The 113,585-nt window shown below is 65.4% G+C and carries 103 protein-coding genes, 1 tRNA gene and 3 pseudogenes (2 of these 107 cut by a window edge); 70 read left to right on the top strand and 37 right to left on the bottom strand.

Annotated features, from left to right (window positions below; translation table 11 throughout):
* The 16 genes and pseudogenes from CCZ28_RS02535 to CCZ28_RS02605 all read left to right on the top strand — a co-directional run.
* Positions 1–619 carry the 3' portion of a methionine ABC transporter ATP-binding protein gene (locus tag CCZ28_RS02535; RefSeq protein WP_140215632.1) on the top strand. Its footprint begins 476 nt before the window's first position, so the window shows 619 of its 1,095 coding nt (coding positions 477–1,095); its start codon lies beyond the left edge, outside the window; its stop codon occupies positions 617–619.
* The gene (locus tag CCZ28_RS02540) at positions 612–1,265 is read left to right on the top strand and encodes a methionine ABC transporter permease (RefSeq protein ID WP_140215633.1); all 654 of its coding nucleotides are present in this window, start codon (positions 612–614) and stop codon (positions 1,263–1,265) included. Before CCZ28_RS02535 ends, CCZ28_RS02540 begins: the two co-directional genes overlap by 8 nt.
* Positions 1,266–1,562: 297 nt before the next feature.
* A complete protein-coding gene (sfnG, locus tag CCZ28_RS02545; protein WP_140215635.1) occupies positions 1,563–2,654 on the top strand; it encodes a dimethylsulfone monooxygenase SfnG in 1,092 nt (363 codons plus the stop codon).
* Between the two features lie 21 nt (positions 2,655–2,675).
* On the top strand, positions 2,676–3,458 hold the full coding sequence (locus tag CCZ28_RS02550; protein WP_240795219.1) for an ABC transporter ATP-binding protein: 783 nt from the start codon (positions 2,676–2,678) through the stop codon (positions 3,456–3,458).
* A 28-nt stretch (positions 3,459–3,486) separates the two neighbouring features.
* Positions 3,487–4,368, top strand: coding sequence for a branched-chain amino acid ABC transporter permease (locus tag CCZ28_RS02555; protein WP_140215638.1), 882 nt, complete (start codon positions 3,487–3,489; stop codon positions 4,366–4,368).
* Positions 4,369–4,378: 10 nt separating this feature from the next.
* Positions 4,379–5,425 (top strand): branched-chain amino acid ABC transporter permease, encoded by a 1,047-nt coding sequence (locus tag CCZ28_RS02560; protein WP_140215640.1) that lies wholly within the window; start codon positions 4,379–4,381, stop codon positions 5,423–5,425.
* Positions 5,426–5,482: 57 nt separating this feature from the next.
* Positions 5,483–6,805, top strand: coding sequence for an ABC transporter substrate-binding protein (locus CCZ28_RS02565; RefSeq protein WP_140215642.1), 1,323 nt, complete (start codon positions 5,483–5,485; stop codon positions 6,803–6,805).
* A gap of 3 nt (positions 6,806–6,808) precedes the next feature.
* Positions 6,809–7,555: an ABC transporter ATP-binding protein gene (locus tag CCZ28_RS02570; protein ID WP_140215643.1), complete on the top strand. Its 747-nt coding sequence runs from the start codon at positions 6,809–6,811 to the stop codon at positions 7,553–7,555.
* 145 nt (positions 7,556–7,700) lie between these two features.
* Positions 7,701–8,468: pseudogene (locus tag CCZ28_RS25000) on the top strand (MCP four helix bundle domain-containing protein); the annotation flags it as partial.
* Entirely contained in the window at positions 8,460–9,323 is an 864-nt protein-coding gene (locus CCZ28_RS25005) for a methyl-accepting chemotaxis protein (protein WP_437179201.1), read from the top strand. The pseudogene CCZ28_RS25000 and the gene CCZ28_RS25005, both read left to right, overlap by 9 nt.
* A 326-nt stretch (positions 9,324–9,649) precedes the next feature.
* On the top strand, positions 9,650–10,576 hold the full coding sequence (locus CCZ28_RS02580; protein WP_140215646.1) for a long-chain fatty acid--CoA ligase: 927 nt from the start codon (positions 9,650–9,652) through the stop codon (positions 10,574–10,576).
* Positions 10,573–11,370: an ABC transporter ATP-binding protein gene (locus tag CCZ28_RS02585; RefSeq protein ID WP_140215648.1), complete on the top strand. Its 798-nt coding sequence runs from the start codon at positions 10,573–10,575 to the stop codon at positions 11,368–11,370. The genes CCZ28_RS02580 and CCZ28_RS02585 overlap by 4 nt, the downstream gene beginning before the upstream one ends.
* Complete coding sequence (locus tag CCZ28_RS02590) at positions 11,367–12,248, top strand: branched-chain amino acid ABC transporter permease (protein ID WP_140215650.1); 882 nt, start codon at positions 11,367–11,369, stop codon at positions 12,246–12,248. Before CCZ28_RS02585 ends, CCZ28_RS02590 begins: the two co-directional genes overlap by 4 nt.
* A 4-nt stretch (positions 12,249–12,252) precedes the next feature.
* Positions 12,253–13,314 carry a branched-chain amino acid ABC transporter permease gene (locus CCZ28_RS02595; RefSeq protein WP_140215652.1) on the top strand — a complete coding sequence of 354 codons (1,062 nt, stop codon included), beginning with the start codon at positions 12,253–12,255 and terminating at the stop codon, positions 13,312–13,314.
* Positions 13,315–13,510: 196 nt separating this feature from the next.
* Complete coding sequence (locus CCZ28_RS02600; protein WP_140215653.1) at positions 13,511–14,860, top strand: ABC transporter substrate-binding protein; 1,350 nt, start codon at positions 13,511–13,513, stop codon at positions 14,858–14,860.
* Complete coding sequence (locus CCZ28_RS02605) at positions 14,857–15,618, top strand: ABC transporter ATP-binding protein (protein ID WP_140215655.1); 762 nt, start codon at positions 14,857–14,859, stop codon at positions 15,616–15,618. The genes CCZ28_RS02600 and CCZ28_RS02605 overlap by 4 nt, the downstream gene beginning before the upstream one ends.
* A 129-nt stretch (positions 15,619–15,747) precedes the next feature.
* On the opposite strand, the gene CCZ28_RS02610 is transcribed toward CCZ28_RS02605, so the two are convergent.
* Genes CCZ28_RS02610 through CCZ28_RS02620 form a run of 3 tightly spaced genes read right to left on the bottom strand, consistent with a single transcriptional unit; the run spans position 15,748 to position 19,164 of the window.
* On the bottom strand, positions 15,748–16,968 hold the full coding sequence (locus CCZ28_RS02610; protein WP_140215657.1) for a monooxygenase: 1,221 nt from the start codon (positions 16,966–16,968) through the stop codon (positions 15,748–15,750).
* A gap of 25 nt (positions 16,969–16,993) precedes the next feature.
* Positions 16,994–17,779 carry a MetQ/NlpA family ABC transporter substrate-binding protein gene (locus tag CCZ28_RS02615; protein ID WP_140215659.1) on the bottom strand — a complete coding sequence of 262 codons (786 nt, stop codon included), beginning with the start codon at positions 17,777–17,779 and terminating at the stop codon, positions 16,994–16,996.
* 17 nt (positions 17,780–17,796) lie between these two features.
* Positions 17,797–19,164 carry an LLM class flavin-dependent oxidoreductase gene (locus tag CCZ28_RS02620; protein ID WP_140215661.1) on the bottom strand — a complete coding sequence of 456 codons (1,368 nt, stop codon included), beginning with the start codon at positions 19,162–19,164 and terminating at the stop codon, positions 17,797–17,799.
* 256 nt (positions 19,165–19,420) lie between these two features.
* Between CCZ28_RS02620 and CCZ28_RS02625 the strand changes: the two genes are divergently transcribed.
* The 27 genes from CCZ28_RS02625 to CCZ28_RS02755 all read left to right on the top strand — a co-directional run bounded on the left by CCZ28_RS02625 (position 19,421) and on the right by CCZ28_RS02755 (position 48,639).
* Entirely contained in the window at positions 19,421–20,404 is a 984-nt protein-coding gene (locus tag CCZ28_RS02625; protein WP_240795220.1) for an aliphatic sulfonate ABC transporter substrate-binding protein, read from the top strand.
* Between the two features lie 17 nt (positions 20,405–20,421).
* On the top strand, positions 20,422–21,420 hold the full coding sequence (locus CCZ28_RS02630) for an aliphatic sulfonate ABC transporter substrate-binding protein (RefSeq protein WP_140215663.1): 999 nt from the start codon (positions 20,422–20,424) through the stop codon (positions 21,418–21,420).
* Positions 21,421–21,428: 8 nt separating this feature from the next.
* Positions 21,429–22,238, top strand: a complete 810-nt coding sequence (locus CCZ28_RS02635) for an ABC transporter permease (protein WP_240795267.1) — start codon at positions 21,429–21,431, stop codon at positions 22,236–22,238.
* Positions 22,235–22,951, top strand: coding sequence for an ABC transporter ATP-binding protein (locus CCZ28_RS02640; protein WP_140215665.1), 717 nt, complete (start codon positions 22,235–22,237; stop codon positions 22,949–22,951). The genes CCZ28_RS02635 and CCZ28_RS02640 overlap by 4 nt, the downstream gene beginning before the upstream one ends.
* Positions 22,952–23,069: 118 nt before the next feature.
* A complete protein-coding gene (locus CCZ28_RS02645) occupies positions 23,070–23,807 on the top strand; it encodes an ABC transporter substrate-binding protein (protein ID WP_140215667.1) in 738 nt (245 codons plus the stop codon).
* A 162-nt stretch (positions 23,808–23,969) separates the two neighbouring features.
* Entirely contained in the window at positions 23,970–24,653 is a 684-nt protein-coding gene (locus CCZ28_RS02650; RefSeq protein WP_140215669.1) for a TerC family protein, read from the top strand.
* Between the two features lie 167 nt (positions 24,654–24,820).
* A complete protein-coding gene (locus CCZ28_RS02655) occupies positions 24,821–25,834 on the top strand; it encodes an ABC transporter substrate-binding protein (RefSeq protein WP_140215671.1) in 1,014 nt (337 codons plus the stop codon).
* 25 nt (positions 25,835–25,859) lie between these two features.
* Positions 25,860–26,741: a TauD/TfdA dioxygenase family protein gene (locus tag CCZ28_RS02660; protein ID WP_140215673.1), complete on the top strand. Its 882-nt coding sequence runs from the start codon at positions 25,860–25,862 to the stop codon at positions 26,739–26,741.
* A 13-nt stretch (positions 26,742–26,754) separates the two neighbouring features.
* Positions 26,755–27,636 (top strand): ABC transporter ATP-binding protein, encoded by an 882-nt coding sequence (locus CCZ28_RS02665; protein ID WP_140215674.1) that lies wholly within the window; start codon positions 26,755–26,757, stop codon positions 27,634–27,636.
* A gap of 15 nt (positions 27,637–27,651) precedes the next feature.
* Positions 27,652–28,518, top strand: a complete 867-nt coding sequence (locus CCZ28_RS02670) for an ABC transporter permease (RefSeq protein ID WP_140215676.1) — start codon at positions 27,652–27,654, stop codon at positions 28,516–28,518.
* A gap of 593 nt (positions 28,519–29,111) precedes the next feature.
* On the top strand, positions 29,112–29,468 hold the full coding sequence (locus tag CCZ28_RS02675; protein WP_140215678.1) for a hypothetical protein: 357 nt from the start codon (positions 29,112–29,114) through the stop codon (positions 29,466–29,468).
* Between the two features lie 320 nt (positions 29,469–29,788).
* Positions 29,789–30,877 carry an LLM class flavin-dependent oxidoreductase gene (locus CCZ28_RS02680; RefSeq protein ID WP_140215680.1) on the top strand — a complete coding sequence of 363 codons (1,089 nt, stop codon included), beginning with the start codon at positions 29,789–29,791 and terminating at the stop codon, positions 30,875–30,877.
* A gap of 69 nt (positions 30,878–30,946) precedes the next feature.
* Positions 30,947–31,894 (top strand): ABC transporter substrate-binding protein, encoded by a 948-nt coding sequence (locus CCZ28_RS02685; protein ID WP_140215682.1) that lies wholly within the window; start codon positions 30,947–30,949, stop codon positions 31,892–31,894.
* Positions 31,891–33,216, top strand: a complete 1,326-nt coding sequence (locus CCZ28_RS02690; protein ID WP_140215684.1) for an LLM class flavin-dependent oxidoreductase — start codon at positions 31,891–31,893, stop codon at positions 33,214–33,216. The genes CCZ28_RS02685 and CCZ28_RS02690 overlap by 4 nt, the downstream gene beginning before the upstream one ends.
* On the top strand, positions 33,217–34,398 hold the full coding sequence (locus tag CCZ28_RS02695) for an acyl-CoA dehydrogenase family protein (RefSeq protein WP_140215686.1): 1,182 nt from the start codon (positions 33,217–33,219) through the stop codon (positions 34,396–34,398).
* Positions 34,399–34,412: 14 nt separating this feature from the next.
* A complete protein-coding gene (locus CCZ28_RS02700; protein WP_140215687.1) occupies positions 34,413–35,372 on the top strand; it encodes an ABC transporter substrate-binding protein in 960 nt (319 codons plus the stop codon).
* Between the two features lie 74 nt (positions 35,373–35,446).
* Positions 35,447–36,334 carry a LysR family transcriptional regulator gene (locus CCZ28_RS02705; RefSeq protein ID WP_140215689.1) on the top strand — a complete coding sequence of 296 codons (888 nt, stop codon included), beginning with the start codon at positions 35,447–35,449 and terminating at the stop codon, positions 36,332–36,334.
* Positions 36,335–37,572: 1,238 nt separating this feature from the next.
* Positions 37,573–38,340: a helix-turn-helix domain-containing protein gene (locus tag CCZ28_RS02710; RefSeq protein WP_140215691.1), complete on the top strand. Its 768-nt coding sequence runs from the start codon at positions 37,573–37,575 to the stop codon at positions 38,338–38,340.
* Positions 38,341–38,481: 141 nt separating this feature from the next.
* Positions 38,482–39,096 carry a hypothetical protein gene (locus CCZ28_RS02715; RefSeq protein WP_167509195.1) on the top strand — a complete coding sequence of 205 codons (615 nt, stop codon included), beginning with the start codon at positions 38,482–38,484 and terminating at the stop codon, positions 39,094–39,096.
* A 55-nt stretch (positions 39,097–39,151) separates the two neighbouring features.
* Complete coding sequence (locus tag CCZ28_RS02720) at positions 39,152–39,586, top strand: winged helix-turn-helix domain-containing protein (protein WP_140215694.1); 435 nt, start codon at positions 39,152–39,154, stop codon at positions 39,584–39,586.
* 314 nt (positions 39,587–39,900) lie between these two features.
* Complete coding sequence (locus CCZ28_RS02725; protein WP_140215696.1) at positions 39,901–40,389, top strand: hypothetical protein; 489 nt, start codon at positions 39,901–39,903, stop codon at positions 40,387–40,389.
* A gap of 393 nt (positions 40,390–40,782) precedes the next feature.
* A complete protein-coding gene (locus tag CCZ28_RS02730; RefSeq protein WP_140215698.1) occupies positions 40,783–42,957 on the top strand; it encodes a polysaccharide biosynthesis tyrosine autokinase in 2,175 nt (724 codons plus the stop codon).
* The gene (locus CCZ28_RS02735) at positions 42,938–44,158 is read left to right on the top strand and encodes a hypothetical protein (protein ID WP_140215700.1); all 1,221 of its coding nucleotides are present in this window, start codon (positions 42,938–42,940) and stop codon (positions 44,156–44,158) included. Before CCZ28_RS02730 ends, CCZ28_RS02735 begins: the two co-directional genes overlap by 20 nt.
* A gap of 1 nt (position 44,159) precedes the next feature.
* On the top strand, positions 44,160–45,320 hold the full coding sequence (locus tag CCZ28_RS02740; RefSeq protein ID WP_167509196.1) for a polysaccharide pyruvyl transferase family protein: 1,161 nt from the start codon (positions 44,160–44,162) through the stop codon (positions 45,318–45,320).
* Positions 45,321–45,327: 7 nt separating this feature from the next.
* Positions 45,328–46,332: a hypothetical protein gene (locus tag CCZ28_RS02745; RefSeq protein ID WP_140215703.1), complete on the top strand. Its 1,005-nt coding sequence runs from the start codon at positions 45,328–45,330 to the stop codon at positions 46,330–46,332.
* Positions 46,325–47,419 (top strand): glycosyltransferase family 4 protein, encoded by a 1,095-nt coding sequence (locus CCZ28_RS02750; RefSeq protein WP_140215705.1) that lies wholly within the window; start codon positions 46,325–46,327, stop codon positions 47,417–47,419. Before CCZ28_RS02745 ends, CCZ28_RS02750 begins: the two co-directional genes overlap by 8 nt.
* Positions 47,416–48,639 (top strand): hypothetical protein, encoded by a 1,224-nt coding sequence (locus tag CCZ28_RS02755; protein WP_140215707.1) that lies wholly within the window; start codon positions 47,416–47,418, stop codon positions 48,637–48,639. The genes CCZ28_RS02750 and CCZ28_RS02755 overlap by 4 nt, the downstream gene beginning before the upstream one ends.
* Before the next feature lie 40 nt (positions 48,640–48,679).
* Here CCZ28_RS02755 and acnA read toward each other — a convergent pair whose 3' ends face one another.
* The gene (gene acnA, locus CCZ28_RS02760) at positions 48,680–51,370 is read right to left on the bottom strand and encodes an aconitate hydratase AcnA (RefSeq protein ID WP_140215708.1); all 2,691 of its coding nucleotides are present in this window, start codon (positions 51,368–51,370) and stop codon (positions 48,680–48,682) included.
* A gap of 189 nt (positions 51,371–51,559) precedes the next feature.
* Here acnA and rlmM point away from each other — a divergent pair, with 189 nt between their 5' ends.
* Together rlmM and tusA are read left to right on the top strand one after the other, a co-directional pair.
* On the top strand, positions 51,560–52,621 hold the full coding sequence (rlmM, locus tag CCZ28_RS02765) for a 23S rRNA (cytidine(2498)-2'-O)-methyltransferase RlmM (RefSeq protein ID WP_140215710.1): 1,062 nt from the start codon (positions 51,560–51,562) through the stop codon (positions 52,619–52,621).
* Between the two features lie 57 nt (positions 52,622–52,678).
* Complete coding sequence (gene tusA, locus CCZ28_RS02770) at positions 52,679–52,918, top strand: sulfurtransferase TusA (RefSeq protein ID WP_027597771.1); 240 nt, start codon at positions 52,679–52,681, stop codon at positions 52,916–52,918.
* Between the two features lie 207 nt (positions 52,919–53,125).
* Here the strand turns inward: tusA and CCZ28_RS02775 are convergent, their stop codons facing one another.
* The 3 genes from CCZ28_RS02775 to CCZ28_RS02785 form a co-directional block, all read right to left on the bottom strand.
* The gene (locus tag CCZ28_RS02775; RefSeq protein WP_140215712.1) at positions 53,126–53,776 is read right to left on the bottom strand and encodes an SGNH/GDSL hydrolase family protein; all 651 of its coding nucleotides are present in this window, start codon (positions 53,774–53,776) and stop codon (positions 53,126–53,128) included.
* Positions 53,777–53,865: 89 nt separating this feature from the next.
* Complete coding sequence (locus CCZ28_RS02780) at positions 53,866–56,025, bottom strand: mechanosensitive ion channel family protein (protein ID WP_140215714.1); 2,160 nt, start codon at positions 56,023–56,025, stop codon at positions 53,866–53,868.
* 91 nt (positions 56,026–56,116) lie between these two features.
* Entirely contained in the window at positions 56,117–57,478 is a 1,362-nt protein-coding gene (locus tag CCZ28_RS02785; protein ID WP_140215716.1) for an MATE family efflux transporter, read from the bottom strand.
* A 129-nt stretch (positions 57,479–57,607) separates the two neighbouring features.
* Here CCZ28_RS02785 and pdxB point away from each other — a divergent pair, with 129 nt between their 5' ends.
* Positions 57,608–58,753, top strand: coding sequence for a 4-phosphoerythronate dehydrogenase PdxB (gene pdxB, locus CCZ28_RS02790; RefSeq protein WP_140215718.1), 1,146 nt, complete (start codon positions 57,608–57,610; stop codon positions 58,751–58,753).
* Positions 58,754–58,875: 122 nt separating this feature from the next.
* On the opposite strand, the gene CCZ28_RS02795 is transcribed toward pdxB, so the two are convergent.
* Both CCZ28_RS02795 and CCZ28_RS02800 read right to left on the bottom strand, forming a co-directional pair.
* A complete protein-coding gene (locus tag CCZ28_RS02795) occupies positions 58,876–59,157 on the bottom strand; it encodes a pyrimidine/purine nucleoside phosphorylase (protein WP_058762899.1) in 282 nt (93 codons plus the stop codon).
* A 72-nt stretch (positions 59,158–59,229) separates the two neighbouring features.
* The gene (locus CCZ28_RS02800; protein ID WP_058762900.1) at positions 59,230–59,781 is read right to left on the bottom strand and encodes an exonuclease domain-containing protein; all 552 of its coding nucleotides are present in this window, start codon (positions 59,779–59,781) and stop codon (positions 59,230–59,232) included.
* 184 nt (positions 59,782–59,965) lie between these two features.
* Here CCZ28_RS02800 and CCZ28_RS02805 point away from each other — a divergent pair, with 184 nt between their 5' ends.
* Together CCZ28_RS02805 and CCZ28_RS02810 are read left to right on the top strand one after the other, a co-directional pair.
* Positions 59,966–60,220, top strand: a complete 255-nt coding sequence (locus CCZ28_RS02805) for a YkgJ family cysteine cluster protein (RefSeq protein ID WP_140215720.1) — start codon at positions 59,966–59,968, stop codon at positions 60,218–60,220.
* Between the two features lie 47 nt (positions 60,221–60,267).
* The gene (locus CCZ28_RS02810; protein ID WP_140215721.1) at positions 60,268–60,867 is read left to right on the top strand and encodes an START domain-containing protein; all 600 of its coding nucleotides are present in this window, start codon (positions 60,268–60,270) and stop codon (positions 60,865–60,867) included.
* 173 nt (positions 60,868–61,040) lie between these two features.
* On the opposite strand, the gene msrQ is transcribed toward CCZ28_RS02810, so the two are convergent.
* Positions 61,041–61,652, bottom strand: coding sequence for a protein-methionine-sulfoxide reductase heme-binding subunit MsrQ (gene msrQ / locus CCZ28_RS02815; RefSeq protein ID WP_140215723.1), 612 nt, complete (start codon positions 61,650–61,652; stop codon positions 61,041–61,043).
* Positions 61,652–62,662, bottom strand: coding sequence for a protein-methionine-sulfoxide reductase catalytic subunit MsrP (gene msrP / locus CCZ28_RS02820; protein ID WP_140215725.1), 1,011 nt, complete (start codon positions 62,660–62,662; stop codon positions 61,652–61,654). The genes msrQ and msrP overlap by 1 nt, the downstream gene beginning before the upstream one ends.
* Before the next feature lie 216 nt (positions 62,663–62,878).
* Here msrP and CCZ28_RS02825 point away from each other — a divergent pair, with 216 nt between their 5' ends.
* Positions 62,879–64,576: a dihydroxyacetone kinase family protein gene (locus CCZ28_RS02825; protein WP_140215727.1), complete on the top strand. Its 1,698-nt coding sequence runs from the start codon at positions 62,879–62,881 to the stop codon at positions 64,574–64,576.
* Here the strand turns inward: CCZ28_RS02825 and CCZ28_RS02830 are convergent.
* Both CCZ28_RS02830 and CCZ28_RS02835 read right to left on the bottom strand, forming a co-directional pair.
* Positions 64,573–66,948 (bottom strand): glycosyl hydrolase family 65 protein, encoded by a 2,376-nt coding sequence (locus CCZ28_RS02830; RefSeq protein ID WP_140215729.1) that lies wholly within the window; start codon positions 66,946–66,948, stop codon positions 64,573–64,575. The genes CCZ28_RS02825 and CCZ28_RS02830 overlap by 4 nt on opposite strands.
* On the bottom strand, positions 66,945–67,904 hold the full coding sequence (locus tag CCZ28_RS02835) for a carbohydrate kinase family protein (protein WP_140215730.1): 960 nt from the start codon (positions 67,902–67,904) through the stop codon (positions 66,945–66,947). Before CCZ28_RS02835 ends, CCZ28_RS02830 begins: the two co-directional genes overlap by 4 nt.
* Before the next feature lie 273 nt (positions 67,905–68,177).
* On the opposite strand from CCZ28_RS02835, the gene CCZ28_RS02840 reads away from it, so the two are divergent.
* Entirely contained in the window at positions 68,178–69,440 is a 1,263-nt protein-coding gene (locus CCZ28_RS02840; RefSeq protein WP_140215732.1) for a cytochrome P450, read from the top strand.
* Here the strand turns inward: CCZ28_RS02840 and CCZ28_RS02845 are convergent.
* The 3 genes from CCZ28_RS02845 to speB form a co-directional block, all read right to left on the bottom strand.
* Entirely contained in the window at positions 69,433–71,040 is a 1,608-nt protein-coding gene (locus tag CCZ28_RS02845; protein ID WP_140215734.1) for a 5-guanidino-2-oxopentanoate decarboxylase, read from the bottom strand. The genes CCZ28_RS02840 and CCZ28_RS02845 overlap by 8 nt on opposite strands.
* Before the next feature lie 24 nt (positions 71,041–71,064).
* Positions 71,065–72,567 (bottom strand): purine-cytosine permease family protein, encoded by a 1,503-nt coding sequence (locus CCZ28_RS02850; RefSeq protein ID WP_140215736.1) that lies wholly within the window; start codon positions 72,565–72,567, stop codon positions 71,065–71,067.
* Positions 72,568–72,846: 279 nt separating this feature from the next.
* A complete protein-coding gene (speB, locus tag CCZ28_RS02855; protein ID WP_140215738.1) occupies positions 72,847–73,797 on the bottom strand; it encodes an agmatinase in 951 nt (316 codons plus the stop codon).
* A gap of 135 nt (positions 73,798–73,932) precedes the next feature.
* Here speB and CCZ28_RS02860 point away from each other — a divergent pair, with 135 nt between their 5' ends.
* The 5 genes and pseudogenes from CCZ28_RS02860 to CCZ28_RS24360 all read left to right on the top strand — a co-directional run bounded on the left by CCZ28_RS02860 (position 73,933) and on the right by CCZ28_RS24360 (position 77,414).
* Entirely contained in the window at positions 73,933–74,832 is a 900-nt protein-coding gene (locus tag CCZ28_RS02860; protein ID WP_140215739.1) for a LysR family transcriptional regulator, read from the top strand.
* Positions 74,833–74,941: 109 nt separating this feature from the next.
* A pseudogene (locus CCZ28_RS25010) lies at positions 74,942–75,223 on the top strand (PAS domain-containing protein); the annotation flags it as partial.
* A gap of 285 nt (positions 75,224–75,508) precedes the next feature.
* A pseudogene (locus CCZ28_RS25015) lies at positions 75,509–76,507 on the top strand (methyl-accepting chemotaxis protein); the annotation flags it as partial.
* A gap of 62 nt (positions 76,508–76,569) precedes the next feature.
* Positions 76,570–77,181: a tRNA-uridine aminocarboxypropyltransferase gene (locus CCZ28_RS02870; protein WP_140215743.1), complete on the top strand. Its 612-nt coding sequence runs from the start codon at positions 76,570–76,572 to the stop codon at positions 77,179–77,181.
* Positions 77,182–77,237: 56 nt separating this feature from the next.
* Positions 77,238–77,414 (top strand): hypothetical protein, encoded by a 177-nt coding sequence (locus CCZ28_RS24360; protein ID WP_167509182.1) that lies wholly within the window; start codon positions 77,238–77,240, stop codon positions 77,412–77,414.
* A 78-nt stretch (positions 77,415–77,492) separates the two neighbouring features.
* On the opposite strand, the gene CCZ28_RS02875 is transcribed toward CCZ28_RS24360, so the two are convergent.
* Both CCZ28_RS02875 and CCZ28_RS02880 read right to left on the bottom strand, forming a co-directional pair.
* Positions 77,493–77,891 (bottom strand): YbaN family protein, encoded by a 399-nt coding sequence (locus CCZ28_RS02875; protein WP_140215744.1) that lies wholly within the window; start codon positions 77,889–77,891, stop codon positions 77,493–77,495.
* Between the two features lie 3 nt (positions 77,892–77,894).
* Positions 77,895–78,479 carry a YecA family protein gene (locus tag CCZ28_RS02880; protein WP_140215746.1) on the bottom strand — a complete coding sequence of 195 codons (585 nt, stop codon included), beginning with the start codon at positions 78,477–78,479 and terminating at the stop codon, positions 77,895–77,897.
* A gap of 162 nt (positions 78,480–78,641) precedes the next feature.
* Here CCZ28_RS02880 and recQ point away from each other — a divergent pair, with 162 nt between their 5' ends.
* From recQ to CCZ28_RS02895, 3 genes are all read left to right on the top strand, one after another.
* On the top strand, positions 78,642–80,780 hold the full coding sequence (gene recQ / locus CCZ28_RS02885; protein ID WP_140215748.1) for a DNA helicase RecQ: 2,139 nt from the start codon (positions 78,642–78,644) through the stop codon (positions 80,778–80,780).
* Between the two features lie 73 nt (positions 80,781–80,853).
* Positions 80,854–81,288: a MarR family transcriptional regulator gene (locus CCZ28_RS02890; protein ID WP_017641756.1), complete on the top strand. Its 435-nt coding sequence runs from the start codon at positions 80,854–80,856 to the stop codon at positions 81,286–81,288.
* A gap of 240 nt (positions 81,289–81,528) precedes the next feature.
* Entirely contained in the window at positions 81,529–83,700 is a 2,172-nt protein-coding gene (locus CCZ28_RS02895; RefSeq protein WP_140215749.1) for a FimV/HubP family polar landmark protein, read from the top strand.
* On the opposite strand, the gene CCZ28_RS02900 is transcribed toward CCZ28_RS02895, so the two are convergent.
* Positions 83,701–85,899 carry a patatin-like phospholipase family protein gene (locus tag CCZ28_RS02900; RefSeq protein ID WP_140215751.1) on the bottom strand — a complete coding sequence of 733 codons (2,199 nt, stop codon included), beginning with the start codon at positions 85,897–85,899 and terminating at the stop codon, positions 83,701–83,703.
* Positions 85,900–85,969: 70 nt separating this feature from the next.
* On the opposite strand from CCZ28_RS02900, the gene CCZ28_RS02905 reads away from it, so the two are divergent.
* Entirely contained in the window at positions 85,970–86,290 is a 321-nt protein-coding gene (locus CCZ28_RS02905; protein ID WP_140215753.1) for a SelT/SelW/SelH family protein, read from the top strand.
* A 2-nt stretch (positions 86,291–86,292) separates the two neighbouring features.
* On the opposite strand, the gene cspD is transcribed toward CCZ28_RS02905, so the two are convergent.
* A complete protein-coding gene (gene cspD / locus CCZ28_RS02910) occupies positions 86,293–86,568 on the bottom strand; it encodes a cold shock domain-containing protein CspD (RefSeq protein ID WP_058762042.1) in 276 nt (91 codons plus the stop codon).
* A gap of 222 nt (positions 86,569–86,790) precedes the next feature.
* Between cspD and clpS the strand changes: the two genes are divergently transcribed.
* Both clpS and clpA read left to right on the top strand, forming a co-directional pair.
* Complete coding sequence (gene clpS, locus CCZ28_RS02915) at positions 86,791–87,147, top strand: ATP-dependent Clp protease adapter ClpS (RefSeq protein WP_140215755.1); 357 nt, start codon at positions 86,791–86,793, stop codon at positions 87,145–87,147.
* A 47-nt stretch (positions 87,148–87,194) separates the two neighbouring features.
* On the top strand, positions 87,195–89,465 hold the full coding sequence (clpA, locus tag CCZ28_RS02920) for an ATP-dependent Clp protease ATP-binding subunit ClpA (RefSeq protein WP_058767334.1): 2,271 nt from the start codon (positions 87,195–87,197) through the stop codon (positions 89,463–89,465).
* A gap of 81 nt (positions 89,466–89,546) precedes the next feature.
* Here clpA and infA read toward each other — a convergent pair whose 3' ends face one another.
* The 3 genes from infA to aat form a co-directional block, all read right to left on the bottom strand.
* Complete coding sequence (gene infA / locus CCZ28_RS02925) at positions 89,547–89,765, bottom strand: translation initiation factor IF-1 (RefSeq protein ID WP_002553999.1); 219 nt, start codon at positions 89,763–89,765, stop codon at positions 89,547–89,549.
* 94 nt (positions 89,766–89,859) lie between these two features.
* A complete protein-coding gene (locus CCZ28_RS02930) occupies positions 89,860–90,567 on the bottom strand; it encodes an arginyltransferase (RefSeq protein ID WP_140215756.1) in 708 nt (235 codons plus the stop codon).
* 35 nt (positions 90,568–90,602) lie between these two features.
* A complete protein-coding gene (gene aat, locus CCZ28_RS02935) occupies positions 90,603–91,292 on the bottom strand; it encodes a leucyl/phenylalanyl-tRNA--protein transferase (protein ID WP_140215758.1) in 690 nt (229 codons plus the stop codon).
* A gap of 256 nt (positions 91,293–91,548) precedes the next feature.
* Between aat and CCZ28_RS02940 the strand changes: the two genes are divergently transcribed.
* From CCZ28_RS02940 to cysG, 5 genes are read left to right on the top strand one after another with little or no spacing between them, the layout of a single operon-like run.
* Positions 91,549–94,017, top strand: coding sequence for a DNA translocase FtsK (locus CCZ28_RS02940; protein ID WP_140215760.1), 2,469 nt, complete (start codon positions 91,549–91,551; stop codon positions 94,015–94,017).
* A gap of 17 nt (positions 94,018–94,034) precedes the next feature.
* Positions 94,035–94,658 (top strand): outer membrane lipoprotein chaperone LolA, encoded by a 624-nt coding sequence (gene lolA, locus CCZ28_RS02945; protein ID WP_058773143.1) that lies wholly within the window; start codon positions 94,035–94,037, stop codon positions 94,656–94,658.
* A 9-nt stretch (positions 94,659–94,667) separates the two neighbouring features.
* Positions 94,668–95,996 (top strand): replication-associated recombination protein A, encoded by a 1,329-nt coding sequence (locus CCZ28_RS02950; protein ID WP_140215762.1) that lies wholly within the window; start codon positions 94,668–94,670, stop codon positions 95,994–95,996.
* Between the two features lie 47 nt (positions 95,997–96,043).
* The gene (gene serS / locus CCZ28_RS02955) at positions 96,044–97,321 is read left to right on the top strand and encodes a serine--tRNA ligase (RefSeq protein ID WP_140215764.1); all 1,278 of its coding nucleotides are present in this window, start codon (positions 96,044–96,046) and stop codon (positions 97,319–97,321) included.
* Entirely contained in the window at positions 97,321–98,712 is a 1,392-nt protein-coding gene (cysG, locus tag CCZ28_RS02960; RefSeq protein ID WP_140215766.1) for a siroheme synthase CysG, read from the top strand. Before serS ends, cysG begins: the two co-directional genes overlap by 1 nt.
* 3 nt (positions 98,713–98,715) lie before the next feature.
* Here cysG and CCZ28_RS02965 read toward each other — a convergent pair whose 3' ends face one another.
* From CCZ28_RS02965 to CCZ28_RS02995, 7 genes are all read right to left on the bottom strand, one after another.
* Positions 98,716–99,717, bottom strand: coding sequence for a glutathione S-transferase family protein (locus tag CCZ28_RS02965; protein WP_140215768.1), 1,002 nt, complete (start codon positions 99,715–99,717; stop codon positions 98,716–98,718).
* A 64-nt stretch (positions 99,718–99,781) separates the two neighbouring features.
* Complete coding sequence (locus tag CCZ28_RS02970) at positions 99,782–100,765, bottom strand: glycosyl transferase family protein (protein WP_140215770.1); 984 nt, start codon at positions 100,763–100,765, stop codon at positions 99,782–99,784.
* Positions 100,762–101,076, bottom strand: coding sequence for a TusE/DsrC/DsvC family sulfur relay protein (locus tag CCZ28_RS02975; protein WP_140215771.1), 315 nt, complete (start codon positions 101,074–101,076; stop codon positions 100,762–100,764). The genes CCZ28_RS02970 and CCZ28_RS02975 overlap by 4 nt, the downstream gene beginning before the upstream one ends.
* Before the next feature lie 2 nt (positions 101,077–101,078).
* Complete coding sequence (tusB, locus tag CCZ28_RS02980; RefSeq protein ID WP_140215773.1) at positions 101,079–101,378, bottom strand: sulfurtransferase complex subunit TusB; 300 nt, start codon at positions 101,376–101,378, stop codon at positions 101,079–101,081.
* Complete coding sequence (tusC, locus tag CCZ28_RS02985) at positions 101,375–101,731, bottom strand: sulfurtransferase complex subunit TusC (RefSeq protein WP_140215775.1); 357 nt, start codon at positions 101,729–101,731, stop codon at positions 101,375–101,377. Before tusC ends, tusB begins: the two co-directional genes overlap by 4 nt.
* 1 nt (position 101,732) lies before the next feature.
* Positions 101,733–102,128, bottom strand: coding sequence for a sulfurtransferase complex subunit TusD (gene tusD, locus CCZ28_RS02990; protein WP_140215777.1), 396 nt, complete (start codon positions 102,126–102,128; stop codon positions 101,733–101,735).
* A gap of 49 nt (positions 102,129–102,177) precedes the next feature.
* A complete protein-coding gene (locus CCZ28_RS02995) occupies positions 102,178–102,846 on the bottom strand; it encodes a Bax inhibitor-1/YccA family protein (protein ID WP_058762058.1) in 669 nt (222 codons plus the stop codon).
* 128 nt (positions 102,847–102,974) lie between these two features.
* Between CCZ28_RS02995 and CCZ28_RS03000 the strand changes: the two genes are divergently transcribed.
* Positions 102,975–103,062, top strand: a tRNA-Ser gene (locus CCZ28_RS03000).
* 351 nt (positions 103,063–103,413) lie between these two features.
* Here CCZ28_RS03000 and CCZ28_RS03005 read toward each other — a convergent pair.
* Together CCZ28_RS03005 and CCZ28_RS03010 are read right to left on the bottom strand one after the other, a co-directional pair.
* Positions 103,414–103,671, bottom strand: coding sequence for a hypothetical protein (locus tag CCZ28_RS03005; protein ID WP_140215779.1), 258 nt, complete (start codon positions 103,669–103,671; stop codon positions 103,414–103,416).
* Between the two features lie 16 nt (positions 103,672–103,687).
* Positions 103,688–103,879: a hypothetical protein gene (locus tag CCZ28_RS03010; protein ID WP_140215781.1), complete on the bottom strand. Its 192-nt coding sequence runs from the start codon at positions 103,877–103,879 to the stop codon at positions 103,688–103,690.
* 423 nt (positions 103,880–104,302) lie between these two features.
* Here CCZ28_RS03010 and CCZ28_RS03015 point away from each other — a divergent pair, with 423 nt between their 5' ends.
* Entirely contained in the window at positions 104,303–105,703 is a 1,401-nt protein-coding gene (locus CCZ28_RS03015; RefSeq protein WP_140215783.1) for a sensor domain-containing diguanylate cyclase, read from the top strand.
* A gap of 225 nt (positions 105,704–105,928) precedes the next feature.
* On the opposite strand, the gene CCZ28_RS03020 is transcribed toward CCZ28_RS03015, so the two are convergent.
* The 5 genes from CCZ28_RS03020 to CCZ28_RS03040 form a co-directional block, all read right to left on the bottom strand.
* A complete protein-coding gene (locus CCZ28_RS03020) occupies positions 105,929–107,032 on the bottom strand; it encodes a transporter substrate-binding domain-containing protein (protein WP_167509197.1) in 1,104 nt (367 codons plus the stop codon).
* A 324-nt stretch (positions 107,033–107,356) separates the two neighbouring features.
* Positions 107,357–108,262 (bottom strand): GTP cyclohydrolase FolE2, encoded by a 906-nt coding sequence (folE2, locus tag CCZ28_RS03025; RefSeq protein WP_140215787.1) that lies wholly within the window; start codon positions 108,260–108,262, stop codon positions 107,357–107,359.
* 14 nt (positions 108,263–108,276) lie between these two features.
* Complete coding sequence (zigA, locus tag CCZ28_RS03030) at positions 108,277–109,512, bottom strand: zinc metallochaperone GTPase ZigA (protein ID WP_140215789.1); 1,236 nt, start codon at positions 109,510–109,512, stop codon at positions 108,277–108,279.
* A gap of 534 nt (positions 109,513–110,046) precedes the next feature.
* Positions 110,047–111,081 (bottom strand): NAD(P)/FAD-dependent oxidoreductase, encoded by a 1,035-nt coding sequence (locus tag CCZ28_RS03035; protein ID WP_140215791.1) that lies wholly within the window; start codon positions 111,079–111,081, stop codon positions 110,047–110,049.
* A 209-nt stretch (positions 111,082–111,290) separates the two neighbouring features.
* Positions 111,291–112,025: an SDR family NAD(P)-dependent oxidoreductase gene (locus CCZ28_RS03040; RefSeq protein WP_140215793.1), complete on the bottom strand. Its 735-nt coding sequence runs from the start codon at positions 112,023–112,025 to the stop codon at positions 111,291–111,293.
* Positions 112,026–112,324: 299 nt separating this feature from the next.
* Between CCZ28_RS03040 and CCZ28_RS03045 the strand changes: the two genes are divergently transcribed.
* Complete coding sequence (locus tag CCZ28_RS03045; protein ID WP_140215795.1) at positions 112,325–113,572, top strand: dienelactone hydrolase family protein; 1,248 nt, start codon at positions 112,325–112,327, stop codon at positions 113,570–113,572.
* Between the two features lie 4 nt (positions 113,573–113,576).
* On the top strand, positions 113,577–113,585 hold the 5' end (the start) of the coding sequence (locus tag CCZ28_RS03050) for an SDR family oxidoreductase (protein ID WP_140215797.1). The gene runs 786 nt beyond the window's last position; only the first 9 of its 795 coding nucleotides appear in the window; it begins with the start codon at positions 113,577–113,579; its stop codon lies off the right edge, out of view.

The following is a 113,585-nucleotide window of genomic DNA, read 5'->3' on the forward strand; positions in this document are numbered from 1 at the left end:
GGTCTACCCCTCGCGGCTCTCCGGTGGCCAGAAACAGCGGGTGGGCATCGCCCGCGCGCTGATGCTCAAACCCGAGATACTGCTGTGCGACGAGGCCACCTCGGCGCTCGATCCTGAGACCACCCAATCGATCCTGGCGCTCTTGCAAGACATCAATCGCCGCCTGGGCCTGACCATCGTCCTCATCACCCACGAGATGGCGGTGATCCGCCAGATCTGCGACCGGGTGGTGGTGCTGGAGCACGGCCGCATCGTCGAGCAGGGGCCAGTTTGGCAGCTCTTCGGCGCGCCCCAGGCCGAAGCCACCCAGGCGCTGCTGGCGCCCCTGGCGGCCCAGTTGCCGGCGGACCTCGCCAGGCAGCTCAGCACCACCCGCCAGCCCGGCGCTCGGGCGATACTGGAGCTGGCCTACGACGGCCAGGGCGTGGAGCCCGACTTCCAGGCCCTGGGCCAGGCGCTCGGCGCACCGGTGGAACTCCTGCACGGCGGTATCGACCGTATCCAGGGCCATGCCCTGGGGCGGTTGCTGGTGGCGACGACGGCGCCCGAGCGGCGCCTGGCCGCCTTTCTGACCCAGACCGGGCTGTTCGCCCGGGCACAGGTGGTGGGCTATGTCTGAGTTCATGATCAAGGCGCTGTGGAAGGCCTTTCTCGATACCCTGACCATGGTCAGCATCTCCGCGGCCATCGTCTGGTTCGCCGGCATCGCCCTGGCGGTGGTGCTGGTCACCACCGGGCGCGGTGCCATCTTCGCCGCGCCCACGCTCAACCGGGTGCTGGGCACGGTGATCAATGCCTTTCGCGCCACGCCCTTCATCATCCTGCTGGTGGCTTTGATCCCGCTGACGCGGCTGATTACCGGCACCACCATCGGCGTCTGGGCGGCGGTGGTACCCATCACCCTCAGCGCGACGCCGTTCTTCGCCCGTATCGCCGAGGTCAGCCTGCGCGAAGTCGGCGGCGGGGTGATAGAAGCGGCCCAGGCGCTGGGTTGCGAGCGGCGCCACATCGTCTTCAATGTGCTCCTGCCCGAGGCCCTGCCGGGGATCATCGGTGGCTTCACCGTGACCCTGGTAGCGATGATCGGCGCCTCGGCCATGGCCGGTGCCATAGGCGCCGGTGGCCTGGGCGACCTGGCGATCCGCTACGGTTACCAGCGCTACGACACCCAGGTGATGGCCGTGGTGATCGCCATCCTGGTGGTGCTGGTGTGCGGTATCCAATTCATCGGCGACCGCTACGTGCGGCATCTGCGGGCGCGCTAGCGCCGATTCCCCAGCTCTCTCCCTGCGACGCCCGGAGCGGCCCCTGGCCCTCCGGGCGTCGTCGTTTTCGTTTGCCGCTAGCTTGTGCGTGAAAGACCCGGGCCAGCGCTTGGGAGCACTGTTGCTGGGCAGACAGCAGGGGAACAGCTGCCTGGGTCCGAACAGCTCTTGGCTGTCGATATTTTTCACCAAGTCATTGATAAATAAGGATTAATAGAGTTGGCCTGGTTCTTGATGATGTTCCGTTGACATCATCTCGACCGCCCCCAGAGGCGGCGTCATCTGGAGGAAGCAACCTTGTCCCAAGCACCCGTCAAATTCGCCTATTGGGTCCCCAACGTCAGCGGCGGCCTGGTCGTCAGCAACATCGAGCAGCGCACCCACTGGGGGATTGACTACAACCGTAAGCTGGCCCAGCTCGCCGAGCAGGCCGGTTTCGAATACGCCCTGACGCAGATCCGCTTCACCGCCGGCTACGGCGCCGAGTACCAGCACGAATCCGTGGCCTTCAGCCATGCGCTGCTGGCGGCCACCGAGCGACTCAAGGTGATCGCCGCCATCCTGCCCGGCCCCTGGAATCCGGCGCTGGCCGCCAAGCAGCTGGCGACCATCGACCAGCTCACCAATGGCCGCATCGCCATCAACCTGGTGTCCGGCTGGTTCAAGGGCGAATTCCATGGCATCGGCGAGCCCTGGCTGGAGCACGACGAGCGCTATCGCCGTTCCGAGGAATTCATCCGCGCCCTCAAGGGCATCTGGACCCAGGACAACTTCACCTTCGCTGGCGACTTCTATCGCTTCCGCGACTACACCTTGAAGCCCAAGCCGCTGCAGCAGCCGCACCCAGAGATCTTCCAGGGCGGCAGTTCGCGGGCGGCGCGGGACATGGCGGCGCGGGTCTCGGACTGGTACTTCACCAACGGCGGCACCCGCGAGGACATCCGCACCCAGGTGCAAGACCTGCGCGCCAAGGCGGCGGCCGAGGGGCGCGAGGTCAAGATCGGGGTCAACGCCTTCATCATCGCCCGCGATACCGAGGCCGAGGCGCGCGAGGTGCTGCAGGACATCGTCGCCCAGGCCAACCCCGAGGCGGTCAAGGCCTTCGGCGATGCCGCGCGCCAGGCCGGCGCCGCTAGTCCGGAAGGCAAGGGCAACTGGGCCAATTCCAGTTTCGAGGACCTGGTGCAGTACAACGATGGCTTCAAACCCAACCTGATCGGCACCCCCGAGCAGATCGCCGAGCGCATCGTGGCGCTCAAGGCGGAGGGCGTGGACCTGGTGCTGGCCGGCTTCCTGCACTTCCAGGAGGAGGTGGAGTACTTCGGCAAGCGGGTACTGCCGCTGGTGCGCGAGCTGGAAGCCCGGGCCGCAGCCCAGGCGGCGGCCTGACAGATGGGGGCGAGCCTGGCCATGGCGACCTCGGCGGCGCCGGTATTGCTGGAGGTCAGTGACCTGGCGCTGGCCTTCGGTGGGGTGACGGCCTTCACCGGGGTCGGCTTCCAGGTGCGTGAGGGCGAGATCTGCGCCCTCATCGGGCCCAATGGCGCCGGCAAGAGTTCGCTGCTCAACGTGATCAACGGACTCTACCGGCCGCAGCAGGGCAGGGTACTGCTGGCCGGTAGCGCCAAGGCGTTGCGGCGGCCCCAGGCCGCGGCCCATGCCGGCGTCGCCCGGACCTTCCAGAATCTGGCGCTGTTCAAGGGCATGAGCGTGCTGGACAACGTGCTCACCGGGCGCGGCCGCCATCGGCGGGCCTCCTGGCCGGAACAGGTGTTCGCCCTCGGCCGGGCGCCGGCAGAGGAGCGGGCGCAGCGAGCGGTGGCCGAATGGGCGCTGGACTTCCTGCAGCTCGGCCCCTGGCGCGAAACCCCCGTGGGCAGCTTGCCCTATGGCCTGCAGAAGCGGGTGGAGCTGGCCCGGGCACTGGCTGCCGAGCCGCGGCTGCTGCTGCTCGACGAGCCCATGGCCGGTATGAATGCTGGCGAGAAGCAGGAACTGAGCGGCTACATCCAGGCCATCAATCGCGAGCAGGGCGTCACCGTGGTGCTCATCGAGCACGACATCCAGGTGGTGATGCAGCTGGCGGATCACGTGGTGGTGCTGGACTACGGTCGCCTGATCGCCGATGGCACTCCCACCACGGTGCGCAATGACCCGGCGGTGATAGCCGCCTACCTGGGCACTCGTCACTAGGGAATACCTACGCCACAGGGAGAAGACCATGGCGTTTTTCTTGGAAGTCTTGCTCGGCGGCCTGCTCGCCGGGGTGATGTACGCCCTGGTGGCGCTGGGCTTCGTGCTCATCTACCGGGCATCGGGCGTGTTCAACTTCGCCCAGGGCGCCATGCTGCTGTTCGCCGCCCTGACCTACGTCAGCCTGGTGGAGCGCGGCCTGCCCGGTTGGCTGGCACTGCTGGTCACGCTGGGCGTCATGATCCTGCTGGCCGTGGCGGTAGAGCGAACGGTGCTGCGGCCGTTGGTGAATCGCTCGCCGCTGGTGCTGTTCATGGCCACCCTGGGGCTGGCCTATTTCATCGAGGGCGCGGCCCAGGCGCTGTGGGGCGCCCAGGTACATGGCCTGGACCTGGGCATCGAGGATAGTCCGCTGGAAGTGGGCGACCTGCTGCTGTCGTCCTTCGATCTGTTCGCCGCGGCGGTGGCGGCGCTGCTGGTGCTGGGCCTGTCGCTGCTGTTCGAACGCACCCGGCTGGGCATCTCGCTGCGCGCCGTGGCCGACGATCCCCTGGCGGCCCAGGCGGTGGGTATCCGCCTGCCGCGGATCTGGGCGCTGGTTTGGGCGGTGGCGGGCTGCGTCGGCCTGGTGGCCGGGCTGCTCTGGGGCGCGCGGCTGGGCGTGCAGTTCTCGCTGTCGCTGATCGTGCTCAAGGCGCTGCCGGTGCTGATCATCGGCGGCTTCTCCTCGATCACCGGCGCCATCGTCGGCGGCCTGCTGATCGGCGCCAGTGAAAAGCTCGCCGAGGTCTATCTCGGCCCCTTTATCGGCGGCGGCATCGAGAACTGGTTTCCCTATGCCTTCGCCCTGGTCTTCCTGCTGATTCGACCGGTCGGCCTGTTCGGCGAACCCACGGTCGAGCGCGTCTAGAGGATTCACCATGACCACCACCGTCGATGCGCTCGCCGCGCGTCCGCTCTCTCCCCGTGCGCCCGCGATTCGGCCGGCGCGCCTGGTATTGGCCGCTATTCTGGGCTTGGCCTTCGGTGTGCTGCCCTGGGTCGGCAACGACTATCTGTTCAACGCCCTGCTGATTCCCTTCCTGGTGCTGGCCCTGGCCGGATTGGGGCTGAATCTGCTCACCGGCTATGCCGGGCAGTTGTCGCTGGGCTCGGCTGCCTTCATGGCGGTGGGCGCCTTCACCACCTACAACCTGCAGGTGCGCCTGGGACTCCCTCTGCCGCTGTGCCTGTTCGCCGGTGGCCTGCTGGCGGCCCTGGTCTCCTTGCTGTTCGGCCTGCCCAGCCTGAGGATTCGTGGCTTCTACCTGATCGTCTCCAGCCTGGCGGCGCAATTCTTCATTCTGTGGGCGTTGACCCGCTTCGATTGGTTCTCCCATGGCAACGCCTCGGGGGTGATCAGCGCGCCGCCACTGGTGCTCTTGGGCCAGGATTTCGGTGGGCCGCTGGGTCGCTATCTGGCCACCCTGGTGGTGGTGCTGGTGTCGTTCGCCTTCGCCGCGCGCCTGGTGCACGGCGAACTGGGCCGCACCTGGATGGCGGTGCGCGACCGCGAGACGGCCGCGGCGGTGATGGGCCTGTCGGTGGTGCGGGCCAAGCTCTTGGCCTTCGCCTTCAGCGGTTTCTACCTGGGCATCGCCGGCGCGCTCTGGGCCTTCACCTACCTGGGCACCGTGGAGCCCAACGGCTTCGATCTGAGTCGCTCCTTCCAGATCCTCTTCATCGTCATCCTCGGCGGCCTGGGCAGCCTGGCCGGCAGCCTCTATGGCGCGGCCTTCATCGTGTTGTTCCCGCTGCTGCTCTCCAACCTGGCCAGCTGGTTGCCGGGCGATCTCATCGCCGCGGGTCAGTTGGAGAACCTGCAAAAGATGGTCTTCGGCGCCCTGATCATCCTGGTACTGATCAAGGAACCCGAAGGTCTGTCCCGACTCGCCACACGCTCCTGGCAACGCCTGCGCCGGCGCTGACTTCACTCCCTGCCGGCGGGAAAGCCCGCTGGCTTTAGCCCTACAAGGAAAGTCCCCATGTTCAAACGTCATCTGCTCGGCAGCCTCGTCCTGGCCCTGGGCCTCACCAGCTTCGGCCCGGCCCAGGCCGCGGGCGAGCAATACTTCCCGCTGCAGAGCTATCGGGTCGGCCCCTATGCGGCCGGCGGCACCGGCTTCTTCGGTGGCTTCATCGACTACATGAAATACGTCAACGCCAACGGCGGCGTGAATGGCGTCAAGCTGGTATGGAGCGAGTGCGAAACCGAATACATCGTCGAGAAGGGCGTGGAATGCTACGAGCGCCTGAAGAACGGCCATGACGGTGCGCCCGCGGCGGCGACCAATCCGCTGTCGGTGGGCATCGCCTATGCCACCCTGGAGCGCTCCACCGCTGACCACCTGCCGCTGATCACCATCAACCACGGCCGTACCGATTCCACTGACGGCAGCGTCTTCCCCTATGTCTTCCCGCTGCAGCTCAATCCCTATTCGGAGGTCTCGGCCATCCTCAACTGGATCGCCCAGCAGGGCGGTGGGGTCGACAGCCTCAAGGGCAAGAAGATCGTCACCCTCTACCACGGCTCGCCCTACGGCAAGGAGACCAACGAGGTCCTGCAGAAACTGGCGGATCGCTACGGCTTCCAGCTGACCCTGCTGGAGGTACCGCACCCGGGTAACGAACAGCAATCCCAGTGGCTCAACATCCGCCGCATCAAGCCCGACTGGGTGATCCTGCGCGGCTGGGGCGTGATGAACCCGGTGGCGATCAAGACCGCGCAAAAGGTCGGCTACCCGGTCGACCACATCATCGGCAACATCTGGAGCAACTCCGAGGAAGACGTCCGCCCGGCCGGCGCGGCGGCCAAGGGTTTCCTGGCCATCACCACCCACCCCTCGGGCACCGACTTCCCGGTGCTGCAGGGCATCGAGCGCGACGTGGTGGCCAAGGGGCAGAGCGACCTGGCCGATCCCAAGCGATTCGGTACCGTCTACTACAACCTCGGGGTGGTCAACGGCATCCTCAACGTCGAGGCGCTGCGGGTGGCCCAGGCCAAGTACGGTGACAAACCTCTCACCGGCGAGCAGGTGCGCTGGGGCTTCGAGCACCTGAATCTGGACGACGCCCGCCTGCAGGCACTGGGCGCCAAGGGTCTGGTGCAGCCGCTCAAGCTCTCCTGCGCCGACCACGAAGGCGGCGGCGCCATCCGCATGCAGCAGTGGGATGGCGAAAAGTGGAAGCTGGTGAGCGGTTGGGTGCAGGCCGACCGCGCCTTCCTGCGGCCGATCATCGAGGCCTCGGCGCAGCAGTACGCCAAGGAGAAGGGCATCACGCCGCGTGACTGCAGCAAGGAGGATTGACCCATGACGGCCACCCCCTTGCTGGCGGTCGACGCCATCGAAGTCCGCTACGACGGCGCGATCCTGGCCGTCAGCGGGGTCAGCCTCGAGGTCCGGCAGGGGCAGTTGGTGGCCCTGCTGGGCGCCAATGGCGCTGGCAAGAGCACCACGCTCAAGGCTATCTCCGGCTTGCTCGGCGCCGGGCGCGGCGAGCTGGTCCGCGGCGCCATCCGCTACGACGGACTGGACCTGGCTGGCCAATCACCCGATGCCCGGGTGCGCGCCGGGCTGGTCCAGGTGCTGGAGGGTCGCCATTGCTTCGGCCGGCTCAGCGTGGAGGAAAACCTGCTCAGTGGCGGCTTCGTCCGGCGCCTGGGGCGGGGCGCGCAGCGCGCCGAGCTGGAGCGGATCTACGCCTGGTTTCCACGGCTGGCGGCCAAGCGCAAGCAACTGGCTGGCCTCACCTCCGGCGGCGAGCAGCAGATGATCGCCCTGGGTCGCGCGCTCATGGCGCGGCCGCGCCTGCTCCTGCTGGACGAGCCCTCCATGGGCCTGGCGCCGCTGATCGTGGAGGAAATTTTCGACAGCGTCGCCCGCTTGAATCGCGACGAGGGCCTGAGCGTGCTCATGGCCGAGCAGAACAGTGCCATCGCCCTGGACTATGCGCACCAGGCCTATGTCCTGGAGAGCGGGCAAGTGGTGCAGGCGGGCGTGCCGGGCGAGAGCCTGTCGCGGGAGGCGGTGCAGGCGGCTTATTTAGGGGTGGGTTGAGGATGGCGCGGCCGCTTCGGCCGGAGGAGCTGCATTCTGGCCGATAACCGCCCGAAATGAGCGAGCTTGAGCCATTACGAGCTCAAGTCCGGCCCACATGGGCCGACACGCCATAGATAACCTTTCGTCCGCCGCAGAGGGCCTCATGAATCTGAACAACTACACCATAGGAACGCGGGCCGGGCTGAGCTTCGCGGTTATCGCCGCGCTGGTGCTACTCCTGGGGCTGTTCGGTCTCTACAACGCCCAGTCGCTACGCGGCGCGCTGGTCCATACCGAGTCGGTCTCGCTGGCGGGCAGCCGTGCCCTGGCGCAGATCAGGGACAACCAGCTGGGTATACGGGTCATCACCCTGCGCATGATGCTCAACCGCGAGCCGGCGGTGCTCACCCCCACCGTGGCCCGGCTCGAGGTACTGATCGGGCTGCTGGACAAGGCCATGCAGGATTACCGCCAGGTGGTGACCGATCAGGGCCGCGCCAGCTTCGAGCAGTTGGACGCCACCATCGCCAACTACCGGACCTTGCTCGGCCAGTATCGGAAGCTGTCCGACCAGGGCGATGTGGAGTCCATGCGGACACTGCTCAACGGGGGTATCCAGGACGCTTCCAACAAGACCGGCGATCTGTTCAACGCCTTGCTCAAGGTCAACGTCGAAGAAAGCAACGCCTACACGGCGGAGGCGACCCAGCGTTACCAGGCCATCTGGTTCGGCTCGCTGGGAGTGCTCGGCGTAGCCTTGCTGCTGACCATCCTGCTGGCCTGGAGCCTGACCCGCAGTATCGTCCAGCCGCTGCGCTCCGCCATCGCAGCGGCGCGGGCCATGGCCGCTGGCGATCTCCGCCAGACCTTGCAGGTGCGCGGTCGCGACGAACCCTCGCAGTTGCTCGAAGCCCTGGCCGGGATGCAGGCGAGCCTGCGCCAGGCGCTGGGCCTGATCAACGATACCGCCGATCAGCTCGGTGGCGCCTGTGGCGAGGTGAGTCGCATCACCCAGCGCAATCTGGGTGAGGTCTCCCAGCAACACGACGAGATCCAACAGGCTGCCACCGCGGTCAACGAGATGACCGCCGCCGTGGAAGAGGTGGCCGGTAACGCCGTCTCCACCTCGCAGGCGTCTGACCAATCGCAACTGTTGGTCCAACGGGGCAGCCAGCAGGTGCAGCACACCCTGACCACCATTCGGGTGCTGGGGCAGGAGATGGACCAGGCGTCGAGCGACGTGGTGCAGTTGGCCGAAGAGTCGCAGAAGATCGGTACGGTGCTGGACGTGATCCGCGCCATCGCCGAGCAGACCAACCTGCTGGCGCTCAACGCCGCCATCGAAGCGGCGCGCGCGGGCGATGCCGGCCGCGGCTTCGCCGTGGTGGCCGACGAGGTACGGGCCCTGGCGGGACGCACCCAGAGTTCCACCGCCGAGATCGAGCAGATGGTCTCGCGCATCCAGAGCGGCACGCGGCAGGCGGTGGACGCCATGCAGAGCGGTACCCGTCAGGTGAGCGAGAGCCTGACCAGTGCCGAGGCCAGCGGCCAGGCGCTGGAAGAGATCAACCAGGCGATCCTCGCCATCCACGAGCGCAACCTGGTGATCGCCAGCGCCGCCGAGGAACAGGCCCAGGTGGCCCGGGAGATCGACCGCAACCTGGTGAACATCCGCGACCTGTCGGTCCGCAACTCGGAGGCCTCGTCCCAGGTAGGCAGCGCCATCGACGAACTGAACGGGACCTCGGGCGAATTGCAGCGGATGCTGCATCGCTTCCAGTTCTGAAGAGAATGGTGACCCAGGCGGTTGTGTTCTAGCCGGGTGCGCCTGCCCGGGGCGCGTCTGCTCGGTGGCGACCTCGAGGCGCTAATGATGGGAGCCCGGACCGGGCTCCCATCATTAGCGCGACCTAAAGGCCTCTGCCAAGCGCGGTGCTGACGGCTTGCGACCGGTACCCACTGTCCGTCCGCCAACAGCGCTTCAGCAATTGTCGCCCTGGAGGTAGGTGCTTCCTGTGGTTGGCTGGTATAAGTGTTTGATCTATAAGAAATAAAAGATGGCATGGTTGTTGTTAAGGGTACTGCGTCCCAACCACTGACCAGGTACTCTTCGTGACCGCCTTCGACACCTCCGACGCCTTCGTCGCACCCGCCTGGGTAAAGCCCCTGGATGTGCTGGGCTTGCTGCGCCGCCGCCTGCAGGATGACGGCACGGCGCTGGCGCTACGCCATAAGCAGCGGGGCCAGTGGCGGGCCTGGCGCTGGGACGACGTGGCGGCGGAGGTCAAGGCGCTGAGTCAGCGCCTGGCGGACGTTGGCGTGGGCAAGGGTACGCGACTGGCGGTGAGCGGGGCGTGCGAGCCACGGCTGTTGTTCACGCTGCTGGCTGCCCAGACGCTGGAGGCGCGGGTGCTGCTGGTTCCGCTCGCCGACGGCCAGGGCGCGGCTACGCTGCCCCAGGCCTCGGTGTTCTGGACCAATGACCGGGCCCAGGCACGAGCCTGGCAGTCGTCCGTCGGTCGGAACGGTGAGGGGCTGCTGTGCGCGCCCCTGCCAGTGCACGGCGCCGGCAACCGGATCGCCCTGCAGACCCTGCATCCGCCACAGCCGGTGGTGGTGACCCTGGCGGATCATCCCGCGGCGGGGGCCGGACTGCTGTGGTACGAAGAGGGCAGTGAATGGCCCGAAGGGCTACAGCGGCTGCTGCGTTTCTGGCTGGTGGAGGGGCTGGCGTTGGCGCTGCCGGAAACCCCCGCGGCCGCGGTACGCGACCGTCACGAGGTGGCCCCGACCCGCCTCTTGCTGTCCAGCACGCGACTGGCGGCGCTGGCGGCGGAAATCGAGGCACGTCTGCCGTTGCCCGGTAGCCTGGCACGCGGCCTGGCCGATTGGTCACGCCAGGGCCCGGCGATTGGCGTACGCGGCGTGTTGCGCCGCCGGATCCGCCGCTTGCTGGGGTTTCAGCGCCTGGTGGCGGTGGAACAGCTGGCCGCCGCGGGCGACAGTGTGTGGCTGGCGGAACTGGAGCGGGCAGCATGAGTCGGACGCAGCCGCCTGGACCTCTGCTGGAGGTACGTGACATCTCGCTGTCGTTCAAGGGGGTCAAGGCCCTCGACCGCCTGAGCTTCAGGGTCGCTCAAGGGGAGATCTGCGCCCTGATCGGGCCCAACGGCGCGGGCAAGAGTTCGCTGCTCAATATCCTCAACGGCGTCTATCGGCCGGATGTCGGCGAAGTGGTGTTCGCCGGCCAGCGCTGGCGGCAGGTGCATCCATTGGCCGCCGCGCGCCAGGGGATCGGCCGCACCTTCCAGAACAATGCCCTGTTCAAGCGTATGAGCGTGAGCGATAACCTCCTCACCGGCCTGTCGCGCCATGGCCGGGCAACGCTGCTGGAGCAGGCACTGGGCCTGCCGCGCGCCCGGCGCGAGGCCAGCCGCTTCCAGGCGCGCGCCGAGGAAATTCTGGAGCTGCTCGAATTGCAGCCCTGGCGGGAGACCGCGGTCGGCACTCTCGCCTATGGCCTGCAGAAGCGGGTCGAGCTGGGCAGGGCACTGATCGCGGGACCGCGCCTGCTTTTGCTCGACGAACCCATGGCAGGCATGAACAGCGAGGAAAAGCAGGCCATGAGCCGCTTCATCGCCGAGGCCAACCGCGAATTGGGCAGCACCGTGGTGCTCATCGAGCACGATATCGGCGTGGTCATGGACCTCGCCAGCCACGTGGTGGTGCTCGACTACGGTCGCAAGGTCGGCGATGGCACGCCCGCCGAGGTTCGCGCCAATCCGGACGTGATCGCCGCCTACCTGGGTAGCGCCGAGGAGACCGCCGCGTGAATTTCTTCCTGGAAACCCTGATCGGTGGCCTGCTGGCAGGCACGCTCTATTCGCTGGTGGCGTTGGGCTTCGTCCTGATCTACAAGGCCAGCGGCGTCTTCAACTTCGCCCAGGGCGCCATGCTGCTATTCGCCGCCCTGACGTTCGCCAGTCTCCACGAGCACGGCTGGTCGTTCGCCATGGCGTTACTGGGCGCGGCCGCGGTCATGGTCTTGGCTGCCGTGCTCATCGAGCGCCTGGTGCTGCGGCCTCTGGCCAATCGCTCGCAGATCACCCTGTTCATGGCGACCCTGGGCCTGTCTTTCATCCTCGAGGGACTGGCCCAGGGGTTGATGGGGGCCCAAGTAAGGGTCCTCGACCTGGGCATCGACGACGTCCCGCTGTTCCTCGGCGAGATCATGGTCAGCGAGTTCGACCTCATCGCGGCCGGCGTCGCGGGCCTGCTGGTGGTCGTGCTCGGCCTGCTGTTCAACCGCACGCGGCTGGGCATCGCCCTGCGGGCGGTGGCTGACGACACCCGCGCCGCGCTTTCCATCGGCATCGACCTCAATCGCATCTGGCGCATCGTCTGGGCAGTGGCCGGGCTGGTGGGGCTGGTGGCGGGGCTGCTCTGGGGCGCTCGCCAGGGGGTGCAGTTCTCCCTGTCGCTGGTGGTGCTCAAGGCCCTGCCGGTATTGATCATCGGCGGCTTCACTTCGATTGGCGGTGCCATCGTCGGTGGGCTGATCGTGGGGGCCGCGGAAAATCTCGCCGAGGCCTACCTCGGTCCGCTGGTCGGCGGTGGCATCACCCCCTGGTTCGCCTACGTCCTGGCCGTCGTCTTCCTATACCTGCGCCCCGCCGGCCTGTTCGGCGAGCGCGCCATCGAACGGGTGTAGTCGCATGGACCGCCTTTTTCCCGCTACCTTTCCGCTGGCCGCCGGGCCCGTGCGCCTGCGCGCCCCGCGTCGCGCGCCGGCGCTCTGGACCCTGTTGGCGGTGGCCTTCGTCGTGGTACCGCTGCTCGGCAGCGACTATTGGCTCAACGCCATCCTGATTCCCTTCCTGGTCCTGTCGCTGGCAGCGCTCGGCCTCAATCTGCTCACTGGCTACGCCGGTCAGACCTCGGTGGGTGCCGCCGGCTTCATGGCCGTGGGCGCCTTCGCCAGCTATGGCGTGTTGCTGCGGCTACCGGAGCTTCCGCTGCCGCTGGCGCTGCTCGGAGGCGGTTTGATAGCGGCCGCGACCGGACTGGTGTTCGGTATTCCCAGCGGACGCATCAAGGGCTTCTACCTGATGGTGACCACCCTTGCGGCGCAGTTCTTCCTCGAATGGCTGTTCGCCAAGTTCCCCTGGTTCTACAACTACGCCTCGTCCGGCACCATCAGCGCGCCGCGCCAGGCGTTCCTCGGCTGGGACCTGAGTGGTCCGGTGGGGCGCTACCTGCTGGTGCTCAGCTGCGTCGTGCTGCTGACCTGGGTCGCGGTCAACCTGGTACGCAGTCGGATCGGCCGCAACTGGATGGCCATCCGCGACATGGATACCGCCGCGGCGGTGATCGGCATCCAGGTCGCCCGGGACAAGCGCCTGGCGTTCGCCGTCAGCGCCTTCTATCTGGGCATCGCCGGCGCGCTCTGGGCCTTCGCCTATCTGGGCACCGCCAGCGCGGCCAGTTTCGACATCAATCGCTCCTTCCAGATCCTCTTCATCATCATCATCGGGGGACTCGGCAGTATCGCCGGCAACTTCATCGGCGCCGCCTTCATCAGCTTGCTGCCGCTGTTGCTGGATCACCTGGGCCAATGGCTGTTCGGCGGTCGTATCGATGCCGGGCAATTGCAGAACCTGCAGAAGATCATCTTCGGCGTGGCCATCATCGCTTTTCTCATCAAGGAGCCCGAGGGCCTGGTTCGCCTGTTCGAACGGCTCCGCGGCCGCCTCAAGGTGTGGCCGTTGCGTTTCTAGCTCGGGCGATTTGCCCGACGGCTCCCGGCCGACCCGGCGGGCGTCGTCCGGTCGGTCGTCGGCTTCAGCGGCTGGCAGCCGCCACCCAACCCAGGACAGACCGCTTCACTCCGTGCACCAAGGCGACGGCGTGGGGCACACCCCTCGACCCGGCCACGGGACAGGCTCATCACCTTCAATCAAGGAGGCATCCCGTATGACCCGACCCGTACAACGCACCCTGGCCGCCGTGCTGGCCGTCCTGGGTCTCGCCCAGAGCCTGCCGACCCAGGCTGCCGCTACCGAGCAGTTCTTCCCGCTGGCCACCTACCGGGTCGGGGCCTATGCCTCCAGCGGCATCCCGGTCTGGGCCGGCATGATCGACTACCTGCGTTATATCAACGACGTGGAGGGCGGCATCAACGGCGTCAAGCTGGTCTGGCGCGAATGCGAGACCGAATGGACGGCGGAAAAGGGCATCGAGTGCTACGAGCGGTTCAAGCAGGGCCTGGATGGCGCCCCGGTGGCGCTCTACCAGCCCAATGGCGCTCCGGCCGCCTACGCCTTGGCGAGCAAGGCCGAAGCCGACCGCATTCCGCTCATCACCCTGGGCTATGGCCGCACCGAGGCTACCGACGGCCGGGTCTTCCCCTACAACTTCCCGGTGATGCTGACGTTCTACAGCGAGGCGTCGGCCTTCATCAACTACGTGGCCGAGCGCGAAGGCGGTCTGGACAAACTGCGCGGCAAGAAGATCGCCACCGTCTACCATGACTCGGCCTATGGCCGGGAGACCCAGGCGCCGCTGGCGTTGCTGGCGGAGCGGTACGGATTCGAGAACATCCAGATCCCGGTCGCCGACCCGGGCAACGAACAGGCCGCGCAATGGCGCCAGGTGCGCCAGGTACAACCCGATTGGATCTTCCTGCGCACCTGGGGCGTATCCACTCCGGTGGCGATCAAGACCGCCGCGCGCTTTGGCTTCCCGGTGGACCATATCGTCGGCGACATCTGGGCCAGTTCCGACGAGGACGTGCTGCCCACTGGCGCCGTCGGCAAGGGCTACCTGGCCTTGACCCCCTATCCAGGCGGCGCCAACTTCGATATCCACCAGCGCTTGAAGAAGTACATCCTCGAGGCGGGCAAGAGCGACCTCAAGGACCCGCGCAGCTTCGGTAGTGTCTACTACAACTCCGGCCTGGTGAATGCCGCCATCGCCGTGGAGGCGATCCGTACCGCCCAGGGGCACTTCGGGCACCGGCCACTCACCGGCGAGGAGGGCCGCTGGGGCCTGGAACACCTGCGGCTCGACGATGCACGCCTCAAGGCCATTGGCTTCCTCGGCCTGCTGCAGCCGCTGGCCTTGTCCTGCCGTGACCACGAGGGGGGTGGGGCCGCCAAGGTGCAGCAATGGGACGGCCAGCGCTGGAATTTGCTGACCGACTGGATCCAGGCCGACCGGCCGCTGCTGCGGCCGTTGATCGACGCCAAGGCCGCGGCCTACGCCAAGGAGCAGGGCGTCGTGCCGCGCGACTGCGGCCCGGATGGCGCCGAGGCGGCGCTATGAGCGCGCCGCTGGCTCGGGACGCCGCCGCGGCGCTGGTGGTGGACGCCATCGAAGTGGTCTACGACGGCAGCATCCTGGCGGTAGCGGACGTGTCGCTGACGGTGCCCGCGGGTGGCATCGTCGCCCTCCTGGGGGCCAATGGCGCCGGCAAGAGCACCACGCTCAAGGCCATCTCCGGACTGATCCGTGCCGAGCGCGCCCAGCTCAGTCGCGGCCGGGTGCGCTATGGCGGCCATGATATCTCCCAGAGCGCCGCGAACCTGCTGGTCCAGCAGGGTATCGTCCAGGTCCTCGAGGGACGTCATGTGTTCGCCCAGTTGAGCGTCGAGGAAAATCTCTGCAGCGGTGCCTTCCTGCGTCGCCCGGATCGGCGCGTCCTGGCCATGGCCCTGGAGCGGGTGTATGCCTGGTTCCCGCGACTGAAGACCAAGCGCGCCACCCTCGCCGGCCTGACCTCGGGCGGTGAGCAGCAGATGATCGCCCTGGGCCGCGCGCTGATGACTCAGCCGCGGCTGGTCCTGCTCGATGAGCCGTCCATGGGGTTGGCGCCGCTGATCGTGCGGGAGATCTTCGAGATCGTCGCCGACCTGAATCGTCGGGAGGGGGTGGGCTTTCTCATCGCCGAACAGAACACCGCGGTGGCGCTCAGGTACGCCCAGCATGCCTATGTGCTGGAAAGCGGCCGAGTGGTTCAGTCCGGGCCTGCTGCAGGCTTCGACACCGCAGCGCTGAAGGCGGCCTATCTGGGCCGGGGCTGAGTATCTTGACGTCGATCGGCGCCCCGCTGGGGAACGAACGGGGTTCCCCAGCGGGCTTTGTTCGGCGATATCCACCCCAAGATGGCGATCAGCGGCTAGGCCACCACCAGGCGGTTTGATTCTGGCGCTTCAGGCGACGCCGATACGCCATTGCTCGGGCGGGGGCGTGCCGTTCACCGCGAAGTCGCCAATGATGCGTTGCTTGTATACCCGCGGATTATGGGAAGCGAGGGTGCGGGCGTTACGCCAGAAGCGGTCGAGGGCGAGTGGCTTGAGCGTGGCCGAGGCACCCAGGGCGTCGAAGCCTTCGGTACAGGCTTGCAGGATGAGGTCGCTGACGACGGTCTGCGCCTGGGCGGTTTCCAGTTCGGCGCGGATGCGCGCCGCTTCCTCCTGGGCTTCGTCGCGCGTCAGCCGCGCCTCGTAGGCCAGCTGCAGGGTACGGGCATTCTGCGCGACCAACGCCCCGGCGGCGTAGGCCGCACCCTGCAGGCGGCCCACCACCTGTAGAATCTGCGGGTCCTGGGCCGCGCGCGGGGCGTTGCCGTTGCTGTAACTGCGAGTGCGGCGGGCGACTTCCGCAGCGACCTCGCTGGCCAGGGCGCGCCCGATCCCGGCGAGCGTCGCCAGGTGTACCAGCTGATAGAAGGCCGGTGCATAGCGCCAGCGTCCCGCTGCGTCGATGACGTCCTCGGCGGCCACCGCCACTGCGCTGAAATGCGCGGTGCCGCTGGCGGTGAGGGTCTGGCCGAAGCCGTTCCAATCGTCGACCACCGTTACGCCCGGGGCGTCCCGGCGGACCGTGGCCGACAGGGATTCACCGTCCGGGCCGGTGACCCCGACGTCGATCCAGTCGGCATACAGTGAGCCGGTGGTATAGAACTTGGTACCGTCCAGTTGCCAACCATTACCCTGGGCTACCAGGCGAGTGGCGAATTGATCGCGCGCCGCCTGGGGCCCGGCCTCGCTCCAGGCGGGGCCTACCAGCTCGCCGGCAGCCAGGCGCCGCAGCCAGCGCTCACGGCGCGCGCTCGCGGGACTGCCCAGCACGTCCTCGGCGAAGCCGAGATGGCCACGCAGCGCCTGCGCCAGGTTGGAGTCGGCGGCGGCGACCTCGATGAGCAGCTCGAACAGCTCGGGCAGGTTGGCACCGGCGCCGCCCTGGTCCAGGGGTACGCGCAGGGCACCGATGCCGCCGTCCACGAGCCAGCGGATTTCCGCGACCGGCAGACGCCGTTCGAGCTCGCGCTCGACCGCCCCGGCGCGAATTCGCGCCAGCAGCGGGCGCAGGGGGGCGACCAGTTCGTCATAGCGGGGGGAGGGGGCGGCGCCCCAAGGCATGGCGGTCATGGCAATTCCTTGGGCGAGTCGGGAATCATTGTGTCCAGCCCGGCTGGTAGAGCTTGCCGTGGGCCTGGTCCAGGGCGGCGCGGACCTTGGGCGAGTGCTGGTAGAGATCGATCAGCTTGGCCAGGCGCGGGTCGTCCTTGTTGTCCGGCCGGGCGACGAACTGGATGACATACTCGGGATGGTCGAGGCCGTCGAAGAGCAGTGCCTGGTTGGGGTCGATGGTCTTGGCCAGGCGCAGGTAGTGCGGATAGCCCTGGGCCACATCGACGTCGTCCAGCGAGCGCGCCAGCTGCACGGCTTCCAGCTCGACGATCTGGATGTCGCGAGGGTTGCTGGTGATGTCCGCCAGCGTCGCGTGGTAGCCGACGCCGGGCTTGAGGGTGATGAAGCCGGCTTTTTCCAACAGCAGCAGGCCACGACCGCCGTTGATGGCGTCGTTGGCGATGGCCACCCGTGCGCCCTTGGGCACCGCGGCCAGCGTCTGGTATTTCTTCGAGTAGAGGCCGACGTTGTTGATGATCCCCGGTGCCACCGCCACCAGGTCGTAGCCGGCGGTGCGCTTGGCGTTCTCCAGGAAGGGGATGTGCTGGTAGTAGTTGGCGTCGATGTCGTGGTTGGCGAGGCTGGTGTTGGGGGCGATCCAGTCGCTGAATTCGACGATCTCCACGTCCACGCCAGCCGCCTTGGCCTCCTGCACCGCCACTTCCAGCGGGGGCGCGAAGGCGGCGGTGGTACCGATCTTGAGGGGATCGGCGCTGGCCAGGGTACTGACGAGGCCGAGGGCGAGGAGCAGGGGTTTCAGGTGGGTCATGGGGCGTCCTTGAAGGGTCAGTCCTGGCGGAAGCGGGTGCCGAAGTGGCGGGAGTCGAGGCGATCGCCGCGGCCGAACAGCTTGTGTCTGAAGCTGCCCTCGGCGTAGGCGGTCTTGTAGCGACCCCGGCTCTGCAACTCCGGGATCACCAGGTCGATGAAGTCGGCGTAGCACTCGGGGGTGACGGTGCGGGCCAGGTTGAAACCATCCAGGCCGGTCTCGTCGATCCAGCCGAGCAGGGCATCGGCCACCTGCTGGGGATCGCCGACGATGGCGGTGTAGCGCCCGCCCAGCGCGTGTTGCTCCAGCAGCTTGCGCCGGGTCCAGCCGGCGTCCTTGGCCACCAGGCGCTTGAGCGCCGATTCGATGGCCTCGGTCTTCTGCGGGCGAATGGGTTCATCCAGGCCGTAGGCAGCGAGATCTATGCCCACCGAGGCGGCGTGGTGGGCGACGCCAGCCTCGGGGCTGGCATAGCTCAGGTATTCGGCGTGCTTGTCGCGGGCCTCGGCAGCGGTGGGCGCGACGATCACGGTGATGCCCATGAACAGCTTGACGTCCGCCGCGTCCCGGCCGGCGGCCACGGCCGCGCCGCGCACCCGCTCGACCTGGGCGCGGGTGGCGGCCTGGTCCTGCCCGGAGATGAACACGCACTCGGCATGGCGTCCGGCGAAGGCCAGGCCACGGTCCGAGGAGCCGGCCTGGAACAGCACCGGGGTGCGCTGGCGCGAGGGTTCGCAGAGGTGGTAGCCCTCGACGTCGAAGAATTCGCCATGGTGCGTGATCTTGCGCACCCGCTCGGGGCGGGCATAGATACGGCTCGCGCGGTCGCGAACCACGGCATCGTCGGCCCAACTGCCTTCGAGCAGTTTGTAGAGCACCTCCAGGTATTCGTCGGCCTGGTCGTAGCGGCGGTCGTGAGCGATCTGCCGGTCCAGCCCCATGGCCCGGGCGGCGCTGTCGAGATAGCCGGTGACGATGTTCCAGCCGACGCGGCCCTCGCTCAGGTGGTCCAGGGTGGACAGGCGCCGGGCGAAGGGGTAGGGCGGCTCGTAGGTGAGGTTGGCGGTCAGGCCGAAACCGAGGTGCCGGGTGGCAGCGGCCATGGCCGAGACCAGCAGGAAGGGATCGTTGACCGGCAGCTGGATGGATTCGCGCAGGGTGAGGTCGACATTGCCGCCATAGACGTCGTAGACGCCGAGGATGTCGGCGATGAACAGGCCGTCGAACAGGCCACGCTCCAGCAACTTGGCCAGCTCGGTCCAGTAGCCGAGGCTATGGTAGGCGGTGGAGGTGTCGCGCGGATGAGTCCAGAGGCCATGGTTGATATGGCCCACGGTGTTCATGTTGAAGGCGTTGAGCAACACCTGTTTGGCGGGCGCATTCATGGGGCGGGCGCCCGCAGGGGGGAAATAGTCCGGAGCACAGCCATGGAATCCTCAGGGTCAAGGCGAAGGGAGAAGTCCGGTGGTCCGGTGTTATACGTTAGCCTCAGGAATTGCCTGTCTTTAAATAGCCTTTGGGAATAACGTTAGGATGGGTGCGCCCCTCCAGCGCCTCTAACCAAATTCCAAATCGATATTAAGGCAGCCTTTGCATATTCCTTATCGTGGTCGGATCTTAGTTCGCCACTTTGAGGAATCCATGGCCTTCACCCCTTTCCCCCTGGGCTCGCGCCTGCGTCGGGGGCTGCTCGCCCTCGGTCTGCTGGGCCTGGCCTGCGCTGCCCAGGCCGATACCGCGCTGCGCATCGGCTATCAGAAATCCTCCACCCTGCTGGTATTGCTCAAGGAGCAGGGCACCCTGGAGCGGGATCTGGCGGCTAAGGGCATCACCCTCAGCTGGCATGAATTCTCCAGCGGCCTGCCGCTGCTGGAATCGCTCAACGTCGGTAACGTGGATCTCTCCGCCGACGTGGCCGATACCGTGCCCGTGTTCGCCCAGGCGGCAGGGGCCAAGCTCACCTATTTTGCTCGGGAAACACCCTCGCCCCAGGCCCAGGCCATCGTGGTGCCCGAGGGTTCGCCGCTGAAATCGCTGGCCGATCTTAAGGGCAAGCGGGTGGCCGTGACCAAGGCGGCGGGCAGCCACTACCTGTTGATCGCCGCGCTGCAGAAAGCCGGCCTGACCTTCGCCGATATCCAGCCGGCCTATCTCACCCCCGCCGACGGCCGCGCCGCCCTGGAGAACGGCAAGGTGGACGCCTGGGTGACCTGGGAACCCTTCGTCGCCAGCGCCCAGCGCCAGCAGCAGGTGCGCATCCTCGCCTCTGGCGAGGGCCTGGCCAGTTACCAGCGCTACTACCTGGCCGCCACCCCCTACGCCCAGGCCCATCCCGAGGTGCTGGCGCTGGTGTTCGCCGAATTGCAGCGCACCGGTCAGTGGGTGAAGCAGCACCCGGCCGAGGCGGCACGCCTCCTGGGCCCTCAGTGGGGCCGCCTGGACCAGGCCACCGTCGAGCTGGCCAACAGCCGACGCAGCTACGACGTCCAGCCGGTGAGTCGCGCCGCCCTCGGCGAGCAGCAGCGCATCGCCGATGCCTTCTACCGCGCCAAGTTGCTGCCCACCGCCGTGGACACCAGCGCCGTGGACCTCTGGACGCCCGCCACCCCCGTGACCCAACGCTAGACCACCAGGAGTTCACCATGCATAAGACCATTCTGCGCTGGGCTGCGGGCCTCGCCCTCCTGGGTAGCGCCCTGCTGGCCCAGGCCGCGCCGCCCAAGGAAGTCCGCCTGGACTATGCCTACTACGCGCCCACCAGCCTGGTCCTCAAGGAGCAGGGGCTACTGGAAAAGCGCCTGGCCAACCAGGGCATCGTCGTACGCTGGGTGTTCAGCCAGGGCAGCAACCGTTCCCTGGAGTACCTCAACAGCGGCAGTACCGACTTCGCCTCCACTGCTGGGCTCGCTGCATTGCTCAGTCGCGCCAATGGCGCGCCCATCGAGACGTTGTATCTCGCCAGTCGCCCGGAGTGGACGGCGCTGGTGGTGCCCAAGGACTCGCCGCTCAAGTCGCTGGCCGATCTCAAGGGCAAGAAGATCGCCGCCACCAAGGGCAACGATCCCTACCTGTTCCTCTTGCGTAGCCTGCGCGAGGCGGGCCTGAAGAAGGGCGACGTGGAGATCGTCCACCTGCAGCACCCGGATGGTCGCGTCGCCCTGGAGCGTGGCCAGGTGGACGCCTGGGCCGGGCTCGATCCGCACATGGCCGCCAGCGAATTGCAGGCGGGCTCCCGGCTGCTCTATCGCAATCTCGATTTCAACAGCTACAGCGTGCTGAGCACCACCGAGGCTTTCGCCAAGGCCCAGCCGGAGCTGGTCAAGGCGGTGCTGGGCGCCTATGAGGAGGCCCGTCACTGGACCCTGGCGCATCCGCAGGAGACTGCCGCGTTGCTGGCCAAGGCCTCCGGCCTGCCGTTGGAGGTAGCTCAGCGCCAGCTCGATCGGACCGATTTCAGCCAGCCGCTGCCGGGGCCGCAATTCGTCGCCGCGCTCAAGGGCGCTGCGCCGCTGCTGGGTGAGGAAGGGTTGGTGCGTCCCGGCGTGGACGCCGTCGCGGCGGTCGATGCCCTGGTACAGCCGGCCTTGGCCCAGGCGGTGATCAAGGGCGAGCCAGCCGTGGCTCAGGTGACCGCGCCGTGAGTGATGAACTGACCCAAGCCGCGCCGCTCGGCCAGACCCGCCGACCTGCGCGTACTGGCAGCGGCCGCTGGCGTGGCGCCGTGCTGCCGCTCGGGCTGGTCGTGGTGCTCGAAGCCGTGGTGCGCCTGGGCTGGTTGCCGGCCTACCAGATGCCGCCGCCCAGCGAGGTGCTGCGTACCCTCTGGCTGCTGGGGGAAGGCGAGTTGTGGCGACACCTGGCGGCCAGCCTGGCGCGGGTCGCCAGTGGCTTCGCCTTGGGAGCGAGCCTGGCTTTGCTGATCGGTGCTTGGGTAGGGCTTTCCCGCCGCGCCGAGGCCTACCTCGATCCGCTGTTCCAGGCGCTGCGCGCCATTCCCAGTCTGGCCTGGGTACCCTTGTTGTTGCTCTGGTTGGGCATCGACGAAACACCCAAGGTCGTGCTGATCGCTCTGGGCGCCTTCTTTCCACTGTACCTGGCGCTGGTCAGCGGCATCCGTGACGTGGATCGCCGCCTGGTGGAGGTGGGACGACTCTATCGCCTGTCACGCCCGGCACTGATCCGCCGCATCCTGCTACCCGCGGCCTTGCCCAGTCTGTTCACTGGGTTGCGCGGGGCCCTGAGCATGAGCTGGATGTTCCTGGTAGCCGCCGAATTGATCGCCGCCACCGCCGGCCTCGGCTATCTGCTCAGCGATGGCCGCGAGACCTCGCGACCGGACATCGTCATCGCCGCCATCCTGGTGCTGGCGGTGCTCGGCAAGCTCAGCGACGAGCTGCTGCTGCGCCTGGAGCGCCGCGCGCTGGCCTGGCGTGATACCTACCAGGGCGGTCAGGGATGAAGCAGCCATTGCTGTCTCTCGACCGTATCGGCAAGGCCTTCTCCGGGCGACAGGTGCTGGAGGGCGTGGAACTGACGCTGGATGCCGGCGAGGTGGTCAGCCTGCTCGGCGCCACTGGCTGCGGCAAGAGCACCCTGCTGTGCATCGCCGCCGGACTGGACGACGACTTCAGTGGCCGCATGACCCTGGATGCGGCCAGCCATGGCGTCGGCGTGGTGTTCCAGGAACCGCGGTTGATGCCCTGGCTGGACGTGGCCGCCAATGTCGGCTTCGCCGACGGTGCCCGGGCCGATCGCGCCTGGATTGCGCAACTGCTGCGCGACATCGGTCTGGAGGGGCAGGGCGCCTTGTTGCCCAAGCAACTCTCCGGCGGCATGGCCCAGCGCGTCGCCATCGCCCGCGGGCTCTATGGTCGTCCGCGCCTGCTGCTGCTCGACGAGCCCTTCAGTGCGGTGGATGCCTTCACCCGCTGGCAGTTGCAGGACCTGGTCCTGCGCTTGGTGGCCCAGTACCACATCGGTGTGCTGCTGGTGACCCACGATCTGGACGAGGCTTTCTACCTGGGCGACCGGGTGCTGGTGCTGGGCGGCGCGCCCTCCCGCGTGCAGCGCCGCTTCGCCGTTGCCGCGCCCCATCCGCGTGAAAGGCGCAGCCCCGCCTTGCTGGCCCAGGCCGCCGAGGCCTATGAGGAATTGCAGCGGCTCAGGGTGTGAGGCAACGAGCACGGAAGGGTCGACGAAGGCGTGCGCAATCGCCCGCGAGCGGGCAGTATCGGATGGCCGCGGCGAGCCCCAGCCGCACCCCGACAATCGACCCCTCCAAGGAGCTTACATGAGCCCATCCGCAGCGGTATTGGCCGAATTGGCCCCCCAGGGCGTTCTCCGCACCGCGATCAACTACGGCAATCCGGTGCTGGCGCAACGCGGCGCCGATGGCGAGCCGGCCGGTGTCTCGGTGGCCCTGGCCCGGGCGCTGGCCGAGCGCCTGGGCGTGCCGGTGCAGTTCACGACCCACGATGCCGCCGGCAAGGTCTTTGCCGCGCTGCAGGAAGACGCCTGGGACCTGGCCTTCCTCGCCATCGAACCGGTTCGCGCGGCGCAGATCGCCTTCAGCGAACCCTACGTCATCATCGAGGGCACCTACCTGCTGCGCGCGGACGATCCGGCCCAGGGCGTGGCCGAGCTGGACCAGGCCGGGCGCCGCATCGCCGTGGGGCAGGGCGCGGCCTATGACCTCTATCTCAGTCGCACCCTGACCCAGGCGGAGCTTGTGCGAGCGCCCACCTCGCCAGCGGCCATCGACTGGTTCGTCGATCAGCGCCTGGACGCCGCCGCAGGGGTGCGCCAACCCCTGGAAGCCTATGCCGCGGCTCATCCGGGCTATCGGGTGCTCGCCGACAGTTTCACCGAGATCCGCCAGGCCATGGCGGTACCCAAAGGGCACGCCGCCGCGGCGGCCTTCGTGCAGGACTTTCTCGATGAGCAACTGCGCAGCGGCCTGGTCGCCCGCGCGCTGGCGGCCAGCGGGCAGGGCGACGTGCGGATCGGCGCGCCCTCGACGGGCGGCTGAGCGGGCGCCCGGCGCCAGGCGGAATCGATCCGCGCCGCCGTTTCGTCGGCTGGATGACAGCTTGGGGCGTTATTCTTGGCGCCGCAGCACGGGTTGGATGAAATCATCGACGCCCCCTGCTGCCAAAAGCCTGTCTCTGCTCCCTGCATCTCGAGGTCGACCTTGCTCGCCACCCTGTCCGATCCTGCCTTTCTCACCGGTCTCCTGCAGATCGTCATCATCGATATCCTGCTCGGCGGCGACAACGCCGTGGTGATTGCCCTGGCCTGCCGGCGCCTGCCCGAGGCGCAGCGCCGCAAGGCCATTCTCGGCGGCGTCGCCGGCGCCGTGATCCTGCGCATCCTGCTGTTGTTCGTCGCCAGCTACGTGCTGGGCTGGCCGCTGCTCAAGGTGGTCGGTGGCGTGTTGCTGCTGTGGATCGGCATCAAGCTGCTGATGCCCGAAGAAGACGAGGCCGACGTCAAGGCCGGTACCACCCTGGGCCAGGCGATCTGGATCATCATGGTGGCCGATGTGGTGATGAGCCTCGACAACGTCATCGCCGTGGCGGGTGCGGCCCAGGGGCATCTGGGCCTGGCCATTACCGGGGTGCTCATCAGTATTCCCATCATCATCTTTGGCAGCCAGCTCATCCTGAAGCTCATGGAAAAGTTTCGCTGGCTGGTGGTGGCCGGCGCGGCCCTGCTGGGCTGGATCGCCGGCAAGCTCATCGCCAGCGACGAACTGCTGCAAGGCTGGCTCGGCACCGGCGACTGGCACTGGGCGCCCTATGTGGCAGGGGCGCTGGGTGTGGCCTTGGTGCTCGCCGTGGGTCAGCTACTGGCGCGGCGCACGGTCACGGCCTGAGGTCTGCGGACCTCTGCGGCGTCCTTCGCGGTAGAACCGAGGTAACGGCGTACGCCCCCGTATGCCGTCACTGCATATCGTTAGTCAAATTCCGTCTTTACCAAAAGTTATAACAGCTCATTAGCCTATAACGCTTTCGGATAGCCGATCGGCACGGGGCGTGGTGGATGAGCAGGGTAGGGAAGGGACTGCGCGGGATCGCCGCACTGATCGGCGCGCTGGGATGGGGCCTTGCGGGCAGTGCTGCCGCCGAGGGCAAGATCAGCATCGCCCAGCAATTTGGCATTGGCTACCTGATCCTCGACGTGGTGCGCGATCAGCAACTGATCGAGAAGCACGGCAAGGAGGCCGGGCTGGATATCCAGGTGAACTGGAACAGCATCTCCGGCGCCACCGCCATGAACGAAGCCCTGCTGGCCGGTTCGTTGGACGTGGTCTCGGCCGGGGTGCCGCCGATGCTGACCGTCTGGGACCGCACCCGTGGCCGGCAGAACGTCAAGGCCATCGCCGCCCTGGGCTCGATGCCCAACTACCTGCTGAGCAATCGCGCCGAGGTCAAGACGATCAAGGATCTGACCGATCAGGATCGCATCGCCGTACCGGCGGCGGGCGTGGGCTTCCAGTCGCGTACCTTGCAGATCGAGACGGCCAAGCTGTTCGGCGACGCCCAGTTCAAGAAATTCGATGCCATCAGCGTGAGCCTGCCGCATCCCGATGCCAGCGCCGCCCTGATGGCCGGCGGGTCGGAAATCACCACCCATTTCTCCAGTCCGCCGTTCCAGTACCAGGCGCTGGAGAATCCCCGGGTTCATCGCATCCTCAGCAGCTACGACGTCCTCGGTGGGCCGGGCACCTTCAATGTGCTCTACACCACCGAGAAATTCCACGACGAGAATCCCAAGACCTATCGCGCCTTCTACGACGCCCTGGTGGAGGCCGCCGCCTTCATCCGCGCCAACAAGGCCGCTGCGGCCGAGACCTACATAAGGGTGGAGAACTCCAAGCTGCCGCTGGCCCTGGTGCAGCGCATCGTCGAGGACCCGGAGATCGACTTCACCGTCGAGCCGCAGCGCACCTTCGTCTATGCCCAGAAGCTGCACGAGCTGGGTGTGCTGAAACACCAGGCTGCCTCCTGGCAGGACTATTTCTTCCCCGAAGCCCACCAGCGTCCCGGCAGCTGAGCCGGACCCCAAAGGAGAAAACTCCATGACCCTCGCCGCACCCCGCCCGGCCGCTGCCCAGGCCTTCGAGATCCGTCCCTTCGGCAACCTGGGCGCCGAAATCGTCGGTATCGACTTGGCCCAGCCGCTCAACGCCGAGGACTTCGCCCGCGTCCATCGCGCCCACCTGGATCACCACGTGGTGGTCTTCCGCGATCAGCGCATCACCCCCGACGAACAGATCGCCTTCAGCCGGCGCTTCGGCGAGTTGCAGATCCATGTGCTCAAGCAATTCCACCTGGCCGGGCATCCGGAGATCCTCATCGTCTCCAACATCATCGAGGATGGCCAACCCATCGGTCTTGGCGACGCCGGCAAGTTCTGGCATTCGGATCTCTCCTACAAGGAGCTGCCGAGCCTGGGCTCCATGCTGCATGCCCAGGAGTTGCCGGAGGAGGGCGGCGATACGCTGTTCGCCAACATGCACCTGGCCTACGACACCCTGCCGGAGGCACTCAAGCGCCAGCTCGAAGGTCTGCAGGCCGAGCATTCCTATACCGCGACCTATGCCAAGCCCAAGTTCGAAGGCAACTGGCGGCCGACCCTGACCGCCGCGCAGCTGGCCGAGGTCAAGGCGGTAGTGCATCCGGTGGTGCGCACCCACCCGGAGAATGGCCGCAAGGCGCTGTTCGTCAGCGAGGGCTTCACCACCCATATCGTCGGCCTGCCGGGGGACGAGTCCCGCGATCTGCTGGCCGAGCTCCATGCCCACAGCGTCAAGCCCGAGCACCTCTATCGCCACCAGTGGCAGCCCCACGACCTGGTGTTCTGGGACAACCGCTCGCTGCTGCACCTGGCGGCCGGCTGCCCCAATCATCTGAGACGCAAGCTGTATCGCACGACCATTCAGGGCGATGCGCCTTTCTAGGGAGGAGACGACCATGAATGCCCCTCTCGCTTCCCGGCCACACCTGACCCTGGCGCAGACCCAACCACTGCTGCAGGTGCAAGACCTCGACCTCGAATACCGCACTCGCGAGCGGCGGGTGCGGGCTACCCACCAGGTGTCCTTCGATGTATATGGCGCCGATCGTTTCGTCCTGCTCGGCCCCTCCGGTTGCGGCAAGTCCAGTCTGCTCAAATCGGTGGCGGGCTTCCTACCGCCGCTGCAGGGCGAGATCCGCCTGGAAGGCAAGCCGATCAAGGGGCCCGGACCGGATCGCATCGTGGTATTCCAGGAGTTCGATCAGCTACCCCCGTGGAAGACGGTGCTGGAAAACACCATGTTCCCGCTGCTCGCCAGCCGCCAGGCCAGTCGCGGCGAAGCCCGCGAGCGGGCGCTGCACTACCTGGACAAGGTCGGCCTGGCACGCTTCGTCGATGCCTATCCGCACCACCTCTCCGGCGGCATGAAGCAGCGGGTGGCCATCGCCCGCGCCCTGGCCATGCAGCCCAAGGTGCTGCTGATGGACGAGCCCTTCGCCGCCCTGGACGCCCTGACCCGGCGCAAGATGCAGGAAGAGCTGCTCACGCTCTGGGACGAGGTGCGTTTCACCCTATTGTTCGTCACCCACTCCATCGAGGAGGCGCTGGTGGTGGGCAATCGCATCCTGTTGCTGTCGCCGCATCCGGGGCGGGTGCGTGCCGAACTCAATTGCCATCAGTTCGGCCTCGAGGATTTCGGCGGTGCCGACTTCCAGAGCACCGCGCTGCGCATCCACAACCTGCTTTTCCCGGATGATGTCCAGACCTTGCCGCCCGAGGTGGCCGACGAGCGCCTGCGTCTGCAGCAGGCCATCGTCCAGGGCCGCATTTCCTATTAGTCTCGAGGTAGACCCATGACTCGACAGCCCCCGGTGCGGGCCGAATACCAGCGCGAGCTCGCGCCTCTGACCGACCTGCCGCTGGCGGTCGAACTGCCCCTGGCCACCCGCCTGTGGAGCCAGGCCTGGCTGCGCAAGCTGGTGATCCTGGCGATCCTCATGCTGGCCTGGGAAGTGGCTGCGCGCTGGCAGGGCAACGATTTGCTGCTGCCCAGCTTCCTGCAAACCGCCGCCGCCTTTTGGGATGGCCTGGTCACCGGTGAATTGCCAGCCAAGGTCGCCATCTCCCTCGGCACCCTGCTCAAGGGCTATTTGTTGGGCGTGGTGCTGGCCCTGGCGCTGAGCGCCCTGGCGGTCTCCACCCAGTTCGGCCGTGATCTGCTCGGCACCCTGACCTCCATGTTCAACCCGCTGCCGGCCATCGCGCTGTTGCCGCTGGCATTGCTCTGGTTCGGCCTGGGCGAGAACAGCCTGGTCTTCGTGCTGGTGCACTCGGTGCTCTGGCCCATGGCGCTGAACACCTATTCGGGCTTTCTCGGCGTCTCCGACACCCTGCGCATGGGTGGGCGTAACTATGGCCTCAGGGGGCTCAGATACGTCGGCTTGATCCTGATCCCGGCAGCGCTGCCGGCCATCGTCTCGGGCCTGAAGATCGGCTGGGCCTTCGCCTGGCGCACCTTGATCGCCGCCGAGCTGGTGTTCGGCGCCTCTAGCGGCAAGGGCGGCCTGGGCTGGTACATCTTCCAGAATCGCAACGAACTCTACACCGACCGCGTCTTCGCCGGCCTCGCCGCGGTGATCATCATCGGCCTGCTGGTGGAAGGCCTGGTGTTCGCCACCCTGGAGCGGATGACGGTGAAGAAGTGGGGGATGCAGCGGTAGGGTATTTTCTGGGTTGTTGGGCTTCGCTGCGCTCAACCCAACCTACAGGTAGCGTCGTAGGTTGGGTTGAGACAGTTCTATCGTCGAAGCCCAACAGATCGCGGGATCTGCTCGGGGAGCGATGGCTCAGCCCTCGCTCGGACCACCCCCTCTCCCTTGGGAGAGGGCTGGGGTGAGGGTGCCCTTCACGTCGGATTCCCAGTGGAAAAAGCTAATGCCGTTCTTCAGGTTACGGTGCTATGGGATCGCTGGGCTGATGACGGCCATGGCCGTCCACCGATGCGGCCGCTCCTACGGCAATATCCATCCCAACGGATCGTCTGAGTCGGGTAGGACAGGGGTTTCTCTGCAGAAGCGAGGAGGTGATGGCATCGAACCTCCGTGTCTTGTGGCAGCCGACGCTCAAGCCGCTGTCCCTCAGTGGCGCCTTGTCCTAGCATCGACAAGTACCTTCCTTGAAGAGGTTCCGCTCATGTACGCCTTCCGCACCGAGCCTTTGACCCCGCTGACCGCGATGCCCTCAGCATCCATGTTGGACGCTGTGACTGCTCTGGCACAGCGCCGGTCTGCTCGGTTCGATAGGAAAGTCGTCCATGTCCAAAGAACTCCTGGGAATTTCCGCCATAGCGCTGATGATCGTTGGCGAGGCTTGCATCATCTACGGTGAACTGGCTGCGGCGCGTCTGGCGTCCACTGCCAGCTTCGACTGGCGCGATGTTTTGCTGCTGGCGCTCTTCGCCTGCTTTTCGGGGCTCTGCCTGCTGCTGGCCTATGCCCTGGGATACCTGGCTACCGGTAATATCTGGCTGGTCGCAGTGGTATCCGTCCTGGTCCTGTTGATCTGGGAGCCGGTTCTGATTTGGCTACTGTTCCGAGAGCTGCCGGGTCGCGGGGCCTTTATCGGTTTCATCCTGGGTGCCTTGGGCTTGGCCGCTACGATTTGGCTTTGAAAGCCGAAGGCTTGAGGCCACGGTGGTTCGCCAACGCGACCACCGCCCCAGGCTAGCCCCGTATCCGTAGGAGCGGCCCATGGCCGCGATAGAGGCACGCACAGGCTTCATCCTGATCACGGCCATGGCGGTCCACCGATGCGCCCGCTCCTACGACATCGTTCGGATTCGAAAATCCAGCTTTAGATGCGCACATTAAATAATTCACGAATTAGTATATGCGCATAAAGAATTTCCCTCTTATACCCCGCCTGCCTAAGGTGGACCCCAGCCAACGCCTTCCCTGAAGGCATCCCTTCACCTCGGCACGGGATCCATCCATGAGCGTTCAATTCCTCGGCATGATCGGCCATCGCCTCACTTCGGAGATCATCGCCCCCTCCGGTCCCATCTTCGACAAGGGCTACGTGACCCGCTTCGCCCAGGCCCATGAGCAGGCCGGTTTCGACCGTATCCTGGTCGGCTACTGGTCCGATCAACCCGATGGCTTCCTGGTCACCGCCCTGGCGGGGCAGGCGACGCAGAAGCTCAAGTTCCTGCTGGCCCACCGGCCCGGCTTCGTCGCCCCGACGCTGGCGGCGCGCAAGCTGGCGACCCTCGACCATCTGCTCGACGGCCGCCTGGCGGTGCACATCATCAGCGGTGGCAGCGACCTGGAGCAGCGCAAGGACGGCGACTGGCTCGACCACGATCAGCGCTACGCCCGTACCGAGGAATTCCTCGACGTGGTGCGCCAGGAATGGACCAGCGCCCAGCCCTTCGACCATGAGGGCGAGCACTATCGGGTGGCGGGCGGCTTCTCCGCCATCAAGCCGCTGCAGCAGCCGAGCCTGCCGGTCTATTTCGGCGGTTCCTCGCCGGCGGCGCTACGGGTGGCGGGCAAGCACGCCGATGTCTTCGCGCTGTGGGGCGAATCCCTGGCCCAGACCCGCGAGACCATAGCGGCGGTCCGTGCCGAGGCGGCGCGCCACGGCCGCTCACCGAAATTCAACGTGTCCTTCCGGGTGATCCTTGGCGAGACCGAGAGCGAGGCCTGGGACAAGGCCGAGGCCATCCGCCAGCAAGCCAAGGCCCGTCTCGACGCCCAGGGTGCGGTGCATCCGGCCAAGCCGGAAGCGGTTGGCGCCCAGCGGCTGCGCGACACCGTGGCCCTCGGTGACCGGGTGGATCGCCGGCTCTGGACCGGCATCGCTGCCCTGGTCGGCGGCGGGCACAACTCCACCGCCCTGGTGGGCACCGCCGAGCAGGTGGCCGATGCCTTGCTGGACTACTACGACCTGGGCGTCGACAGCTTCCTGATCCGCGGCTTCGATCCACTCAACGATGCCGTCGACTATGGCCGCGAGCTGATTCCCCTGACCCGGGAAAAGGTCGCCGCCCGCCTGGCCGGTGCCCGTCGCACCGGTTGACCGCCAGACGCCAACACCTGCGCGACCGTACCCACGGAGCGCTCCCGATGCCCTCGAGGAGACGCCTTCGTGAACAAGGGATTGCTAGTCGCCGCCGGCCTGTTGGCCGGCACCCTCACCAGCCTGGCCCAGGCGGTCACCCTCACCATTGGTGACCAGTTCTACTACAGCAGCACCCTGCTGGAGCAGGCCGGTGAGCTGAAAGACCTGCCGTACCAGATCGAGTGGAAGAGATTCAACGCCGGTGGACCGGTGGTGGAAGCGCTCAATGTCGGCTCCATCGACCTGGGCATCGTCGGCGACACCCCGGTGATCGCCCTGGCGGCCCGCGGCGGACCGGTCAAGGTGGTGGCGGTGACCCGCAATCGCCCGGACGGCACCGCCATCGTGGTCGGCAAGGATTCGCCGATCAAGACGGTGGCCGACCTCGCCGGCAAGCGGGTAGCCATCTGGAAGGGCTCCTGGAGTCAGCAACTGGTCTATTCGGCGCTGGAACAGGCCGGCCTGCCCAGCGATGCGCCGCACTACAGCTACCTGATGCCCACTGAGGCGGTCGCCGCCCTGAGCCAGGGCACCCTGGACGCCACCGCCACCTGGGAGCCCTACGTCAGCATGGTAGAGCGCCAGGGCGGACGGGTGCTGGTCACCGCCAAGGACCTGATGCCGGCCCCGGTCTATGTGGTGGCCAACACCGGCCACCTGGACGAAAACCGCGCCGCCATCGGTGATTTCGTCGCCCGTCTGCAACGGGCCCGCAGCTGGGCGCGTGACCACGTCGACGTCTATGCCCAGGCCTGGGCTAAGCGCAACAACTCCGATCCGGCCATCGCCGAACGCTGGTTCCGCCGCGACGCCACCTGGGTCGAGCCGATCAGCGCCCAGACCCTCAGCGACGGCCAGCGGACCGCCGATTTCCTGGTCAAGGCCGGGGTGCTGCAGCAGCCCTATGACGTCAAAGCGCTCTATGACCAGAGCTTCAACCATTATCTGCAGACGCCCTGGGAGGCTAGCCGATGAGTCGTCAGCTGCACCTCGCCGGCTTCCTGCTGGCCGGCCCGGTGGTCCATAGCCATGCCGTCTGGCGCCATCCCGAGACCCAGGGCGATTTCCTCGACCCGGACTACTACGTGCGGGCCGCCAAGGCACTGGAGGAAGGGCTGTTCGACTTCCTGTTCTTCGCCGACCGCCTTGCGGTGGGCGACCAGCTCGGCGGCTCGCGGGAGACCGCGCTGCGCCTGGGCGCCCAGGACGCGACCCGACTCGACCCGCTGCCGCTGCTCTCCTACCTGGTGGCCCATACCCGCCGCCTGGGCCTGGGCTGCACCCGCTCCACCACCTATTACGAGCCGGCCCATGTGGCGCGGGCCTTCGCCACCCTCGACCACCTGTCCCGCGGGCGCGCCGCCTGGAACATCGTCACCTCGATGAACGACAGCGAGGGGCGCTTGTTCGGCAAAGAGCGCCACCTGGAGCACGATCTGCGCTACGACCGCGCCGATGAATTCGTCGAGGTGGCGGTCAAGCTCTGGCGTAGTTGGGGACCGCAGGCCCTGCGCCTGGATCGGGAGGCGGGCATCCTGGCCGATCCGGCGCAGGTAAGGGCCCTGGATCACCGGGGCGACTGGTTCCGCGTGGAAGGTCCGCTCAATATCCCACGCAGCCCCCAGGGGAGACCGGTGCTGATCCAGGCCGGCTCCAGTGGCCGTGGCCGCCGCTTCGGCGCGCGCTGGGCCGAGGCCATCTTCACCATCCAGCCGAACCTGGGTGCCATGCGCGCCTTTCGCGACGACGTGCGCCGCCAGGTACTGGAGCAGGGGCGCTCGCCCGACGCTTGCAAGATCCTCACCTCGGTGATGCCCTTCATCGGCGGCAGCGAGGCCGAGGCCCGCGCCAAGCAGGAGCGGCACAACGCCCTGGCGCAACCCGAGGTGGGGCTGATCACCCTCTGCTCCCAGCTCAATATCGATCTGTCGCGCTTCACCCTGGATACCCCCTTGGGTGTGGTGACCGAGGTCGGCGACCTGCCACCGGCGGCCGCCGAGAAACTCCTGGCCTTTGGCCGCCAGACCACCCTGGCGGAGCTGGGCCGCAGCTATGCCGCCAGTGTGCGGGTGCCCCAACTGGTCGGCACCGGCGCCCAGATCGCCGAGCAACTGGCCGAGTTGTTCGAGGCCGGTGGTTGCGATGGCTTCGTGATTTCCCCTGGCTACCTGCCGGGTTCCTTCGTCGAGTTCAGCGAGAGCGTGGTGCCGCACCTGCAGCGCCGCGGCCTGTTCCGACGCCACTACCAGGGCGAGACCCTGAGAGACCACCTGGGCCTGGGCCCGCTGGAGGACTAGATGAGCACATCCAAGGATGCCGAGTACTGGCTGGCGCTGGCCCGTGAGATCGGCGCGGAATTCGCCGCTCGGGTGGTGGCCGACGAGCGTGACCGGGTCCGGCCCGATGCCCAGCTGCAACGACTCAAGGACAGCGGTCTGACCAACCTGTTGATTCCCACGCGCCTCGGCGGTGCCGGCCAGCCTTGGTCGCTGGCCACGCGGGTGCTGCGCGAGATCGCCGCCGGCGACGGCTCGGTGGGCCTGCTCTTCGGCTACCACCTGCTCAATACCATCAACCTGCGCCGCGAGCCCCAACCCAGGCGCGATCGCCTGCTGGCCGAGATCGCCGAAGGTCGGCTGTGGCTGGCCGGAGTGGTCAATCCACGGGATGACGACATCCTCGCCACCCCGGTCGCTGGCGGCGGCTTTCGCCTGAGCGGGCGCAAGGGCTTCTGCAGCGGCGCCGCCTTCGCCGATCGGCTGGCCATCAGCGCCCGTGATCGGGAGAGCGGGGCGCGCCTGATGGTCACCCTGCCGGCGGACCGCCCCGGACTGGCCTATGCCGACGACTGGGATCACTTCGGCGTGGCGCGCAGCGACAGCGGCAGCTTCACCCTCACGGAGGTCTGGGTCAGCGCCGAGGAAGCCCAGGTCTGCGACCTGGAGGATGCCGGCGATTTCGCCGCGGTGATCCGCACCCCGGTCAACCAGTCGGCCTTCACTCAGTACTACCTGGGCGCCGCCCAGGGGGCGCTGCGCGAGGCGCGGCGTTATCTGCACGAAGAGGCGCGGCCCTGGGTGCATTCCCTGGCCGAACGCGCCACCGAGGACCAACTGGTGCTGAGCCAGGTGGGCGAGCTGTGGATCGCCCTGCAGGGCGCCGTGGCCCTGGCCGACGCGGCGGCGCGACAGGTGGACGTCTTGCTCGCGGCCGATGACGCCTTCACCGCCGAACTACGCGGCGAGACGTTCGTCATCGTGGCCAGCGCCAAGGTGCTGGCCGCCCGTACCGCCCTGGACGTGACCACCCGGGTGTTCGATGCCCTCGGTGCCCGCGCCACCCACAACCGTCTGGGCCTGGACCGCTTCTGGCGCGACGTGCGCACCCACAGCCTGCACGACCCCCTGGCCTACAAGGTGCTGGAGGTCGGTCGCTTTGCGGTCAACGGCCAGTATCCCGATATCCGCGCCTACACCTGAAGAGAACTCCACCTATGCTGCGCAAGACCCTCGCCGGCCTCACCCTCGGCCTGCTGGCCGCTACCCAGGCCCTGGCTACCACTCTCGTGGTGGGTGACCAGAGCTACAACGCCCGCACCGTGATGGAGGCCGCTGGCGTCCTGACCGACCTGCCGTACCAACTCGAGTGGAAGCAATTCACCGCCGGCTCGCCGGTGGCCGAGGCGCTCAACGTCGGCAGCCTCGACCTAGGGCTGCTGGGCGATGCCCCGCCGCTGTTCCTTGGCGCCCTGGGTGCGCCGATCAAGGTGGTCGGCATCAGCCGCCAGAACCTCGACGGGGTGGCGGTACTGGTCCGTGGCGACTCCAGCATCCACCGCCTGGCCGATTTGCAGGGCAAGACAGTGGCCATCTGGAAGGGCTCCTGGAGCCAGCAGTTGGCGCTGGCGGCGCTGGACCGCGCCGGAGTGCCGCGCGATAAGGTGAACTTCCGCTACCTCAACGCCCTGGATGCCTCCCATGCCTTGGAAGGCGGTTCGGTGGACGCCATCGCCACCTGGGAGCCCTATGTCACCCAGGCCCAGCGCCAGGGTGCGCGGGTGCTGACCACCGCCGAGGGACTGATCCCGGCGCAAAGTTTCGTGGTCGCCAGCCAGGGTGCCCTGGACGACGCCGCCAAGCATGCCGCCATCGCCGATTTCCTCCAGCGCCTGCAACGCGCCCGGACCTGGGCCAACGCCGATCCCGAACACACCCGCCGCTACGCCGCCGCCTGGGCGGAACGCACCCGCGCCGACGCCGCCATCGCCCAGGCCTGGTTCGCCCGGGCGCGTACCAGTGTCGGGCCGGTGACTCCCGCGGCCATCGCCCGGGCGCAGCGCACCGTTGACTTCTTCGCCCGCGAGGGCCTGGTGAAGGGCTATGACGCCAGCCGGTTGTTCTACGACGGCTTCGCGAAGAGCCTGGCGGAACCGGCGCAGACGGCGCAACGCTGAGCAGGGCGCAGCAGGGGAGGCGTTGCGTTATGCTTGGAGCGCATGTCCAGCAGCGGAAAGTCAGACGCCTCCTCATGAAGACCGACGATATCGAAGCCTTTGTCGCGGTGATCCGCAGCGGTTCTCTCAATGCCGCCGCCCAGTCCCTGGGGCTGACCCAGCCGGCCATCACCCGGCGCCTGCAGAGCCTGGAACAGGACCTGGGCGTCGAGTTGCTCGACCGCCATACCAAGCCGCTCAAGCCGACGCGCCTGGGCCAGGAGGTCTACGGCCATTGCCGCGCCATCCTGCGCGAGATGGACGCCCTGCGCGAGCGGGTGGCGGGCGATGCCCCGCCGTCCGGCCTGCTGCGCCTGGGCGTACCCCAGACCCTGGGCGATGCCCTGTTGCTGGATGCCGTGCGCGAGATCCGCGCCCGCTATCCCGAGCTGCGCACCCAGGTGGCGACCGGCTGGGGCAGCGTGCTGGTGAGTCGCATCGAGCATGGCGAACTGGACGGCGCCCTGGTGCTGTTCCCGGCCAACAAGGTGTTTCCTGACGGCGTCGAAGCCCGGGCCTTGGGTGCCATGCCCTTGCAGGTGGTCTGTGCGCGTGATCAGGCGCCGGCCAAGGCGCAGCGCCTGGCCGATATCCAGGGGCAGGGCTGGGTGCTCAATCCCGACGGCTGCGGCTTTCGCGCCAGCCTGCAGCGCACCCTGGCCGACCAGGGCCAGGCGCTGCGCATCAATTTGGAAACCTATGGCACCGAACTCCAGCTCGGCCTGGTGGCCGACGGCCAAGGCCTCGGCCTGGTCCCGGCGCCGCTGCTGGCCCGCAGCGCTCACCGCGAACGCCTGGCGGCCATCCCGCTGAAGGACTTCAAGCCGGAAATCCAGCTGTGGCTGATCCACCCGCGCTTTCTCGGGCCGTTGCAAGAGGTGGTAGCGGCGTTCGCCGATCTGAGTACCCACTTGATCAGCTAGCCTGGCTGAGTGGCATCAGCATCTGGATGCTTTTGCAAATAGCTGCTGCCGCTGGATCGATCGTGCCATTTCATCGACAGATGCGGTACGGGAAGTGACGATGCATCGGTGATGCTTCATTGGAAGCCCTGGATCGCCAGTCTGGTCGAGACGGTCCGCCGCAAGAGCGTTTTGATCCTTTGACGCTTACCCTTCGGCCAGCCGTTGGCTGGTACCCCCATTGGTTTGAGCTTCGCCTGGCCGTCGCTCGGCGACTTTTCATACAGCACCTAATGACGGAGTGGCCTATCCATACTTCTGGAAGGTCTTCCTGGGCTATTCTTGACAAATAATAACATTGGCTTAAAAGGCCTTGCCTAGAGCCGTCCCCGCAATTAATTTTGGCCCAAAAATCATCAGCTCAAGCACTTCCTATAGCTGTGCGGTTTGCCCTTGCCGTTCTTATTGATCATAGGTGAGGTGCGGCGGCTTCGTGTTGCGCTGAATTGTAGTAAATGGGAATTGATTCTATGGGGCCAGGGATGACAGCTAATAATAATGCTCGGTGTATAAATAGTTATCTGATCCAGACCATCCATCGCTGTAATTTCTTATTGATTTCCAAGGCGCCTTCTCGAAAGCGGCTTGATTTGATAACGCGTAGATTGCGTGCCGCCATGGCGATTAATGGTGGTGATGGTCTTACTTTAAATCAGGTCAATCTTCTGCTCGCCAAAGCCTATTCGGCCGCGACCGCACGCAAGTTCGAGCTCGCCGGACGAAAGGCTAATCCGTCTTGGCGTACTGAACCTCTGATTCCAGATCCAGGGGCTTTCGGTATGGACGCTCATCCACAAGAGTCGACAGACACTTTGGCACGGGGTGTCGACGCCTAGCGAGAGGGTGTCGGTAACAGCTCGTCACGCCTCGTCTATTGTCCTAGCGCTTGCCCTGAGGGCCCCTTATTAGGATGACTTTGGGCTGCCTTTCGAGGTGGCTCTGATGGCTGTCCAAAAAATAAGGTGTCTGCAAGATCATCAACTTGACTTTTTTTAACAAGGGTTGACGTGTGTTTCGGATCGCTGCAATTTGATTTTGACTGTTGCTTCCTCGTGGTGATGTTCGCCTGTCAAGGGGATTTGCCGTGGGCGTTATTAGGGTTGGCTCCTGATTCTATTTCTTTTATTTCAGTATTTTTCTTTTTTTGATGAAGCATCGATCAGATTTGGCGAAAATTAAGTCTTTTGGGGGCGTTGTGGTTGGCCGCCTACCTGAAAGAAGTTCTTGTGGGTTGGTTGAAAGTAATAAAGGAGGTCGGGATGTCGGGGCTAGGACTAAACGCGAGAGAGGATGCCGAGTTGTTCGGGCGTCCCAGAAGACTCGGATACCTTACCGCGAAGCGTTTCGCGGGAGCGCCTTTTCGTGTAGCGGTCAGGTCCGTTCTCCCACCTTGCGGTTCGGTAGCTCAGGAGCTGGCGGATCTCGACTTTCTGATTCTCGAGCGCCGACGAGAGGACGACGACGCTCAGGTGCTGGAGGAAATCGGTCGGCTACGGCCGCTAAGCAAGCGCACGATCCTGCTGCTGGTAGTTCATGGGGGCCATCGAAATGCCCGGCTGAACTACTTGAAGGCCGGTGCGGACGTGGTCGTTCAGGCAGGGCAACGCTGCGAGACCGAAATCGCCCTCATCCTGGACCGGTTGCACGGGAATGCTCGAGGACTCGACTCACCGCTACTGCTGGACACCTTGCATCTCCGGCTCGTATCCAAGAGCGAGGCCGTCGAACTTTCCTATTCGGAGATGACGGTGCTCCGGGCTCTCTCACGGGACGCCGCGCACGTCCTGAGCTATGACCAGTTGGCCGCGACCTTCGGCATGAATTCGCAGTACTACGACAGAAGTGCGCTATCGAAATCGGTGAGCAGGTTGAGAACCAGGATCCTTTCGGTATTCAGAGTAAACCTTATCGAAAGCATCAGGGGCTATGGTTATCGCCTCAATCGCGGCCTGCTGGACGTCAAATGAAGGTGCCACCGAGGTGTGTCAATTGCCATGAGCACTAGCGTCTTCCCCATCATTCACCAGCATATCTATGACCGGTCCTCTAGACCGGCTGGGCATTGCCTACGGGGCGGTCGTCGATACGATTTCGTCGAGCGGCTGAAAATGCAGCCTGCCAAAGCGCGGAACTACGTCGACATCATGACGAACGAGATGCTGCTGCGCGCCCAGATATCAGCGTTCCAGCCTGATCCAGTCGTCGGACGCAGACCTGGCTGCGGCGCCGCGCTGTATTTCGTCGAGTGCGATGTACTGGCGCTGTTGCAAGAGCAGACGGTGGCTGAGCTGGAGACGGTGGCCAACACCCTGAAGCTTAGGCGGGCGACCTTGGTGCTCCGGCTGTACGACGGTTTCGAGAGCCTGGTGTTGAGGGATGACCGTGCGCGGTTCGGTGAGGCGATATGCCGTATTCATGAGCAGGGTGTGAGGTTCGCCCTCGGAGGGGCCTGCGATCCGGGCTATCACGTTCGCTTGCTGCAGCGATTGGGCGTCATCGACTACCTGTTCCTCCATTTGGGTAGCGTACCGCCGATCACGGCATCGGCCGTTCAGGCCAGTCATATCGGCGAGATGCGAGATCTCATGGTGGAGCAGATAAATGCCAACAGCATTCTGTTCGTTGCTTCCGGAATGAATACAGAGCACGCGAGCGAGTTGGCGAAATTCCTGCCGTTCACCTACTGGATGGGTAACTGTCTTTCCGCGCCGGTGCGTCTCTGAGTGTTGTCGTACGGCGGGTAGACGAGTTCGTCGAGCCTAGTAATTTGAGGTTGTCATGTTGAGCATTTCGGCGGAGGTATCCACCGCAGAAGGAGGCGTCGTCGCCATGAGCGTTGGCGGACACGTAGCGTCTGGCTTAGGTGAGGAGTCACGTCATCAGTGCTGTGGTCAGCAGGCGATGGCTCTTGACGAGGCGGCGTGGACGTTGTGTACGGACGCCAACACCTTGGAATCGCAGGGTGATGAAGTGAGCCTGACCCATTTTGAAACCCTGATCCTGGATGAGCTGGTGCGAAGCAGGGAAGGGGTGGTGAGTAAGGAAAGGATCATCGTCCGGCTTGGTCGCGATGCCGATCACTATTCGGGGCTGGAGATGTGCATGAGTCGTCTGCAGCGCAAGTTCAAGAAGCATTTCGGGCAGCAGCGGCTCTTCGTCGCCGTACGCAACCGGGGTTATCGACTGACTCAACGAATCTCCCGCGCCGAATGAGCGGGCAGCCATGCCGCGATCCTGCCTACGGGCGAACGGACAGCGTGAGAGGAGGGATCTTTCAGGAGGTCGTGCAGTGCTGAGGAAAGGCTCTGGTCGGGTTTTTGGTGTTCACCCGGTCCAACCAGGCGCTGCTTGTGGCACTGGTGTTCTACCAGGCGGTTGCCTGCAACGCCTTTCACGAAGAGCGGATAGCGCTTCATCTCGTCCGCCACCGCCTGAAGCCTGGCACCACCGGCCTCAGGCGCTCAGGGGCAGCGGCACGCGTCGCTGTTGCTGACCAAGGACTATGGCAATGTCAGTCAGGAGAGGCTATGGACCTGGAGAATGAGGTGGGGCTGCTGGCCACGCTATCGTTGGTGTTCGCTTATCTGGGATTCGCCCGTCATCGCTATGGTTTGCAGCATCGAGAAACCGCACGGGTCCTGCAGGATGCGCTGGCCGATCAATGTCTGCCCGCGGCCGAGAAAGCGTTATTGCTGCGCTTCTTCTACTGCTCCCTGCGGTGGTGGTTCTTGCCCGCCACCCTGGTCGCGGCGAGCGTGATGGTGCCGTGGCTGTGCTTTTTCGAGCCGGGCCAGCGCCAGGTGGCACTTTCGAGCAAGGCGCAGCGACTGCTGTTGCGTTGCCTACGGCTTCAACTGACCAGATATCCCCTGATCGCCCTGGTGGCGGGGATTCCTCTACTGCTGTGGATAGCGCTGGTGGGAATGCTTGCCGCACTCTTTCCAGGAGCGCGAAACCTCAGCGTGGAGGGACTCGTGAGAATCTTGAGCGTCGGTTTGGCGTTACTTCCGGAGTGAGGTTTCGCGCAGTGGGGATGTGGGCGGATACCTGTTATTTTTTGGCCGAAAATTAAGGTTGTTTGCCTGTTTCGGTGCGGGAAGAATAACAGTGCGTGACAACAAGAATAATATCGCGCAACGCCGCCCTTAATGGGTTGGCGAAACAATGCTCGTCTTGAAATAAAAGTCGGCGATGACGTTGGGTCTGTGCTGTCAGTGCACAGGTCTCGCCAAAGCGTGCTGAGTGAAGACTCGCGACGAATGACGCTCCAGTGAGGCGTTTTAGCGCTGTGCTGCCAGCGGCATAGGGGATTTTCGGGCACAAAGCGCAGAGTGTGGGCTGATGCTCCGCAATAGGGGCGGGCTTTTTATCGCCTTGAAAAGGTTCAACTCGAATTAAGGATGCAGTAAGTGGCAGATGATCTCAGGGAATGGAAAGTGTTGGGTCGGCAACTCTTCGTCGCCAGGAAGTTCATTGCTGGTGTCGTGGTCGCAGCCGGTCTGCTGGGCACTTTGTATTGTGTGATCACGCCGCCGGTCTATCGGGCGAATGCACTGTTGCAGATAGAGTCGCAGAAGAGCGATATCTTCGGTAGTTCCGAACTTTCCCTGTTATTGGGCAGCTCGTCTTCTTCCGCGGCCGAGATCGAGATCATCAAGTCGCGGACGATCCTGGCGAAGGCGATCCAATCCCTTGGCCTGGATGTCGACATCGAACCGGTACGCTTTCCACTGATCGGCGGTGCCATCGCCCGTTGGTTGACGCCCGAGGATGCCAGTCCGGTCGCCCCGGTCTTGGGTCTGTCCAGCTACGACTGGGGTGGCAGCCAGCTCGTCATCTCCCAACTGGAGGTGCCTTCGGCCCTGGAGTATCAGCCGCTGTCGCTGGTGGTCGAGGACGAGGACAGCTACGCGCTTTACCAGGATGACCATCTGCTATTGAGTGGACGAGTCGGTGAGCGGGTCGAGCGGCAGGGCGTGGTGATACGTGTCGAGCGCCTGATCGCCAATCCGGATGTGCGCTTCCAGGTCACCAAGACCCCGGCGCTCTTCGCCGCCCTGGATCTACAGGAGCAACTCGACGTCACCGAGCGGGGCAAGGATACCGGCGTGCTCAATGCCGCCCTCGACAGCGCGGACTTCCTCCAGGCCAAAGCCCTGCTGCAACGCATACTCGAACTCTACGTTCAGCAGAACCGCGATCGGGTATCGGCCGATGCCGCCGCCAGCCTGGTGTTCATCAAGAACCAATTGCCCAAGGTGAAGGCGGATCTGGATCGGGCGGCGAACGCGCTCGACAGTTATCAGCGCAACGAAGGCAGCATCAACATCGATCTGGAAACCAAGGCGCTGCTGGACCAGATGGTGGGCTTGGAAGGCGAGCTGAGCGGCCTGCAACTGAAGAAATCCGAACTCGAACGCCTCTATACCCCCAACCACCCGGCGCTCAAGACCCTGGAGAATCAGATTGGCTTGCTGCAACAGCGCCGGCAGCGGCTGCTGACGCAGACCCGGGCACTTCCCAATACGCAGAAGGACCTGTTCAGCCTGACCCGGGATGTCCAGGTGGCGTCCGAGACCTACTCCCAATTGCTCAATCGCGCCCAGGAATTGTCGGTGGTCCAGGCTGGAAGCCTGGGCAATGTCCGTATCCTCGACGACGCCGACGTGGATGTCCGCCATCCGGTCAAGCCCCGAACCCTCCTGATCGTCGCCGCCGCTACGCTGTTCGGGCTGTTCCTCGCGGTAGCCGCCTGTGTGATCCGTTTTTCGCTGCGGCCAACCCTGTCGTCGATCAAGATGCTCGACGCCTTCGCCCTACCGGTATATTCGGCCGTGCCCTATAGCCTTGCGGAGAAGCGTATTCGCTCCGGCAAGAGCGCCAAGCGGCGGCTGGCGGGTAGCCCGCCGGCGGTGCTGGCGGCGCGTTTTCCGCTGGAGAGCGCCGTGGAGGCGATGCGGGCCCTGCGCACCAGCCTGCACATCCTGAGCGAGGATGCGCCGAACAACCTGGTGCTGATCGCTGGCGCCACCCCAGGTGTGGGCAAGACCTTCGTCTCGGTGAATCTGGCGAGCATCGTGGCCGCCACCGGCAAGCGCGTCCTGCTGATCGACGGTGACCTGCGGCGGGGTCAACTGCATTCACTGTTGAACACCACGCTCACCCCGGGGCTCACCGATGCCCTGGCCGACCGGATCGAGCTGGCCGCCTGCATCCACCCCACCTCCATCGATAACCTCTTCGTGATGCCAGGTGGCACACGCAAGGGCATAGGCTCGGAAGTGCTTCATGGCGATGGCCTCAAGACGCTGCTGGCGGCCGTAGGGGCCGATTACGACCTGGTGATTCTGGATTCGTCACCGCTGCTGGTCGCCACCGACGGCGCGTTGCTGGCAGCTCACTGCGGCATCAAGTTCCTGGTTACTCGCCTGGGCGTCAACACCTTCCAGGAGCTCGAACTGGCCCTGCAGTCGCTTGGCAACCTGGGCATCACGGCGACTGGGCTGGTGGTGAACGCCTCGGCGAACAGCCGTGAGCAGAGTTATGGCTATTCGAGTTACTACGATGCTGCGCCGGAAGTTTGAGGCCCTGGCGCCGGGCGCGCGCCGCTCCCTGGTGCGAGTGGCGGCGGCGCTGGGCGAGCAACTGGCCTATACCGGCGCCTTCTTCGTCGTCCAACTGGTCGCGGCCCGTTGGTTGAGCGCCCACGAGTTCGCCCTGTTCGCTTCCTTGTATTCGGTGGTCATCCTGCTGAGCCTGGTCCATGGGTGTGCGGTCTTCGATACCTTGCTGGTATTCGGCAAACGGGGTGGGCGCCTGCTGGCGAGCAGCCTGTTGCGGGCGCACACCGCGGTAGCGGTGGTGCTGCTGGTGGCGACGCTCTATTTCATCTTCCTGGCTGGTCTCTCCCTGCCACTGGCACTGCTGTTCGTCCTCGCCTGCGCGAGCTTCGCGCTCTATTGGACTGCCCGTGCCCTGGCCATCGTCCAGGGACGGACCGGCTTGCTGATCGTGCCTCCACTGGTGCAGACGCTATTGGTCTTGCTGGCGCAGGAAACCTCCGCCCGGGGTGACATCGCCACCTTGTTCGGCTGCATCGTGCTCGGCATTGGCGTCCCTGCGCTGTTCATCTATGGCTACCTCAATCGGGGCGTGGACTACCGGCTGGCCGCGGGACGCGTGAAAGCCTTCGCCAGTGTCAACCTGCTGGCCCAACTCATCTTCTGGGGTTTGACCCATGGCCTGGTCATCTACTTCTTCCTGCGCGGTGCGCCGGAGCAGGCGGGGAGCCTGAGGATCAGCCTGACCCTGCTGCTGCCTGCCCAGTACCTGTGTATCGCGCTTTCCAACCAGGTGTTGCCGCAACTGATCGGCATGCTCGCGAAGCAGCAGCGACAGGCTTTCGTCAGCCGATCATTACAGCTGCTGGCGGCCTGCGTCGCGCTGAGTGCGCTTTATGCCGGCGCCTTGTCCCTCGGGTTGGGCGATGCGCTGCGTGCCTGGTTCGGTAAGTCCTTCAGCGGCGTCGATGGCGGCGTGCTGCTGGCGCTGCCGGTCGCCTTCGCCCTCGTGCAGGTCGGACGCACCTTGCTCAAGGCGAGTGGGGAACATCGACTCATGCTGCTGTGCATGCTGCTGGGACTCGCGGTGGTGGTGATCAGCCAGGGCATCGCCCAGCCGCACGCGGACCAGGTGCTCAATTATGGCGTCATCTCGGTTGCCTTCGCCCTGGCGCTGGCGAGCGGCCGACTGCTTCTGAAAATCAATGTCAAGGATGGTGAGTGAGATGAATATTCTGGTGGTGGGCGTGCCCTTCAGCCGCAACTTGGGCGACGGCGTCATCTTCGATAACCTCCGCTATCTCTATAAGAAGCACAGCCGCTTTTCCCGTGTCATTCCGCTGGATCTGGCCGGGCGCGAGACTTTCGAGTCCAGCGACAGACCGGCGTCGAACCGGGTCGCACTGTTCTCGAAGCTGCCAGGCTTCACTCGCAAGATCGCAGTCGCCGGCTTCATCCTGGCCAGCTTCCTCGGGCGTTGGCGCGGTAGCTGGAAGGCCAAGGTGGTAGCGGCCGACGTCATCGTCATCGGCGGCGGACAGCTGTTCCTCGATGAATCCCTGAATTTTCCCCTCAAGCTCTATCTGTTTTCCCTGTTGCTCAAGCACAACCCCGCGGCCAACCGCTATATCGCCTTCGTCGGCGTCGCCCCGTCGCTGAGCCGGATCGGCCGATTCCTGTTCCGTGCGGCCCTGGATAACATCCGTCCGCAGTCCGTCACGCTGCGCGATCCCGAGTCCCGTACGCGCTTCGCCGATCTCATCAGCAAGTGTTATCCGCTGGCGGTGGCTGCCGATCCCGCGCTGTTTTCCGCCGAGTGCTATGGCGTTCCCAGCCGCAGCCGGACGCAGGTCGAACGCGTTGGGCTGTGCATTGCCGATCCGCGCGGGCTCGACGTGGAAGGGCGCCTGGGCGAGGACTTCCATACCGGCCTTGCCGAGTATTTCGCGAGGCTGGCCAGGGCATTGCACGACGCGGGTTATCAGGTCGTGCTGTTCACCAATGGTGCCCTGGAGGACGAGGCCCTCAAGGGCGAGATCCATCGCAACCTGGCCCTGCCCGGGGTGCAGTGCCTCGAGCGGCCCCTCACTCCCGGTACCCTGGTGGGCAACATCGCCACCTTCGACCTGCTGGTGGCGCATCGACTACACGCCAACATCATCGCCCTCGCGCTGGGCGTGCCTTCCATCGGCCTGCGCTGGGATGCCAAGGTGGAATCCTTTTTCCGTATGAGCGGGCGTTCGGAGGCCTTTCTGGACGACCTGGTGCCGACGGTGCCGGCGACCCTGGCACGACTCGAGGCCATCGCTGGCGCCGCTACGCCGTACGCAGCGGAAGTCCTCGCGGCCAGGGTCAGCGGTACCGTCGCCGCTCAGGTCCAGCGGTAGGCATGTCATGGCCATTCCTGTCGCCTACCGCCTGCTGCTGGGATTGCTGTGCTGTTGCCTGGCGCTGCTGGTGACCCTGCATCAGGACGAGATCCTGCCGGCCTATTTCTTCACCGATGCGGGGACCATCAGCGATCTCATCAGCTACGTCGATCTGGAGGCGGCTGAACAGGATTCGTTCGTCGCCACCGCCTGGGTATTCAAGACCCTGGGCGGCGACGGCGGGCAATTACTGATCATCCTCGCCGTGCTGGCGGTGTGCCTGCTGATCTGCAACTGCATCCAGACGCCGTTGCACCTGGGCGTCGCGCTGGTCTACCTGGTTCCCTTGTTGTTGTACAACCTCAAGCTCTCCAAGGAAACCATCGTCCTGGTGCTGAACCTGACCTGCATCGCCGTGGCGCTGCTGTGCCGACGTCACGCCACGCGGGTGATCCTGGTGGTGGCGCTCTATCTGACCTATGCCTATTTCTTCCGGGTGTACTACGCCTTCGTCGCGCTGCTGATCCTGTTTCTCAGCGTCTTCTGGGCCGCCAAACCGCGTCTGCGGCTGGTCCTGCTCGCGTTTCTGGTACTGGCCTGCCTGGCCGTCCCCGGCGAAGTATGGAACAGCCTGCAATTGCCGCGGGACCAGGTGAACCAGTCACGCGAGGGACTCAGCGACTCCAAGACCCTCTTCACCAACCCGCTGACACCCAATGGTCTGGCCACGGTGCTACCCAATTCGGGCTACGCCGCGGTGCGTTTCTATTTTGCCCCGCTGTTCTCGCTGCGCGTTCAAGAGCTGTTGCTGGCTGCGGTGCTCTGGGGCATGACGCTGCTGCTGCTCAGCAAGCGCAATCCGGGTCATGTACTGGCCTGTATCGCCATCGGCAACTTCATCATCCAGACCTTTTTCGAACCCGACCTGGGTTCCTTTCTCCGGCATCTTTGTGCCTATGCCTTTTGTCTGTTCGCCTTACCCACCCAAACGGCAGTGATCGAGTCAATGCAGGAGCGAACCCATGGCTGACTATCTGAAGGTGTTGCATGTGGCGGAGACCGTCAAAGGCGGGGTCGCCAGTTATCTGAACCTACTGGAGCGCCAGGCCGGAGAGTTGCAGTGTGAATTCTTCTTCCTGATCCCGGCCAGCCAGCGTGATCAACTCGATGCCGCTCACCTGTTGACCCACGAGCACCGGCGCAGCCTGACCGGCGTTCTGGGCCTGGCCCGCGCCATCCTGCAGGCGGTGAAGGAGACGGGAGCCAGCGTGGTCTATGCCCACAGCACCTTCGCCGGCCTGGCGCTCTGCCTGGCCACCTTACGACTGGATCGGCGGATTCGTACTCTCTATTGCCCGCACGGCTGGGCCAGTCTGCGCAAGTCGAGGTCCTGGATTTCCTTCTGCGTCAGGAACGTGGAGCGCGCCATCTCCCATGTCCCCTCGCGGGTGGTCAACATTTCGCGTTTCGAGCATGCCTACAGCCGCTCGATGGGCTTCTCCCCGCGTTGTGTGCTCATCGAGAACACGGTATTGCCCAGCTGGCCCGCGGCCACCCAGTCTTCGCTGTTCGACCCCGCGGTCATCAACGTGCTCTTCGTGGGGCGCTTCGATCGGCAGAAGGGTTTCGACATCCTCTGCGATGCCATGCGTCGCTTGAATCGCCAGGCACCGGGACGGTTCTGCTTCCACCTGGTCGGCGACGTGGTACTGCGCGATCACCAACAGGACTTCGCCTTCGCCAAGAACATCCATTATCACGGCTGGGCCGCGGCGGACGAGATCGACTTCTACTACCGCAACGCCGATTTCCTGGTGGTGCCTTCGCGCTGGGAGGGCTTCGGCCTCTGTGTGCTGGAGGCCTTCCGCAATGGCTTGCCGGTCATCGCCAGCCGTTCGGGGGCCTTGCCGGACCTGATCGAGCATGAGCGCACCGGGCTGCTGTTCGACGGCACCGCAGAGCATCTGTGCGAGCAACTGTGTGCCGTCACTCGCGAGGACAAACTGCGGTGGGGGGAGAGATGCCTGCAGGCCTATGGCCAACGCTTCGCCTTGGAGCGCTTCGTCGGTGCCTATCGGGAGCTGTTGCATCCGCTGCAGTCGGAGCCGCAGTCGTGAGGTACACCGCACGGGTCCTGCCGTGGGCGGTAGCCGCGCTACTCATGCTGGGGGCTGGTCGGGGCGAGGCTATCGAGCGCGTCTTCCAGAGCGAGCTGCCGCTGCCATTGGGGGTGCAGATCGATCCGGAGACGGTTACCGATGAGGACTTGCGACAACTGCGCGAGGTCGGCTTCGATTTCGTGCGGTTCGGTATCCGGCCGCGGGTCGCCCAACGGACGGCGGTGCCGGTCGATTATCCACGGCTGACCGCGCGGTTGCGGGCGCATGGCTTGCAAAGCCTGGGTACGCTGTTCGGAGGGGCTGGCATCTGGGGCCCCGCCAGCGCCGTCGTCACGGACCCCGATCAGCGCTTCGCCGAATTCGCCGCCGAGGTGCTGGGCAACGACGCGATTCAGGTCACGGCCTTTGAGCTCTGGAACGAACCCGAACTCAAGACCTTCCTGAACCCGGCACGCCAGGACGAATTCGAGCAGGCCATGCGCCTGACCTGCGAGCGTCTGGGACAGGTCCCGCGGCGTCCGGTGCTGGCCGGCTTCGGTTTCGCCCGCTTTCCTTTCGATGAGCGTAACGCCAGACTCCAGGATCTGGCCTTCCAGTTGCTGAAGACGGGCTGCCTCCAGGAACTATCGGTCCACCCCTACCGTAACCAGCCGGAAAGCGTGATTGGCGATTATCGGCAGCTCGCGGCCAGCGCGGACGAGCGGGGAATTCCCCGGTTGACGATCCTCGCCTCGGAGTGGGGTTATGCGAGTGTGCTGCCGCGTCGTTCGCAACACGCGCAGGCACAATTGCTGGTGCGGACCTACTTGTCCAACATCGCCGCCGACATCGCTGCGCTTAACCTCTACGCCTGGCGGGATCGTGGCACCAACCCGCTCGAGCGAGAAGACAATTTCGGCTTGGTCGATTATTGGGGTCAACCGAAGGAGGCGTTTCGTGCCCTGCGCGACACCCTGCAGGTGCTCCGCGGTTATCGGCTGTCGAGCTATCGCCAGCAAGGCCAACTGCATCGGCTAGTGCTGAGCAATGGCAAGGGCCTGCTGTACCTGTACTGGACGAATGGTGGCGCCGCCTCTTTGCCGTCCGACGACGTACCGGGGGAGGCATGCGAGATGCTTTACCTGGGCACTACCTCGCAATTCTCGGACTGCCCTCCTGCCGGAGGCCTTGGCCGGCTGGTGGACAGCCGACCCCTTGCCCAGCGCATGAAGCCTTGAGACGACCGGGCGGACCTCAATCAGCGCCGCCCGGGTTCCACTAGGCTTTGAGAAACTCCCGCAGCACAAAGTGCAGGATGCCGCCGGCCTTGAAGTAGCTCACCTCATTGACCGTATCGATGCGGCAGAGCACCTCGACGCTTTCCAGGCTGCCGTCCTCGCGGGTGATCTCCAGGGTCAGCGGCATGCGCGGACGCAGCTCGACGCCGTCGATCCCCAGCACGGCGATCTTCTCCTTGCCGGTCAGCCCCAGGGACTTGCGATCCACGCCGTCCTTGAACTGCAGCGGCAGCACGCCCATGCCCACCAGGTTGGATCTGTGGATGCGCTCGAAGCTCTCGGCCACCACGGCTTTCACGCCCAGCAGGTTGGTGCCCTTGGCCGCCCAGTCGCGAGAGGAGCCGGTGCCGTATTCCTTGCCGGCGATGATCACCAGCGGGGTGTTCTCCAGCTCGTACTTCATGGCCGCGTCATAGATCGACAGCTTCTCGCCGCTGGGCACGTGGATCGTATTGCCACCTTCTTCGCCGCCAAGCATCTCGTTCTTGATGCGGATGTTGGCGAAGGTGCCCCTCATCATCACCTCATGGTTGCCGCGGCGCGAACCGTAGGAGTTGAAGTCGGCATAGGCCACGCCATGTTCGGCCAGATAGCGTCCGGCGGGGCTGTCCTTCTTGATGTTGCCGGCGGGGGAGATGTGGTCGGTGGTCACCGAATCGCCCAGCAGCGCCAGGATGCGCGCGTCGTGGATGTCGGCGATGCGCGGCGGATCGCCGGCGATGCCTTCAAAGAACGGCGGATTCTGGATGTAGGTGGAGTCGGCGTCCCAGACATAGGTCTCGGCGTCCGGCACCTGGATGGCCTGCCACTTCTCGTCGCCGTCGAACACTGCGCCGTATTGCTTGTGGAACATGGCGGTGTCGAGCTTCTGCACCGCCTCGGCCACTTCCTGCTGGCTGGGCCAGACGTCCTTCAGATAGACCGGCTGGCCATCGTTACCGGTGCCCAGCGGCTCCTGGGTCAGATCGACCTTCACGCTGCCGGCCAGGGCATAGGCCACCACCAGCGGCGGCGAGGCCAGCCAGTTGGTCTTGACTAGCGGATGCACGCGACCCTCGAAGTTGCGGTTGCCGGAGAGCACCGAGGCCACGGTGAGGTCGGCGTCCTGGATGGCCTTCTCGATGGGATCGAGCAGCGGTCCTGAGTTGCCGATGCAGGTGGTGCAGCCATAGCCCACCAGGTCGAAGCCGAGGTCGTTGAGATAGGGAGTGAGGCCGGCGGCGTTGTAGTAGTCGGTCACCACCTTGGAGCCGGGCGCGAGGGACGACTTGACCCAGGGCTTGCGCATCAGGCCCTTCTCGGCGGCTTTCTTCGCCAAGAGACCGGCCGCCATCATGACGCTGGGGTTGGAGGTATTGGTGCAGGAGGTGATGGCGGCGATGACCACGGCGCCGTCTTCCAGTTGGAAGGTCTGGCCATCGAGCTGCACTTCCACGCCACTACCAGCCTTGGTGGCCTCGGCTTTTTTCGGGGCCAGGGCATTGAAATCGCCGAAGGCCTTGGCCACTTCGCCGAGCAACACGCGATCCTGGGGCCGCTTGGGACCGGCCAGGCTGGACTGGACCTCGCCCATGTCCAATTCGAGCACATCGGTGAACACCGGCTCGTCGCCGGGATTGCGCCACAGGCCCTGGGCCTGGGTGTAGGCCTCGACCAGTTGCACGGTCTCCTCGGGGCGACCGGAGAGGCGCAGGTAGTCCAGGGTGATCTGGTCCACCGGGAAGAAGCCGCAGGTAGCGCCGTATTCCGGCGCCATGTTGCCGATGGTGGCGCGGTCGGCCAGGGGCAGGGTGGCCAGGCCGTCGCCGAAGAATTCGACGAACTTGCCCACCACGCCCTTCTTGCGCAGCATCTGGGTCACGGTCAGCACCAAGTCAGTGGCGGTGATGCCTTCGCGCAGCTTGCCGGTGAGCTTGAAGCCCACCACCTCGGGAATCAGCATGGACACCGGCTGGCCGAGCATGGCCGCCTCGGCCTCGATACCGCCCACGCCCCAGCCGAGCACGCCCAGGCCGTTGATCATGGTGGTGTGGGAGTCGGTGCCCACCAGGGTATCGGGGAAGGCGTAGGTCTTGCCGTCTTCTTCCTTGGTCCAGACACTGCGACCGAGGTATTCCAGGTTGACCTGGTGACAGATGCCGGTGCCCGGCGGCACTACGCGGAAGTTGTCGAAGGCGTTCTGGCCCCAGCGCAGGAAGGCGTAGCGCTCGCCGTTGCGCTCCATCTCGATCTCGACGTTCTCGTGGTAGGCGTTCTCGCTGGCGTAGCGGTCCACCATCACCGAGTGGTCGATCACCAGATCGACAGGGGAGAGCGGATTGATCCGCTGCGGATCGCCACCGGCCTTGGCCACGGCTTCGCGCATGGCGGCCAGGTCGACCACCGCCGGTACCCCGGTGAAGTCCTGCATCAGTACTCGCGCCGGGCGGTACTGGATCTCGCGATCGGCGGAGCGGGTCTTGGTCCAGTCGGCCAGGGCCTGGAGGTCCTCGCCGGTGACGGTCTGGTTGTCTTCCCAGCGCAGCAGGTTTTCCAGCAGCACCTTGAGCGACTTGGGCAGCCTGTCCAGGTTACCCAGGGTCTTGGCGGCGTCGGGCAGGCTGTAATAGTGGTAGGTACGGTCGCCTACTTGTAGGGTCTTGAGGCTTTTGAGGCTGTCCAGGGCTGGCATCAGGGGTCTCCTTATCGACGGTTGCCCGCTGGCCGCTCGGGCCTCGAGAGGCGAAGGAGACCCGTACCAGCGCTATGCGGACTGATTTTTCTAGGTGTAGTACTGGACCGGTAAGCGCCGCCTACGTTCCCTGGCTGGCGTGCTGGGGTATAGTGCGCGCCCTGCGTGACCGCTTGAGGAAGCCCCGTCGTGAATACCCTGTTGCTGCTGTGCCGTACCGGTTTCGAAGGCGAGGTCTGCGCCGAGCTCGGTGAGCGGGCGGCGCTGCTGGGTGTCGCCGGCTATGCCAAGGGCAAGCCGGGGGCGGCCTATGCCGAATTCGTCTGTGGTGATGCCGAAGGTGCTGCCCGGTTGATGCGGAGCCTGAGATTCGCTGAGCTGATCTTTCCGCGCCAGTGGTCGCGCGGCGCCTTTCTCGACCTGCCCGAGCAGGATCGCATCGGTCCGCTACTGGAGTGCTTGGCCGACTACCCGGTCTGCGGCAGCCTGGCGCTGGAAATGCCGGACACTAACGACGGCAAGGCACTCTCCACCTTCTGCAAGAAATTCGAGCGCCCCCTGACCCTCGCCTTGCGCAAGGCCGGGCGCCTGGTGGACGACCCCCGCGCGCCTCGCCTGCAACTGACCTTCCTCAGCGGTCGCCAGGTCTTCGTCGGCCTGGTCGAGCCGGGCAATGCCGCCCTTTGGCCCATGGGCATCCCGCGGCTGAAGTTTCCCCGCGAGGCGCCCAGTCGCTCGACCCTCAAGCTGGAAGAGGCCTGGCACCAATTCATCCCACGCGCCGAATGGGAGACCCGCCTGGCGCCGGAGATGCGTGCCGTGGACCTGGGCGCCGCGCCCGGTGGCTGGACCTGGCAACTGGTGGCCCGCGAGATGCTGGTGACGGCGGTGGACAACGGCCCCATGAACGAGGCGCTGATGGACACCGGCCTGGTGGAGCACCTGCAGGTCGACGGCTACGCCTTCGCGCCCAAGCGCCCAGTGGACTGGATGGTCTGCGACATCGTCGAGAAGCCGGCGCGCACCGCCGCGCTGATCGAGCGCTGGATCGGCGAGGGCCATTGCCGCGAGGCAGTGGTCAATCTCAAGCTGCCGATGAAGCAGCGCTATCGCGAGGTGGCCGGTATCCTCGAACGCCTTCGCGACCACTTCGCAGGCCGCGGCCAGCGCGTCACCATCGGCTGCAAGCAGCTCTACCACGACCGCGAGGAAGTGACCTGTCATCTACGCCGGCTGGATAAGAAACCCTAGGCCGCTGCCAAGCTCTGAATGCAGATCGCCGCAACCGTTTTACCCCTTGGAGACCTCATGACCCTCGAAGCCGATGCCACCCTCGACGCCAGCGGGCTGAATTGCCCGGAGCCGGTGATGATGCTGCACAACAAGGTGCGCGACATCGCCCCCGGCGCCCTGCTCAAGGTCATCGCCACCGATCCCTCCACCCAGCGCGACATCCCCAAGTTCTGCGTCTTCCTCGGCCACGAGCTGGTAGAGAAGAGCGAGGGGGAGGGGCGTTATCTGTATTGGATTCGCAAGAAGGTGGAGTGAGCGTCCGTCGCTGTAGGTTGGGTTGAGACGGCTTCATCGTCGAAGCCCAACGGTGCAATGCCGGGCTAGGTCTGTTGGGCTTCGCTGCGCTCAACCCAACCTACGTTGGTGCGTATTCCGTAGCGTGGAAAACCGCGCAGCGTTTTCCACTGTATGCCCCCGAACCCGTGGACAAGGCTGCGCCGTTGTCCACCCTACGTTCTACGGTCAGGCAAGACCCAGGCCTCTGACCACGCCCACCAGATGCTCCCCCAGTCGCCGATGCTGGTCCGCTTCGAAATGCACGCCGTCCACTGGACTCACCCGGATGATCGCGCCAGCGTCGACGAAGGTCGCGCCCTGGGCTTCGGCGACCTGGCGATAGCGCTCGGCCAGCTGACGTGACTTGGCGGCGCCGCCGATGAAGATCTCGCCGAGAGAACCCACTTCCTCGATAGGCGCTGGCGCCATCACGATGAGCTCGGGCTGGCTACCGTCCGGACCGGCGTTGCAACGTTTGATCTCATCCAGCAGCACTTGCAGGGCGCTGGCAATATCCGCTGGTGTCACCGAGAAGCGGGCCTTGAGATCGTTGGTGCCCAGCATCAACAGCAACACATCGACGGGTAGCTGGCTTTGCAGGCAGGGCCGCAGATAGCTCAGGCCGTTCTTGTGGCGGCCGTCGATGGGATCGTCGTGCACGGTGGTGCGGGATGGTAGGCCTTCTTCGATCACCCGCCAGTCGGCGCCCAGGCCGCGGGCCAGCACGCCGGTCCAGCGCTCGTCCCAGTCGAAGCGTTCGAGCCTGCCCGACGGGGTATGGGGGCGGGTGCCGTGGGTATTGGAATCGCCATAGCAGAGCAGGGTGCGCGAGGGCATGCCGTGGCCTCTTTGGGGAAGGGATGGCTTTACCCTAGAGACTTTTCCGCCCTACGGCGAGCTCTGGTAGTCGTTCTGGCGCTGCGGCCCTAACCCTCGCTCGGCGCTTCCCCTCGCGGCATCTGATCCGGTCGCGGGCCACCCGCCTCGTAGCGCACGTTCATGCGCGGCGAGGCCAGTTCGATGCCGGCGTCGTCCAGGTGCCGCTTGAGCCTGAGATTGAACGCCCGCGAGACCTCCCACTGCTTGATCGGCGCGGTCTTGAAGCGAAATCTCAGGATCGCCATGCCGGAATCGAAGCTTTCCACCCCCTGCAGCTCCAGCGGTGACCAGATGTCCCTGCCCAGCAGCGGGTCCTGGCGTAGCGAGCGCCCCACTTCCTGCACCAGCTCGATGGCCTGGTCCACCGACAGCACCTGGGGGATCGGCAGGCGGAAGATGGCGTAGCCGAACTGCCGCGAGTAGTTCTGGATGCTCTTGATCTCGCTGAAGGGGATGGTGTGGACGATGCCGTCGATGTCGCGCAGGCGCACGGTGCGGATGGTCAGGCCTTCGACGGTGCCCAGGTGGTTGCCCACGTCGACGTAGTCGCCGATGGCCAGGGAGTCTTCGATGATGATGAACAGCCCGGTGATGAGGTCGGCCACCAGGCTCTGGGCACCGAAACCCACCGCCAGGCCGATGACGCCGGCACCGGCCAGCAGCGGGGTGACGTTCACGCCCATGTTGGCCAGGGCGACGATCAGGGCGATGACGAAGATGGTCAGGAACAGCACGTTGCGGATCAGCGGCAACATGGTCTGGGCCCGGGCATTGTTCGGGCTGACGCGATGCAGGTTGAGGCCGCGGTGGATGGCGGTATCGGCGAGGATCCACACCAGCCAGGCCAGTAGCAGGGTGCCGCCCAGGCCGAAGAACTTGCTGGCGATCTCATGGCCATCACCCTGGCTGAATCTCAGCAGCGAGACGTCCCAGGCGCGCAACGACAGCTCGATGGCGACCAGCCAGATGACGATCCCCAGGACCACCGCGAAGAAGGCGCGCAGGCGCTCGGCATAGGCTTCCTGCAGGCGACTACTGTGGCGGGGCCGTAGCAGCCGCGCCCGTACCACGGCATTGAGCCCCAGGGCGGCGCCCATCAGCACGGCGCAGAGCAGGGCCCGGCGCAGGGCGTCGCTGGTGTCGCCGGCCGAGACGAAGGTCGCCACCAGGGATACCGCCACCAGGATCAGCACCGGTAGGTGCCAGAGCCGGGCGACCAGCTGGCGTACGCCCTGCAAACCGTGCAGCGCCTGGCGTTTGGCCAGTGGCTGGTTGCGGATCAGGTGGGCGACGGGCCGGCGGAATCTCAGCACGAATTGGGCGGTGAGCAGGGCGGCGCAGATGTTGGCGGCGATGGCGATGATGGCCGCCAGGTGCGGACCCAGCTTCTCCGCCAGGTGTGGATCGCTGGTGGCACCGCCAAGCGCGGCCAGGCTACCGATGATCCACAGCGGGCGGAAGGCGCGGCGGCGCAGGATCAGCAGGGCGCGATTGCGGTGGGCACCGCTGGGTAGCGAGCAGATCACCACCACGGTGGCGGCGAACAGCGGGCCGGTCACGGCCGCATAGGCCAGGGTGACGGCGACGGTCTTGCCCAGGGAATCCGGCATCCACAGCGAGACCACCAGGGTGATGACGAAGGCCAGCAGCCAGGGCGCCAGCTTGCGTAGGGCGAAGCGCACCAGGTCCAGGGTCCGCGGCCGCAGGGGGAGTTCCTCGGACAGGCCGAAACTCACCCGCAGCCGATGACTGAGGTGCTTCAGGCCAAGCGCGCAACCGGCCCAGAAGGCCAGGGTGATGACGAAACCGGAGAGCAGATTGAGGCGCTGATCGGGCGCGGGCACCAGGGCCGCCAGTTCGTCGCCGGCCTGTTCCAGCTGGAATTGCCAGCGTTCGCGCAGGTTGTCGTGCTGCAGCTGCTGCTCGACCGCGGTCAGGGTATCGGTGATCAGGCCGATCACCCCCTGGGAGGCGCTAGGTTCGGCCTTGGCCTGGGCCGCCTGCAGCTGCTTGAGTTCCTTCAGCAGGCGATTGCGTTGCTGGTCGCTTTCCAGGGTCTTGATGACCTGGTCCAGGGACTGGCCGAATTGGGGATCGACCTGGTCCTTCTGGGTACTCGTCAGGCTTGGCAGGCTGGGCAGGGCCGCTTGAACCGGGCCGCTGAGCAGGAAGCAGAGGCAGAATAGCTGTAGCAGGCGAAAGATCATCGCAGCCGCACTCTCGCGAAATGAGGGAAGCACCGTCGGAGACGGCACCGGGCGCCGTCCGACGAGGCGGGCATTGTAGTAAGGGGGCGCGCTAGACGCTACGAATGCGTCGCCGCGCGCTGCGCACCAGGCGCACCGACAGCAGGAGGGCGGCACAGGTCAGGCCCAGCACCAGGCCTTGCCAGAGTCCGGCCGGTCCGCGCGGTGCACCGAACCAGTCGCTGAGCCCCAGTGCCCAGCCCACCGGCAGGCCCACGCCCCAGTAGGCCAGCAGGGTGATGATCATGGTCGCACGGGTGTCCTGGTAGCCGCGCAGGGCGCCAGCGGCGGTGACCTGGATGGCGTCGGAAAACTGGAAGATGCCAGCGAACACCAGCAGCGACGCGGCCAGCTGGATCACCGCCAGGTCCTGGGAATAGAGCCCGGCGATGAAGGTGCGGGCGGTCAGCATCAGGGTGCAGGAAACGCAGGCACAGAGCAGCCCGGCGGCCATGCCGACACCGGCGGCGAAGCGTGCCTCCCGTGGCTCGCCACGACCCAGGGCCTGGCCGACACGTACCGTCACCGCCATGCCCAGCGCCAGGGGCACCATGAACACCAGGCCGGAGAAGTTGAGCGCCACCTGGTGCCCGGCCACCACGGTCGGGCCTAGCTCGCCGATCAACAGCGCCACCACGGAAAAGATGCTCGACTCGGCGAACACCGCGATGCCGATGGGCACGCCGATGGCCAGCAGGGCGCGCAGCGTCGGGCCGTGGGGCCGCTCGAAGCGAGCGAAGATCGCGCAGGGGCGATAGCGCTCGGTGCGGATGATCGCCAGCATGGCCAGCAGCATCGCCCACATCACCGTGCCGGAGGCGAAGCCGCAGCCGGCGCCGCCCAGCGCCGGTAGGCCCAGGTGGCCATGAATGAAGATCCAGTTCAGCGGCACGTTCAGCGCCAGGCCGGCGAGCCCTACCAGCATGGCCGGGCGGGTACGCCCCAGGCCGTCGCTGAAGCAGCGCAGCACATAGTAGAAGGCGGTGGCGGGCAGGCCCATGGCGATGCCCTTGAGATAGAGCAGGGTCGGGCCGATCAGTTGCGCATCGACGTGCATGGCCACCAGCAGTGGTCGGGCATTGAGCAGCAGCAGGCTGGCGATGAGGCCGCAACCCAGGGCCAACCACAGTGCCTGGCGTACCAGCGGGCCGATCTCGTCGCTGCGGCCGCCACCGTGACGCTCGGCCACCTTGGGCGTGGTCGCCAGCAGGATGCCGGTCATCAACAGGAATACCGGAATCCATACCGAGTTGCCCAGGGCGACGGCGGCGAGATCCAGCGGTCCGACGCGACCGGCCATCACGGCGTCGACGAAGCCCATGGCCGAATGGGAGAGCTGGGCGATGACGATGGGCGCGGCCAGGGAAAGCAGGGCGCCGAATTCACGTCTGATGCGGGGCAGGGAGGAGGTCACTTGATCGTTCGGTCAGCTTCGGGGCGGATAGTCTAGTCCTCGTGGTCGGTGTGACAAGTCTCGCGGTAAGCGTTGCCTGGCGTGGGTGGCCTGCTAAAGTGCCGTCCCCGATCCTGCGAGTGCCCAGGCATGCACATTCTTGCCGACGAAAACATTCCGCTGCTGGACGCCTTCTTCGGTCCCCATGCGACCCTCGAACGCCTACCGGGCCGCGCCTTCGACCGCGCGGTGGTAGGTCGCGCCGATGCCCTGCTGGTGCGCTCCATCACCCGCGTCGACGAGGCGCTGCTGGCGGATTCGCGGGTCGGCTTCGTCGGCACCTGCACCATAGGCACCGATCATCTCGACCTCGGCCATTTCGCCCGGGCCGGCATTCGCTGGAGCAATGCGCCCGGCTGCAACGCCCGCGGTGTAGTGGACTGGGTGCTCGGCGCCCTGCTGGCGCTGGCCGACGGCGCGGGGGCGGACCTCGCCCAGCGCACCTATGGCATCGTCGGCGCCGGCCAGGTTGGCGGTCGCCTGGCCGCGGTGCTGCAGGGGCTGGGTTGGCGGGTACTGGTCTGCGATCCGCCGCGCCAGGCCAAGGAGCAGGGCGACTTTCATGGGCTCGATGAGTTGATCGAGCGCTGCGATGTGCTCTGCCTGCATACCCCACTGATCCGCGAGGGCGAGCACCGTACCCTGCACCTGTTCGATGCCGCGCGGCTGGCCCGGCTGCGCCCGGGCACCTGGTTGCTCAATGCCTGTCGCGGCGAGGTGATCGACAACGCCGCCTTGCGTACCCACCTCGCAGGCGGCGCCGAGCTGGCGGTGGCGCTGGATGTCTGGGAAGGCGAGCCGGGTATCGATGCCGAGCTGGCGCGGCTGTGCCAGGTGGCGACGCCGCATATCGCCGGGCACAGCCTGGAAGGCAAATGGCGCGGCACGGCGCAGATCTACGAGGCCTTCTGTGCCTGGGCCGGCATTACCCCGCGGCTGACGCTGGCCGAGCTGTTGCCGGCGCAGCAACTGGAGCGGCTGGTATTCGGTCGGGAAACCCCGGAAGCCCTGGCCTTCAAGCGCGCCTGTCGCGCGGTCTACGATCCTCGCGACGACGACGCGGCGCTACGCGCGACCCTCGCTTTGCCGCCCCTGGCGCGGGCCCAGGCGTTCGACGCCCTGCGCAAGGGCTATCCCATGCGTCGGGAGATTCCGGGGCTGGTGCTCGAAGGGGCGGGCATGGCTCGGCTGGCGAGTGCCCTGGGGTGCGATTGGCGACATGGCGACGGCTCTTGAAGGGCTGCGTCGCTTAGGACCGGAGGCTAGGTGAAGCGTTCAGGTCGGCGGACCGACTCCCGCCAGGCGGCCAGCAGGCCGAACGGCGGGACGAGGGTGGAGCCGGACGGCTCCGCCCGGACTCAGTGGTATTCGCAGAGGTAGGCGGTGTCTTCGGCTACCTGGAGTTGGAACTTGCTATTGGCCGGCACGGTGAACTGGCTGCCCGCGGCGAAGGTTTCCCAGCTCTCGCTGCCGGGCAGTTTGACGGTCAGGGCGCCGGCCACCACGTGCATGACCTCCAGTTGGCTGGTGCCGAATTCGTATTCGCCGGGTGCCATCACGCCCAGGGTGGCGGGCTTGGACTTGAGGTTGAAGGCGATGGATTTGACGGTGCCGTCGAAATATTCGTTGACCTTGAACATGCGGATTTCCTTGTACGAGAGCGGTTAGAACCGTCCGCGAGTATGCCCAAGGCCGTCCCCGGCTGTCACCGGTCAGCGGGCGAAAGCCGGCAGACTGGTCGGCAGCAGCTTGGCGGTATTGCGCGCATCGGTCTCGGCGCGGTGCAGCACGCCGGTGAAGGCCAGGCCCGCCGATTCCAGGGCGGCGGTAAGGCCCAGGGGGCGGGCCAGGCCGCGCGCCTTGGCGAAGGCTTGCTTGAGGTTGCGGTGCGGGACACGCGCCAGATGGGTGTGCAGATCGTGCTCGCGCCAGGCGCGTTCGAGCAGGCGCCGGTCGAAGTCGCCCCAGCTGCACCAGCCGGCCAGGGTCGTCTCGTAGGCGCTCAACCAGGCTTCGAAGGCGGGCCAGGTTGCCTCCAGCGGCTCGGCAGCGTCGACATCGGCCTGGCTGATGTGAGTCAGGTCGCGACAGAAGGGGGTCAGCAAGGGCAGGCGCAGGGGCTGGACAAAGGTCTGGTAGCGATCCAGCTCCTGACCTTCGGCATCGACCATCACCGCGCCGATCTCGATGATCTCCATCAGTTCTATGGGCCAGCCGCCGTCGTCGGTGGTCGCCTCCAGGTCCAGCACCAGCCAATGCTTCATCGTCGCGCCCTCGGGCCAGCCGCCTCGATCTCGGAGATAAGACGGTGGAAAAGCGGTGGGGTTGCGTGGGGCCTTGCGAATGAATGTTACATTCATGACTCGATAGCAGCATCTGGTCACGATTCGCTTGTTGTGCCCCGGCGTTGCTCTTAAGCTTCAAGCCTCTTCCTCGCGAGTTTCACCCATGGAGTGCCGTCCGGGTTGTGGCGCCTGCTGTATCGCGCCGTCGATCTCCTCACCGCTGCCACGCATGCCCCAGGGCAAGCCTGCCGGCGTGCGCTGCGCCCATCTGGACAGCACCAACCGCTGCGATCTGTTCGGCTCGCCGCTGCGCCCCGCCGTGTGCGGAGGCTTCAAGGCCGAGCCGGCCTTCTGCGGCAGCAGCAGCGCCGAAGCCCTGGCCATCCTGCTGCGGCTCGAGGGTGAAACCGCCGCCTGATCCGTTATACCCAAGGCTCCGACAACCACAACAACAAGGGACGTCCCATGCACCAGCCGCTTCGCTCCATCCTCGCCCTGACCCTGCTCGCAGCCACTGGCTTGGCCCAGGCCGACGACTGGCAACTCGCCAAGCAGGAAGATGGTATCCAGGTCTATACCCGCGCCGTCCCCGGCTCCAAGTACAAGGCCTACCGGGGCGTCGTCCAGATCAAGGCCGATCCGGCCACCATCGCCCGCTTGCAGGACGATCCGGTGGGCTCCTGCAAGTGGATCTACCGCTGCCAGTCGCTGCAGGTGCTCAAGCGTGAGGGCAATCAGGCCTGGACCTACATGCGTATCGACATGCCCTGGCCGGTCACTGCCCGTGACGTGGTGCTCCACGTGACCGAGCAGAAGACTCCCGATGGCGGTTTCACCCGCACCCTGGAAGGCGTGCCGGACTACCGTCCCCCGGTCGATGGCTACGTGCGGGTCGCGAGCTTCCAGGGTCAGTGGCGCGTGGTGCCCAAGAGCGGTGGTTCGGAAGTGACCTACGAGGCCCAGAGCGAGCCCGGTGGCAGCGTGCCGTCCTGGCTGGCCAACAGCTTCGTGGTGGATGCCCCGCTCAACACCCTGAAGGGCCTGCGCCAGGCCGCGCAACGCTGATCGTGGGCGTGGCTCCGGCGGTCGAACCCGCTGGAGCCTGATCGCCCTAGCAATACCACCCCTTTAGTTAATGGCGCCCCGGTATAACAACTCGCTCGCCGCTGCCGTTGATTAATACCACCCCTATAGGGATGAGGCGGGAGAATCGTCCTCCCTGCCTCGCCCTCCGGTGATCAACGGGTAGGGGCAGTCGCCGGCTGGCTGCGGCGCCGACGGCGCCAGCCGTCCACTAGGCGGAAAGCCAACAAGGCTGCGCCTATGGCGGCATAGATCGCCCACTCCTCGATGTCCGAGCGCACGATCCAGAGGTAGTGCAGCAGTCCCAGGCCGAGCACCAGGTAGGCCAGCCGATGCAGCTCCTTCCAGCGTTTGCCCAGGCGGCGCATGGCCAGGCGATTTGAGGTCACGGCGAGAGCCAGCAGGATCGGCAGGGCGGCGAAACCGACGATGATGTAGGGCCGGCGCTGCAACTCCGTGATCAGCTGCGAAAGGTCGAAGCCCAGCACGAAAGTCAGGTAGCCGAGAAAGTGCAGCAGGGCATAGGTGAAGGTCCAGAGGCCCAACTGGCGGCGGATCACCGGCCAGAGCTTCCAGTGGGTGAGGCGCGACAGTGGTGTGAGGCTCAGGGTCAGCAGCAGCAACACCAGGGCGCCGGTGCCGAGGTTGTCCACCAGCGCCTTGCCCGGGTCGGGGCCGAGGGCGAAGGTCCAGGCCTGGTACAGCCACCACAGCGGCGGGCAGAGCGCGGCGACGAATACGGCAAGGCGCCAGAGCAGCAACCCCATCAGTAGTTTCTCCGCAGATCCATGCCGGCGTAGAGCGAGGCCACTTCCTCGCCGTAGCCGTTGAACATCAGCGTCGGCCGGATATTGGGGCTGAACAGCCTGCTGGGCAGGCGGCGTTCGCGTGCCTGGCTCCAGCGCGGGTGGTCCACTTCCGGATTGACGTTGGCGTAGAAGCCGTATTCGTTGGGCGCCATGCCCTGCCAGGTGGTACGCGGCTGCTCTGCCACCAGGCTGATGCGGACGATGGACTTGATGCCCTTGAAGCCGTACTTCCAGGGCACGATCAAGCGCAGCGGGGCGCCATTCTGGTTGGGCAGCACCCGACCGTACATGCCCACCGTCATCAGCGTCAGCGGATGCATGGCTTCGTCCAGGCGCAGGCCCTCCACATAGGGCCAGTCCAGCAGGGCGAAGCTGGAGTTCATGCCGGGCATGTGCTTGGGGTCCTTGAGCGTTTCGAATCTCACGTAGCGGGCCTTGCCGGTGGGTTCGACGCGCTTGAGCAGGCTGGCCAGCGGAAAGCCCAGCCAGGGGATGACCATGGACCAGGCCTCGACGCACCTCATGCGGTAGATGCGCTCTTCCAGGGTATCCGGGCCGAAGAGGTCTTCCAGGCCGTAGGTGCCGGGCTTGCCCACCTCGCCATCGACCACCACGCTCCAGGGCTGGGTGGGCAACTGCGCGGCATGGGCCGCGGGGTCGCTCTTGTCCGGGCCGAATTCATAGAAGTTGTTGTAGTGGGTGGCGTCCTTGAACGGGGTGATGGCCTCGCCCTTGACGGTTGCCGCCTGCCAGCGGGTGTCGGGCAGCTTGCGCTGGAACCAGTCCGGGCCCTTCGCCGGGTCGACGTCGGCGTAGCTGGAGGGGTCCGCCAGGGCCCAGCGGGGCAGGGTGGCGCCCGCCACGAGGGCCGCGCCGGCGCCGAGCAACTGGCGGCGGGACAGGTAGACGGCTTCGGGAGTGATCTCCGACGCACGACAGGCGGAGCGCGGAACGATCTTGATCGGCATGACGAACCTCGACGGGGAGCGCTCGAAAGAGAGCGGCTGGCAATCAGCGTGAGACATCCCGGTCGTGAAAAACTTCCCAGCCCAGACGATAGCCTGCCACCCCGGTCCGGCGGAAGGCCGCTAGGCTACGGTTTGCCTTTGGTTCAGGTAGCCCGCGACCGGGCAGGGTCCAGACCCCGTGCCATACTCCAGCCACTTCACCCTTGGGAGTGCCAAATGAAGAAGTTGATCAATAGCCCCACCGCGGTGGTTCGCGAATTGCTCGAAGGACTCGTGAGCCTCGATCCCAACCTGGCATTGCTCGCTGACGAACAGGTCGTGCTGCGCCAGCCGCTGGCGGATCGCCAGACACGCCCCGTGGCGGTGATCTCTGGTGGCGGCAGCGGTCATGAACCGGCCCATGCCGGCTATGTGGGTGAGGGGATGCTGACCGCCGCCGTGGCCGGTGACGTCTTCACCTCGCCCAGCGTGGACGCGGTGCTGGCGGCCATTCGCGCGGCGGCGGGTCCGGCCGGCGCGTTGCTGGTGGTGAAGAACTACACCGGCGACCGTCTCAATTTCGGCCTCGCCGCCGAACTGGCCCGTAGCGAGGGCATTCCCGTCGAGACGGTGCTGGTGGCGGACGACGCCGCCCTGCGCCATACCGTGGCGCCGGAGAAGCGCCGGGGTATCGCCGGCACCGTGCTGATCCACAAGCTCGCCGGCGCGGCGGCCGCGGCCGGACGGCCGCTGGCCGAGGTGGCCGCCCTGGCCCGCGCGGCGGCTGCGGAGTTGCGCAGCATGGGCGTCGCCCTGGGCGCCTGCACCGTACCGGCGGTGGGGCACCCGGGCTTCGAGCTGGCGGACGACGAGGTGGAATGGGGCCTGGGCATCCACGGCGAGCAGGGCGTCGAACGCGGCCACTGGCTCGGTGCCGATGCCACCGTGGCGCGGCTGCTGGATACCCTGGTCGAAGACGGCGGCTATCCCGCCGGGACGCGCCTGGCGTTGCTGGTCAACGGCCTAGGCGCGACGCCGCCTCTGGAGCTCGCCCTGGTGGCGCGGGCCGCGCTGCTCGACCTGCGTCGGCGCGGCTTCGAGGTGGCGCGGGCCTGGACCGGCACCTTTCTTAGTGCCCTGGACATGCCCGGTTGTTCGCTGTCGCTGCTGCCGGTGGACGAGGCGCGCCTGGCCCTGCTGGATGCCCCGACCCGAGCCCGTGCCTGGGCGGGCGACGGTCACGTACCGACGGCGCCCCAGCTATTGCCTGCGCCCCAGGCCGCAGCCACGGCAGCCACCACCACACCCGGTCCCCTGGCCGAGCGCCTGCGCGCGGCGGCGGACGCGGTGATCGCCACCTTGCTCGCCAACGAAGCCCACCTCACCGAACTGGACAGCCGCGCCGGCGACGGCGACCTGGGCACCAGCCTCGCCCGCGGTGCCGAAGCCATGCGCGCGCTGCCGGCCAGTGCCTGGTACAGCCCTGCCAGTGCGCTGGCCGCCACGGGGCAGGCGCTGCGCCGGGCCATCGGTGGTAGTTCCGGACCCTTCTATGCCTGCGCCCTGGTCCGTGCGGCCCAGGTGCTGGACGGCGTGGAGCGACCGACGCTGAGCCAGTGGGCCCAGGCCTTCGATCAGGCGGTGCAGGCCCTGGCCGAATTGGGTGGTGCCCAGCCAGGGCAACGCACCATGCTCGATGCCTTGCGACCGGCGGCGGACGAGCTGCTGGCGGCTGCGCAGGCCGGAGTGAGTCCCGCGGAGGCCTTCAAGGCGGCGCTCGCCAAGGCCAGGGCCGGCGCCGATGCCACCGCCGAGATGGTGCCGGGCCAGGGTCGCGCCAGCTACCTGGGCACGCGTACCCTGGGCATTCCCGATGGCGGCGCCGTGGCAGTGGTGTACTGGTTGGAGGCGCTGGAGCCGGTGGTCGTGTCTTAATCCCGCTGCCAGGACCAGACCGCAGTACCCCGTAGCTCGAACGTGCCCGCGCCGGTTAGCAGCTTGACCGGCGCGGCCTCGGGGTCCGCCAGGCGTACGCTCAGGCGCGGTGGTTGCCAACTGACCTGGAGCAGACGACCTCGGTAGAGCAGTTGCAGGCGGGTCGCCGGCAAGGCCGCAGGCGGCGCCGGCTGCACCCGCAAGCCGTCGGGTGTCGGCCAGAGTCCCAGGTAGTGGCGCTGTAGCACGTCCAGGGCACCGGCCATCGCCGCTAAATGGATGCCTTCCCGAGCGCCGCTGTCCGCGGCGGCGCCCAGGTCGGTATCCAGGCTGTCGCTGAAGAAGGTCCAGGAGGCTTGGCTATCGTAGGCCGTCAGGGCGCCGGCGCAGACGGTCTTCGATAGACTGGATTCATGACTCAGGCGGGCCAGGTGGTAGTCCAGGGTCTTGCGTTCGGCGTCGTCGTCCAGCCGATAGCCCAGGCGGTCGAGCAGGCGTTGCAGTTCCGCCGGTGGCAGCAGGTGCAGGGCCATCAGGGTATCGGCCTGCTTGCTGAGCTGGTAGCGGTTGCAACTGTCACCACGCGCTTCCAGCCACCAGTCCAGGCGCGGTCCCTCGTGGTCTTTCAGCCATTCCGGTGGTGCCGGCAGCAGGTCGCCGAAGCCGCTGAATTGATCGAGCACGCCGTCTTCTCGGAATGGCAGGTAGAGGTTGGCGGAGATGGCCGCCCAGCCTGCCGGCTCCCCTGGCTCCAGGCCTAGCCGCTCGTACAGCACCCGGGCGTGGTCTGGGGACAGTAATTCGAGCACCCGACCGGCACACTCCAGGGTCCAGGCGACCAGCAGGTTGGTGTAGGCATTGTCGTCCAGCCCCGGAGCTTCGGCGTCTGGATAGGCGTCGTGGTATTCGTCCGGTCCGACGACGCCGCGGATGCGATAGCGCTGCAGGCGTTCGTCAAAGCTGGCCTGGCTGGCGCAGCAGCGGGCTACCTCCAGGATCAGATCGCCACCCACGCCGCCGAGAAAGTCCAGATCGCCGGTGGCCAGATAGAATTGCCAGGCGTTGTAGGCCAACGCCAGGCCCAGGTGATACTGCAGGAATGTCCGGTCGCGCACCCAGTGGCCGGACAGCGGAAAGTACTGGTAGGGCGGGGTTTCTTCCGCGCCGTCCACCCCACTACGCCAGGGAAAGAGCGCGCCACGCCAGCCCTGGCGGCGTGCCCGTTCGCGGGCCTGGTCCAGGCGGCGATGGCGGTAGTCCAGCAGGCCGCGGGCCGCCTGGGGAAAGTGGCTGGCGAGCCAGGGCAGGGCGAAGATCTCGTCCCAGAAGATCTGGCCGAAGTAGCCCTCCTGCCAGCCCCGCGGTGGCAGCCCCTGGTCGCGGCTCCCCTGGTGATCCACGGTCTGCAGCAGGTGGAAGGCAGCGAAGTCCAGCTTGCGCTGCAAGCTGGGCGCGGTTTCCAGTTGCAGCTCCGACCAGCGCTCGGCCCAGACGGCAACGTGGCTGCGTTCCAGCTCGGCGAAGCGGGTTTCCGCCCCGGCAGCGAGCTGGTCCAAGGCGGCCTGGCAGGTCATGGCCTCTTTCTCAACCGCTACCAGAATACGTTTTTCCAGGGTCAGGCTCTGTCCGGATGCCAAGCTGATGCGGCTGTCGTGCTGCAGTCTTTGTCCCTGTTCACTGGCCTGCCAGACCAGTGGCAGATTGCTTAGCAGCAGGGTTGCCACACAGGCTTCACCGCGACCAGCCAGGGGGGCGACCCGAACGGCGGCGCCCGTGGGGCTGGTCAGCTGCTGCCGGAGTATCAGGCGGCGACCCTCGTAAGCCGCATTGCGCTCGATCAGGGCATTTTCCACCCCGGCATCCAGGGTGGCGCGCAGGCGCAAGTCAGTGGCAGGTCCGAGATTGCGCAGTGTCCAGCGCAGCACGATCAACCGAGGATCGGCCGCGCTGACGAAACGTCTTTCGCTGACGGCGACCGCCAAACCGTCCAGCCTCACCTCGAAGTCACGATTCAGGCAGGCCGCCTGCAGGTCCAGTTCGTAGTGGTAGTTCAGCGGTGGTTGGCGCCGGGGATCGTACCAATGCTGGGCGCTGCCCAGATTCAGCCCTAAGGGGTCCGGCAAGCGGATCAGGGCGGACAGCCGCGCCTCGGATAGCCGCACCTCGGTATCGGCGACCTGGCGTGGGGAACGATCGTACCAACCGGCGCAGTAAAGACCGGGGTAGCTGGTGCCGTCAGGTTCCAGGGTCGACAACTCCGGCAGCGCGCCGCGCAGCGAGAGCCTGCCGTTGGCCAGGGTGAAGAGCGCCTCGCGGCGGCGTTCGTCCCAGGGATCGAAGTGGTCGAAGCTCAACTGGCCGGCAGGGCTCATTCGGAGATCTCCAGGGTCTGCCAGCGAGCGGCGAGGCGCTCGGCCAAGGCCAGCACCTCGGCACGCCCGGCATAGGCCTCCTGGGAACCGGCGCCGGTTACTGCCAGGCTGGCCGCCGCGGTGGCCCAGGCGGCGGCTTCTCGCGGTGAACGTCCTTCCAATAGGCCAATGGCGAACACCCCGGTGAAGGCATCGCCAGCACCGGTCGAATCCACGGGGTCTACCGGCTCGGGCGGCAGGTGCCAGAGTCGTTCGCCCTCGGCCAACACGCAGCCGCCGTCGGCCAGCTTGATGCAGACCAGCGGGGTACCTCTTTGCTGCAGGCAGCGGGCGGCGCGGCCCAGGCTGGGCAGGTCGTCGAGTCGCTCGTCGAGCAGACCTGCAGCCTCTTCCTCATTGGGGGTGAGCGCGGTGATCCGCTTCGCCAGCTCGGCGGGCAGGCGCTCGGGGAAGGACGGGTCGACCACGACGATGAGTCCCCGGGCCGCCGCGGTCTCGATGGCCTGGCGGACGATCTCCGTGGGGATCTCGCAATCCAGTACCAGGAGAGCGTCAGCGGGCGCGGCCGCCAGGCGTTCGGCTAGCCCTTGCCGGGCCTCGGCGTCCCAGCGGTCGTTGGCATTGTTGGCCAGTACGATGCGCTTCTTGCCGCTGGGCGGTACCAGGATCATGGACACGGCGGTGGCGCTCCCTTCCGCGCGCGTCACGCCGCTCAACTCCACGCCGGCGTGCCTCAGAGGTACCAGAGCCTGGTCGGCCAGTTCGTCGTCGCCCACCCGGCCCAGCAGCAGGCTCCGATGGCCGAAGCGCGCGGCCAGGTAGGCGGTATTGGCGGCCTTGCCGCCGGGCCGCCGATGGAAGTCATCGGCCAACAGGGTCTCTGCGCTATCCAGATCCTGGGTGGTGCGAACCTGGAAGTCGGCATTGATGCTGCCTAGGGAGAGCAGGGTAGCCACGGAGAGGACCTCGCACGGGAGTTGTCCTGTCACCGACCCACCGCCAGCGCCTGGGGTTCGCTGCCGAGTGTCGCAGGGTCTTACCGGGATTTTCGCTTGCCGCGCCGCTGTGCCCGCGAATGCCCGCGCCAGAGGGGCGCCATCTATCCTGCAACCCTGTGCGAGCACCGCGCCGCAGGGCCGACGCGGAAAAAACCGCAAACGTAACGGAGGCACCGGCGCCGCTTGGGGAGGGTCCACCGGCAGGACACCCATCCTTTCTGGAGACTCCCGATGTCCATCCTGCCACCGCTCTCGGCCTTTGATTCGAGCGTGGCGCTGCTGACCGAAGGCTATGCCTTCATCAGCAACCGCTGTGATCGCTTGGGCAGCGACGTCTTCGCCACCCGCCTGCTGCTGCAGCCCACCCTGTGCCTGCGCGGTCCGGCCGCCGTCGAGCTGTTCTATCGTGAAGACCGCTTCACTCGGGTAGAGGCCGCGCCCGCTCACGTGCGAAGGACGCTGTTCGGCGACGGCGGGGTCCAGGGGCTGGATGGCACTGTGCATCGCCAGCGCAAGGCAGTGTTCGTCGAGATCACCCAGCCGGCGCGGGTGGAGGCCTTGATCGCCCGCGCGGAACAGGAGTGGCGAACCCGGCTGCCGGCCTGGCAGGCGCGAGGCGAGATCGTGCTGCTGGACGAGTTGCACCGGCTCTATACCCGCGCCGTCTGTGATTGGGCCGGGGTGACCCTGGCTGCGCAGGAAGAGGAGCAGCGCTGCGCCGAACTGGTCGCCTTGATCGAAGGTGCTGGCAGCCTGGGCCTGGCCAACCTCAAGGCTCGCCGTGCCAGAAAGCGCCTGGAGCTCTGGCTCGGCCAGCAGGTCGAGCGGGCGCGTCAGCAGCCGGCACCAGCGGGTAGCGCCCTGGCACTGATCGCCGCCCATCGCGACGCCGATGGCGAACGGCTGTCGCCGCGAGTAGCGGCGGTGGAATTGCTCAATGTGCTGCGGCCGACGGTCGCCGTGGCGCGTTTCTCCACCTTCGCCGCCCTGGCGCTGTACAAGCAACCGGCCTGGCGCGAGCGGCTGCGGGCCGATCCCGCTTCGCGGTTGCCCTTCGCCCAGGAGGTGCGGCGCTTCTATGCCTTCTTCCCCTTCACCGTGGCGCGGGTGCGAGAGACCTTCGCCTGGCACGGGATCACCTTTCCCCGCGGTGCCCGGGTGTTGCTGGACCTCTATGGAACCAATCGCGATCCGCGCAGCTGGGACCGCCCCGAGGTCTTCGATCCCACCCGCTTCCTCACCGGCGAGGCGGCGGAGTCGGCCTTCGTGCCCCAGGGCGGTGGCGACGTGGCCCGGCAGCACCGCTGCCCCGGCGAGGGCATCGCCCTGGAATTGATGACCTCCTCCTTGCGCCTGCTGCTGCAGACCATGACCTACCAAGCGCCGACCCAGGATCTGCGGATCGATCTGGCGCGGATGCCGATGCGCCCGGCCAGCGGCCTGATCCTGAACGATGTTCGGGTGGTGCAGCGAGCGCGCCGTTCGGTTACCTAGCCGGAGCGAAGGGCGGTTCCTCGCAGACCTCGATCAGCAGCGGCCGATCATCCGGCGCCTGGGCGAGCAGGTCTTGCAGATGGTCCAGGTCCCGGGCCCGCTCGGCCGCGCAGCCGAAGGCCCGCGCCAGGGCGAGGAAGTCCGGGGTGAGCAGGTCGACCCCCAGCGGCGTGATGTCCCGGCGCTCCATGTAGCGGCGGATCTCGCCATAGCCCTGGTTGTTCCACAGCAGCACGACGATGCCGATCCCGGCCTCCACCGCGCTCGCCAATTCGCTGAGAGTGAATAGCAGGCCGCCATCGCCCACCAGGCAGACTACCGGCCGCGTCGGCTCGGCCAGGCGCGCGCCGAGCGCCGCGGGCAGGCCGTAGCCCAGGGTGCCGTAGCCGGTGGAGGCATTGAACCAGCGGCGCGGACCGTCCAGCTCCACCAGGTGATTGCCGGCGTAGACGGTCTGGGTGGAGTCGCCCACGTAGCGGGCGTCCGGCAGGGCCGCTTGCAGAGTGTCGAACAGCTGGCGGAAGTGCGCCCAGCCGGCGAATTGCTCTGTGAGGGCTGCCTGGACCGTGGCGGTGCGCCGGGCGCCCGGTCCCGTCGGGTCCAGTTCCTGCGCCGGTAGCCGTGCGAGCAGACCGCGCAGCGCCGCCTGGGCATCGCCCACCAGGCCCAGCCAGGGTTGCTGGTTGGCCACCAGCATGCGCGGGTCCAGGTCGATGCGGATCAGGTCGCCTTCGATGCGGAAGCCGCCATCGAAGACCACGTCGTAGTCGGTCTCACCCAGTTCGGTGCCCACCGCCAGGATGACGTCCGCCGCCCGTGCCAGCTCGCGCACCGGCGGCAACGCCTGGTTGCTGCCCAGCGCCAGGGGATGGCCAGGCGGGAGCAACCCCTTGGCATTGATGGTGGTGGCGGTGGGGGCATCCAGCGCGGCGGCCAGGGCTTGGACTTCCGCCGCTGCGCCTTGGCAGCCACCGCCGATCAGCAGCAGGGGCCGCTCGGCGCTGCTCAGACGTGCAGCGGCGCGGTCGAGCAGGGCTGCGGCCGGTTCCGGGCGCGCCAGCACGGGCCGCGGCGCCAGGGCGAGGTGGTCGGCCGCGGCGGTGATGATGTCCAGCGGTAGCTCCAGGTGGACCGGTCGGGGCCGCTCGCCCTCGAACACGGCGAAGGCCCGGGCCAGCACCGCCGGCAGGCCGTCGACGTCGAGCAGGGTATGGCTGAAGGCAGTGACCCCGGCGGTCAGGTTGCGCTGGCCGGGCAGCTCGTGCAGATAACCGGCGCCATGACCGAGACGGGCGCGTTCGTTGACGCTGGAGATCACCAGCATGGGCACCGAGTCGGCATAGGCCTGGGCCATGGCGGTGAGGATATTGGTCAATCCCGGTCCGCTGATGACGAAGCACACCCCGGGCCGGCCGCTGGCGCGGGCATAGCCGTCGGCCATGAAGCCGGCACCCTGCTCGTGGCGCGGGGTGATGTGGCGGATGCCACTGTCCGGCAGGCCGCGGTAAAGCTCCACGGTATGCACACCGGGGATGCCGAACACGGTATCCACGCCCCAGGCGGCCAGTTGGCGGACCAGGAATTCGCCACAGGTGGTCATGCAGGTGTTCTCCTCGCAGGATGGTCAGGCAGCGGAGACGGGTTCCAGGGAGGCGTCAGCCGGGCGCCGCGGACGTCGTGCTCCGGCTGGGCCATAGACGGCGGCGGGCTCGGGAAACAGTTGGAGCAGTGCCAGATAGAGCAGGGCGGCGCTGCCGAGACTGAGCGGCAGGCTCAGGTCGATGCCGCCGGCCAGTTCACCCAGGGGCCCCACGAACTGGCCGGGCAGGTTGACGAAGGCCAGGCCGAGCAGGGCACTGGGAATCCAGGCGCCCAGGCCGCGCCAGTTCCAGCCGTGGTGGAACCAGTAGCGCCCGCCGCGCTCGCCGCGGGTGAACACCTGCAGGTCGTCCGGGCAGTAGAAGCCACGGCGCACCAGCAGGCCGAGGATCATGATCACCATCCAGGGGCTGGTGCAGGTCACGATCAGCACGGCGAAGGTGGAGACGCTCTGCACCAGGTTGAAGCTGAAGCGCCCGATGAAGATGAAGGCGATGGCCGCCAGGCCGATCAGCAGGGTCGCCCGCACCCGTGTCAGCAGGCGCGGCAGCACGCTGGAGAGATCCAACCCGGTGCCATAGAGCGCCGTGGTCCCGGTGGAGAGGCCACCGATCACCGCCAGCAGGCAGACCGGCAGGAAATACCAGGTGGGGGCGATGGCCAGCAGGCCGCCCACGTAGTTGTTTTGCGCGATGTAGTCGGGTGCGCGCACCGCCACCAGTGAAGCAGTGGCCAGGCCGAACAGGAAGGGGATCAAAGTGGCGGCCTGGGCGGCGATCACCGCCAGCAGGATGCGTAGGCGAGGCGTCTGCCGAGGAATGTAGCGCGACCAGTCGCCCAGGAAGGCGCCGAAGGACACCGGATTGCTCATGGCCACCAGGGCGGCGCCGACGAAGGCCGCCCAGAAGCCCGGCTGGCCCAGTTGCAGGCTGCCCGCATAGCCGGCGTCGAAGCCCCCGGCAAAGGCTGGGATGCCGAGCAGGAACAGCAGGCTGGCGCTGACCACGGCGATCTTGTTGACCCAGAGCATGAAGCGAAAGCCATAGAGGCACACCGTCAGCACCAGCACGGCGAACAGCCCATAGGCCAGGCCCAGGGTCAGGGCGTTTTCCGGTAGGCCGACCAGACGCTGGGCGCCGCCCACCAGGGCATCGCCGGAACTCCACACCGACAGCGAGAAGAAGGCGATGGCGGTGAGCAGGGAGAGAAAGGAGCCGACGATACGGCCATGGACGCCGAAGTGGGCGCCAGAGGAGACGGCGTTGTTGGTCCCGTTGAGGGCGCCGAACAGCCCCATGGGCGCCAGGATCAGCGCACCGCAGAGTACCCCGGCGACGATGGCCAGCACCCCGGCCTGGAACGACAGGCCGAACAGGATCGGAAAGCTGCCGAGCACGGCGGTGGCGAAGGTATTGGCGCCGCCGAAGATCAGGCGGAACAGATCGAGCGGAGTGGCACTGCGCTCGTGAGCGGGAATCTGCTCGACGCCGAAGGTTTCGATACGGGTGATGCCGTCATGGTGGTCCATGGATGACGCCTCGACACGGTTATACGCAGGCCAGACCCACGTTCTTGTTGTCGGCGGGCCAGGCGGTCCGCCGGTGTTCGGCAGCGAAAAGACAGCGGGTGGGCGACCATCATGGCGGGTCGCCGCACCTCAGAGCCCGTGCAAAGTCTGCTGTGCGTCGGCCAAACGGCGTTGAAAAGACCTTCGGAATGCTCATTTACTATCTGTAAACTGCGCTTCCTCAGGTCTTCTCGCCTTGTTTGGCTCTAGCTCGCGAGCCTTTGAACGGGCTCTCAGAACTCAGCGGTAAGCCACTCCCGGCAGCACGCAGAGCATCTCGTAGAGCAGGTTGGCGCCGAGCAGGGCGGTGTTGCCGCTGGTGTCGTAGGGCGGCGAGACCTCCACCAGATCGCAACCCACCAGGTCGAGGCCACGGCAACCGCGGATGATCTCCAGGGCCTGGATGGTGGTCAGGCCACCGATCTCCGGGGTACCGGTCCCCGGGGCCCAGGCCGGGTCGATGCTGTCGATATCGTAAGACAGATACACCGGCCCGCCGCCGACCCGCTCGCGAACCTCGGCCATCAGCGGCGCCAGCGACTTATGCCAGCATTCCTCGGCCTGCACCACCCGGAAACCCTGCTCGCGGCACCAGTCGAAATCGTCGGCGGCGTAACCCTGGGCACGCAGGCCGATCTGCACCACCCGGTCGCAATCCAGCAGTCCTTCTTCCACGGCGCGGCGGAAGGTGGTGCCATGGGCGATCTTCTCGCCGAACATGTGCTCGTTGACGTCGGCATGGGCATCCACGTGCACCAGGCCGACGGCACCGTATTTCTTCTTCAGGGCGCGCAGGATGGGCAGCGTCAGGGTGTGGTCGCCGCCCAGGGTCAGGGGGATGACGTCATGCTCCAGCACCCGGTCATAATGCTCTTCGATCAGCCGCACGGTATCCAGCAGGTTGAAGGTATTGATGGCCACGTCGCCCAGGTCGGCGACGCTCAGGGAATCGAAGGGTGCTGCGCCGGTGGCCATGTTGTAGGGCCGGATCATCACCGACTCGCTGCGGATCTGCCGCGGACCGAAGCGGGTGCCGGAGCGCAGCGAGGTACCGATGTCCAGTGGAATGCCGATGAAGGCCGCGTCCAGCCCGGCGGCGGAAGCGAGGTGGGGCAGCCGCAGCATGCTGGCGATGCCGCCGAAGCGCGGCATCTCGTTGCCGCCCAGCGGCTGGTGCAGGATCTTTTCCACGGGACATCCTCATCGTTCTGATGCCCCGATTGTGCAAAGCCCACCGTAATCGAAGAATCGGCACCGGCAAAAAATCACTTCAGAGATTTCTGAACTAATGGCTAGACTGCCCGGCCGTCCTTCCGGGAGTCCGCCATGGCCAACGCCCTTCACGATATCCGCCTGCTCAAGCTGTTCGCCTGCGTGGTGCGCCACCAGGGCTTCGCCGCCGCCCAGCAGGAACTGAACCTCTCCACCTCGGCCATCAGCACCTACATGAGCCAGCTGGAAGGGCAGCTCGGCGTCACTCTCTGCCATCGGGGGCGTGGTGGCTTCGCCCTCACCAGCAAGGGTGAGCTCTTTCACCAGGAAACCCTGCGCATCCTCGGCGAGATCGAAGGCTTCGAACGCTATGCCACCACCCTCAAGGGCGAATTGAGCGGTACTCTCAACCTGGGCGTGCTGGATTCGCTGTCCAGCGAACCGGCTCTGCCACTCGCCGATGTGATCGGTAGCTACAGCCACGACTATCCCGGGGTCCATCTGCACCTGGCGGTGACCAGTCCCTACGAATTGCAGCTCGGGGTGCTGGAAGGACGGCTGGACCTGGCGGTAGGCGCCTTTTCCGCCCGCATGAACGGCGTGGTCTATCAGCCGCTGTACCGCGAGCAGCACTGGCTCTATTGCAGCGATCGCCATCCACTGTTCCAGGAGCGGCGCATTCCCGCCGAGGTCATCACCCGCCAGCGCATGGTGCGCCGGGGTTACTGGAGCCAGGCGGAACTGGTCCGCCATGGCTTCAAGGAAAGCGCGGCCACCGTGGAGAGCATGGAGGCGCAGCTGATCCTAATCCTCTCCGGTGCCTACATCGGCTACCTGCCGGAGCATTACGTTCATGCCTGGGTCGACCAGGGGCGCCTCAAGGCCCTGCAACCGGCCACCTTCGGCTACCAGGCGCCGTTCTCGCTCATCACCCGCCGGGGCCGCGGCCGAGAGCCGCTTATCCAGAGTTTTCAGCGCATCCTTAAAGCTCAGATGCAAGATGCCGATAGTTAGTATGACGATAACCAAGGAGTTACCGTCATCGCCTGTGCGAGCATTTGGCCACCCTTGGCTTGGCTGATCTCGCATGGAGTAGATAACTAGCTAGATAAGGCAGCCCGCGATGCGCAAGAATTTGCCGGTCACTCAACAAGGCCGTACCTTCAAGGAAGAAGAGCGACTCATCTCCACCACCGATCTGCAGGGGAACATCACCTACTGCAACGAGGCCTTCATCGCCATCAGTGGCTACACCCGAGAGGAGTTGATCGGCAGTCCGCACAATCTGGTGCGCCATCCCGACATGCCGCCGCCGGTGTTCGGCCATATGTGGGCGACCCTCAAGGAGGGCAAGCCGTGGATGGGCATCGTCAAGAATCGCTGCAAGAACGGCGACTTCTACTGGGTCAGCGCCTATGTCACCCCCATCCTGGAACAGGGCCGGGTGATCGGCTACGAATCCGTCCGCTCGCTGCCCAGCGCCGCCGAGATCCGTCGCGCCACCGAACTCTATGCCCGCCTCAACGCCGGCAAGGCACCCGTGGCCCTGGGACGCCGGCTGAGCGGCGCCGTGACGGCCTGCTGGTCTTCGCTGCTGGCCGGCGGCGTGGTCCTGAGTGGGCATTTCCTCCTGCACGATACCATCCAGACGGTCCTCATCGTGGCTGCGCTGGTGGGCATCAGCACGCACCAGTTGCTGCGGCAACGCAGCAGTATCGAACGTATCCTGAGAGACCATCCCAAGCTGTTCTCCAGCGCCATCGTCGCGCCCACCTACAGTGACCAGGTCGGCGCGCCGGCCCGCCTGGACCTGGCTCTGCACAGCGAGTCGGCACGCCTGCAGACCGCCCTGACGCGCCTGGCCGATGCCGGCGAGAGCGTGCGCCAGAAGGCGCGCGAATCCTCCCAACTGGCCAAGTCCGAAGCCGAGTTGCTGGAGCAGCAGCGCCACGAGACTGACCAGTCCGCCGCCGCCATCACCCAGATGACTTCCACCATCCAGGAGGTGTCGCAAAACGTCCAGGAGACCGCCCAAGCAGCGGCCAACGCCGAAAGCCTGGTGCACTCCGGACGCGACAAGGCCGAAGAAAGCCTGACCTCCATGCGCGAACTCGGCGCGGCGGTCAGCGACATCGGTCAGGCCGTGGGTGAACTGGCCAACTCGACCCAGAGTATCGGCAGCGTCGCCGACGTCATCACCGCCATCGCCGAGCAGACCAACCTGCTGGCGCTCAACGCCGCCATCGAAGCGGCGCGGGCAGGGGAGGCCGGTCGCGGCTTCGCCGTGGTGGCCGACGAAGTCCGCTCCCTGGCCTCGCGGACCCGTGAATCCACCGAGCAGATCCACCAGATCATCGCCAATCTGCAGGCCAATGCCGACCGCGCCGTGGCCACCGCCAGCCGTGGCGAGGAGACCTCGCGGCAGAGCGAGCGGCATTCGGCGGCCGTGCGGGAGTCCCTGCAGGGCATCAGCGAATCGGTCAGCCTCATCACCGCCATGAGCCAGCAGATGGCTACCGCCGTGGAAGAGCAGAGCCACGTCTCCGAAGACATCAATCGGCAGATCAGCCGTATCGCGGAGCTGTCCGACCACAGCTCGGCCCAGGCCCTGCGCGGTTCGGAACTCAGCCGTGAACTGGAAGGCATGGCCGACTACCTCCACGATCTCACCGCCCGCTTCAATCGCTGATTCGCCGGCTACCCGGTGGCGATCCGGTATGATCGCCGCCGTCATCCGCCGCGGAAGTCCCGATGTCCCGTCCCGCCTGCGCGCGTTGCCAGCGCCCCCTGTCGCTGTGCCTCTGCGCCCTGATTCCTCGCCTGGAAAGCCGTACCAGGGTGCTGTTGCTGCAGCATCCCAGTGAGCGGCGCCATCCGCTCAATACTGCGCGGTTGGCCGCCCTGGGGCTGGTCAATGCCCAGTTGGAGATTGGCGAGGACTTTCCGGATCTCCCGCGCTGGCTCGACGGCCATGAACCCTGGCTGCTGTTCCCCGGGCCAGAGGCGATCACCGTGGATCAACTGCCGCCTGCGCCTGATGCCGAGGCGAAACGGCTGCTGGTGATCCCCGACGGTACCTGGCGGAAGGCCCGCCTGCTGCTGCACGCCAATCCGCTGCTGGCGGCCTTGCCCAGGGTCACCCTGCCACCCGGACCGCCGTCGCGTTATCGGGTGCGCAAGGCGCCGGCGCCCGAGGCCCTGTCCACGGTGGAGGCAGTGGTCGCAGCACTGAACGCCCTCGAAGCCCCGGCCCGCTTCGATGCCCTGCTGGCACCTTTCGAGGCGCTCATCGACGGTCAGATCGCCGCCATGGGCGCGGAAACCTTTGCACGCAATCATGGCGGAGGCGCGCCGCAGGATTAGGGAATTACCCCGCGCCTGGATGACTCTATCTAGGGAGTCAGCAGAGGAGTCTCGCCATGCCCAGCTACCACGTCCGACAGGACGACGAATTCGAAAGCCTCCTGGTCTTCGCCATGCCCCGCGCCGGTGGCGAACCCGACCAACCCGATCCCGCGCCCATCCAGCCCGGTGAGCCAGGCGAGCCCACCATCCCCGATCAGCCGCCGCCCACCCCCATGGCGGAAGCCGCCTGAGACGAACGACGCTATAGGCTCAGGCCATGAAAAAGGGGCGATCATCACTGATCGCCCCTTTTTCATGGGTATTTCGGTTCAGCGCCGTGTCTTCTGCTTGAGCAGATAGATGGTCACCGCGCCGCAACTGACGAAGGCTGCCACCCGCGCCCAGACATAGGGCACCAGCCAGCAGGAAAAGCCCACGCTGATCCACATGGCGACGATGGCGTAGACCTTGCCCTTGAGCGGAATGCCGTCGCCTTCCAGATAGGGTTTCACCCAGGGGCCGAGCCATTTGTGGTTGATCAACCACAGATAGAAGCGCTCCGAACTGCGCATGAAGCAGGCGGCGGCCAGCAGCAGGAAGGGCGTGGTGGGCAGCAACGGCAGGAAGGCGCCGATGATGCCCAGGGCCACGCTGAGCCAGCCGAGGCCCAGCAACAGGTAGCGGACCCAGCCCTTTTTCTGGCGGGGTCTCGGAGTGGCTCCGTCCATCGCTCAGTGACGCGGCTTGAGCAGCGCCGGCTTTTCTTCCGGGGAGTGGCAGAGCAGGAACAACTGGGTCAGCAGTTCCGGGATCTGCACCATCATGTCGGCGACCAGACGGCGATCCTGGGCGATTTCGGCGAACTCGGGTTGCTCGTCGAACAGGCCCGAACCGACCATGATCGGCAGCAGCAGCTCGCTGACTTCGTCTTCCGCATCCTCGAACCACACGGCTTCACGCAGGAACACGCCTTCCATGAAGCCGATGCACCAGCCGCGCAGCTCGGAGTCGTCCGGCTCGGGGCCGAGGTCCAGCTCGCAAGGCAGGTCCAGCTCTTCGTCGCTACCGAGGATGCGCAGGATATGCGCCTTGAGCTGCACCAGGGCGCGCTCGATGTCTTCCTGCTGGGCGGCATCGCGATAGTGCGGCGGTTCGGCGAAGAGGGCATCGATCCATTCGCGTTCGGGTACCTCTTCCGGGCAGATGGACAGCGCGGTCAGGTAGCCATGGGCGGCTACGTAGTCGAGCGCTTCTTCGTGCAGATCGTCTGCATCGAGAAAATCGCGCAGACGGGTCAATTGTTCGGCGAAGGACATCGGCTACTTACCTCGGAAAGGATTCGAAAGGATGGAACGGCCGGAATTGTAGACGAGCGCCGGGATCACGTCGAACGCGCCGGCAAGTGGCCGGCCGACGGAAAAGCACCGCCGCAGCGAGCTCCGCATCCGTATAATGCGCCTTCCATTCGAGGAGGCTTCATGTCAGAACCTGCGCTGCGCATCCTTAAAGACGTCTTCGGCTACGATGCTTTCCGTGGCAACCAGGCCCGGATCATCGAGCGCGTGGCGAGCGGTGGCGATGCGCTGGTGCTGATGCCCACGGGCGGTGGCAAGTCGCTCTGCTACCAGGTACCGGCCCTGTTGCGCCCCGGTGTGGCCGTGGTGGTCTCGCCCCTGATCGCCCTGATGGACGACCAGGTCGCTACCCTCCTGGAGCTAGGGGTGGCGGCTACCGCGCTCAACTCCACCATGACCGGTGAACAGCAGCGGTCCGTCGCCGCGCAGCTGGAGCGCGGCGAGATCAAGTTGCTGTATCTCGCGCCGGAGCGCCTGGTGCAGCCGCGGATGCTGGATTTCCTCAAGCGGCTGCCAATCGCCCTGTTCGCCATCGACGAAGCCCACTGCGTCTCCCAGTGGGGTCACGATTTCCGTCCGGAATACATGCAACTCGGCCAGTTGGCCGAGCACTTCCCCGGCGTGCCGCGCCTGGCGCTCACCGCCACCGCGGATTCCCGTACCCGCGAAGAGATGGCGACCCGGCTGCACCTGGAGCAGGCCGAGCGCTTCCTCTCCAGCTTCGACCGGCCCAATATCTTCTATCGCATCGTGCCCAAGGAAGCGCCGCGCAAGCAGTTGCTGGCCTTTCTCGCCGAGCGGCGCGGCGACGCCGGCATCGTCTACTGCATGTCGCGCAAGAAGGTGGAGGAGGTGGCCGAGCAGCTCAGCGCCCAAGGCTTCCCGGCGTTGCCCTACCACGCCGGCCTGCCCAACGACGTCCGCGCCGCCAACCAGAAGCGCTTCCTCAACGAGGAAGGGCTGATCATGGTTGCCACCATCGCCTTCGGCATGGGCATCGACAAGCCCAACGTGCGTTTCGTCGCCCACCTCGACCTGCCCAAGAGCCTCGAGGCCTACTACCAGGAAACCGGTCGCGCCGGTCGCGACGGCCTGCCCGCCGATGCCTGGATGGCCTACGGCCTGCAGGACGTGCTGCTGTTGCGCCAGATGATGCAGAGCTCCGAAGGCGACGAGCGTCACAAGCGCATCGAAAGACACAAGCTGGAAGCCATGCTCGCGCTGTGCGAGGAAACCCGCTGCCGGCGCCAGGTCCTGCTGGCCTATTTCGACGAGCACCTGCCGCAGCCCTGCGGTCATTGCGACAACTGCATCGACACCGTCGAGACCTGGGACGCCACCGAGCCGGCGCGCCAGGCGCTGTCCGCCATCTACCGCAGTGGCCAGCGCTATGGGGTAGGGCACCTGGTCGACATCCTGCTGGGGCGCGAGACCGAGAAGATCGTCAACCTCGGCCACCAGCGCCTGGCGGTGTTCGGTCTGGGCAAGGCGCGCGGTGAGGACGAGTGGCGCACCCTGTTCCGCCAACTGGTCGCCCGCGGCCTGGCCGAGGTGGACGTCGACGGTTACGGCGGCCTGCGGCTGACCGAAAGCTGCCGACCGCTGCTGCGGGGCGAAGTCAGCATCCAATTGCGTCGTGATCCCAAGCCCCAGCGCGGTCGGGGCACCAGCAGCGGCTCTTCCGGCAGCGCCGCCAGCCAACTGGTGCGCGCCGACGAGCGCGAGCTTTGGGAGGTCTTGCGCAGCCTGAGACGCAAGCTCGCCGAAGAGCATTCGGTACCGCCCTACGTCATCTTCCCCGATGCCACCCTGCTGGAGATGCTGCGCAGCCAGCCGCGCTCGCTGGACGAGATGAGCCGGGTCAGTGGCGTAGGCGCCCGCAAACTTGAGCGCTATGGTCAGGCCTTCCTCGATGCCCTGACCGATGGCAGCGCCGCGCCGCCACCGGCAGTCGATGTGCGGCACGAGGTGCTGACGCTGGTGCGCGCCGGCATGACGCCCGAGCAGGCGGCGCGTCAACTCGATTGCTCGGAAAAGAATGTCTATGCACTATTGGCCGAAGCCATCGCCCAGCAGCAAATCGCTTTGGAACAGGCCCTGGACCTGCCCGAAGACCTGCTCGCGGAAATCCAGGATGCCTTCCTCGAAGACGAGGGCGAATTGCCGCCCGTAGCCCAGGTCGCCAGCCGCTTCCAAGGTCGGGTAGCGGCCGGTGCGCTTTACTGCGTGCGGGCTGCGCTGCAGGCGGAATTGGCCGACTAGCGAGGCGCGCCGGTTGCCCCGGCGTGCCTACAACCAGAATAATGAGAAAATCCAAGTACAAGGTTTAGCCTGAATGACTACCGATCCACACCTGTTCGGCCGCCAGATCTTTCACGTCTCCCGTGCCTGGCGCGCAGAGCTCGACCGTCGCCTGAGTCACCTGGGGCTGTCCCAGGCCCGCTGGCAGGTGTTGCTGAACCTGGCCCGGATGAAGGGTGTCCAGCCGACCCAGCGTGAACTGGCCCAGAGCATCAGCATCGAGGGGCCGACCCTGGCGCGCCTGCTGGACGGTCTGGAGAAACAAGGCCTGGTAAAGCGGCTGGCGGTCACTGAAGACCGCCGTGCCAAGCGCATCATGTTGACCCAGGAAGCCGGTCCGCTGATCGAGAAGATCGAGACCATCGCCGAAGCCTTGCGCAAGGAGTTGTTGAGTGGGCTGGACGATGAAGAAATCGCCATCTGCCAACAGGTGCATCAGCGCGTACTGGCCAACCTCGAGCGCGGCTGAGTGCCGTTTGGCGGCTCGACTTCCAGCTGGTGGTCGGGCCTCGCGTTCCCCGTGAGTCGAATCGAGGCGTCTGGCACCGAGCCTGGCGTCCAAGGCTTGCCTGAAGCACTGTTTTTCGATCACGACCACCGGTTTGCCGTCTGTCGGTATCGATGCTACGTTCCAGCGTAGCGGGGGCGATTTTTGTGAGCCACCGCGCTAAAACACTGGTTTTCTCGAATACCTGACGCAGCGGTATCCATGGTCGCGAAACGCCGTCCCCTTGCCTTTCTCCTGCTGTCGGCCGCAACGCTGACCACTACCCCTCAAGCGGCACTGGCGCTCGGCCTTGGTGGTATCACGCTGCAGTCTGCGCTCAACGAGCCGTTGCGCGCCCGTATCGAGCTGGTCAACATCGGCGATGCCGAGCCAGGGGATTTCCGGATTCACCTGGCGTCGAGCGAAGCCTTCGCCAAGGCGGGCGTCGATCGTACCCAATTCGTCAATGACCTGGTGTTCACGCCGCACCTGCGCACGGCGGCTGGCAGCTACATCGAGGTCACCTCCCGGCGCTCGCTGATCGAGCCCTATCTGGACTTCATCGTCCAGCTGGAACAGCCGGGCGGCAAACAGCTGCGGGAATTCACCCTGCTGGTCGATCCGCCTCGCAACGACGGTGCACCTGCCGGGCTGGCCAGTAGCGCGCCGGCCAGATCCGCGGTCGCCCCAGCGGCCAAGCCAGCCGCACCTGCCGCCAGGCCGGTGGAGCGCTCCAGCGCAGCGGCGCCGCGGCCGCCCGAGTTCGTGCCTTCTCCGGGCCTGACCGCCGGTACGGGAACCTACCAGACGCGGCCCAAGGACACCCTCTGGAACATCGCCAAGCGCCTGGGGCCGATGGCCAATCGCTCGGCGGAGCAGTTGATGGCCGATCTGTTCGCCCTCAACCCGGCATCCTTCGCCAACAACGATCCGCGTCGGCTCAAGGCCGGTCAGACGTTACGCCTGCCGGCAGGCGTCAATGAGCCCGTCGTCAAGCAGCCAACGCCGGCTAAACCTGCGCCCGCACCCGCTCCGGCGTCTGCCCCGTCGACAGCCATCGCGCCCATCGCTCCTCGGCCTGCACCTGAACCTGCACCTGCTGCGCCCACGCCTGCGGCTCCTGCCGCGAAGTCGAGTGCGCCAGTGGTCGCCGCCTCGGCGCCAGCCGGCAATGCCGAAGACACCAAGCCCTTGTTGGTGACCCAGGATCTGGGGCGACAAGTCGGAGACCTGGAAGGCCAGCTCACCCAGCTGCAGGAGCGCTACGACTCGGTATTGGCCCAGCGTGAAGCCTTGATCACCCAGTTGCAGCAGGAGCGGGATGCCCTGCAGCAGCAATTGAAGCAGGCGCGAGCAGTGGCCCTTGCGACTCCGGCACCCGTAGCCTCGTCCGTTCCGGCTACCCAGGCGACGCCTGTCGCCACAGGTTCGGCGTCCGCTGAGGATGCCGATGCCGGGCTGTTTTCCTTGCGCTCGCTGTCCCTTGCCGGCGCCGCTGCGCTGTTGGCGCTGGCCGGCCTGCTGTGGTGGCGTCGGCGTCGTGCCGCCGAAGTTTTGCCCGCCGAGGAGGAAGAGGAGGTGGACCAGGCGGAGCCGCTACCCGAGCCGGTGCTGATGGCGACGCAGCCGGTGGCGCCGCGGGGCAAGCCCGCTGCTGCGGCGGCCTCCGGGCCAGTCGACGATCATGCCGGCCGCGCGGAGATCTATCTCGCCTATGGTCGCTATGGCCAGGCGCGCGAGGTGCTCGAGAATGGTCTCGCCGAAGATGACCGGCGCCAGGATCTGCGTCTGTTGCTGCTTCGCGTGTTGGCGACCCTGGGTGAAGCCAAGGCCTTCAGCCAGCAAGAGCAGCGCTTTCTTGCCTTGGGTGGCGCCGCCGCCAGCCTGGCCGTCCTGCACGCCCAGTTTCCCGGGATGTCTTCCGCGCCGGTGGAGGAGATTGTGGAGGAAGACCTGGACCTCGACCTGCCGGACTTCGATGCACCCGCCAGCGAATGGTCGGCAGAGCTGCAATTCCAGGACGCGGCTGAACCGGCACCGGTGACCGAGGAACACTACGATCTGGATCTGGCCGACCTTAGCCTCGATGAGGCTATCGCGCTGACCGAGGAGCTGGATGCGGATTCCGGCTGGAAAGCGGTCGGCGCCACCGAGGTCGCGCTGGAGGACGATTTCCCTGAGGGCCTGGGCGAGTTACCCGCCGTGCATGAGCTGGACCTGAGCCTCGACGAGCACTTCATGGCTGATGACATCGCCCAGCGCTTCGCCCAGGCCGAGGCCTACCTCGACCAGGGTGATGTCAGCCAGGCGGCCTCGCTGCTGCAGGAGATCGTCAGCGAAGGGAGCGACAGCCAGAGAGAGCGGGCCGAGGTGCTGTTGTCCCGACTCGCTTGATCAGAAGCTGTTGCCCAGGTTGATATAGAAGGCGTGCTCGCCCTGGTCGCTCAGGCCGTAGATGAATCTGAGCGGCCCCAGCGGCGTGTCCAGTCCGAGGAACAGGCTGGCGGCGCTGATATCGCCACTGTCGTAGTTGTCGTCCCGGTTCCAGATCCGCCCCTGCTCCAGGCTGCCGCCCAGGTAGACCGGGGTATCCAGTGGGAACAGCGATCTTTGGGTGAGCTGGTGATAGTAGATCAGCCGCGCCAGTCCGTAGTTCTGGCCGGAGAGCGCATCCTGCCGATAGCCTGAGAGCTGCCAGGCGCCGCCCAACAGGAAGCTGCTGGTCACCACGTTGGTGTCGCTGTCGGTAGATAGGGTGCGACCCAGGCCGCCACCGAGGATGAAGGTGTCGTAGCCGTAACTGAACGCCCGGTCCAGATGCAAATCGATCTGGCGATAGCGCGAGTCCGAACCCAGGCTCGGATCGAATTGCTTGACCGTCAGCGCCAGGTCGCGGCCTTCGCGGGGGAAATTCACGTCGTCCAGATCGTCGAAGGAATAGCGCAACTGATAGTAGCCTTCGGTGAAGGCTTCTTCCGGTGTATCCCGCGGCCCGATATGGACCTTGGTGCTGCCCCAGTCGTGGCCGATGCCCAGGCGGATCTCGGCCTTGTTGCCGATCTGGCGGCCCAGATTCAAGCCGAAGCCGTAACGCTCGCGGCGGTATTCGGCGACGGGATGATTGCCTTCCAGTTGCTCGATGTTGCGTGCCTCGCCACCGAGGTAGGGAGCGATGAAATAGCGCGAGCCCACATCGAGTGGCTGATAGAACTCGCTGTAGAGTTCCTGGTGATCGCCGATCTGCACCCGGCTCAGCCACTCTCCGCCCAGGCGATTGAGGCCGTTGATGCGATAGCTGGCGCCGAAGTTGAAGGCGCTGTCCCCACGTAGATCGTCCGACAGATTCAGGCCGAGCCGTAGGAAGTCCGTACCACTGCGCTTGCCCCGGGCGTAGATGACCAGCACGTTGTCGCCCGGGCCGTCACGCTGGATGCGGTACTCCACCTGATCGAAGTAGTCCAGGCCGTAAAGGGTGCTCATGTCGTCCTGTAGGCGGGCGACATTCAGGGGCTCATCCAGGCGCTGCCTTATGTAGTGGCGGATGACCTCGTCCTCCACCTTGGAGTCGTTCTCGATGCGAATGGCATTGATCACCGGCGTACGACTCGCGGGGGCGCGAGCGGCCGCCACCGCCGTGGACCTTTCGTTGCGCGAATCCTTGCGCAACACCGCCAACTCGCTGGCCATCGCCATGGTCGCCCGGTAACCGGCGTCGATCAGCGCCTGGACCTCGGTGAAGTCGGCGCTGGTATAGCTGGCCAGCGGCGGCTCGATGAGCAGGTCGCCCTTGTCCAGGGTCGCGAGTTGCGCCTGGGAGTTGTTGCGAGTCATCAGGGTGGTGGACTGGTTGAGGACATCCAGCACCGTCGTCAGGTCCTTGCGCTTGAGCAAGGGCGTCCCGATGTCGACCACCACCAGGCGCTGAGCCCCCATCTTGCGGGCGACATCGATGGGGATATTGTCGACCATGCCGCCATCCACCAGCAGGCGCCCGTCGATCTCCACCGGGGCGAACACCGCAGGGATCGACATGCTGGCGCGGATCGCCCGGGGCAGGTGGCCGTGGTCGAAGATCACCTTCTCACCGGTGGTGATATCCGTCGCCACGGCGCGGAAGGGAATGGCGAGGCGATCAAAGTTACGAATGTCGCTGGTATGGACGAACAGCTTTTCCAGCATCATGCCAAGGTTCTGGCCCTGGATCACGCCGATGGGCAGGCCCAGGGTGCCATCGTCACGAAAGCTCAGCTTCTGCTTCACCAGGAAGTCCCGGTCATCCTGCTTGCGCCGGAAGGGGACGTCCTTGCGGGGTGGCTGATCGGACAGGACCTGGCCCCAATCCATTTCCAGGGCTATGCGCTCCAACTCTTCGGCGCTGTAGCCGGCGGCGTAGAGGCCGCCAATCACCGCGCCCATGCTGGTGCCGGCGATGGCATCCACCTGGATACCCTGTTGCTCCAGCGCCTTCAGCACCCCGATATGCGCCAACCCACGCGCCGCCCCACCCGACAACACCAGGCCCACCTTGGGTGGCTCGGCAGCCCAGGACAGCGTGGGCAGAAGAAGGCAGGCTACCAATAGCAACAGGCGCATAGGTCGGACCACATGGCGAAGGGGATCGAGGGCTGCGTATTATAGGGAGCCCAGGCTTTCGAGGTGCGCCGTGGCTGACCCCAAACCCATTATCACCATCCAATATTGCACTCAATGCCAATGGCTGCTGCGCTCCGGCTGGCTCGCCCAGGAGTTGCTCAGCACCTTCGGCACCGAGCTGGGCGGCGTCACGCTGCTGCCGGGCACTGGCGGCGTTTTCGAGATTGGCTGTGGCGGTGAATTGCTCTGGGAGCGCAAGCGAGACGGCGGTTTCCCGGACGTGCGAACGCTGAAGAATCTGGTGAGAGACCGACTGTTCCCGGAGCGGGCCTTGGGACACAGCGAAGGAAAGCGGAGCGGAGCAGGGGATGGCGCCCCCGAAGGGGCGTGAGATCAGGCTTCCGTACTGATCGTTTCCCGTGCACCTGCAGTGTCTACGGCGGTAGTGGTCGGGGCAACGCTCGCCTCGGCGGGGCGGATTTCCACGGCGTGCAGGCCCTTGGGGCCCTGGACGATACTGAAGTTGACCGCCTGACCCGCTTTCAGGGTTCGATAACCGTCCATCTGAATGGCCGAGTAATGAGCGAATAGGTCTTCATCACTGTTATCTGCAACGATGAAGCCATATCCTTTGGCGTTGTTAAACCATTTGACCTTGCCACTGAGCATACCGGCTCCCTCTGCAAAGGACTCCAAGCCTGGAGTATCATTCGACTACAGTTCCAGTGAATCCACACAGGCGCCACTACGACGGAACCCTCTGGTACCCCGTCGGGTACAGGATGTTTGTAACACCCTTTCAGTCTTAGTCAAGGCAAGGCAATGGGTGGCTGAGACGTGGATCAAGCTCTTTTTTCCTGCTATTCATCCCGTAATTCGGAATCGATCAGAATGCGTGCAATCGACCCCATCCGACTGGCGGCGGACGAGAACGATCATCAGGGCGGCGATAGCGGTGGCCTGGCGGTGCAGGAGGCAAAACCTGCACTAAAACGGCCAGCCAGATATCGCGTTCTGATGTATAACGATGACTACACCCCGATGGAATTCGTCGTCGAGGTATTGGAGCGCTACTTCAGCATGAACCGCGAAGCGGCTACCCAGGTGATGCTCACTGTGCATACTCAGGGAAAGGCGGTCTGTGGAACATTTACTCGTGATGTAGCTGAAACCAAGGCCATGCAAGTCAATCAATATGCGAGGGAGTGCAACCACCCGCTGCTGTGTGAAATCGAAATCGAAAGTTGATCTGTGCTGCTTGGGCTACTGTGCTGCTTGGGCTATGAGGTGAAGCTATGTTGAATCGTGAGCTCGAAGTCACCCTGAATCTCGCCTTCAAGGAGGCGAGGACGAAGCGTCATGAATTCATGACCGTTGAGCACCTCCTGCTGGCGCTGCTGGATAACGAAGCCGCTGCCACCGTCTTGAGAGCTTGCGGTGCCAACATCGACCGGCTGCGCCGTGATCTGTTGGAATTCATAGACTCCACCACCCCACTCATCCCACAGCAGGACGACGAGCGTGAAACCCAGCCGACCCTGGGCTTCCAGCGGGTTCTGCAGCGTGCGGTGTTCCATGTGCAGAGCTCCGGCAAGCGCGAAGTCACCGGTGCCAACGTGCTGGTCGCCATCTTCAGCGAGCAGGAAAGCCAGGCGGTATTCCTGCTCAAGCAGCAGAGCGTAGCCCGGATCGACGTCGTCAACTTCATCGCCCACGGCATTTCCAAGGTTCCCGGCGCGGCCCCCGAGGCCGAGCAGGATCAGGACGCTGCCGAGGAAGAGGGGGCCGAACCCAGTTCTTCCAACAATCCGCTCGAAGCCTACGCCAGTAACCTCAACGAGCAGGCTCGCCAAGGGCGCATCGACCCGCTGGTCGGTCGTGAGAACGAAGTCGAGCGCGTCGCCCAGATCCTGGCGCGTCGCCGCAAGAACAACCCGCTGCTGGTGGGCGAGGCCGGGGTGGGCAAGACGGCCATCGCCGAAGGCCTGGCCAAGCGCATCGTCGACGGCCAGGTGCCCGATCTGCTGGCTGACAGTGTGGTCTACTCGCTGGACCTCGGCGCGTTGCTGGCTGGTACCAAGTACCGCGGTGACTTCGAGAAGAGATTCAAGGCGCTGCTTGCCGAGCTGAAGAAGCGGCCCCATGCGGTGCTCTTCATCGACGAGATCCACACCATCATCGGTGCCGGCGCGGCTTCGGGTGGTGTCATGGACGCCTCCAACCTGCTCAAACCACTATTGTCCTCCGGTGAGATCCGTTGCATAGGGTCGACCACCTTCCAGGAATTCCGCGGCATCTTCGAGAAGGATCGGGCCCTGGCTCGGCGCTTCCAGAAGGTCGATGTCGTCGAGCCTTCGGTGGACGATACCTACGGCATCCTGCGCGGCCTCAAGGGGCGTTTCGAGCAGCATCACCACATCGAGTACACCGACGAGGCGTTGCGTGCTGCTGCGGAGCTGGCTGCTCGTTACATCAATGATCGTCATATGCCCGACAAGGCCATCGACGTCATCGACGAAGCGGGTGCCTTCCAGCGCCTGCAGCCCGAAGATCGGCGTGCCGAGCGAATCGACGTGCAGCAGGTCGAGGACATCGTCGCCAAGATCGCGCGGATTCCCCCGAAAACTGTCAATAGTTCCGACAAGGAACTGCTGCGTAACCTGGAGCGGGATCTCAAGCTGACCGTCTTCGGTCAGGACCTGGCCATCGAGTCCCTGTCCACCGCCATCAAGCTCTCCCGTGCTGGTCTGAAGTCGCCGGACAAGCCGGTCGGTTCCTTCCTCTTCGCCGGTCCCACCGGCGTGGGCAAGACCGAAGTGGCGCGGCAGTTGGCCAAGGCCATGGGTGTGGAGCTGGTGCGCTTCGACATGTCCGAGTACATGGAGCGGCATACCGTGTCCCGGCTGATCGGTGCGCCTCCTGGCTATGTGGGCTTCGATCAGGGCGGTCTGCTGACCGAGGCGATCACCAAGACGCCCCATTGCGTACTGCTGCTCGACGAAATCGAGAAGGCGCACCCCGAGGTGTTCAACCTGCTGTTGCAGGTCATGGACCATGGCACCCTGACGGATAACAACGGCCGCAAAGCCGACTTCCGTAACGTCATCCTGATCCTGACCACCAACGCCGGTGCCGAAACGGCTTCGCGGGCTTCCATTGGCTTCACCCTGCAGGACCATACGTCCGATGCCATGGAAGTCATCAAGAAGAGCTTCACGCCGGAATTCCGCAACCGTCTGGACACCATCATCCAGTTCGGCCGCCTGAGCACCGAAGTCATCAAGAGCATCGTCGACAAGTTCCTCACCGAACTGCAGGCGCAACTCGAAGACAAGCGGGTCCAGCTCGAAGTCAGCGACGCGGCTCGTGGCTGGCTGGCGGAGCGTGGCTACGACGTGCAGATGGGTGCCCGTCCCATGGCGAGACTCATCCAGGACAAGATCAAGCGGCCGTTGGCCGAGCAGATCCTGTTCGGCGAGTTGGCCGACCATGGCGGCATCGTGCATATCGATGCGGTGGATGACGAACTGGAGTTTGAGTTCGAGACCACGGCTGAGCCTGCCTAAGGGCAGGCTGAGGTTCACACCTGCTAATGAAAAAGCCCGGCATTGCCGGGCTTTTTCATGCAAGGATTCGCTTGGCGAACGTTAGCGAGCGCGGTAGGTGATCCGGCCCTTGCTGAGATCGTAAGGCGTCAGCTCCACGCGAACCTTGTCGCCGGTCAGGATGCGGATGTAGTTCTTACGCATCTTTCCGGAGATGTGCGCGGTGACGACGTGCCCATTTTCCAACTCCACGCGAAACATGGTGTTGGGCAGGGTGTCGACGACAGTACCTTCCATTTCGAAGCTGTCTTCTTTCGACATATATAGAAAAGCCCTCGGTGACAAGATAGGCCCAGAGCAGTCCGGGCGAAAAAGGCCCATATTCTGACAGAAATTCAGAAAAAACGCTATTTCGTCAGGCCAGGGCTACCCAGCGCTGATTGACGAAGAGCTCGATGGGGCGATACTCGGTCTTGTAGGACATCTTGCGACACCCTTTGATCCAGTAGCCCAGATAAACCGCATCCAGGCCGAGGCGGCGGCTTTCGGCGATCTGCCAGAGAATGCCGAACACGCCGAGACTGCGCTTCTCCTCGCTGGGGTCGTAGAAGGTATAGACCGCGGACATGCCATTGGGCAGCACGTCGGTGACGGCGATACCGATCAGGCGTTCATTGACCCGCATCTCGTAGAAGAAGGCGTAGGGCAGGTTGCTGACGAGGAAGGTGGAAAACTGGCCGCGGCTCGGCGGAAACATGTCGCCGTCGGCGTGGCGTTCGCTGATGTAGCGGGCGTACAGCTGATAGCGTTCTTCGGTGAAGCCTGGATCGCAGCGCGTGACCTTGATGTCGGCATTGCGCTTGAGTACGCGACTCTGCTTGCGACTGGGGCGGAAGCGGTTGGCGGGGATGCGCGCGGGAACACAGGCCTTGCAGAGCTGACAATGCGGGCGGTAGAGGTGATCACCACTGCGCCGAAAGCCGAGTTCGGACAGCTCAGCATAGATCTGGCCGTTCATGGGCTGCGAGGGGTCGAGAAACAGCGTAGTCGCCTGCTCGTTGGGCAGGTAACTGCATGCGTGAGGCTGGGTTGCGTAAAACTTGAGTCTCGCCAGCTCGGTCATGTCGAATCTCTACATAAGCCTGGCCTGAGTGTAAGTCACCCGCGGTAGGTAGGCCAGGTGGCCGTACTGGCCTGATCCAGGTATTTGGCCAGGTATTCGGCAAAGCGTTCCCGCGACAGGCTGCTGGCGCCCAGGCTGGCCAGGTGTGCGGTCGGCATCTGGCAGTCGACCATGACGAAGCCCCAGGCCGCCAGATCCCGCATCAGGGTCACGAAGCCGATCTTGGAGGCATTGTCCACCTGGCTGAACATGGATTCGCCGAAGAACAGCTTGCCCATGGCGATGCCGTAGAGGCCGCCGACCAGTTGCTCGCCGTCCCAGACTTCCACGGAGTGCGCCCAGCCCTGGGCATGCAGTTCTTGGTAGGCCAGGCGCATCTCCCGGGTGATCCAGGTGCCGTCGGCATCGCGACGAGGTCCGGCGCAGGCCTGGATGACCTGGTCGAAGGCCTGGTCGTAGGTGACCCGCAGGGGCGTCTTGCGCAGGGTCTTCGCCAGGCTGCGTGAAACGTGCAGGTCGGGTGGGAAGATGACGGTGCGCGGGTCCGGTGACCACCAGAGGATGGGTTGGCCGGCCTGGTACCAGGGAAAACAGCCATGACGATAGGCCTTGATCAGGCGTGCGGCGCTGAGGTCGCCGCCGATGGCCAGTAAACCGTTTGGCTCGCGTAGCGCTTGCCGCAAGGGCGGAAAGTCAGGGCTTTCGCGGGTCAGCCATTTCACCATGGTAGGGGAGGGCGCCTTCTGATGGGTGGAGCTCAAGGGATGCCAGGTGTGCGTAACCAGCTCAAGAATTCGTCATAACTCTTTGTCAGGACAACGAAAGAATGCTCCAATGTTGTGCCTGAAGGCGGTTCCGGTACTGCCGTCCGCTATCGTGCCATGTTTCGTCTCGGGACTGTAGAACCTCGGCCCGGGCGATCTAGAATGGCGCACTGTTTTTGATTCACGGTCACACGTTCCGTGTGCGGGAAAAGCGCGCTTGAAGCAATCCAGTTCTGCCAGCCACGTCAATCATTGGCGTGAGCATCTGCATTATCGTCTCAAGGAGGTGGTGCTCATCGCACTGGCCGCCTTGTGCCTGTATCTGCTCATGGCTCTGTTGAGCTACGACCCTTCCGACCCGGGCTGGACCCATACCAGCCGTATCGATCAAGTCCACAACACGGCCGGTCGGGCCGGTGCCTGGTTGGCCGATGTGCTGTTCATGGCTCTCGGTTACTTCGCCTTCGTGTTCCCGGTGTTGCTGGCGGTCAAGACCTGGCAGGTCTTCCGCAAGCGGCATCTGCCGTGGGAATGGAGTGGCTGGCTATTTTCCTGGCGGCTGATCGGCCTGGTGCTCCTGGTGATCTCGGGTTCGGTGCTGGCCTACATCCATTTCCATGCCGCCTCCGGCCTGCCGGCTTCCGCTGGCGGCGCCCTGGGTGAGAGCCTTGGGCAGCTGTCGGTGACCGCGCTCAATGTCCAGGGCAGCACCCTGTTGTTCCTGGCCCTGTTCCTGCTCGGGCTGACGGTGTTCACCGATCTGTCCTGGTTCAAGGTGATGGATTTCACCGGCAAGGTCGTTTTGGATCTACTGGATCTGGTGCAAGGCGGCTTCAGTCGCCTGGCGGGTGGTCGTCGGCAGGCGCCGGAGCTCGATTTCTACGAGGAGCAGGAGCCGATTTCGCCGCCGGTGGCGCGCAAGCCCAAGGCACGCGAAGTGCCCGTCGCCGACGAGGAACTGGACGACCTGCTCGATATCGCCCCGCCGCCGCGAGTGGAACGCGCTGCGCCGCGCATCGAGATGCCGGCGCCCAGCCGTGTCGTTGCCGAGGCGGCCGCCCCCGCGCCGGTGGCCGCTGCTCCTGTCGCCGCAGCCAGTGTGGCCATGCCGGCACCTCCGCCACGCAAGAGCGCACCCATGCCCACTGCGGCACCCACGGCGGTGGTTAGGGTGGATGCCGATCTGGAAGGGACCATACCGCCACTGTCGATCCTGGATCGCGCCGAGAAAAAGCAACAGAGCTACTCGCCGGAATTCCTCGAGAACATGTCGCGGCTGCTGGAAGTCAAGCTCAAGGAGTTCGGCGTCGAGGTGACCGTGGAAAGCGTGCATCCCGGTCCGGTCATCACCCGCTTCGAGATCCAGCCGGCGGCGGGTGTGAAGGTCAGCCGTATCTCCAACCTGGCCAAGGACCTGGCGCGCTCGCTCGCCGTGTTCAGCGTGCGGGTGGTGGAAGTCATCCCCGGCAAGACCACCGTGGGTATCGAGATTCCCAACGAGGACCGCCAGATCGTGCGGTTCTCGGAAGTGCTGGAGTCCCCCGAGTACGCGGCGGCCAAGTCGCCGGTTACCCTGGCCCTGGGCCACGACATCGGCGGCAAGCCGGTCATTACCGACCTGGCCAAGATGCCGCACCTGCTGGTGGCCGGTACCACAGGTTCCGGTAAGTCGGTGGGCGTGAATGCCATGCTGCTGTCGATCCTGTTCAAGTCGAGCCCGGACGAGGCGCGGCTGATCATGATCGACCCGAAGATGCTGGAACTCTCGATCTACGAAGGCATTCCGCACCTGCTCTGTCCGGTGGTCACCGACATGAAGGAAGCCGCCAACGCCCTGCGTTGGAGCGTGGCGGAGATGGAGCGGCGCTACAAGCTGATGGCGGCCATGGGTGTACGGAACCTGGCCGGCTTCAACCGCAAGGTGAAGGACGCCGAAGAGGCGGGCACACCGCTGACCGATCCGCTCTATCGTCGCGAAAGCATGGACGACGAGGCGCCGCTGCTGAAGACGCTGCCGACCATCGTGGTGGTGGTAGACGAATTCGCCGACATGATGATGATCGTCGGCAAGAAGGTCGAGGAACTGATCGCCCGGATCGCCCAGAAGGCGCGGGCGGCGGGTATCCACCTGATCCTGGCGACCCAACGGCCCTCGGTGGACGTCATTACCGGTCTGATCAAAGCCAACATTCCTACCCGGATGGCCTTCCAGGTGTCGAGCAAGATCGACTCCCGGACCATTCTCGACCAGGGCGGCGCCGAACAGTTGCTCGGTCACGGCGACATGCTCTACCTGCCGCCCGGCACCGGTCTGCCGATCCGGGTCCATGGCGCCTTCGTCTCCGACGACGAGGTTCACCGCGTCGTCGAGGCCTGGAAGGAGCGCGGCGCGCCCGACTATATCGAAGACATCCTCAGCGGCCCGGACGAGGGCGGTGGCGCTGGCTTCGAGGGTGGCGGCGGCGAGGGTGGCGACAGCGACGAGGACGATCCGCTCTACGACGAAGCCGTGCGTTTCGTTACCGAGAGCCGGCGCGCCTCCATCTCCGCGGTTCAACGCAAGCTCAAGATCGGTTACAACCGGGCGGCACGCATGATCGAAACCATGGAGATGGCCGGTGTCGTATCGCCCATGAATACCAATGGCTCGCGCGAAGTCATAGCGCCCGCGCCGGTGAGAGACTGACATCCATGAGGACCTCGATGCACAAGTTGCGTTGCTTCGCCCTGGCGGCCCTGGCTGCCCTGAGCTTTTCCGCCCACGCCGACCAGGCGTCGGTGACTCGCCTGTCGCAGTTGCTGGACAAGGCCCAGACCCTGACCGCACGCTTCTCCCAGCTGACCCTGGACGGTTCCGGGACGCGCCTGCAGGAAACCGCGGGCAACATGAGCCTCAAGCGCCCGGGGCTGTTCCGCTGGCATACCGATCCGCCCCAGGAGCAACTGCTGGTATCCGATGGCAAGCAGGTCTGGCTGTACGATCCGGACCTGGAGCAGGTCACCATCCGCAAGCTGGACATGCGCCTGACCCAGACCCCGGCACTCCTGCTGTCGGGTGATATCTCGAAGATCGAAAGCAGCTTCGATGTCACCAGCAAGGACGCCGGCAACGTCGTCGACTTCGTACTCAAGCCGAAGACCAAGGACAGCCTGTTCGACAGCCTGCGCCTGTCCTTCCGCAATGGCGTGATCAACGACATGCAATTGATCGATGGCGCCGGTCAAAGAACCAACATCCTCTTCTTCAACGTCAAGCTCAACGAGCCGGTAGACGCCTCCCAGTTCACCTTCCAGGTGCCCAAGGGAGCCGACGTCATCCAGGAGTGATCGCGCCCCATGGATCTCTTCAGCGCCGCACCCGTCGGGCAGCCCTTAGCTGCCCGCATGCGTCCCGAGACCCTCGATGAATACGCGGGCCAACAGCATCTGCTGGCCCGTGGCAAGCCCCTGCGCGAGGCGCTGGAGCAGGGCGCACTGCACTCGATGATCTTCTGGGGGCCGCCGGGGGTGGGCAAGACCACCCTGGCGCGGCTGCTGGCCCAGGTGTCCGACGCTCATTTCGAGACCCTCTCGGCGGTGCTCTCCGGGGTGAAGGAGATCCGTCATGCGGTGGAGGTGGCCAAGCAGCAGGCCGCCCAGTACCGCCGGCGTACCATCCTCTTCGTCGACGAGGTGCACCGCTTCAACAAGTCTCAGCAGGACGCCTTCCTGCCCTATGTCGAGGATGGCACCCTGATCTTCATCGGGGCGACCACCGAAAATCCTTCCTTCGAGCTGAACAACGCCTTGTTGTCGCGGGCGCGGGTCTATGTGCTCAAGAGCCTGGACGACGAGGCCCTGGGCGGTTTGGCGCGGCGCGCGCTGACCAGTGCCAAGGGCTTGGGCGAACGCCACCTGAGCCTGCCCGACGATGCCCTGACCCTGTTGCTGGCGGCTGCCGACGGCGATGGCCGTCGCCTGCTCAACCTGCTGGAGAATGCCGCGGACCTGGCCGAGGACGGCGGAGTGCTGGATGCCGAGCTGTTCCAGAGTCTGCTGGGCGATCAGCGCCGACGTTTCGACAAGGGGGGCGAGGCCTTCTACGACCAGATTTCCGCCTTGCACAAGTCGGTACGGGGTTCCAGTCCAGATGGCGCGCTCTATTGGTTCGCGCGGATGATCGATGGTGGCTGCGATCCGCTGTACATCGCCCGGCGCGTGGTGCGCATGGCCAGTGAAGACATCGGCAACGCCGACCCCCGCGCCCTGAGCCTGTGCCTGGATGCCTGGGACGTCCAAGAGCGCCTGGGCAGCCCCGAAGGCGAGCTGGCCATCGCCCAGGCGCTGGTCTACCTGGCCTGCGCGCCCAAGAGCAACGCGGTATACACGGGCTACAAGGCAGCGCTGGCCGACGTGCGCCAGAACGGCTCGCGCGAGGTGCCGCTGCATCTGCGCAACGCGCCCACCAAGTTGATGAAGAACCTTGGCTACGGCGACGAATACCGCTACGCCCACGACGAGCCGGAAGCCTATGCCGCAGGGGAAGACTACTTTCCCGAAGAACTCGAGCCGCGGCGTTACTATGAGCCGGTTCCCCGTGGGCTGGAGCTGAAGATCCGCGATAAACTGCAGCACCTGGCGGACCTCGACCGGTCCAGCCCGCGCCAGCGCCGGCGGCGTTCCTGACGTTCCGCCCACGCTGCTGCCCCCATTCCTAAGCAAGAGACACGGACATGCTTGATTCGAAACTGGTTCGCACCCAAACCCAGGAGGTGGCCGCACGCCTGGCGACCCGTGGCTACGTCCTGGACGTCAGCTTGGTGGAGTCGCTGGAAGCTCGTCGCAAGGAGGTGCAGACCCGCACCGAGACCCTGCAGGCCGAGCGCAATGCCCGCTCCAAGGGGATCGGCCAGGCCAAGGCGCGCGGTGAGGACATCGCACCGCTGCTGGCCGAGGTCGATCGCATGGGCAGCGAGCTGGAAGAAGCCAAGCGCGAGCTGGACAGTGTCCAGGGCGAACTGGACGCCCTGTTGCTGGGCCTGCCCAACCTGCCCGATGCCTCGGTACCGGTCGGCAAGGACGAAGACGACAACGTCGAGGTACGTCGCTGGGGTACGCCGCGCGACTTCGACTTCGAGATCAAGGATCACGTCGCCCTGGGCGAGACCCACGGCTGGTTGGATTTCGAGACCGCCGCACGTTTCTCCGGCGCGCGCTTCGCCGTGATGCGCGGTCCCATCGCTCGCCTGCACCGCGCCCTGGCGCAATTCATGCTGAACCTGCACACCGGCGAGCATGGTTACGAAGAGGCCTATACCCCCTATCTGGTACAGGCCGAGACCCTGCAGGGCACCGGTCAGCTGCCCAAGTTCGAGGAAGACCTGTTCAAGATCGGTCGTGACGGCGAGAGCGATCTCTACCTGATCCCCACCGCCGAGGTCACCCTGACCAACCTTGCCGCCGGCCAGATCCTCGATGCCAAGCGCCTGCCGCTGAAGTTCACTGCCCATACGCCGTGCTTCCGCAGCGAGGCCGGTGCCTCGGGGCGTGACACCCGTGGCATGATCCGCCAGCACCAGTTCGACAAGGTGGAGATGGTCCAGATCGTCGAGCCGAGCACCTCGTTCGCGGCCCTGGAAGAACTTACCCGCCACGCCGAGACCGTGCTGCAGCGCCTGGAGCTGCCTTATCGCGTGCTGTCGCTGTGCACCGGCGACATGGGCTTCGGTGCTACCAAGACCTACGACCTGGAAGTCTGGGTGCCGAGCCAGGGCAAGTACCGCGAGATCTCGTCCTGCTCCAACTGCGGTGACTTCCAGGCGCGCCGGATGCAGGCCCGTTTCCGCAACGCCGAGGGCAAGCCCGAGCTGGTGCACACCCTCAACGGCTCGGGTCTGGCCGTGGGCCGCACCCTGGTGGCCGTGCTGGAAAACTACCAGCAGGCCGACGGCAGCATCCGCGTGCCTGAGGTGCTCAAGCCCTATATGGGTGGCATCGAGGTCATCGGCTGATGGACTACCTGCCGCTCTTTCACAAACTCGACGGCCGTCCGGTCCTGGTGATCGGCGGGGGCGATATCGCCTTGCGCAAGAGCGTGCTCTTGGCAGAGGCCGGTGCCCGCATCACCCTGGTCGCCCCGGAGATCGAGCCGGAGGTACGCGCCTTCGTCGAGGCGAAGGGCGGCAGGTGCCTGGTACAACGCTATGCGGCGGATCTACTTGCCGGGCATTGCCTGGTGATCGCCGCCACCGACGATGACGTGGTCAACGAGACGGTGTCCCACGATGCCCAGGCCCTGGGTCTGCCGGTCAATGCCGTGGACGCGCCCAAGCTCTGTACCGTGATCTTTCCGGCCATCGTCGACCGATCGCCGCTGGTGATCGCCATTTCCAGCGGCGGCGACGCGCCGGTACTGGCGCGTCTGGTGCGCGCCAAGCTGGAGAGTTGGATCCCGGCTACCTATGGTCAACTGGCGCAACTGGCGCAGCGCTTTCGTGCCCGGGTCAAGGCGCGCTTCGCCGACATCCAGGCGCGGCGCATCTTTTGGGAAGAGGTGTTCCAGGGTGAGGTCGCCGAGAAGGTGTTCTCCGGCCAACCCCAGGTCGCCGAGCAATTGCTGGAAGCCAAGCTGGCGAATGAAGGGGAAACCTTCCGTGGTGAGGTCTACTTGGTCGGTGCCGGCCCAGGCGATCCGGATCTGCTGACCTTTCGCGCGCTACGCCTGATGCAGCAGGCTGACGTGGTGCTCTACGACCGACTGGTCGCCCCTACCATTCTCGACATGTGTCGGCGCGATGCCGATCGCATCTACGTCGGCAAGCGCCGCGCCGAGCACGCCGTACCCCAGGAAGACCTCAATCGTCTGCTGGTCAAGCTGGCCCAAGAGGGCAAGCGGGTCCTGCGCCTCAAGGGCGGCGATCCCTTCATTTTCGGCCGTGGCGGCGAAGAGATCGAGGAGCTGGCCGCCGAGGGCATTCCCTTCCAGGTGGTGCCGGGCATCACCGCAGCCAGTGGCTGTGCGGCCTATGCCGGCATTCCCCTGACCCACAGGGACCATGCCCAGTCGGTACGCTTCGTCACCGGCCATCTCAAGGATGGCTCGGCCGATCTACCTTGGATCGATCTGGTAGGGCCGGGCCAGACCCTGGTGTTCTACATGGGGCTGGTGGGGTTGCCGACCATCTGCGAGCAGCTCATCGCCTACGGCAAGAATCCAGCGACGCCAGCAGCCCTGGTGCAGCAGGGCACTACCGCCAACCAGCGGGTGTTCACCGGTACCCTGCGGGATCTGCCGCAATTGGTTGCGCAGCACGAAGTCCATGCGCCGACTTTGGTGATCGTCGGCGAGGTGGTCGCACTACGGGAGAAATTGGCCTGGTTCGAAGGCGCCCAGTCGGTCTGAGGCTCAGGCCGCGCCCTGGATGTCGGCTCCACTCAAGGCCTCGCGGCCAGAGGGCAGATCCAGCTCCAGGGCCGGTCCCTTGGGCACTATGCCAGTCGGATTGATCTGGGTGTGGCTGCCGTAGTAATGGTGCTTGATGTGCTGGAAGTCGACGGTCTCGGCGATGCCTGGCCATTGGTAAAGCTCGCGCAGCCAACCCTGCAGCGCCGGATAGTCGCGGACGCGCCTCAGGTTGCACTTGAAATGACCGTGATAGACGGCGTCGAAGCGGATCAGGGTGGTGAACAGGCGCCAGTCGGCTTCGGTCAACCATTCGCCGGTGAGATAACGCTGCTGCTGGAGTAGCTGTTCGAGATCATCAAGGGTGGCGAAGACCTCGTCGAAAGCCTCTTCGTAGGCATCCTGGGTCGTCGCGAAGCCGGCTCGGTAGACGCCGTTGTTGATCGTCGGATAGATACACTCGTTGAGTGCGTCGATGCGCCCGCGCAAGGCTTGCGGGTAGAGATCCAGGCGATTGCCGGTCAGCTCGTCGAAGGCGCCATTGAACATGCGGATGATCTCGGCGGATTCGTTGCTGACGATTCGCTCCTGCTCGCGATCCCAGAGCACCGGCACCGTCACGCGGCCGGTGTAGTCGGCCTGGTCGCGCTGATAGAGCTGGTAGAGGCGCTCGAGGTGATAGAGATCGTCGCCCGTGGAGCCGTATGCAGGATCGAAGGTCCAGCCCTGTTCCCGCATCAGCCAGCCGACCACCGAGACGCCGATCAGCGACTCCAGCCCCTTGAGCTTGCGATAGATCAGCGTACGGTGGGCCCAGGGGCAGGCCAGGGATACGTAGAGGTGGTAGCGACCGGCTTCCGGCGCGAAGCGCTTGGCACCTTCAGGGATTGGCTGCTCGGGCCGGGCGATCCAGTCACGGCGCTGCGCTTCTTCCCGCTTGAAATGACCATCCTTGCCGTTGTCGTACCAACGGTCCTGCCACTGTCCATCGACCAGCAAACCCATCTCGTCATCCTCGTTGCAATGCGGTTAGGAACCCTGTTTCTGGCCTGGGGTTCCTGGCACCTGTTCAGAGCGTACGATCACGCGCTTCCCAGCGCCGCTCCGCCTCGGCGTGGGCGCTGGCCTGATCGTAGCCGAGGCCGCGCAGCGCCACCGCCAGAGTCGCGAGTACCGCCAGGCGCCCGTAGGCATCCTCCGAGTCTCCGCGCCAGGTGGCGGCTAGCAGGACCGGGTCGAGGCGCTCGGGCTTGACCTGGCGGCGCTCGGTCAGCGCGGGCCAGCTTTCGTCCCAGGCTTCGCCGCCACGGGTGCCGTAGAGATGAGCGATGACATCGGGATTGCGCTCGACTTCGCCACCTTCGCCCTTGATGACGATGCTGTCGTCGCCCAATAGCCGACTGGCCTCGCGATGCACCTCCTGGTAGCCCGGGTGGAAGATGCTCTGCAGGATGCAGTGGGCGCCGCTGGGATTGAGCAGCCGGACCAGGGAATGGATCGGCGAACGCAGGCCCAGTTGGGCCTTGAGATCGATCATCCGCTGCAGCTCGGGCATCCAGGCCGCCAGCGGCAGGAAGGCCGGCTGACCGCGGTCGAGCAGGGCGCCCACGGCGCTCCAGTCCTCTGCGGTATGCAGGCCCAGGTCTGCCAGACACTGCTCGGTATAGAGCCGGCCTCCCGTATGGGTACCGCCGCCATGCATGACGATGCGTACGCCGCTGCCGGCGAGACACTTCACCGCCAACAGATACCAGGGTAGATGACGCTTCTTGCCCGCATAGGAGGGCCAGTCGACATCGACGGTGAAGCCCGGCGGCTGCAGGCGCGCCCGCACCGCCCGGGTGAAGCCGGCCAGTTCCTCGGCACTTTCCTCCTTGTGCCTGAGCAGCATGAGGAAGGCACCTAGTTGCACATCGGCTACCTGGCCATCGAGGATCAGACCCATGGCCGCCTCGGCCTCGGCTTCGGTCAGGCTGCGGGCGCCGCGCTTGCCCTTGCCCAGGGCCCGGACATAGACGGCGAAGGGATGTTCTTCGGGCGTGGTGAGGGTCATAGGCAATTATCCGGTTTCGGTAGGCCGGCGAGCTTGGCGCCGAGCTTGGCCGGCGCCCCCTTGAATAGGAGATTGAGTTGCAGGCTGTTGCCCAGTTCCGGGCCCAGGGTCTGAGCAATGTACTTGATCAGTGGCCGGTTCGCTGGTGAGAGCTGAAATTGCTGATAGAAGTCACGCAGCGCCTGGAGCACCTGCCAATGACGCTCGGTCAGCTCGATGCCTTCCTTGAGCGCCAGTTGCCGGGCCACCTCGGGACTCCACTGGGATAGGTCACGCAGATAGCCTTCGGGGTCGAGTTCGAGAGGAGCCATGCTCAGGTCCAACTGATGACTTTGGCGCAGGTCACGCTCAGGTCGACGAAAGAGGGGTAGTCGATCAGGGTAACCGCGCGCTCGGGTTGTAGGTGACGCGCCTGGACGTCTTCCGCCAGAGCATAGAGTGCCGCGCCGGCGGGAAGTTGTTCCAGCAGGCGGGCGGCAGCGCTGCCTGGGCGCAAGGCCTCGACGGCGCCACCGCTGAGCAGAACCGCGTCTTCGCCACGGACCCAAGTCAGCCCCTCCAGGGCATCGGCTTCCGTGAGCGGCGAGCGGGAAAACAGGTGCAGGGTAGTCAAAGCGAAATCACCTGGTCATGGTCATGGATCAGCGTGGCCAGGGCGGCAGGCTCCAGTGGGGTGACCCAGGCAGGCAGTTGCTCGGGCGCTATACCTAGCCGTTGTAGCGCGGCGGCCTCCGCATAGATGGCCTCCACCCCGAACAACGGCAGAGCCGAGAGATTGGCGCTCAGATCCTTCTGCTCGAGTGCGGCGCTATCGATGGCCAGCAATTGGGTCACCCCAGGACCGGCGAACAGCAACGCCAGGGGTAGCTCGAAGGCACCACCGGCCAGGACGATGTCCAGGGCCTCGCGTGGGGCAAGGCCGCTCAAGGCCGGCTGACGGGTGATGACGAGGGTACTCTTGGCCATCTCAGTCGCCTCCGAAGCAGAGCAGGCGGTCGGCGTCTTGCAACGCCTCGTGCAGCTGGCCGAGGCCGGAGAGCTGCCAGGGTGCGCGTACATTCACCGCGCCTTCGCGTTCGTAGCGGCGCGCCTCGTTCTCGTCCAGCAATCCTCGCTTGAGGGCGGCGGCGATGCAGACCACAGCGTCGACCTTGTGACGCTCGATCAGCTCACGCCAGCGCTCGGGCAGATCCGTTTCGTCCTGGCCGCTGACCGTAGCGTGGGAGGCGTTGTACACGCCATCGCGATAGAGAAACAGCCGCGAGAGTTCGTGGCCGCCGGCCAGCAGCGCTTCACAGAAGCGCAGGGCCCGGCGCGCCGAGGGCGCTTGGGGAGCGGAAAGGACAACGATGGCAAATTTCATGGATGCAAAAAGGCCCGCCGGAGCGGGCCTTTTGGGCTACCGCTGATGATCAATCGTTGCTGCTGGCGAATCCGAAGATCTGCAGCAAGCTGATGAACATATTGTAGATCGAGACGTACAGGGTAATGGTAGCCATGATGTAGTTGTCTTCACCACCATGCACGATGGCACTGGTCTGCAGCAGGATGGCCGCGGCGGCGAAGAGCACGAAGCCCGCGCTGATGGCCAGCTGCAGACCACTGATGTGGACGAAGAACGACAGCACCACGGCACCCAGCAGGATCCAGAACCCCGCCATCAGGAAGCCACTCAGGAAGCTCATGTCCTTGCGGCTGATCAGGGCGTAGGCCGACAGACCGAAGAACGCCAGCGCGGTCATACCCGCTGCGGAGGCGATCACGCTGCCACCGTTGGGCAGGCCCAGGTACATGTTCAGGATCGGGCCCAGGGTGTAGCCCATGAAGCCGGTCAACGCGAAGGTGCTGACCAGGCCCCAGCCGCTGTCACGGGTCTTCACGGTCAGGAAGAACAGGCCATAGAAGCCGATCAGGACCACGAAGATGTTGGGGTAGGGCAAATGCATCTGCTGCGAGACGAAGGCGACCAAGCCGCTGAACGCCAGGGTCATGGCCAGCAGGGCATAGGTGTTGCGCAATACACGGCTGACGTCCCGCGATTGCGTAACAGCAGGGTTGTAGGCGTATTGACGCTCGTTCATGGCGGTTCTCCAAAACTAAATAGACGGTGTGATGTACCGTACGACTCCGAAGATAGCAAATGTTGCTTAAGGAACGCTTGCGAGTGTTTGACAGTGTGTTGCCATCAGGTACTATGCGCCGCTCCTACGGAAGTGTGGCCGAGTGGTTTAAGGCAGCGGTCTTGAAAACCGCCGACTCGCAAGGGTCCCAGAGTTCGAATCTCTGCGCTTCCGCCATCTTCGAAGCCCCGTTCTCACGGGGCTTCATGCTGTCTGCATGGCGGGTTTTCAAGGTCGTCGGTCGGCGCAAATGGCGCGGAGTTCCGAAACCACCCCGGATCAGTTCCGAAACTCTGCCTATTTGGGGGCGCTGGTAATGGAACTTAGCTGCTGATAGGCGTCGTCGGTAAGACGCTCGCGAAGATGCCAGGCCTGAAAGCGGAACCGGCTCTGGCGGCTACGCCCGGAAACCATAGCTGGAACTGCCCGTCGCATCTCGTTCGGTACTGCTAGGGCTTTGTCCCGGCCAAAGCCGCTACCTAAACTCAAGGGAGCTGAATGGGTTACCGGCGCTCTGTTCGCTGGAGATCAAGCCGTTTGATCCCTCATCCTGACGCATAGCTGCAGCATCGACTCTCCGGACTGGCGCTGTCGTTCCAGTACCTGATGCCATAGCTGCTGATCGATACCCAGCCGATCAGCCGCTCCGGCCACCGCATGATGGTGGAAGAGGTCGCCAGCTTCTTCCCACTCGAGGATGGTGCTGTCGAGAGCCTGAACACCGGCCCACAGCTCCTTAGCCAATAGGCAGGCTTCGCATAGTTGCTGTCTATCCAATTCGCTCATGGGCTTCGACCTGCGGCTACCTGATCGGCAGGCTGCTGGCTGGACAAGGGCGTTGGCTATCGGCAACCAGCGTCTTGCCGGTATCGGTGATCATCCACGCTGTGTCCGAGGTACTGATCGGCGAGCAGACGGGTGTTTCGCGGCAGGCCGTGATCGAGTGCGCGGGCGCTGGAGCCAGCGCGGTCAAGGAGGGAAGCAGAAAATCCATAGGCCGATCCTGAGGCTAGTGTTCTTCCGATTCTCCCCGCTATGGTTGGTTCGATAATGAATTTGCTCGAGCGATAGACGACCGGGTGCTTGAGCGGAATTCAGCGTCTAGCCATGGGCAGATCTGTCTTCAGGCCTTTTGCATCATGTCGCCGCACGGGTGAGCTACCTGACGCCTGGCCGGGGGCTGAACCAGCGGATTTATCGGACTCCGGACAATCCACGGGTCGGCTTGTTTAGCTGTTAAGTGCCGGCCAGGGGCAATGGGACGACGGGGTATAGCGTCGCCTGCTAGAGACCGTGCAGGACGGCCCGGTAGCTTGTTATGTCGAAGCTGTAGTGGCACATTGAAATCGCGTCATCGAATTGGCTGGTCACCGCGGGTGTAGCCGTCTGGGAAGTAGGCGGAGATCGTCTTTAGTTCATGGATATGAATTCCAACGTTTTGAATCGACGTCGCAAAGGCGTCCCCTTGATAGTGGCGCTGCTGGCATCGGTTGTCTTCGGCGTGTCGGGGATGTTCGTCCTCTATCACTTCTCCGCTGCCGCCAAGCAGATGAAGCAAATGCGTGCCGAGGCGGTAGCCGAAAGCTATTCCCTCGCCATCGAGAAAGCGCTCGACAATGCGCTGATGGCCACCCGGTCGCTGGCCGTGATGGTCTATCAGGGGAACGGCCAGGTGCCGGATTTCAAACGACTGGCGAATTTCCTCATACCCCTCTACGAGGGCGTCTATGCCCTTTCTTTGGCGCCGGGCGGTGTCATCAAGTACATCGAGCCGCTCGATAAGAATCTGGTGATGCGCGATCACCACCTGGCGCTGGGGACGAGTGCCGAGGACTTGCGTACTTACCTCGACGCCAAGCTGCCACAGGTGAGATTCATGGGGCCGTTCAAGCTGGTACAGGGGCCCATCGGGGCGATAGGCATCCTGCCGGTGTTTCTGGAGCCGCAGGAAGGGGTGGGAACGTTCTGGGGCTTTACCGTGGTGACGCTGGTGTTGCCCGATGCCTTGCGGGCAGCGAATCTGGAGGCGATGACCGCCCAGGGCTATGAGTTCGAGCTCGGGGCGCCTGACGCCGAGACCGGCGAGCCGCGCATCATTGATCGCTCAGCGGGCTTCGGTGGAGGGGAGGCGCGTTGTCGGGCGGTCCAGATCAGCTCCACCCAGTGGCAACTCTGCGTCTCGCCTGGACTGGATGAGCGTCTACCGATTTCCCATTACTTCCAGATACTGCTGGTCGCCCTGAGCAGCCTAGGTGCGGGCTGTCTGGCGTATTCGCTCATGGCCCTGCGTTTCCAGCGCGCCGAATTGCAGCGACAGGCCCTGTTCGATCCGCTCACGGCATTGCCGAACCGGCGCCTGCTCTTTGATCGGATCCAGCAGGCGCAGGCAAGGGCGGCGCGCCAGGGTAGGCCTTTCGCCGTGGCCGTCATCGACCTCGATGGCTTCAAGCGGGTGAACGATGAACAGGGACATGCGAGTGGCGATGCGGTGCTGATTACCACGGCCAGGCGACTGTCGGGGCTGGTGCGCCAGATGGATACGGTCGCTCGACTGGGCGGAGACGAATTCGTCGTGTTGCTCGCGGAGGTCGCTGGACGCGAGGAGTGCGAGGCGGCTTTCCTGCGCATCGTCACAGCGCTGCGTGAGCCGATCGCATTGGCGACGGGCACGGCGCAGGTACGCGCCAGTATCGGAGTGGTGATCAGCGAGGCTGACCGCGATGACGACGGTGACAGCCTGATACAGCGAGCGGATGCGGCCATGTATCTGGCCAAGCAGAAGGGCAAGGATAGAGTCCAGTTCGCGGACGAGGCTTGAACGGAGGCGCCTGGTACTACCAGACGTGCCCCGCCGCGGGTGATCGCCCCGAGGGCGGTTGGTTCGGGCAGCCGCTACGCTTGAGTAAAGCCGGTAAATCCATCTGGGCTAAACCGGCGCTGACAGACGGTCGCGTGGCGTGACCTCAGCCGGTTCACCCGATGGCTTGGCGCTGTCTCTCGATTTCCCCCATTGATCTGCCGGCAAATGGCGGACCGCAAGACGTCACTTGTCTGCACCGAAGTATTGGGTGCGCAACTTGCCTGCCGTCTGGTCTTCTTCCAGCGACAGCAGGGCCACGGTCACGTCGTGGGTGAGAGGGCTGTTCAGCGGCAGGGCGAAGGCGTACTTGCGGGCTTCGAAGATCTTGCCGACTACCTGAATGGGTAAGGTTGGATGCTGTTGGTCGAAGTACTCCAGCGTGGCGGCATCGTCTACCACGGCGTCTATCTCCTGCGCGGTCAAGGCGGCCACCGCCTGGTCCAGGTCGGTGAAGGCGCGGTAGTCGAGACCGAGGCGGGCGATGTGGTCCTCGGACAGACTGCCGGCCTCGACGCCGATGCGCTTGCCCGGCAGATCGCCTAGGCCGGTGATGCGGCTGGTGATGCTGTTGACGGTCATGACGCTGGTGACGGTGGAGGTCACGTACGCCATCACGGCCACGCTGCACGCCATCCAGAGTGCGGCGAGCACGGTGCCCAGGCTGCCGAAGAGATTCTTGTGCGAGGTCTTGCCGGTCGTGGTAACCGCCATGACGTGATAGAAGCTGATGGCCAGGCCCGGCCACCACTGGGGTGGAAATTCCTTGTCAAGCCGGCGCTCCACCAGGGTGAGTAACAGGGTGATGAGCAGCAGGCCTGCACCGAGCCACGCATAGCTCATCAGGTAGCCGAGCTTGTGCAAGTCGTGCAGCAAGCTCAGCGGACCGATCTGGCGCTCTTCGTTGACCAGGATGCGCAGGCCACCGTTGAACCAGGGTTGGGTAAAGCTCAGTCGCTGGGCGCGTTCAGCAGTGACGAAGACGTTGGCCACGGCGATGTCGATGCGACCGCTGCGGGCTGCATCCAGCAGCTCGGGGAGGGAGGTGGCGCTGACGAATTCGGTCTTGCGGCCAAGCTTGGCGGCGACGGCATTCCACAGGTCCACGGCCAGGCCGCTGTAGCCGTAGGGGCCGGCCATGACGAAGGGGGCGGTGACGTAGACGCCGACCCGTAGCGGCGGGGTGTCGACAGGCTCCGCGGCGCGGGCCGAATCCAAGGCCAGCAGCAGTCCGAGCAAGCCCAGCCATAAGGTTCGACTGGAGAGCATCCATTTATCTAGGGTGAACACGTGCATTCCGCCTGGGCCTTGGTCGATAGGAATGACTGCCGTTGACGCGCGCTCCGCTGCGGACGAACAGGCGCCACTGCGCTACGCCTAGCTATCGGCTGGGTTGTACAAGGCTTTAGTCAGGTATGGGGTTGCCTCGGTCGTTTTCCTGGGGGGGCGCGGTGGGTCTCCCTAGGGGCGTCATGGCTGTCCCAGAGCACTCGGGTGATCTGGTCGAGACCGCTCTTGAGTGGCGACGGATGATTCGGCCAGGGAAATGGATCGCCACTTCGTTCCCAGCGAAGCAGTAGAAGATGGAGCGCGGAGTCGCGCTCCCGTTAGTGATCAGCCCGACGTCGTGCCAGCCCAGGCCGAGGCATCGTGGGGGTGGAGGCTTTCCAGGTGGCGGACATGGATGCCTACGTCCGGGTAGCTGTCTTCCAAGGCCACCAGCAGCCGGCGGGCCGCATCTTCCACGAACATCAGGTTGCTGCCGTTGAGGGCGGCGAAGGCCTGCTCGTCGGCGCGCTTGACCGCTGTTTGCACCGGCGTGCCCAGGGCGGCTTCGCAGCGGTCGATCAGCGGCAGCAGGCCGAGGTCGGGTGCCTTTCCCGGTATGGCGATACGGATGCGGGCCAGGCTGCGCTGGCTGTGCGGCGTGGCCAGCGAGGCATTCCGTTTGAGCCAGGCGGCGACGGTCGCAGGACTCAAGGAGGCCTCATCGCCAAGGTCGTCTAGGAAGGCGCGCTCGATCAGCTGGCGCGACAGGGAGGCCGAGCAAGGGCAGGTGGACGAGTAGGCGATCTCTATTCGCACCGCGAGCTGGAAGACGCCGGCGACCCAACTGGCGTCGAGCCGGACGGGATAACGTTTCCAACCGCTGAGCCCCGGGGTCACCAGGGCGGGACGGCGAACCAGCAGGGCGAAGTCGAGACGCAGGCGCGCCGCGCGGGAGTCGCAACTGCGGTGGCTGGTGACCATGTCGGCTAGCAGCAGGCGCAGGCGCTCGGGAGTCAGCGAGCTGTCCGTGCCCAGGCGATCCAGCAACTGATACAGCCGGGACATATGGATGCCCTTGGTGGTAGCCGAGGGCAGATCCACCTGGACGTCGGCGCTAGCGGGCAGCAGGCCGTCGATGCCGTCTTCGGCCAGGCGGATGGGCAGGTCGATGCTCTGCATGCCGACCCAGTCGAGGGCGGCGGGCAGGGTGGCGGTCTCGCTGAGAGAGACGTCTGGGAGGATGGCGTTCATTGGCTGGGTTCGGCTCAGTGGGGATCGGAGGCTTTGGGCCAGTCGCTGAAGGGGTTGTGCAACTGCACCCAGGCTTTGGGGCCGGCGGCGAGTTCGATATCGGTCAGCAGGCAGGCATCCAGACGGGCGCGCAGGGCAGCTTCGTCCATGTCCATACCGATGAGCACTAGCTCCTGGCGGGCATCGCCTACACCGTCGTGCCATTTCTCCTTGATGAAGGCCACGGTTTCTTCATCGTCCGGCCAGCGCTCGGGCGGGACTGCTGCCCACCAGCGGCCGGCCACGCCATGGCGAGCGACGGCGCCCGCCTGGGACCAGGTGCCGGCATGGGCGGGATGGCTGGCCAGCCAGAAATAGCCCTTGGAGCGCACCACGCCGGGCCATTCCTGCTCGACCAGGGCGAAGAAGCGTTCGGGATGGAAGGGGCGGCGTGCTTGATAGACGAAGCTGGTGATGCCGTACTCCTCGGTTTCCGGCGTGTGCTCGCCGCGCAGTTCCTGGAGCCAGCCTGGCGCCTTGGCGGCTTCGTCGAAATCGAAGAGGCCGGTCTGCAGGACGCGTTCCAGGGGGACGGCGCCAAAGCTCGCCAGCTCCAGCCGGGCACGGGGATTGAGGCTGCGCAGGATGGCCAGCAGGCGGTCGCGGTCCTCGGGGCCGATCAGGTCGAGCTTGTTCACCACGATGACGTCGCAGAATTCGATCTGCTCGATCAGCAGGTCGACTACGGTTCGCTCGTCTTCCTCACCGAGGGACTCGCCGCGGGATTGAAGGGAGTCACTGGAGGAGTAGTCGCGCAGGAAATTGAAGGCGTCCACCACGGTGACCAGGGTATCGAGCTGGGCCACGTCGCCGAGGCAGCGGCCGTCTTCGCCGGCGAAGGTGAAGGTCTCGGCCACCGGGAGCGGCTCGGAGATGCCGGTTGACTCGATGACCAGTTGATCGAAGCGGCCGTCCCGGGCGAGGCGTTCCACTTCCAGCAGCAGGTCTTCGCGCAGGGTGCAGCAGATGCAGCCGTTGCTCATCTCCACCAGCTTTTCCTCGGTGCGGGACAGCTCGGCGCCCCCGTCGCGGACCAGGGCGGCGTCGATGTTGACCTCCGACATGTCGTTGACGATGACCGCCACCCGGCGACCTTCGCGGTTGTTGAGGATGTGGTTGAGCAGGGTGGTCTTGCCGGCGCCGAGAAAGCCGGAGAGCACGGTGACGGGGAGTTTCTTGCTGGGGAGGGCGGCTTGGGCGGTCATGGTCATCACGGGTTAGGGGTTAGTAGGGCAAGTGGATCCCTGTGATATGAATGTCGGGATTTAAAAAATGTTATAACATAACATTTGTCGAAGGTTAAGAGCTCCTGCTCGAGTCGTGATGCTCCGGTTCAGGCAGCTTTGAAGACAATGCCCCGCCGGCCACTCCGCCCGTGGGCGTTGAACCTGACGTGGAACCGGTGGAGATGGCAGCTCGCGAGCGGATTAGGATCGGAGTCAGCTGGCTGCTGATATTGGCTTTCTCGGACATTGTCGCGCGATGCTTCGGTGCTTGAGAGCCCCGGCTGCGACATCATCTGAGGCCGCACGACCACGAGATATCGTCTCGGTATGGATCGGGCTTGGTGACTTTTGCTAGATGTAGTGCAGCGTGGTAGCCATCGCTGCCACTAGGTTCAGGAGTAGCCAGATATTAATAGATTCCAAAGCACAGCGTAGCTACCTTTTAGAAAAGCCTATTGAAAAAGCCTGGACGTCTTTGAAACTGGTCCGAGTTGACGTGCTGAAACCTTCGCTCTGAGCTCAATCACCTTCCCATATATCCTTGGCCGCCATTCGTCCCAGGCGAGGTGCCAAGATCACTCCCGGGTGAGCTACCAAGGCGTAAAGTCCCTGTATACCCGCTAAGAATGTTTGTAGCGGCAAGCCGTTCCGAGTCATAGGGCGATGTCCTATGTTCGCGGAGCAAAGTGTCGGTTTCGATGATGTAGCGAACATTCGCTTGATTATGCGGGCTGTCTGATCAGCGAGATTTGCAAGTCCCGCTTCACCGGTGTCAGGACAATCCTCAGCACAGACCAAACGGCCATTTTCACCAGGACGCAGCTCCAGCCCTTCACCGTAAAGCAGATGTCTAGCCAGCCCGGCTTTAGCTGTGAAGCGCATCAGAACCGCAGGCCTTGTTATCAGCGGCAGATCGATTCCGACCTGAGCAGCGAGAGGGATAGCCGCAGCGCCATTGGCCAACAGTACGACATCTGCAGCTTGACTAAGACCATTACACCTTACCCCTATGGTTCTGCCGTTACGGGTTTCTATAGCTTCTATATTTTGATAGTAGGCAGTCTCAGCACCTGCTTCGCGTGCTGCGGCCAGTAGCTGCGTTGTTAGCGCAACAGGCTCTACGGCAAAATCATTAGGCGCCCAGGCAGCAATAGACGGAGGATGAGCCAGTCGCGGCTCCAGCTCACCGACTTGCCGCGGGCACAGCGATGTCATATCGACCCCCGCCGACCGTTGCTCTTGAATCAACTTCAGAGTCTGCTCTTCGGTATCGAGCCAGACGATGGCGCCGCGGGCTACCACTGGCAACGAGCCGAGCCCCCGTTCCAGTCGATAAAACTCTGAAATTGCGTCCAAGGTTGAGGCAAAGGGTATAGCGCTGTCCGATGGAAAGGCACTGCTTGTACCAACCCAGCCATAGGACCAGCGCGTTGCGCCCCGTGCTGGTTCGGGCTTTTGCTCCAAGACCGTTACCTTGGCTCCTAGATGGGTGAGGTGCCAAGCGGCTGAAGCTCCCATGATGCCACCGCCCACTACCAGAACACGCAGTGCCATGTCTAACCCTTCCCTTGGCTATCGATTCCGATCTGGAGCGTCACCGATAAAGAGCTAGTTAAATTATCTTTTCAGATAATTTAAAGACCGTCTCGTCAGACGCCGATTGTTTACGCTGAAGCATTTTTGAAGTTAAAACAACGGATGCGACCGCTGCACTCTGGTGCTTTGGGCCCTGGTTAACTAGTTTTGGGGCGCAAGAGTGTCTTTCAGACGTGCTGGCCACCGTTGATATGGATTTCGGCGCCATTGATGTAGCAGGAGCGCTCGCTGCAGAGGAAGTAGATGGTCTCGGCGACTTCGTCGGGGGTGCCCAGGCGCTTGAGCGGGACCTCGGCCTCCACCAGGCCGTCGGTGCCGGGCGAGAGGATGGAGGTGGCGATCTCGCCCGGTGCGATGGCATTGGCGCGCACGCCACGTGGGCCGAATTCGTGGGCCAGTTCGCGGGTGAGGGCGGCCAGGCCGGCCTTGGACGCGGCATAGGCCACCCCGGCGAAGGGATGGACACGCGAGCCGGCGATGGAGGTGACGTTGACGATGCTGCCTTTGGCCGCTTCCAGTTCCGGCAGCAGCGCGCGGGCGAGCAGGGCGGTGGAGACCAGGTTGACGTTGAGCACGTGGGTCCAGGTCTCGGCATCTGAGGCAGCTACCCCGAGGCGGCTGCCATCCGGTCCCTTGGGCGAGATGCCGGCGTTGTTGACCAAGGCGTCCAGCTTGCCGCTGGGCAGGCGTTCGCGGACAGTGGCCACCAGGCGGTCGATCTGGCTGAGGTCTGCCAGGTCGGCCTGGATGTGGGCATCGCGTGCCTCGGGCCAGGCGCACTCTTCGGAGAAGGGTTGGCGGGAAACGGTGAGCAGACGCCAGCCCAGGTTGCGGAACAGCTTGACCGTGGCATGGCCGATACCGCGGCTGGCGCCGGTGAGTAGCATGGTGCGTTGGGGCATGAAGGACTCCGGCAAGGGCAGCGGTCGCGGATGACCGCCGGCGAGACAGGCTCTCGGCTACGGTTGTCGCTTTTCACTATGCCCAAGCCCGGATAGCGGGGCAATCGCGCCGGGCCCGACCGTGAGTGGGTGTCGGCGAGTGCGAGGGATGAGGTCGGTCATCTACGCCGGCCGGCAACTGGCAGGGGCCCCGGAGAATTAGCTGCGCCGAGGGGATGGTCGCGGCAGTCTGCGGACAGCCTGTGAACCACCACGCGCCGAAGATGATTCCAGACCTGAGCAACCTGGAGTCTCTTGCGATGAGCGGATCCTATATCCATGTGCCGACGCCCTCCGGCGCCTTCGATGCCTACTTCGTGCCTTCCATCGACGGTCGTGGTCCGGGCATCGTGTTGTGCCAGGAGATCTTCGGCGTCAACGCCGCCATGCGGGCCGTCGCCGATCACCTGGCCGAAGAGGGCTACAGCGTGCTGGTGCCCGATCTCTACTGGCGCCAGGCGCCGCGCATCGAACTGGGCTACACCCCGGAGGATTTCGAAAAGGCCTACGGCCACTACCAGGCCTTCGACGAGCACCTGGGGGTGGTGGACATCGGTGCCGCCCTCGACCATTTGCGTACCCTGCCCGAAGTAAGCGACGCCGGGCTCGGCGTGGTGGGCTACTGCCTGGGCGGCAAGCTGGCCTACCTGGCCGCCTGCCGCTTGCGCCAGGTGGCTTGCGCCGTCGGCTACTACGGGGTCGGTATCGAAAATGCGTTGCCGGAACTGGAAGGCCTGAGCGGGCGCCTGGTGCTGCATTTCGCCGAGGCCGACCAATTCTGTCCGGCGCCGGCGCGGGAAGCCATCCTGGCGGCCCTGGCCGAACGGCCGGGTACCGAGGGTTACGTTTACCCCGGCGTCGACCATGCCTTCGCCCGGCCCGCCGGCCATCACTACGACAAGCCCGCCGCGCTGCTGGCCCATGAGCGCACCATCGCCGCGCTGCGCCGCACCATCGGCCCCGACTACAACCTGTCGGCGCTGTGGGAAGAGCACATCCGCCACGAATTCGATACCCGCGACGTGCCGGCAACCATGGCCACCATGGTGCCCGAGCCCTACGTCAACCATATCCCGACCATGACCGGCGGGGTCGGCTATCGCGAGCTGGCGCGCTTCTATCGCTACCACTTCGTGCACGGCAATCCCAAGGACATGAAGCTCACGCCGATCTCGCGCACCGTGGGTGCCTCGCAGATCGTCGACGAATTCGTCATGAGCTTCACCCACGACGAGGCCATCGACTGGATGCTGCCGGGCGTGGCACCCACCGGTCGCTATGTCGAGATCCCCATGCTGGGGGTGGTGAAGTTCCGCGGGCCCAAGCTCTACCACGAGCACATCTATTGGGATCAGGCCAGCGTGCTGGTGCAGATCGGCCTGCTCGACCCCGAGGGCCTGCCGGTGGCGGGCGCCGAGACCGCGCACAAGCTGCTCGACGAGACGCTGCCATCCAACACCCTGATGCCGAGCTGGGCTTCCAGCGCCGGCAAGTCCATCGAGGAGTGAGGCCATGAGTCTG

This window comes from Pseudomonas oryzihabitans, from assembly GCF_006384975.1.
In the GTDB taxonomy this organism is placed as follows: Bacteria; Pseudomonadota; Gammaproteobacteria; order Pseudomonadales; family Pseudomonadaceae; genus Chryseomonas; species Chryseomonas psychrotolerans_B.

Bases quoted from the DNA above. Each gene is read 5' to 3' on its own strand.
- CCZ28_RS02560 (WP_140215640.1), top strand. From the start codon at position 4,379: ATGACCACCACCGTCGATGCGCTCGCCGCGCGTCCGCTCTCTCCCCGT.
- CCZ28_RS02780 (WP_140215714.1), bottom strand. From the start codon at position 56,025: ATGATCTTTCGCCTGCTACAGCTATTCTGCCTCTGCTTCCTGCTCAGC.
- CCZ28_RS02640 (WP_140215665.1), top strand. From the start codon at position 22,235: ATGAAGCAGCCATTGCTGTCTCTCGACCGTATCGGCAAGGCCTTCTCC.
- CCZ28_RS02795 (WP_058762899.1), bottom strand. From the start codon at position 59,157: ATGTTCAAGGTCAACGAATATTTCGACGGCACCGTCAAATCCATCGCC.
- aat (WP_140215758.1), bottom strand. From the start codon at position 91,292: ATGGTGAAATGGCTGACCCGCGAAAGCCCTGACTTTCCGCCCTTGCGG.
- tusA (WP_027597771.1), top strand. From the start codon at position 52,679: ATGACCCTCGAAGCCGATGCCACCCTCGACGCCAGCGGGCTGAATTGC.
- CCZ28_RS02565 (WP_140215642.1), top strand. From the start codon at position 5,483: ATGTTCAAACGTCATCTGCTCGGCAGCCTCGTCCTGGCCCTGGGCCTC.
- CCZ28_RS02615 (WP_140215659.1), bottom strand. From the start codon at position 17,779: ATGACCCACCTGAAACCCCTGCTCCTCGCCCTCGGCCTCGTCAGTACC.
- CCZ28_RS02555 (WP_140215638.1), top strand. From the start codon at position 3,487: ATGGCGTTTTTCTTGGAAGTCTTGCTCGGCGGCCTGCTCGCCGGGGTG.
- CCZ28_RS02830 (WP_140215729.1), bottom strand. From the start codon at position 66,948: ATGAGCCCTGCCGGCCAGTTGAGCTTCGACCACTTCGATCCCTGGGAC.
- acnA (WP_140215708.1), bottom strand. From the start codon at position 51,370: ATGCCAGCCCTGGACAGCCTCAAAAGCCTCAAGACCCTACAAGTAGGC.
- CCZ28_RS02540 (WP_140215633.1), top strand. From the start codon at position 612: ATGTCTGAGTTCATGATCAAGGCGCTGTGGAAGGCCTTTCTCGATACC.
- zigA (WP_140215789.1), bottom strand. From the start codon at position 109,512: ATGACCATGACCGCCCAAGCCGCCCTCCCCAGCAAGAAACTCCCCGTC.
- CCZ28_RS02610 (WP_140215657.1), bottom strand. From the start codon at position 16,968: ATGACCGCCATGCCTTGGGGCGCCGCCCCCTCCCCCCGCTATGACGAA.
- folE2 (WP_140215787.1), bottom strand. From the start codon at position 108,262: ATGAACGCCATCCTCCCAGACGTCTCTCTCAGCGAGACCGCCACCCTG.
- CCZ28_RS02775 (WP_140215712.1), bottom strand. From the start codon at position 53,776: ATGCCCTCGCGCACCCTGCTCTGCTATGGCGATTCCAATACCCACGGC.
- serS (WP_140215764.1), top strand. From the start codon at position 96,044: ATGCTTGATTCGAAACTGGTTCGCACCCAAACCCAGGAGGTGGCCGCA.
- CCZ28_RS03010 (WP_140215781.1), bottom strand. From the start codon at position 103,879: ATGGATTTTCTGCTTCCCTCCTTGACCGCGCTGGCTCCAGCGCCCGCG.
- CCZ28_RS02995 (WP_058762058.1), bottom strand. From the start codon at position 102,846: ATGAACGAGCGTCAATACGCCTACAACCCTGCTGTTACGCAATCGCGG.
- CCZ28_RS02880 (WP_140215746.1), bottom strand. From the start codon at position 78,479: ATGTCCTTCGCCGAACAATTGACCCGTCTGCGCGATTTTCTCGATGCA.
- lolA (WP_058773143.1), top strand. From the start codon at position 94,035: ATGCACAAGTTGCGTTGCTTCGCCCTGGCGGCCCTGGCTGCCCTGAGC.
- CCZ28_RS02965 (WP_140215768.1), bottom strand. From the start codon at position 99,717: ATGGGTTTGCTGGTCGATGGACAGTGGCAGGACCGTTGGTACGACAAC.
- CCZ28_RS02875 (WP_140215744.1), bottom strand. From the start codon at position 77,891: ATGGACGGAGCCACTCCGAGACCCCGCCAGAAAAAGGGCTGGGTCCGC.
- CCZ28_RS03015 (WP_140215783.1), top strand. From the start codon at position 104,303: ATGGATATGAATTCCAACGTTTTGAATCGACGTCGCAAAGGCGTCCCC.
- CCZ28_RS02605 (WP_140215655.1), top strand. From the start codon at position 14,857: ATGAGCGCGCCGCTGGCTCGGGACGCCGCCGCGGCGCTGGTGGTGGAC.
- CCZ28_RS02890 (WP_017641756.1), top strand. From the start codon at position 80,854: ATGACTACCGATCCACACCTGTTCGGCCGCCAGATCTTTCACGTCTCC.
- CCZ28_RS02840 (WP_140215732.1), top strand. From the start codon at position 68,178: ATGTCCATCCTGCCACCGCTCTCGGCCTTTGATTCGAGCGTGGCGCTG.
- CCZ28_RS02850 (WP_140215736.1), bottom strand. From the start codon at position 72,567: ATGGACCACCATGACGGCATCACCCGTATCGAAACCTTCGGCGTCGAG.
- CCZ28_RS03005 (WP_140215779.1), bottom strand. From the start codon at position 103,671: ATGAGCGAATTGGATAGACAGCAACTATGCGAAGCCTGCCTATTGGCT.
- CCZ28_RS02705 (WP_140215689.1), top strand. From the start codon at position 35,447: ATGAAGACCGACGATATCGAAGCCTTTGTCGCGGTGATCCGCAGCGGT.
- CCZ28_RS02620 (WP_140215661.1), bottom strand. From the start codon at position 19,164: ATGAATGCGCCCGCCAAACAGGTGTTGCTCAACGCCTTCAACATGAAC.
- infA (WP_002553999.1), bottom strand. From the start codon at position 89,765: ATGTCGAAAGAAGACAGCTTCGAAATGGAAGGTACTGTCGTCGACACC.
- CCZ28_RS02715 (WP_167509195.1), top strand. From the start codon at position 38,482: ATGCAGCCTGCCAAAGCGCGGAACTACGTCGACATCATGACGAACGAG.
- CCZ28_RS02570 (WP_140215643.1), top strand. From the start codon at position 6,809: ATGACGGCCACCCCCTTGCTGGCGGTCGACGCCATCGAAGTCCGCTAC.
- cysG (WP_140215766.1), top strand. From the start codon at position 97,321: ATGGACTACCTGCCGCTCTTTCACAAACTCGACGGCCGTCCGGTCCTG.
- CCZ28_RS02625 (WP_240795220.1), top strand. From the start codon at position 19,421: ATGGCCTTCACCCCTTTCCCCCTGGGCTCGCGCCTGCGTCGGGGGCTG.
- CCZ28_RS03040 (WP_140215793.1), bottom strand. From the start codon at position 112,025: ATGCCCCAACGCACCATGCTACTCACCGGCGCCAGCCGCGGTATCGGC.
- CCZ28_RS02675 (WP_140215678.1), top strand. From the start codon at position 29,112: ATGTCCAAAGAACTCCTGGGAATTTCCGCCATAGCGCTGATGATCGTT.
- CCZ28_RS02845 (WP_140215734.1), bottom strand. From the start codon at position 71,040: ATGACCACCTGTGGCGAATTCCTGGTCCGCCAACTGGCCGCCTGGGGC.
- tusD (WP_140215777.1), bottom strand. From the start codon at position 102,128: ATGAAATTTGCCATCGTTGTCCTTTCCGCTCCCCAAGCGCCCTCGGCG.
- CCZ28_RS02725 (WP_140215696.1), top strand. From the start codon at position 39,901: ATGGACCTGGAGAATGAGGTGGGGCTGCTGGCCACGCTATCGTTGGTG.
- CCZ28_RS24360 (WP_167509182.1), top strand. From the start codon at position 77,238: ATGCCCAGCTACCACGTCCGACAGGACGACGAATTCGAAAGCCTCCTG.
- clpS (WP_140215755.1), top strand. From the start codon at position 86,791: ATGCGTGCAATCGACCCCATCCGACTGGCGGCGGACGAGAACGATCAT.
- CCZ28_RS02860 (WP_140215739.1), top strand. From the start codon at position 73,933: ATGGCCAACGCCCTTCACGATATCCGCCTGCTCAAGCTGTTCGCCTGC.
- CCZ28_RS02670 (WP_140215676.1), top strand. From the start codon at position 27,652: ATGACTCGACAGCCCCCGGTGCGGGCCGAATACCAGCGCGAGCTCGCG.
- CCZ28_RS02665 (WP_140215674.1), top strand. From the start codon at position 26,755: ATGAATGCCCCTCTCGCTTCCCGGCCACACCTGACCCTGGCGCAGACC.
- CCZ28_RS02975 (WP_140215771.1), bottom strand. From the start codon at position 101,076: ATGGCTCCTCTCGAACTCGACCCCGAAGGCTATCTGCGTGACCTATCC.
- msrQ (WP_140215723.1), bottom strand. From the start codon at position 61,652: ATGGGGTTGCTGCTCTGGCGCCTTGCCGTATTCGTCGCCGCGCTCTGC.
- CCZ28_RS02720 (WP_140215694.1), top strand. From the start codon at position 39,152: ATGTTGAGCATTTCGGCGGAGGTATCCACCGCAGAAGGAGGCGTCGTC.
- CCZ28_RS02950 (WP_140215762.1), top strand. From the start codon at position 94,668: ATGGATCTCTTCAGCGCCGCACCCGTCGGGCAGCCCTTAGCTGCCCGC.
- CCZ28_RS02900 (WP_140215751.1), bottom strand. From the start codon at position 85,899: ATGCGCCTGTTGCTATTGGTAGCCTGCCTTCTTCTGCCCACGCTGTCC.
- CCZ28_RS02800 (WP_058762900.1), bottom strand. From the start codon at position 59,781: ATGAAGCATTGGCTGGTGCTGGACCTGGAGGCGACCACCGACGACGGC.
- CCZ28_RS02735 (WP_140215700.1), top strand. From the start codon at position 42,938: ATGCTGCGCCGGAAGTTTGAGGCCCTGGCGCCGGGCGCGCGCCGCTCC.
- CCZ28_RS02930 (WP_140215756.1), bottom strand. From the start codon at position 90,567: ATGACCGAGCTGGCGAGACTCAAGTTTTACGCAACCCAGCCTCACGCA.
- cspD (WP_058762042.1), bottom strand. From the start codon at position 86,568: ATGCTCAGTGGCAAGGTCAAATGGTTTAACAACGCCAAAGGATATGGC.
- CCZ28_RS03045 (WP_140215795.1), top strand. From the start codon at position 112,325: ATGAGCGGATCCTATATCCATGTGCCGACGCCCTCCGGCGCCTTCGAT.
- CCZ28_RS02895 (WP_140215749.1), top strand. From the start codon at position 81,529: ATGGTCGCGAAACGCCGTCCCCTTGCCTTTCTCCTGCTGTCGGCCGCA.
- CCZ28_RS02680 (WP_140215680.1), top strand. From the start codon at position 29,789: ATGAGCGTTCAATTCCTCGGCATGATCGGCCATCGCCTCACTTCGGAG.
- CCZ28_RS02825 (WP_140215727.1), top strand. From the start codon at position 62,879: ATGAAGAAGTTGATCAATAGCCCCACCGCGGTGGTTCGCGAATTGCTC.
- CCZ28_RS02745 (WP_140215703.1), top strand. From the start codon at position 45,328: ATGGCCATTCCTGTCGCCTACCGCCTGCTGCTGGGATTGCTGTGCTGT.
- CCZ28_RS02585 (WP_140215648.1), top strand. From the start codon at position 10,573: ATGAGTCGGACGCAGCCGCCTGGACCTCTGCTGGAGGTACGTGACATC.
- CCZ28_RS02550 (WP_240795219.1), top strand. From the start codon at position 2,676: ATGGCGACCTCGGCGGCGCCGGTATTGCTGGAGGTCAGTGACCTGGCG.
- CCZ28_RS02750 (WP_140215705.1), top strand. From the start codon at position 46,325: ATGGCTGACTATCTGAAGGTGTTGCATGTGGCGGAGACCGTCAAAGGC.
- CCZ28_RS25005 (WP_437179201.1), top strand. From the start codon at position 8,460: ATGCAGGCGAGCCTGCGCCAGGCGCTGGGCCTGATCAACGATACCGCC.
- CCZ28_RS02600 (WP_140215653.1), top strand. From the start codon at position 13,511: ATGACCCGACCCGTACAACGCACCCTGGCCGCCGTGCTGGCCGTCCTG.
- CCZ28_RS02690 (WP_140215684.1), top strand. From the start codon at position 31,891: ATGAGTCGTCAGCTGCACCTCGCCGGCTTCCTGCTGGCCGGCCCGGTG.
- pdxB (WP_140215718.1), top strand. From the start codon at position 57,608: ATGCACATTCTTGCCGACGAAAACATTCCGCTGCTGGACGCCTTCTTC.
- CCZ28_RS02805 (WP_140215720.1), top strand. From the start codon at position 59,966: ATGGAGTGCCGTCCGGGTTGTGGCGCCTGCTGTATCGCGCCGTCGATC.
- CCZ28_RS02630 (WP_140215663.1), top strand. From the start codon at position 20,422: ATGCATAAGACCATTCTGCGCTGGGCTGCGGGCCTCGCCCTCCTGGGT.
- CCZ28_RS02700 (WP_140215687.1), top strand. From the start codon at position 34,413: ATGCTGCGCAAGACCCTCGCCGGCCTCACCCTCGGCCTGCTGGCCGCT.
- CCZ28_RS03035 (WP_140215791.1), bottom strand. From the start codon at position 111,081: ATGGCACTGCGTGTTCTGGTAGTGGGCGGTGGCATCATGGGAGCTTCA.
- msrP (WP_140215725.1), bottom strand. From the start codon at position 62,662: ATGCCGATCAAGATCGTTCCGCGCTCCGCCTGTCGTGCGTCGGAGATC.
- CCZ28_RS02645 (WP_140215667.1), top strand. From the start codon at position 23,070: ATGAGCCCATCCGCAGCGGTATTGGCCGAATTGGCCCCCCAGGGCGTT.
- recQ (WP_140215748.1), top strand. From the start codon at position 78,642: ATGTCAGAACCTGCGCTGCGCATCCTTAAAGACGTCTTCGGCTACGAT.
- CCZ28_RS02870 (WP_140215743.1), top strand. From the start codon at position 76,570: ATGTCCCGTCCCGCCTGCGCGCGTTGCCAGCGCCCCCTGTCGCTGTGC.
- tusC (WP_140215775.1), bottom strand. From the start codon at position 101,731: ATGGCCAAGAGTACCCTCGTCATCACCCGTCAGCCGGCCTTGAGCGGC.
- CCZ28_RS02595 (WP_140215652.1), top strand. From the start codon at position 12,253: ATGGACCGCCTTTTTCCCGCTACCTTTCCGCTGGCCGCCGGGCCCGTG.
- CCZ28_RS02695 (WP_140215686.1), top strand. From the start codon at position 33,217: ATGAGCACATCCAAGGATGCCGAGTACTGGCTGGCGCTGGCCCGTGAG.
- clpA (WP_058767334.1), top strand. From the start codon at position 87,195: ATGTTGAATCGTGAGCTCGAAGTCACCCTGAATCTCGCCTTCAAGGAG.
- CCZ28_RS02740 (WP_167509196.1), top strand. From the start codon at position 44,160: ATGAATATTCTGGTGGTGGGCGTGCCCTTCAGCCGCAACTTGGGCGAC.
- CCZ28_RS02970 (WP_140215770.1), bottom strand. From the start codon at position 100,765: ATGACCCTCACCACGCCCGAAGAACATCCCTTCGCCGTCTATGTCCGG.
- CCZ28_RS02810 (WP_140215721.1), top strand. From the start codon at position 60,268: ATGCACCAGCCGCTTCGCTCCATCCTCGCCCTGACCCTGCTCGCAGCC.
- CCZ28_RS02660 (WP_140215673.1), top strand. From the start codon at position 25,860: ATGACCCTCGCCGCACCCCGCCCGGCCGCTGCCCAGGCCTTCGAGATC.
- CCZ28_RS02655 (WP_140215671.1), top strand. From the start codon at position 24,821: ATGAGCAGGGTAGGGAAGGGACTGCGCGGGATCGCCGCACTGATCGGC.